Raw genomic sequence first — 115,343 nt, 5'->3', positions numbered from 1 at the left:
CCACACCGTAGGAGACCACAACTGGTCAAAATTTGGTGTCCATAGGAAGTTAAGACCAACCGAGCTATCATTTATAGCACCGTTTTCCCCTGCTGTAATAGTAAATCCTTTAAAAGCCAGGAAAGCACCGAACAAAATCAGCATTGGCATACCGATTTTAGCAACACGCTCTACACCTGATGCCAAGCCTTGCGAAAGAATCCAGGTATTTAACAGCAAGCAAAGTATATAGAACACGATTGGCTCATAAGGCACACCTAGTGTAGACACACCCAAGCTTACGTACTCGCCAAAGAAGTTTGAAACACCATCCTGATCCAAACCACTGAATGTACCAATAATAGAATGAAAGACATAGGAAAGTGTCCAGGATTCTATATAGCAATAGTAAGCAGCAACCGCAATATTAGTCCAGATACCAAACACGCCAATATATTTCCAAAAGCGGCTTTTGCCCATAGTATCCACAATAAACGGCGTAGAATGGTACCCGTACTTTCCTCCAAAACGGCCCATAGACCATTCTATAAAGAGGAGTGGAATACCCATCACAAAAAAGCAGACAAGGTATGGGATAATAAAAGCCCCGCCACCGTTTTGCACTGCCTGCACCGGAAAACGAAGGAAGTTTCCAAGCCCCACTGCGTTACCGGCCATAGCAAGAATAAGGCCTACGCGAGAGCCCCAAGATTCTTTGTTAGCACTCATAAAATAAGGAAGAAGTAATAGTAGTTAATTATTTCAGGTCAGGTTAAGGTAGTTGTATTATAATTTTGGCAAACAATATAGCCAATTCATTTTAGAGTGCCATTAAGAATCTAATATTTTTAATGTTTGTTTAAGGAGCATACTTGCTTTAGCTGCTCCTTTGTACAACTGTATCAAGTGGTTATACCTCTGCCTGCTCCGCCACCATCTGAATTCCTTCCAGAAAGGTGTGAGGCTTATATCCAAGCACTGTTTCAGCTTTCGTGATATCAAAACCTGTGCGGGGAGGACGTTTAGCCGTCTGAGAGAAAGTAGAAGCGTCGGCTTTGTCGATCAGAGACTTATCCAGCGCAAAAAAGTCGGCTACAATCAGTGCCATATCATAAGGAGTTAGCAGCTCTTTACCAGAGATGTTAAAGATTCCTTCTGCATCGCTTTCAGCGGCAAGCCAGCAGCCCATCGCCAGATCTTCGGCCAAAGTTGGTGTTCTAAACTGGTCATTTACTACTTTAATTACCTTACCGGCTCTCAGGCTATCTCTTACCCACAGTACAATGTTTGTTCTGCCGTATTCGTGTGCAATGCCATACACCAGCACGGTGCGCAATATAGCCCATTTGCAGGTAGCTTTTTTAACTACTTCTTCGGCTAAGAGCTTTGTCTCACCATAATAGCTGATAGGGTTAGCCTCTGCCTCTTCGCCATAAGGACCACCTTCGCCATCAAAAATAAAGTCAGTAGAAAGATGTGTCAGGTGTACGTTATGCTTCTCACACGCATCCACAAGGTACTGCACTGCATCACGGTTCAGTTTTAGAGCTCCTTCCCTGTCTGTTTCACACTGATCCACATTAGTCATGGCAGCCGTATGGATGATGTGCGTAGGCTTGAACTCGCTTACGACCTGCTCTACCTCTTCTTTATTAGTAACATCCATAGAGGTAAAAGGCAGCGTAGGGTAAATGGCAGCAAGTTTGTTGTCACCACGGCTGGTGGCTAACAGTTCTACATCAGTTTTGGCTAGTAAAAGCTCTGCCAGTTTTTGCCCTAATAATCCATTGGAGCCTGTAATCAATATTTTTTTCATGAGTTGGTTATTTCTGTAGGGATTGAGAGTTATAATCGTAGTTGTATTTCTTAGCTATTTTCTTCTTTTTCACTTTCTCTACTTCCACTTTCATCCTGATGTCAGAAAGCGGACGATCACGACCATCTTTAGGTTCTTCTGCAATTTTGTCTATCACGTCTAAACCATCTATTACTTGGCCGTAAACGGTATAAGCTTCGTCCAGCATTGGTGTACCATTATGGTTTTCCACTATGTAGAACTGCGATCCGCTGGAAGCTTTCTCAGGATTAGCAAAGTCGCCTAAACGTGCCGCTGCCAGGGCTCCGCGTACATGCTTATGATTTGAGTTTATTTCCGCCGGAACAGTATACCCCGGGTTTCCGGCACCATCATTACGAGGATCATCATCTTTTGTGTTCGGATCGCCACCCTGAATCATAAATCCATCAATTACACGGTGAAAAGTAGTACCATCGTAAAAGCCCTCGTTTGCCAGCTTCAAAAAGTTCTCTTTATGCTTTGGTGTATCATCGAACAGCACCAGTTTTATCTCTCCTTTAGGTGTCTCTATGGTTACTAGTTCATCTTTACCTTTGGGTGCCTTCTGAGCAAAAACTACTGATGGGGCCATTACTGCTATAATAGCTCCCGAAAAAACAAGTTGCTTTACACTTTGCTTCTTAAACATAACAATTTAAACTATTCTAAAAAGAGCTATAAGTTTTCCCTTTTTTTGCTGTATTCCAAATTAAGCTGCTGCACAAGTACAAATTCCTTCCGCCCCACACCTCCACTTTATCATAACACAACCTTACACCAAAGGCAGTTGGCATGTATTATGACAAAGCTACAACATAGTAGTACATTTTTTATAAGGCTACGATATTGTACCATTTCTGCCATGAGACAAAATTCACCACTATCTTACCAATTAAATTTAAATAATCTAATATTAAGTTAGATCATAAGATGTAAAACAGGTATCTTCTTTATAAAGGCGGCAGAAAATGTTATATTTAAGGTGAAACGAATCAATTTATCCTACCTAAATGAAACGAATCCTACTTTCTGCAGGACTTAGTCTTGTATCTTTAAGCGGCCTTCAGGCTAGAGCACCCAAAGTATCTATTGATCAGCGAATAGATGAAGCTGTTGGTCCCGCTGCTCAGTTCATTTCAGATATTATCTTTTATGAACTTCAAATAACAGATACCATTTCTGTACCTCTTATATTAGTCTGGTTATTAGCAGGAGCATTCTTTTTTACCTTTTACCTGGGCTTTATTAACATCAGGGGCTTTAAACATGCGCTTCATATTGTACGGGGAAAATATAACCAGGAAGATGCCCCCGGTGAAGTCTCACACTTCCAGGCATTAACTGCCGCTGTTTCAGGCACTGTCGGTTTGGGAAACATAGCAGGCGTAGCCATTGCCATATCTCTTGGAGGCCCTGGCGCTACCTTTTGGATGATTTTAGCGGGTCTGGTGGGCATGTCGTCTAAATTTGTATCCTGTACCTTGGGTGTAAAATACCGCGACACACATGCTGACGGTACTGTTTCCGGTGGCCCGATGCAGTACCTCAGTAAGGGGCTTAGCATAGAAAAAGGAATGCCTAAGCTAGGTAAATTTCTGGCCGCTTTCTTTGCGTTAATGTGTATCGGAGGCGCTATTGGGGCTGGTAACATGTTCCAGATTAACCAGGCAACACAGCAAATGATAAGCGTGACAGGCGGTGCAGACTCGTTCTTTGGAGGAGGTAACGCCTGGATATTCGGCTTAATTATAGCTGTGCTGGTGGGGCTGGTAATTCTGGGAGGCATGAAAAGTATTGCCCAGGTAACGGAAAGGGTAGTTCCTCTTATGTGCGGTATTTACATTTTAGCAGCCATTGTTGTGCTTCTTGCTAATTTCACACACATACCTGATGCATTTGGTCTTATTTTCGAGGGAGCCTTTACCAGCAGTGCCATAGGTGGTGGTATTGTCGGCACCATGATTCAAGGCCTTAGAAGAGGCTTGTTCTCTAACGAAGCCGGAATTGGTTCAGCATCAATCGCTCACTCAGCAGTAAAAACCAATGTTCCGGTTACAGAGGGCTTTGTCGCTTCCCTGGAGCCTTTTATTGACACCGTGGTTGTATGCACCATGACAGCACTGGTTATTGTGGTGACAGGTTCTTATAACCTAGAATCGGCAGATGGTATTGCACTTACCTCCGCTTCTTTTGCCACTGTTATCAGTTGGTTTCCACTATTGTTGGCTGCCGCTGTTATCCTTTTTGCGTTCTCTACTATGATTACCTGGTCTTATTATGGTCTTAAAGCATGGACGTATCTTTTCGGAAACAATAAAGTTGCAGATATTAGCTTTAAGGTTATTTTCTGTGCCTTTATTGTGCTTGGTGCCCCTATGCAGTTAAACAGCGTGGTTGCTTTCTCTGACGCAATGCTTTTTGCCATGAGTATACCTAACATGATCGGGCTTTATTTATTAGCTCCAGTGGTTAAGAGTGATATGCTGGCGTTTTTAAGCTATGCACGGTCTTCAAATAAATTACCTTTAACAGAAGAGGCAATTGAAGCCGAAAAGGCTTAGATTGCTAGATCAGCAGTAAATAACCGTCTCTTGATAGTTTAAAACAAAAGCAGCAGCCTTGGTTTACCAAGGCTGCTGCTTTTGTTTTAAACTAATGATCACAGCAAATAATAATCACTTTCTCCTGCCTTTATCTTCTCTGGCAGTTTACTTTCGTTCAGCATTTGTTTCAGGTTAATTTCTATTGTTCTGGCGATAGCTGTTACAGGAGTATCGGTTGGCTTGTTTTCAAAAGGATCCTGCAAATGAATAGCCATCTTCTCAATCAGAAAGAAGGCAATAGCAATAGTAATAACCATTGGTATCTCCATTATTCCGAAGGTATCCAGCAGGGCAAAAGGCATTAACAGGATAAAAAAGAACAAAGAAAAATGAATGTACAGGCTGTACGTTACCGGGAATACAGTGTTCTTAATCCGCTCACACTTTCCCATCGAATCACAAAGCCTCGATAGTGTCTTATCCAGCTCTATCTGCTGATATTTGTTTACAAGCCCTTCCTCTAGTAATTCCTTCAAGTCTCTGCCATGCAATTGCAGTAAGGCATTTGGTATGTTATCATGCTTGCTAACAAAGACAAGCTCATCTGGCGTTAAGTACTCTCTAATTTCTTCTGTTATTGGTTTGTTCCTAAGAGATTGCCCTAAAGCATAGCACCAGGCAATTTGTCTGTTTATGAAGCGGTCTTGGAACTCTTTAAGCTGCACGGAAACATAAGGGTCTGAGACAAAGCTGAGCAGTTGCCTGGTTAAAGTACGCGAGTCGTTTACAATGGCTCCCCATATAATTCTGGCCTCCCACCACCTATCGTATGCCTGGTTAGACTTAAAGGCTAAAAGCAGGGACAGCACAGTACCCAACACCATAGGCACACTTAAAGGGATCGAAATGTTGATCACATGGAAGTACTTGTCCCAAATGACTATGCAAGTGGCATATATAGCCACAAAAGTGACTTCATATTTTACCTTCCCAAAAATGTATTTGAGAGGGATATTCTTCTTTAGTAACATATTAACCAAAGATTAATGCGTTGAACACACTGAATGAAATCTAATGTATTCCTATTGCCAGAATCGTTAGTCACCAACTTAGACAATGGTGAGAAAAGGAATTTTAGTATGTTTAGCCACCTCACTGGAAATCCGCTTCCTGGTGAAAATGTTCCCCAGAAAATGCTTCTTTTTTCCTGTCACCAGCAAGTCTACTTTAAACTCTTCTATAAAAGTGTAGACCCCACCGGTAAAATCATTTTCCTGGAGCAGGTGAACAGAGCAGTTCATGTTTTTAAGCTTTTCATTAAAGTACACCCGGTTAATAATGTACTCCAACTTCTCCATGTTAGTACCAGGCTTAAACACTACCAGAAAAGTAATGTAATAGTCACTGGAACTTGTCAGCGTAAGCAGGAACTCATCCAGCAGCAAAGAGTGCTTATCATCCGGGTCAAGTACATAAGCTACTTTCCTGAACTGGTTATTCTCAATATTATCAGGAATGTATAAGATAGGGCAGGTAACATCGCTGAATAACTCTCTGAGCTTTTCTTTTTCATTTCCTGCAGAGGGTTTAGAAGCAGTAACCGGGCAAAGAACCAAATCAATGTTATTTGCATCAATGTAGTTCTGAATTTTTATGGGGCTGTCGCCATAAAGGTGCACAACATCTAAGCTGATAATCTCTACAACATAAGACTTTTTGATACGCTCTATAGCTTTATAGAAGGCAGTATTAACTTTTTCCAGCTTTTCCTCATCTCTTGACAGCATTAGTAACTCTGTAATGGAATCGGGCAAGGGAATAACGTGCAGCAATATAATCTGGCATGCTTCGCCTTTTAAAACTTGAAGCCCAAATTTTATCAGGCCCAGCGACTCATTTGTAAGATCAGTAGGAATCAGTATTTTTTTCACAGGCTTTTATCTTAACTGTAAACAACCTTTAGGATATAGGTTGTTTACAATTATATTAGCCTATAATTAAAGCTTAATTAAAAGCGAATTAAATCCTTTTAAAGAATATTAAATTTAGATTAAAAATCTTTAAATATTAATGAAAAACAAATTCCCCTCTATATATCTAACTGACACAGAGAGGGGAATATTTACTTTATAGTTCCGTAGCTATTATTTGCCTACTTATACTTCGCCACGTTGTTCTTTTATACTTTTAAGTATCTGCTCTCCTCCCTGAGAAAGAATAGTCCGTGCCATTTTTTCTCCCAGTGCAGCAGCTTCAGCTAATGGAGCCTCCATTGTTTCCTGCAACAGGGTTCTGCCATCCAGGCTTACGATGCCACCTGTTATGCTTACCCTATCAGGTTTAAGCGCAGCCAAGGCAAATGAAGGGATACTACAACCACCTTCCATTGTTTTCAGAAAAGCACGCTCGGCTAAAAGACAAACATGGGTATCTGTATGGTCTAATGCCTCTTTAATGCCTTTTTTCAACTCAGAGCCCAGGTTTTTGGCGCACTCTATGGCTACGCTACCCTGTCCTGCAGCAGGCACAAATTCATCTTCCGGAAAAGTATGTACAATTAAATCATCATAGCCCATGCGATGTACACCAGCATAAGCCAGCATCAGGGCATCAAACTGCTTATCTTCCAGCTTTTTCAGGCGAGTCTGCAGGTTTCCTCTTGATTCGGCAGTGGTCACATCCGGATAGTATTTCTTCAGCAAAGCTTTTCTTCTGGTTGATGAAGTACCAATTACAACTTTACGATCACGTTCCAGCTTAAAGTTCGGGTCGAGTGAAAGAAGTACATCATTCACCTTTTCGCGCTCCATAAAAGCCAGCAGCTCCAGGTCTGCCGGTATGGTAGACTGCACATCTTTGGCACTATGCACGGCTAACTCAACACTTCCGTCTCGAAGGCTTTCTTCCAGTTCCTCTGTAAACACCCCTTTAGAACCTATTTTGTCCAGTGAGCGGTCCAGCACCTGGTCTCCTTTAGTACTGATGATGACAAGCTCTGTAGCAAACCCGGCCAACTGTAGTTTCTCGGCTGTAGCCTCGGCTTGCCATAATGCCAGTTTGCTGCCTCGTGTGCCTATCCGTATAATTTTGTTCTTGATATCGTTTTGCATCATAATTTATTAACTGTTGCCACGCAAAAAGCCGGCAATTTGAATGGAGCTATCTACAAACACCATCTTAGGATTTGCATTTCGCTCGATATGATAATGTGCCTGGTTTAGTTCCTCTGCTAATTGCCCGGCATTGTTTCCTGTTATTACTTTAGAGAACTTCTGCACGAAATCTAATTCGTTAGGAGGCAGATAAGACACTAAAGAGGCATCTACTCCGAATAACATAACCTTACGGAACAGGTTAAGAGCGTACAACAGGAAGTTTTTCTGGTTCTCACGGCCTGATGTCTGAAATTTCTCGCTCATGTCTATCATTTCTCCAAACTTATAACTATAGCAATAGCGCATCCATTCCGTAAAGAACGTAAAATAATCGCTACTGATTTCGGCTGTAAGTTTAATAGCGGCATTCAGATTACCCTCTGCCAATTGTGATATTTGGTATGCTGTGGTCTGATCAGTGTTTTGCTGCTCCTGCAGATACTGTATAATCTCCTGCTCTGTGAAATTTCGCACCTGCATAATCTGAGTACGCGAGGTAATGGTAGCCAATAACTTTTCTGCCGACTGTGATACCAAGAGGAAAAGAGTTTTAGATGGTGGCTCCTCCAGAAGCTTCAGTAAGGCATTAGCTGCCGCTGAGTGCATAAGTTCCGGTAACCATATCAGCACAATTTTATAATCTCCTTCAAAAGCCTTTAGCGATACCAGCTTTACCAGTTGGCGGCTTTCTTCTTTAGATATATTGCCTTGTTTATTTTCGGCTCCGATATGCTGCATCCATTCATTTAATCCCTGGTATGGGCTTGTTAATATAAATTCTCGCCACTCTCCCAGAAACTTCTGGCTCAGCACATCTTTAGACACTGATTTGGTACTGGTAACCGGCATTACAAAGTTAAAGTCCGGGTGCACCAGCTTATTCATTTTCACACAGCTTCCGCATGTTCCACATGAATCATCCGGAAGTTTGTTTTCGCAGTTTATGTATGTGGCATAAGCCAAAGCCAGCGCCAGATTAGCGCTTCCCTCCTGCCCTAAAAACAGCTGTGCATGCGCCACATGGTTTTGTTGCACCGATTTTAACAGCAGTTGCTTTGTTTCCTGATGGCCTATGATAGTTGCGAATTGCACGTTGGTACTTAAATATTTAAAATATGATTAACACCTATGGTGAGAGTGATGATAATTAGCTATCCCAGGTACGGTACTGTTGCGTCTCTTTAAACACCTCACGAAGAACAGCTTTTTCTATATCATCTAACTTTAGGTCCCTCCTTTCCAGGACTTTAGCGGCCACTTCACAAGCCTTCTGGAACTGATAGGTCTCTAAACCTGATGCCCCGCCCCAACTAAAAGACGGCACAAAGTTACTAGGAAATCCTGCACCAAATATATTGGCACTCACCCCAACCACTGTACCTGTATTAAACATGGTATTAATGCTGCACTTGCTATGGTCACCCATAATAAGGCCACAGAACTGCAAGCCTGTGTTGCGGAAATTTTTCTGGGCATGGCTCCACATCTTTACTTGGGCATAATTATTTTTCAGGTTAGAAGTATTGGTATCAGCGCCCAGGTTACACCACTCGCCAAGCACTGAGTTACCTAAAAAGCCTTCATGCCCTTTATTGCTGTAACCAAATATAACTGAGTTACTGACTTCTCCACCGACTTTAGAAAACGGGCCTATGGTAGTGTCTCCACGCATTTTACCGCCCATGTTCACAAAGCTACCTTCACATAAAGCAAAAGGTCCTTTTATTAAAGCGCCCTCCAGCACCTGTGTATCTTTACCAATATAAATAGGGCCATCTTCTGCATTAAGAACAGCCGCTCTTATTATAGCCCCCTCTTCTATAAAAATGTTCTCTTCGCCATAAACTGCAGTAAACCTATCATTCAGAGGTTGGCTTTGGCGGCCAGCGGTAAGTATTTTAAAATCGTTCCGGATCTGCTGCCCGTTAAACTGAAAAATCTCCCACATCTCTTTCACAATAGTACAGGTGTCGCATTCATGCCTCTTAGAGGTAGAGTAGCTAACCAGTTCTTCCATGTCATGCGGCTGCAGGTTATCACTATTTATAGCGATAAGGATTCCCTGATGATACAAGGCTTCTCCCATTTTAAGTGACTTGATGGTTTCCACCAGGCTTTCATCAGGGCAGACGGCACCGTTAATGTACCAGTTATGTGTATCAGTGACTAAATCAAATTTATCCTGAAGATATGGCTGTGTAAGGTAAGAGACATTTTCTCCTAAAAACTTCCGCCATTTTTCGGCAATGGTAAGTATACCTACACGAATTTCAGCAACAGGCCGGGTAAACGTAAGGGGCAGCAACGCCTCCCGAATACTCGGCTCATCAAAGAGAATGATATTCATAGACACAAAAATAAAAAAGTCTTCCCGAAACTAACGAGAAGACTTTGCTTTTGAAACGTTTTAACCTGTTGGTTACGCTTATTTTTTCTGATAACGCTTGTTGAATTTCTCCACACGACCAGCAGTATCAACGAAGATGTTTTTACCAGTGTAGAAAGGGTGAGAAGCTGAAGAAACCTCCACTTTGATTACAGGGTATTCTTTACCATCCTCCATAGTGATTGTTTCGTTTGAAGTCATAGTAGAGCGAGTGATAAATTTAAAATCACTGGAAGTATCCTGGAAAACGACCTCTCTATATTCTGGGTGAATGCCTTTTTTCATTATTATAAACGTTAATTAACCTTAATTCTCGAATCGGACTGCAAATTTAGTAAATGTTTTTTAATTAAAACGCTATAAGCCAAATTATTTTATCGTTAAACCAAATCTGCCTGCAAATAATATCTTATTTTTGCTGACGCAGCTAGCTACATGGCGGCATTAACAACCACAGCTTCGCAACTCATGACACACCCACATACGAACCTGATACTTGACAAAGGGCAAATTTTTCAAAAAATAAAGCGGATGGCCTTTGAAATGTACGAACATAACTTTGAAGAACAGGAACTTGTGCTGTCAAGCATTCATGACAACGGTTATACACTGGCTCAGATGCTGGCAAAGGAATTAGAATCCATATCTCTCTTGAAGGTTAAGTTGCTGCGCATCACATTAAAAGAGAATGAGCCTGTACAGCAGCTCCTGGAACTGGATCTGGAAGAAAACTCCATCGCAGGAAAAAACCTGGTACTGGTAGATGATGTACTGAATACAGGAAAGACACTTGCCTACACACTTAACGCTTTTCTGCAGCACAACCCTAAAAAGGTAGAAATAGCCACTCTAGTCAATCGCCATCACACCTTATATCCTGTTACTGCCACCTACACGGGCTATTCATTGGCTACCACCCTGCGTGAGCACGTAACAGTGGTGCTGGAAGAGAATGAGGTAGCAGCTTACCTGCATTAAAAATAGCAAACATACGGCCTTTGGGTTTAACATTTTTTTTATGGAACGGTCTGAGGCTAGCTTATTGCCATACAGCTCAATACTATCACCCAGACGACAACGGCTAGAAGGTGCTATGGTAACGTTTATTGCTTTTACTGTTGCTGAGTTTATTCCTTCGATTAACAGACAGCAAAAATAAAAGAGGAAATAATAAGCGCCTTCTTGCAAAAACCTTCTACTAGCACATTAAATATAAATATATTAAACTTACTCTTATGACTGAACTCTGCTTTGCCACCAACAACAGAAACAAAGTAGCTGAAGTAAGCCAAATGCTGGAAAGCCAGTATAAACTGCTTACCCTGCAGGATATAGGCTGCCTGGAAGAACTTGCCGAAGACCAGGACACACTGGAGGGCAACTCAAGGCAAAAGGCTGTTTATGTGTGGGAAAACTATAAAGTTAATTGCTTTGCTGATGATACTGGCCTGGAAGTAGAAGCCTTGCACGGTGCGCCCGGCGTTTACTCGGCCCGATATGCTGGTCCGCAACGCAGCGACGCTGACAACATAAATCACTTGTTAAAGAACCTTCAGGGTCAGGATAACCGACACGCCCGCTTCCGCACTTTTATCACCCTGTTTTTAGATGGCCAGGAACATCAGTTTGAAGGTATCGTAGAGGGTACTATAACAAAGGAATGGCAGGGAAACAAAGGCTTTGGGTACGACCCGGTATTTGTACCCGACGGTTATGAGCAAACCTTTGCTGAAATGAGCCGTGAGGAAAAAAATTCGATCAGCCACCGTGGCCGGGCCATCCGTAAACTGGTTGAGTTTCTAAAAACACAGTAACACCAGATATTTTTGCGCTTACATAGTAGCCTTGTAGTGCTTTTAACCTTAATTTTGTGGCCTGAAACCTTAGCTTCCTATGCAAAAGCCATTTATTGTCGGAATAACAGGAGGTAGTGCTTCAGGAAAAACTACTTTTTTGAATAAGCTACTAACTTCATTTTCACCCGAAGACATATGTCTTATTTCTCAAGACAATTACTATAAACCCAGAGAACATCAAACAAAAGATTTAAATGGAGTCGTTAATTTCGACCTGCCGTCCTGCATTGATGATGATGCCTACGCACGGGATATAGCAACCATTAGCCAGGGCGAAACATTTTACCGCACCGAATATACTTTCAACAACCCCAATGTAGTACCCAAGCAGTTGGAGTTTAAACCGGCTCCCATTGTAGTAGTAGAGGGAATCTTTGTTTTTTATTTTGAGGAGATAGCCAAGCTACTGGACCTGAAAGTATATATCGACGCTAAAGAGTACATTAAACTGCAACGACGCATTGTGCGTGACCGCATCGAGCGCGGCTACGACTTGGATGATGTACTGTACCGTTACACAAACCACGTGGCTCCAACTTACGAGAAGTACATTAAGCCATATAAGAACGATGCCGACATTATTATACCGAACAACAACCACTTCGAAAGAGGTTTAGAAGTGGTTACTACATTCCTTAACTCAAAAATAAAAGCATGAGGCACAAGTTTGCTGTAATTGGCCTGGGTATCTTTGGAAGATCTATAGCAACTACGCTGGCAGAGCGCGGAGCAGAAGTTCTTGCCATAGATAACAGTGTAGACCATGTAGAGGATATAAAAGATCAGGTAGCCTATGCCGTAGCCCTGGACGCAACAGACATGCGGGCGCTGGAGGCGCAGAATGTGCAGGACATGGATGCCGTTATAGTAGCCATCGGCGAAGATTTTGAAGCGGTACTTATTACCACAGCTAACCTGCAGGAGCTAAATATTAAACGCATTATCACGCGCGCCTCCAACAAACAGCAGCGCCGCATTCTGGAAAAGATGGGTGTGCAGGAAATTCTTTCGCCAGAGGGTGAGGTAGGTAAAACAGTGGCAGAACGTTTACTACAGCCAAGTATCCGGACTTTCCTGCCTTTGCCGGACAACTACGAAATTGTAGAGATTAACGCTCCCCGCAATATCGCTAACCGCAGCTTGTCTAAAATATCCCTTCGCGAAAAGTACAACATCAACCTGATTACTATTAAGCGCTTTTTTGAGGAGATACTGGATGGAAAGCCGACACAGGTAGAACATATTATTGGGGTACCTAAAGCCGAAACCATTATTTATCCTTCAGATATACTTATACTTATCGGTAAAAAGCAGGATGTAAAGCGCTTTTTGGATATTAACCGCTAATATTTTATTTTTTTAAATAAAAGCCATTACATTTGCGGTTATACATGCTGAATACTAAAACCATATCCTGCTATTTCAGGCATCTTTTAATGTCTGTTACATTGCTGTGGGCACTCATGCTCAACGGCCAGGAGGTGGTTGCTTTCAGCTGCTCAGCAGAAAATGCAGCTTCTAAGCCCTCAACAGAGTTGGCAAAAGAGCAAAAGCAAAAAACCGTTGTTAAACAAAAAGTATCTTTAGAGGCTACTACTTCCTTTGTAGCACTAAATCTGCAGCAGGCTATAAAGCCGACTCCTATCCCGGCTTTTGCAGTTCCTGCTGATGAGGCACTGCCTGCGTTTACAGCCAGACCGCCGGGCCTTGGCTTTGTTGCGCAGATTTGCCCCATCACTATACAGCCCAACGCTCCCTAAGCTGTAGCTTATCCCTTTTCACTGTATCCTTCTTCTCTAAAGTTTTGATAACCACAGCAGAAATATGACTGCTGCGGAACGCTTAGACATTTATTTTCATTTGTCTAATAAGTAGGGTATAGTTTATTCTATTGCTTTTAATCTTTCACCTATACTTTATTTTTCATTAATTAATCCAAATGCGGAACAAAAATTTAATTATCGTTCTGACAGTAATTGTATCGGCGCTTTGCCTTTACTACCTGTCGTTTTCGCTAGTTGCCCGCAATGTGCAGCAGGACGCCGAAGCCTATGCCACAGATGCACAAGGCAATGTAGACCTTGCAAGAAGGCAAGCTTATATAGACTCCATTTGGAGAGAGCCTGTATTTATGGGCTTAACATACCAGGAGGTTACTGAAAACCAGTTAGGCCTAGGCCTTGACCTTAAAGGTGGTATGCACGTTGTGCTGGAAGTTTCTCCGGTTGAGATCGTTAAGTCGCTTGCAGGTAACAGTAAAGATCCTGATTTCTTGAAAGCGTTGGATCGTGCACAAGAAATGCAGAAAAACAGCCAGGAGCGCTTCACTACACTGTTTGCCCAGGCTTACCGTGAAATCAATCCAGATAGTCGCCTTAGTCGTATCTTCTCTACTTCAGCAAACCGTGGCAGAATCAGCTATGAGTCTACTGACGAGGAAGTACTGGATGTAATAAACCAGGAAGTAGAAGACGCTATTGACCGTTCTTTTAATATCATCCGTACCCGTGTTGACAAGTTCGGTGTAAATCAGCCAAACATTCAGCGCCTGGAAGGTACTGGCCGTATTCAAATTGAGCTGCCAGGCATTGATAACCCTGACCGCGTACGCAGACTACTATCTGGCATGGCTAACCTGGAGTTCTGGGAAGTATGGTCTCCTGAAGAATTCAGCCCTTACTTCATGCAGCTTAGCCAATATCTGGATCAGCAGGAATCTGCTGGTAAACTTAACTTGAATACAGATGCTCTTGCTTCTGCATCAGATAACAGTGCTATTGTAACTGACGCAACAGATGATGTGCTGGCACAAGCAGCTGTTGCCGATTCAGCTGTAACAGATTCTACTGGCCTTGCGTCAACGGCTGTTCCAGCTCAGAACCCTGCTGACTCTGCAGCACTTGACTCTTTAACTACTGCCCAGCAAGGTGGTGTGCTAGCCCGTTTGTTTACGCAAATGCCTGGTGGCCTTGGCGCAAACGTACGCGATACAGCTAAAATAAATGAGATTTTCTCAAGAGCAGAAGTTCGTGCCATTTTCCCATCGAACATGAAGTTCTTCTGGGGAGTAAAGCCACTGGAAGGTCAGAACCGTCAGCAGTTTGTTGAATTCTACGCTATCAAGAAAGGTCGTAATGGAAGAGCTCCAATGTCAGGAGATGCTATTAACGATGCCCGTCAGGACTTTGACCAGAGCGGCCGCCCGGAAATCAACATGACGATGAATCCAAATGGCTCTAAGAAATGGGCTCGTTTAACTGGCGACAATGTTGGCCGCCAGATAGCCATTGTACTGGATAACTATGTATACTCTGCCCCAGTAGTGCAGGGCGAGATTACAGGAGGTAACTCTTCTATTACTGGTAATTTTACTATTGAAGAAGCCCAGGACCTTGCTAACATTCTGAAAGCTGGTAAAATGCCTGCTCCTACTCAGATTGTTGAAGAATCTGTAGTTGGTCCGTCTCTTGGTCAGGAAGCGATCAATCAAGGGTTAATTTCTACGCTGGCTGGTCTAGCATTGGTGATTATCTTCATGATTGCTTACTATAGCCGTGGTGGTTTCATAGCTGACTTAGCTCTTCTTTTCAACGTGTTCTTTATTCTTGGTGTGCTGGCACAGTTTAATGCAGCGCTAACACTACCTGGTATAGCTGGTATCGTACTTACTTTAGGTATGGCCGTGGATGCCAACGTACTGATATTTGAACGGATGCGTGAAGAGGCAGCAAAAGGCTTAAGTATTCGGGAGGTTATCAATAAAGGTTATGACAAAGCGTTTATGACCATTTTGGATGCGAACGTAACTACTTTCCTGGTTGGTTTTATCCTTTACTTCTTCGGATCAGGGCCAGTAAAAGGTTTTGCTATCACCTTAATGATTGGTATTGTTACTTCATTCTTTACTGCAGTATTTATCTCAAGGTTGTTTGTTGAAGGTGCCTTTAAAAAAGGTGGTAAGCTCTCGTTCTCTACTGCGCTTACTGACAGAATGTTCAGAAACATTACGTTTGACGTAATGAAGTACAGAAAACCTGCTTATGCCTTCTCGCTTGCAGTAATTGTACTTGGCTTTGTAGCGATGTTCATTAACGGTGGCCCTAACCTGGGTGTTGACTTCAGAGGTGGCCGTTCTTACATTGTAAATCTTGATCAGACAGTTCCGGCCTCTGATGTACGATCTGCTTTGTTAGACGAGTTCCAGAATGCTGGTACAGAAGTTAAGACTTATGGTACAAATAACCGACTAAAAATCACTACCAGTTACTTAGCTGATGATGCAAGCCTGGAGGCCGATGAGCAAGTAGAAACTGCTTTAACGCAAGGCTTGGCACAATATAGCAACTTAAATCCGCAGATATTAAGTTCTTCTAAAGTAGGTGCCACTATGGCTGACGATGTACAGAACAGAGCTCTTATAGCCCTGGCATTGTCCTTGATCGGTATCTTTATATACGTGATGATTCGCTTTAGAAAATGGCAGTTCAGCTTGGGCGGTGTGGTAGCCTTGTTACATGATGCGCTCATGATCATTGCTATATTCGCTATACTTGACCTGATAGGCATTTCTTATGAAATGGACCAGGTGTTTATTGCAGCGGTACTTACCATTATAGGTTTCTCTATAAACGACACAGTGGTAATCTTTGACCGTGTACGTGAGTACATGAATGATAACCCACGCCTGCATGTAAGAGAAGTTGTCAACCCGGCATTAATCAGTACATTCAGCCGAACCATTATTACCTCACTTACATTGTTCTTGGTTGTTCTAGTACTATTCATCTTTGGTGGTGAGGTATTGCGCAGCTTTTCACTTGCCATGCTTATTGGTGTTATTTTTGGTACTTACTCTTCGTTATTTATCGCCACTCCAATTGTAGTAGATACAGTAAAAGAGCAAAAGCAGCCTGTTGCTTCCGTTAAAGTAGCACAGCAAGCCAGATAAGCTTAGTACTTATTATAAATAAAAGGCCCCGTAGCATTGTTAACTACGGGGCCTTTTATTTATAATAAGTACAGTATATACAGTATATAATATGACTGATACTTTATTCTTATAACACCTTATCTCTCGAAAGAGCAATGGGGAGTTATGCCCTATATTCGTACAAGTAACATCGACTGGAGGGAAATTTTTGCTTATTAAGCAATCCAATAAAAAGAGAGCCAGCCCGAAATTAACAGGCTGGCTCTCTTTTATTACTCTATAAATAATATATCTTCTTCTTATACAGCTATACCGTCAGCAACAACTTCTCTTACCTCAGGCACCATACGCTTCAGTAGGTTCTCGATACCAGATTTTAGTGTAACAGTAGCGGAAGGGCAACCGCTGCAAGAGCCTTGCAGGAACACTGTCACCACGCCATCATGATAAGATTTGAATGTGATATTACCACCATCCTGCTCCACAGCCGGTCGCACATAGTTATCAAGCAAGTCTATAATCTTTTGAGATATGTCAGTATTTTCACCTGATGCCTCGCCATGTGACTCAGTGGCAGCTTTTTGTTTGTTAACAACAAAACCTTCTGTAAAAATAGGGCCACCAGCCTCAACATAAGACTTCAGGAAAGTGCGAAGTTCAGGTATAAGCTTTACCCACTCCAGGTTCGAGTTCTTGGTAACCGTTACAAAGTTGCTGGCAATAAAAACACGAGAAACATAATCAAAATTGAAAAGCTCCTGCGCTAATGGCGACTCAAGGGCACTCTCCAGGTTTGGATAATCAACGCTTTGACCTTCAGGTAACAACGTCACACTCATCACAAACTTCATTGACTCTGGGTTTGGGTTTGCTTCAGCGTAAACCGAAACAACTTTTTCTTTATTTTCTATCATGATAATTCTGTTTTAAATTAAAACTTACGGATATGTCTTAAAGTTTCCAAAGTTATACATAATTTCCTATAAGTAAACTCCCCCAACTCGTAGCACCTGTTCGATAAGCCTTATATAAGTTACAATGTATGGCCGTAAATAGCTATTTAGCACAAAAAAGCTATCTTTGCATTGCAGTTAAATTTTTGTTCTGACCTAACTCCACACGTTTAACATGCTAAACAATTTTATCTTACTGGCGCAAGCTCATCATACTGCGCCTTCTTTCCTTATTATTCCGTTTCTTATTCTAATCGGGATGATTGCCAGTGGTCCGGTTTTGTTCGGCCATTTCTGGGAGCATAACTACAAGAAAATAGCTGTTTCATTGGGTTTAGGCGTGTTAGCGTATTACCTCTTTGTGCTGCAAGACTTTCACATGCCTATTCATACCTTCTTTGAGTATGCCTCCTTTGCCATACTGCTTAGCTCACTGTACATTGCAGCAGGCGGTATTTATATTAATATCAACACAAACGCTACTCCAGCCGTAAACGTGGCGCTTGTTGCCATTGGTGCCGTGCTGGCTAACCTGGTAGGTACAACAGGGGCTTCTTTACTGTTGATCAGGCCATTCATCAGGCTCAATATACATCGAATTAAGCCATACCAGATTGTTTTCTTTATATTCATAGTAAGTAACGCAGGTGGGTTGCTCACTCCTCTCGGCGATCCTCCATTGTTCATCGGCTTCCTGAAAGGTGTTCCGTTCTTCTGGACTATGCAGCACCTGTTCCTGCCGTGGCTGGTAACTATAGGTATTCTCTGCATTGTATTCTTCGTGGTCGACAGCCGCAATAAAGAAATAGGCTTTACGCCACGCCCTGAGGTTGTTGCTAAAAACAATGAAAAGACAGAGTTCTACATTAGCGGGAAACGTAATTTAGCCTGGCTGGCAGTTATCATTGGAGCTATTTTCCTGGACCCAAACGTGATTGACGGTTTGCCACATGTTTACTATGATGGAAATAAGTTTTCTTTTCTCCGTGAGGTTATTCAGCTTTCTGCAGCTTTTGCCTGCTACCGTTTCTCCAATAAGACAGCTTTGGCAGGGAACCAGTTTAACTTTCACCCGATTCTGGAAGTGGTGTTCTTATTCTTCGGTATCTTCTTTACCATGATGCCAGCTCTGCAGCTTTCGGCAGCCATCGCTTCCTCTCCGGAATATTCAAAATACATTACTTCCAACTTCCTGTACTGGGCGACAGGTTCACTATCGGGCTTCCTCGATAATGCACCAACTTATGCAAACTTCCTTTCACTGGCAATGGCCAAGTATGACATGGCTCAGAATAGTGTGGTAGAAGTACGACAGTTTGCAACAGGAACAGGTGCAGACCCGGAAACAACCTTATTGTTAGAGGCAATATCGTTAGCTGCTGTACTGTTTGGAGCTTTAACCTATATCGGTAACGGACCGAACTTTATGGTGAAAGCCATCGCAGAAAGCACAGGTGTTAAAATGCCATCTTTCTTTGCCTATATACTTCGTTACTCTATCCCGTTCTTACTGCCGTGCCTTGTTCTGGTGTGGTTCCTGGTAGTACACTTAAGATTATTTTAACATCAATAATAATTAATTATAAAAGGCCAGGGGCCACTCTTAAATTAAGAGTGGCCCCTGGCCTTTTATAATTACAGATAAAGTGTAAATTTATAGTAGACTAATTGCTTCCTGTATCTATATGCCTAGGCTACTATTACACTACTATATAGCACTAATGAGGTTCAACTTACCTCTTTCCCTGTTTATTGGTGTTATAGGCATGCTTATCAGAAAAAGTTACCTGACGGGGTTTGTTTCTTCTTTTAACCTGTCGCTGCTTACAGGAGGCTTCATACTGTCATTATATTTTTATGAGCAAAGGTATAAGCAACAATACTACTTTTACCACAACCGTGGGTTTAGCCGCTTTGTTTTAATTACTTGTTCTGCTGCTATAAACCTGCTAGTGGCAGTGCTTCTTTACGCTATAAGTTTTAGTGCACATGCCTAAACATACACTAGAAGTTGACAGCATTATGTACAGCACCGGGGGCAGGCTACTGCTGTCAGACGTGTACCTGAAGTGCCAGACAGGAGAAGTAGTGGGCTTGCTAGGCAGGAATGGTAGCGGCAAAACTACTTTACTTAAGATTATCTTCGGCACCAAGACCACCGATAATAAATTTATCCAGATTGATGGCAACGTATGCAACACGCCTTACACTCACAAAGGCTTAATTGGCTACCTGCCGCAAGAAGGCTTTCTGCCTCATGCCTTATCAATAAGCACCATCATCCGCATTTTTTTAGATGACAAGCAAAAACAACAAGAACTGCTTGCACATGAGAGTGTACAGCAGCATTTAAATAAAAAAACAGCTGAACTTTCTACTGGGGAGCGACGGTACATAGAGCTTTTGCTGCTACTACAATTAGATGCAGAGTTTTTGCTCCTTGATGAGCCTTTTTCAGGAATAGCTTCCCTACAAGTAGAAAGGATACAGGAACTGATAGAAGCTAACCGCCTCACGAAAGGATTTCTAGTTACCGACCATGACTACAAAGCTGTATTAGAGATAAGTAACCAACTTTTACTTCTGGTGGATGGAGCCTGCAGGCACATAAAACATCGCGACGAATTAATGCAATGGGGCTATGTGCCTGCAGGAAGTTTTTCTTAAGCTGGTTCGCTATACACCTTGTTTGCCTGCTGGCGCATTATAAAATCAGCCAGCACAAGAGCAGCCATAGCATCTACAATAGGCACAGCACGTGGCAGTACACAAGGGTCATGGCGGCCTTTGCCCTTTAACTCAATATCTTCTCCTGCATCGTTTATTGTCTGCTGTGTCTGCAGAATGGTGGCCACAGGTTTGAAGGCTACATTAAAGTAAATATCCTGTCCGTTGCTGATGCCGCCTTGTACACCGCCGGAGTTGTTAGTGCGCGTATGAATATTACCTGCTTCATCTGTATAGAACTGGTCGTTGTGCTCAGAGCCCCTCATCTTAATGCCTTCAAAGCCACTGCCATATTCAAAACCTTTTACTGCATTTATGCTCAACATCGCTTTGCCAAGCTCTGCATGAAGCTTATCAAACACAGGCTCTCCCAAACCCACTGGTGTTCCTTTTATAACACAACTAACGACACCTCCTATAGTATCCAGGTTATCACGTACTTCTTCAATAAGGCCAATCATACGGGCAGCTGTTGCTCCATCAGGGCAACGCACTATGTTAGAGTCAATCTGGCTCAGGTCCAGCTCTGTGTAAGGCTTCTGGACTTTAATTTTGCCAACCTGCGACACATAAGCGTTTATGCTGATGCCAAACTTCTGCAGCATTTTGGTAGCAAGGGCTCCTGCTGCCACACGAGCTACTGTTTCGCGGGCAGAACTACGGCCACCTCCGCGGTAGTCGCGCAGGCCATATTTGGCTGTATAGGTATAATCAGCATGCGACGGACGGAAAGCATGTTCTATATGGCTGTAGTCTTTACTTGCCTGGTCTTTGTTATTTACCACCATGGCAATGGGAGTACCTAAAGTTCTGCCTTCAAAAACACCTGAGAGTATAGTTACTTTATCTTCTTCTTTACGTGGCGTAGTAATTTTAGACTGCCCTGGGCGGCGACGGTCCAGCGCCAGTTGAATTTCCTCAGTGGTGATTTCCACACCTGCCGGGCATCCGTCTACAATTACTCCTACTGCCGCACCATGAGACTCGCCAAAAGTTGTTATTCTGAAAAGCTTTCCGTAAGAATTACTCATTTTTATTTCTTTAAAAAGATAAACGACGACACCACAAGCAGTACCAGCAAAATGATGTTCGTATAACGCTTTATATCGTCAAACAGATGAAGACTAACTAACTTGCTGTCTTCGTTTTCAATTATATTATAGAAAGAACCCAAATCTCTTGATAAAACCATTGCATCACTATTGCTGGCACCTGTTATAGTTACAGCTAAGTTTGCCTGTAAAGTGTCGTAGGTAGCTGTGCCTGGGTTAAAATATATCCATTGCAAGGCATCTCCCATGTTGTAGTCACCTGGCTCACGTGGCAACACAGCATAAGAAAAACTCTTGGCCCCCACTACTCTTCCTGACCTGCGCGTAACATCCTGCCGCACATCAGGAGGATAAAACTCCAAACCAGTTTGTGCAGCTGGCACAGGGGACATAATAGCTGCTAAGTTACCCTCTCCCTCCACTTGAAACAAATAAGTAAAGCTCTTATTTACCGGCACGCTTTTCTTTGAAAGGCTTTCACGTAACATGTAATTTCCCACTGGCACAACATTGCGCAATGGGTGCGGCGGAAGTTCTTTAACCTTTATAACCCGCTCACGTGCATAAAACGTCTTATATCCTTCCTTGCGGTCTTCAGTAAGCAAGTTAGGCGTTTTAGCCACTTTGTACTTTATCATTTTCAGGGAAAGCTGCGGAAACTTTATAGGCTCCAGGTTAATCGGGTAAAGCACCGACTCATATAACTTAAACCGAAGATAAGGTTTTCCCTCAATAGAAACTTCCTCCGGAGTAATTTCTGCAAACTCAAACGTTTCTTCCCATGTGTTAGGCTGCTTCAGCAGCTTCAGGATACCTGCAATCTGGTTGGCAAAATCATAGAAATCAAGCAACCGCTGGTCCTCAGTAGCTAGGTAAAAATACAAAGCTACATTTACACCCTCTCCCACAAATACTTCTTTCTTGCTCGTGTACAACGACAGGAAGGCATTATCTTCTTTTTCAATGTACTCCTGTTGTTCTTGCAGTCCGTCTTCGGCCTCTTCAGGAGCCTCTAATTCCGGCACTATCACCAAAGGGCTTTGGGGACTTGCTTTCACAGCCATAGGTGTAACCTCAATAGAGGCTCCATCAGAATGCACAGTTTGCCCGTTAATCGTCATATTAAAAGGGGCCAGCTCATATTCACCCTCCTCCAGTGCTGCGTAGTTCTGAATAATACTCCTGATAACAGTAGTTTTACCACCTACTGTCATGGTTTTGGTAGCCGAATACTTACTACTCTTTTTAAAGCCTTCTATACTCGGAAATGGCGTATATTCTTTGAAGGGTTGATCTTGTATATTGACAGATATAGTATAATACTCATTTATGGGCAATGGGCTTTTCCCCAGCTCTATGCCTACCTGCTGTGCCAGGCCCGGCACAACAAGAGTTAAACAAAGTACAACTATAAACGAAATTAGGCGCATAAACCAGTGTTGCTCTAAAATATAAAATACAAGCAGAATATAAACAGCAAATTTAATAAAATCTTGTACTTGTTATAGATCTTAATTTTCAGACCAAGAAACTGTGCCTGTAACGGGGTAGAATTCTTCCTCTAAACCTAACATCCTGATAAAAGTGGAACTTAACTATGAGTATAATTAAGAAAGTGAAGACTGCTAAACTATTATCATTCAGTACAATAACTTTTAAAATGACATAGCTAAGCTGAGTAAGGTACCACTACTACGGTGCACAGCAAGATACTTTATTCATTACAATGTTTTTTTATAAAGAAGGCCTACTCCTTTTTGATACTTTTTCTTCTGATTCGAAAACTTTACACTAAAAAATTTCTGTTTTACAAAATATTTTTTATTATTTACATATCAGTGCAATCGATTGCGCAATTAAACATTCGTTATATATGTCACACAAAATTTTAAAAGTTCATCCTAGTGATAATGTTCTTGTAGCATTGACGGATCTTAGTGTAGGAGATAGGGTAGAGTATGAGGGTATTCAAGTAATTATCACCAGTGAAGTACCTGCCAAACATAAATTTGCGCAACAGGATATGGCCCCTGGTGATGAAATTATTATGTATGGTACTTTGGTAGGTAAAGCCGTAGAGGCAATTCCAGCAGGAGGTATTCTTAACACAAAGAATGTAAAACACCAAGCCTCATCCTTTACCGGAAAAACTAAAACAATAGAATGGCAGGCCCCGGACGTATCCAGGTGGGCAAATAAGTCCTTTATGGGCTATCATCGTGAGGACGGACAAGTAGGAACAGGTAATTTCTGGCTTGTTATTCCATTAGTATTCTGTGAAAACCGCAATGTTAACATTATTAAACAAGCGTTTCTGGATGAGTTAGGCTTTGGACATCAGGATGTTTACAAGTCTTACGTGCAGCAGATGGTAGAAATGTACCAGTCTGGCAAAATAGAAGATATAGAAAAGCTGTCCATACAGAGCAATCAGCAGAACGGACAGAAACGTATTTTCGAAAACATAGACGGCATTAAATTCCTGACCCATGAAGGCGGGTGCGGAGGCATTCGTCAGGATTCAGATACTCTCTGTGCCTTGCTGGCGGGTTACATCAATAATCCTAATGTTGCCGGAGCAACTGTATTAAGCTTAGGGTGCCAAAATGCACAGGTAGGCATTCTGGAGGAAAGTATCAAAAGGATAAACTCTAACTTCTCTAAGCCCCTTATTGTGTTGGAGCAGCAGAAAGAAGGGACAGAGCAAGAACTGCTAACACAGGCTATCAGAAGAACATTTCTCGGACTTATTGAAGCTGATAAAATAAAACGCCAGCCAGCCCCATTAAGTAAACTGGTAATTGGGCTGGAATGCGGTGGTTCTGATGGTTTTTCTGGTATTTCTGCCAACCCGGCCATTGGCCATACTTCTGACCTTATTGTTGCTTTGGGTGGTAAATCGATCCTGTCTGAGTTCCCAGAACTTTGCGGAGTGGAGCAGGAGCTTATTAACCGTTGCGTAGATAACCCTACAGCTGATAAGTTTGTGCAGTTGATGCGTGCTTACGCACGTGCAGCTGAAGCAGTAGGCTCCGGATTTGACATGAACCCAAGCCCTGGTAACATTAAAGATGGCCTTATTACAGACGCTATAAAGTCAGCTGGTGCTGCCAAAAAAGGTGGTACTTCTCCCGTTGCCGATGTGTTGGATTATACCGAGTATGTCTCTAAGCCAGGCCTGACATTACTCTGCACCCCTGGCAACGATGTAGAAAGCACTACAGCTATGGCTGGCTCGGGTGCAAACATAATTCTGTTTACCACAGGACTAGGAACACCAACAGGCAACCCTGTAACTCCGGTACTTAAGGTTTCTTCTAACTCCAGACTGGCACAACGCATGCCTGATATCATTGATATAGATACAGGACCTGTTATTGCCGGAGAAAAAACCATTGAGGAAATGGGAGAGCAAATTCTGGATCATATTATAGAAGTAGCAAGTGGAAAAACCCCTACCAAAGCCATGCAACTTGGCCAGGATGACTTTATCCCCTGGAAAAGAGGTGTATCGCTCTAAGCTGCTGCTTATTTATCCATCACTCCATCACAATACTGTTGTTTGTGTGGAGTGATGATAAACAAAAAGCTAATAACATAGAAGCTCCTGCCCCTGTGCTTAAAAAGGGCATTTAGAGCTCAGACATAAAGTTCAGTTTGTAGAATTCAAGCATATTTCAGTTGTGTGCTTATTATAGTTTAACCATGTAAAGTCAAAAGTTATGAAAGACGATCTGGCACTACCTGTAGGTACTACCCTTGACAGGTTTATCATGAGAAAGCAGGAGGATTTCCCTTACGCCACTGGTGAACTCTCGCAATTGCTACGCGATATAGCACTGGCTGCAAAAATTGTAAACAGGGAGATAAACAGGGCAGGACTGCTGGGGGTGACAGGTGCCTACGGGCAGCAGAATATCCAGGGAGAAGAGCAGCAGAAACTGGATATTATTGCCAACATCCGCTTTATAAGAGCCCTGCGCAATGGTGGGGAAGTATGTACTGTTATTTCTGAAGAAGAGGAAGGGATTATACATACAGGTAATACCAAAGGCAAGTATATTGTGGCTATGGACCCTCTGGACGGATCATCTAACATTGATGTGAACGTGGCCATAGGTACTATATTCTCCATTTACAGAAGGTTATCAGATATTGGGGAAGATGGCACTTCCGAAGATTGCCTGCAGAACGGCAAGAAACAGGTGGCAGCTGGTTATGTTATCTACGGCTCATCCACTATGCTGGTGTACACTACTGGCTGCGGCGTAAACGGCTTTACTTACGAGCCATCACTGGGAGAGTTCTTCCTCTCTCACCCAGATATTAAAACCCCAAAAACAGGCAAGATATACTCCTGCAACGAGGGTAACTTAAACAGCTTTCCTGACGGTGTTAAAAGCTACCTGAACTACTGTAAAGAAAACAATTACAATGCCCGCTATATTGGCTCACTAGTAGCTGACTTCCACCGTAACCTGCTTAAGGGTGGCATCTATTTATACCCGCCTACAGTTAAAGCCCCTAACGGAAAGCTGCGCTTGGTGTACGAGTGCAATGCTCTTGCCATGATAGTAGAACAAGCGGGAGGCAAAGCCACAGATGGCTCAGAACGTATTTTAGATAAGGACCCAACAGATCTGCACCAGCGTTGCCCGCTTATTATAGGGTCGCCGGACATGGTAGACAAAGTAGAGGAATTTTTAGCAGCTGAGCTAACACTGGTTTGATTACTGAAAATTTTTCAACTTGATAAAAATCTTTAATACAAAAAGAGCAGTTGGAACTTAATGATGCCCCAACTGCTCTTTTTGTACAGTTTATGCCTCTGCGCCTATAAGTTTAACTGGCACATTATTTACTTTAAGTTCACAGCTTCATTCTGGTAAGGCTTGGTGACTGAACTTAACGGCTTTTACTGCTCCATTGAACCAGGACCTCTTATCCATTCTTGTTCCCAAAGAGGTTTTGGCAGATCTGTTAATTGGCAGATACTCTATCTGACCTGTCAGCTCTTCTACTCCATTTACATAACCTTTCATTTGCTTGTCTTTATAAACCAGCTTAACCGTTGCCCATTCATTTACAGGATGTGTTTTAGTAGAATCTATTAAAGTAAGCGAGGCCTTGTCGGTGCGCATAAAGAAGTCAGCATACCATTGCTTTTGGTCATTTAAACGAAGTTCGATTAAGATTCTGCGGTTTTCATTCTCCGGGTCCTGAATATGTAGAAAAAGCTGCTCCACATTTTTTGGGTAAACATCATAAGGTTTAAGCAATACTTCTATAGAAAATTCTTCAGTGCCAGCTATCGGGTTAGCATTAACCAACACACCATCATCTTCCCCATCAAAAGCTATTGCCTTTTCCTTACCTGCTTTGGTAACTTTAGGGTTACCCCATATAGTAACAGCATGCCCGCCAACAGCCTTTATAGAATTAAGATGCCATGTTTCGGTATCTGCCTGGGCATTTGCCTCTACCAGTTTAACTATAAGTAAAGTAGTAACTAACAATGTTCGTAACATGAGAGAGTATTAGGTGCGATGCCTGCTTAAGTTGTACTTATAATTCTTTAAAAGCTCAACTACTTCTGCAAAGGCTTCCAGTCAGGAAAAATGTTTTCTACCGTATACTGCTTAGCCTCTCTTGCAGATAGCTGCTTCGACCATCCTACCCTGTTCTTTGTATCAGCCCCTACCCCTTTGGAATTATATTCTGCATATAACACTGTCTTTTCATTTTCAGGATTTCGCCAGTTATCCCAGCCTTCTGGTAAGATATGGTTTCCCATATCTGTGTTAATGAAAACAGTTTTTGAATAAGGCCGCCATGGCCTGCCCAGATACACCTTTTCAGCCGAAGTATCAGCTATTAATTTACAGTTTATAAAAACAAACCCGTATTTCTGATGGGGAGTTGTGGAGGCAGCAGTTATATAGGAGTTTTTCAGGCTTTTTATTTCACAATTTTGAAACACAACAGTAGCTTCACCAAAAATAAAATCGGTAGTACCTTCTATATAACAATCCTGGTAAAGCTGGCGACTATTTTCAGTAGCAACATACAACGTATCCTGGTTGCCTAACAGCCGGCAATTTTTAACAATGGCTCTGTCTCCTTCTACATGTAACGCCACTGCCTGTCCTACTGGCCCGGCGGCATTTTCTATTGTTAAATTTTCTGCTCTAAAATCATTGCCTTGTACTAACACAGTATAGGAGGTATAGGTGCTATACTTATCTTTATCGGTAAAGTCAGTGCCAGGATAATCTTTACCAGAATAGTCGCTGTTGGTAATAACAGTACCTTCCTTGCTTTCGCCTAACAGATACACCTTTGTTTTCCATGATGGCACCACCAGTTTCTCCCTGTAAATGCCATCTTTTATATGAATCGTAACCACTTGCTGCGACAGGTCCCGTACTGCGTTAACTGCTTCCTGAATGGTTTTAAAATCTCCACTGCCATCCTGAGCAACCGTAAAAGAATCAGGATAGGTGGTTGGTTGAGCCACCAGCTTTAACGTAACCAGAAATAAGGAAAGTAGTAACGTTAACTTTTTCATGTTGCGTTTTTTTGTTTTCGTAATTAATGGTACTCAGTTAACTCTGTTGTACTTACTGTTCCTTCTCAGCCAGCATAGGCTTCCCTCTCTTGCATAACTGTACTGCCAGGCCCCACGGATCGCGAAGCATAACCAGGTGCGAACCATCTTCTAACTTTTGGTCTGATATCAGGCTGGCTCCTGCGGCTATTAATTTATCTTTATCCACATCAGGGTTTTCCGACACATAGGCCAAATGCACCAATAACGGGTTCATGTTGCGGTAATCTGGCACTTCATCAGCAGGGTTTAGATACACTTCAATCATGATCCTGCCACTATCATCAGCTATAAAAGTAGTGTAAGGAGCTTCCTGCGCCTGCCTCACCACTTTCATTCCAAGATGTTCGGTATACCAGGCTGTCATGGCTATAGGATCTTCTACATTTAAGGCAAAGTGTTCTAATTTCATTTTATATCTGTTAATCGTAAGAATTTATTTCAGCCACTTCTCCAGCCAGGCAAAAGCATCTTCCTGCATCGGAATGGTCATGGAGTGAGGCTCATCGTAGTAGTTACATTTAAATTTATCAGAGGCTTTCATTTTCTTGTATACAGCGGAAAGCTTTTGCTCAGCGGCCTGCATCCCAGAGTGGCTAAAGAGTTTATCCTGGTTGCAGTTCATGACCATAAGTGGCCGGGGCGCATTAAGTGAGGCAACATCTGGTAAATCCAAAAACTGGTACTGGCGCGGCACATACATCATCCAGGTATGGTGGGCATGTTCTTTTAGCATCTGCTGGTATGTAGTTGAAAAAGCCGCTATTACCCCCACCTGTATCCTGGAATCCAAACCAAATAAATACGTGCTGCGCAAACCGCCTAAAGATAGCCCAATGCAGCCGATTTTGTCCGGGACTACTTCTGGCCTTGAGAGCAGGAAGTCTACCGCAACCTTGTCGCCCTGTGCTATTATGCCGAGCCAGGTAGTACCGGAAGTCAGAATAGTTTTTTCCATAGCCACCTCATTCGCTCCTGCAAGTTTATTATAGGCCTTGATAGAGGCACTTTCATCTGCCTTGCTGATCTGGCTAAGATAAGATTTCGAGACACCAGGTGTCAGGGCTTCAGGGTCCAGTTTCTGCGACCCAAAATAGATAGCATCAGGGCAAAGCACCACGAAACCTCGCTTAGCCAGTTCATCTGCATAACTTCTTCCTTCATACAGGTTCTGGATATATTCTACCAGTATGGCCGGTCTGTTATCTGTTAAGGTATGCTTTTCTTTTCCAAAATAGTAAAAGCCGCCGTGGTCATGCAGCGCAATTACTGCCGGGGCAGGCTTTGTCAGGTTATCAGGAACAAGTAAGAAAGCTTCTGTTTTTTGCAAAGCGTTCAGGTTATACCTTACCAAGTATTGTGTGTAGCCTGCCCTTTTAGTAGTATTGAGTATTTCTGTATTCAGGGGAGCTGGTTCGGGGTTGAAAGCAAGCAGTTCATTTAGTTTTGCCTTGGCTGCTTTACGCCACTCCTCTGCATCTTTCCAATCTTTTGCCAGGTAAGATAAACTAACTTCGTTTTTGCTGCCATAGGAGTCTAGTAAAGGGTAAAAATTACCTACATCAGAAGTTACTTGCTGAGCAAAAGAGATAGTACTTGTATATAAAAGAGTAAGACTACAAGCTAATGTTTTACTGATTGAAAGATTCAAGCCTCTCCAATTGATGAACATGTTTCTGATCCATACATTCCAATATGTTATCATATATAATGCGCTTACTCTTTCTTTAATGAATTCTTCTGGTTCTAGCTCCTGAAACATACCTTATCAGCCTTGCCTAATCTATCAGGCTGTTCAGATATGTTTCAAGATAAGTAAAAGGTGTTCCTTTTTTATAATATTGTGCATCAGCTGCCTTACTGGGGTTTAAATTATTCTGCTTTTCCCACTCATCCGGAATGCCATCCTGGTCAGCATCAGCTGGTGCAGGCTCAGAATTCAGTTCCGGCCATCCTCCCACATCTTCCTGCGAATCTATAATCCCATTTGAGTTTTTACCCTTATTACCAGTACCGGCTCTTACATCTGCCACTATTCTTTCGTCTACAGCATCGCGGTGCAGGCTAGCTCCAGCATTATCAAGCACTTGTTCATATGCGGCAGTAGCTACCTGTTCGGGTACTGCCAGAACATTGAAGGGTTGAGCTGCTTTTACTTCATCAGCAGGTGCGCCTTGCACCCCTCCTCTCCAGTTGTCTTTTGTAACAGTTGCGTCTCCGGCTACATAGTTACCAGCTACATAAAACTTACCGTATGGGCTGGAGGGATTAACTATTCTACTTGTTCTTACAGCTGGTGTGGCGGGCCCTGGCTTATAGTAGTTGTTCACCATGTTCTGGTTACCTTCTTCACCTCCGTAAGAACTATTACCGGCCCAGTTATAAATTACATTGTTCCTAAAGTCAACAACTTCTTTTGCTGGCTGCTTGTGGTAACGCGAACCATTAAAGCGAGGGTTACGGCTATTGTGGTGTGCCAGCAGGTTATGATGAAAAGTAGCTCCCATACCACCCCATATGCCGCCATAGCCGTGGGCACCTTTTACATGTACCGACTCATTCAGGCTTTCTGCTATCAGGCACCATTGCATAGTAAAGTTTTCGTTGTCGTAAAAAGATGTTACCTCGTCTGTGGCCCAGCTTATAGAACAGTGGTCTATTACGATGCTTTTTCTTTTACGTCCGCCAAGGGCATCACCCTCTACAGCCTTTGTGTCTCCCATCCGGAAGCGTATGTAACGAATAACTACATTATCTGCATCAACCACTACCGGATAGTTACGCACACAAATGCCATCACCTGGTGCAGACTGACCGGCAATAGTCAGGTTACTGTTGCTGATGTTTAACTGAGACTTAAGCGCAATGGTACCTGAAACAGCAAAGACTATTGTTCTTGCTCCACTTGCACTTACTGCTTCGCGTAAGCTGCCAGCGCCACTATCATTCAGGTTGGTGACTATGTAAACCTTACCACCTCGCCCACCGGTTGTAGCTTTCCCAAACCCTTCTGCCCCCGGAAAGGCAATGACATTTCCTTCCGGTTCTATGTCCGGGCTTATGTCCTTTACTGTACTACCAGTCACTGGTTCATCTGTGTCTGCTGCTACTGTGCAGGAAACTAAGCTTACTAACAGCGAAGCAGAGAACAACAGGCTCTTTATCTTTTTATTCATAGATTTACTCAGGCAGTTATTCCTAATACTCAGGCTTAAGCCCGCGGTATTTCTTTACTAAACTAGTCTCAGTTTTATTTTTTAGCAGATGCTCCTGTTACTTTTAAATCCTGCATTCCCTGAAAGACCAGACCAGCCACTGCATTGGCTCCCTCCGGCTGAAAATGCGTATTATCGTTCTGCCCGTCAGGATAAGCCTTGTATTTACCAGCCGGAAGATTCATGAAGTAATGCTCCGTTACATAGTCTTTTCCTTTTGCGGTAAAGGCATTAATAGAAAGCTGGGTAAGATCTATCAACGGCACATTCAGTTCTTGTGCCACATCTTTCACTGCCTGCGGATATTCGCCATGCACATTGCTAAGCTTACCATCTTTCCAAGGGTAGTTCCGGTTAACAGGTGTAATCAATACAGGAATAGCTCCTTTCTCGCGGGATTGGTTTACATACAAGCGCAGGTATTCTTTATACCCCTGGATGTTCACATACCGTTCTGGTTTATTTTCGGCTGCATCGTTATGGCCAAACTGCATCATGACCACATCATTTTTCTGAAGCGATTTAAACACCTCTGCCCAGCGACCTTCTTCGAAGAAAGTGCGGGTACTACGACCACCTCGTGCCTTATCTGCCACCACTACACTATCTGTTTTAATGATATTCCTTACCTTGAACAAGCTGTCAGAACTCATGAATGCCTGAAACACTTGTCCCCATCCTGTTACAGGATACCTTTTGCTCATGTAGTCTTCATCATCGTAATGGTTAGCATAATCTGCTACAGTGGAATCTCCAATTAAGTACACTGTTACAGGCTTCTTTTTAAGCGGGATAAAAGCTGTAAAGAAGACGCTGATAAGTATACATGCTGTAATGCTAATCGACTTCATGTTCATAGGCTTTATGTTCGATGAGAACCAGAAGTAGTGGAACTTTAAGTTTAGAATAGCTTTAAGAACTTGCATAAGACCGAAAGCTAACGTGTAAGCAAAAAGGCTTCTATTTTTACTTCTTCAGCAGTTTAGCTACTTCAGGTAAAGCTGTTTGCATTTCTTCTGCCACCATATCACTTACTCTGAACGCTCCATAAGCTGAAAGATGCGTGTCGTCTGTGCGTCCTTCGGGTAAAGACTTGTATTCGTTTGGCTCTAAATGCAGGAAAAGTGCTTTTGACTTTTCTTCTCCGTAGCGGGATACCAATTCTTGCGTTCTTTTCTCCAGGTCCAGCAGTGGTACATTTTGCTGCGCCGCTACCTCTCTTACTACCTCCGGATACCGACCATGCGTGTCAGTTAGTTGTCCGTTTTCAAACTTCCTTCTTACTATAGGAGTAGCCAGCACTGGAATAGCTCCTTTTGCCCTGGTTTCAGCAATGTATCGTTCCAGGTTTTTGCGATAATCTGTTTCAGGTGCTGCATAACGCTTGGGGTCTTGATCTTTCTCGTCGTTATGGCCAAACTCGATAATTACATAGTCCCCTTTTTTAAGCTGCTTTAATACGGTCTCCCAACGCCCTTCATCCCGGAAGCTCTTGGTACTTCGTCCGTTTACAGCGTGGTTCTGCACTTTTACACCCTCTGTAAAGTAAAGCGGGAACACCTGCCCCCACCCCTTTTCGGGGTTCCCATTGGCATAAGGTTTATCTGCCATAGTAGAGTCTCCTATCAGAAATATGGTTATGTCTTTTTTTTGAATGTAGCTCATCAGGGGGAGCAACAGCAGCACAACTATACTTCCTATGAATGCCTTTTTCATCAGTTTTAGGTTCTTGTTTATTTTATCTGGTATAGTACCTTCCTTGCTCTGAAGGAAGGTATCTTGCTAAAAAAAGGAGCAATGTCCTGCAAGTGGTTCGTTGTACCTCCTTGCAGGACATTGCTCCTGATCTATAATTTACTTATCATCCATTGTAAGCGCAGTAGTGCTTAAATCTTTGCTCTTCGACACCTGCTGGTCAGCATTTTTGAAATCTTTATTATCCAACTTTATGTTCTGCGTAAGCGGCCCCATTACTTTTACAATCGGCTCCTGCTTATCGTCATATGTTAAGCCGTTAACATCGATGTTCTTGCTGTTGTAGATGGTTAGAGCCGGGCCTTTTTCTGTAATCACCTTCACATTAGTCAGCTTAATGCCATCTGCGTCTATAGCTGTAATACCTTTTTTTGCTTTCAGAATAGCATTTTCCAAGTTTACATTCTGAAGATTCATTTCTGGTAGCCCCTGGAACGCTACTGCCTGATCTGCTCCGGCTACCCTGATGTTCTTCATGTAAATATCCTTGAAAGCTGGTGTTTCTTCTGACACAGGCACAGCTTCTTCATCTCTTGCTTCATCACTGGCTCTCTGGTCCTCTTCCAGCACAGGAGAGTTACCCCCATAGAACAGGTTAAAGCTTATAGCTTGTGTAGGAATATCAATCATATCGATGTCTGAGATGTAGATGTTTTCTACTACGCCGCCTCTGCCACGTGTGCTCTTAAAACGAAGGCCAATATCGGTACCCATAAACGTACATTTAGACACATGCACATTTTTTACTCCTCCTGACATTTCACTACCTACCACAAAACCACCATGTGCGTGGTACACTGTGTTGTTTTTCACAATCACGTTCTCTGTTGGCATGCCACGTTTACGCCCATCTTCGTCCTTACCAGACTTAAAGCAGATAGCGTCGTCTCCTACATCAAAAATATTGTTATAGATAACTACATTTTTACAGGATTCAAGGTCTAAGCCATCTCCATTCTGTGAGTACCAGGGGTTACGCACGTTCAGATTGCGTATGGTTACATCTTCGCTCATAAGCGGGTGCAGGTTCCAGGCTGGAGAGTTCTGGAAAGTTGGTCCGTCTAGCAACACTTTTTTGCAATTCACGAGGCTTACCATAACCGGGCGCAGGTAATCTTTGATAGCTTCAAACTGCTCCTTAGTGTTCGCACTTGGCACGTTAAAGTTACTGCCCGGTGTGTCGCCTTCTTTTGCATTGGCAGATGGGTACCACATTTTTTCATCATCGCTTAACACACCGCCAGATTTCACTAGGTTCTTCCACTGCGAATCTGTCATTTTGCTTTTCTTAACTGGTCGCCAGGCATCACCGGAGCCATCGAAAGTGCCTTTACCAGTAATGGCTATGTTCTCTGCCCCTCTGGCAGAAATAGGTGACTGGCAACGATAAGTATCCAACCCTTCAAAGCTTGTCTGCACAAGTGGATATTCGCTGAAGTCTTCGCTGAAAACCACCATGGCACCAGCCTCTGCATGCAGGTTAATGTTATTCTGTAGCACAATAGGGCCTGTAAGCCACAAGCCACGCGGGATAACTACTTTGCCACCACCTTTGGCTGCCACATCGGCTATCGCTCTTTCAAAAGCCTGTGTGTTCTTAGTCAGGCCATCACCTACAGCACCAAAGTCTGTAATACTTACGCTATAGTCAGGAAAAGCAGGCTCGGTTACTTTAGGCATATCGAACTCTATGCCCTCATAAATATCTGTCGCCATATTTATAGTAGAAGCTGTAGCCTGCTCTGATGCTGCTCTGCCGTTAGGTGACTGGCAGGAGAGCTGTAGGGCTCCGGTTATACCTGCCAGCAACAGCATTCGGTTCATAAATATTTTTCTTGTGCTCATAAGCTTACGTGTTATTTTTTACTTTGGAATGTAGCGGATGTATTAGGCGTGATTCTGAACCAATCGTAATCGGCATAGCCTGCGTCATTAATTTTATCTTTTCTGGTAGCAAAAACGCCCACTTTAGCCCCTATCCAACGCCCCGGCACTGCGGTGAAGATGCTGCCTATATTTTTAAACTGACTACCGTCTTCGCTATAGCTGAATTGGCATTTTGCTCCTCTGTCAACATTCACCCTAAAGTAGACATCATTGCCTTTTAGCTTACCCAGTACTTCTTCCTTTTCTGGAGTACCTTTATGGGCACCATCTACTGTGTTATAAGTAAGGTAAAGCCCATCTTTCTTGCTTACTAAGGACACATAAGCATAATCTTCTCCCATTACTACAAGGCCTGTCCGCTCGTTTTGTAACTTTTCATTCGGATGGAAACTAAGCTTAGTTGTAACGGTGAACGTTTCTGCCGGAAATTTCTGTAGCAGCAGGTTAGGCACGTCCCAGTAGTTCTTATAATCCTCCGGTAACTGATCTGTATATAAACGAAGCTTACCTGTACTGCCTGTGGCAAAAGCCCAGGTAGCTTTTGGGTTAGCATGCCACTGCCACTGTAGCCCCAGTGAATTACTGTCAAACTCATCAGACTCCAGTGGAGTAGTTATGGCATATGTTTTACCTACGCTTGGCTTCTTATAAGTCATGACAGGCTCTCCTTTGCCATCTCCGTCTTTGTCCACTCCTATCACAGGCCAGTCGTTTACCCACTTCATGGGCTGCAGGTGTACTACACGCCCATAAGCTTCTATATCCTGGAAATGAAAAAACCAATCTTCACCGGATGGTGTATCTACCCAAGCTCCCTGGTGCGGACCATTCACAGAGGTATTCCCCTGATCCATCACTATTTTTTCCTCATAAGGACCATACACATTTTTTGACCGCAACACCAGCTGCCACCCTGTAGACACGCCCCCTGCCGGAGCAAATATGTAATAGTAGCCGTTACGCTTATAAAACTTAGGGCCTTCTACCGTTGGATGGCCGTTATGCCCATCGAACACCATTACACCAGCATCCAGCACTTTTGTACCTTCAGGGTTCATCTTGTTCACAGCTAATATGCTTTTAATACCGGCCCGGCTACCTGCATAAGCATGCACTAGGTAAGCATTACCATCATCATCCCACAGCGGACAAGAGTCTATCAGCCCCTGCCCTTCCATCACCAGCACAGGCTCCTCCCACTTACCGGCAGGGTCTTTGGTTTTCACCATGTAAATACCATAGTCAGGGTCGCCCCAATAAATATAGAACTCTCCATTATGATGCCGGATAGACGGGGCCCACACACCATTGCCATGTTGCGGCTTGGCAAAATGCTCCAATGGTGTATTCCGATCTAACGCATACCCTATCAGCTTCCAGTTTACCATGTCTTTGGAATGCAGAATCTGTAAACCTGGTGTGGCATTGAAGCTGGAGGAGGTCATGTAATAATCATCTCCTACACGGCAAACATCCGGGTCAGAGTAATCAGCATGAAGAATGGGGTTTTTGTAAGTGCCATCGCCGTTGTCTGCCACCCAAACTTTAGAGACTGTGTTTATGTTTGCTGTGGCTTCTGCTGTTTTGTTTTGAGCAAAGCTGGAACAGGAACAACACAATAGAGCAACTACTGAGGCTTGCAAATAGAATAAACGGCAAGGGTGTATCATATGTTAATTTCAACTTGGTATTATCAGGATGATAAAAGAATCTTAGTTCACTTCTCTATCTTATGACACCTGCAAGAGTTATTTGCTATTTGCCGATGCCGTCTTACTATTAAGATCCCAATCTCCCAGTATTTTTTCTAAAGTGTAATTCTGTACTTCCTGATCAGTTAATTGGTGCGACCACTTTACTCTGTCTTTTGCACTGGCACCGGGTCCTGTTGATTTATATTCGGCATAGAAAGATGTCCTTTCAGCATCCGGCTTATTCCAGTTATGCCACCCTTCCGGTTTTATCTGCTTCCCCAAGTGTGTGTTGATAAAAACTGTTTTGGCATAGGGTCTCCAGGGCCTGCCCAGGTAATAAGAGTTAGCAGGCGCACTGCCTGTAATCCTGCAGTTTAAGAACACAAAACCATACGGGGTGCCTTCTAATGTAGAGGCTGCTGTTACATAGCTGCCCCCTTCTTTACAGTAAATCTCACAGTTATCAAAAACAGCAGTAGACCAACCGAAAATAAAATCGGTAGTGCCTTCTATGTAGCAGTCTTTGTAATACTGCCGACTCTTTTCGCCGTGAGGGTAAAGCGTGTCCTGAAAACCCAGGAAGCGGCAGTTCTTGAACATTACTTTATCTCCATCTATACGCACAGCTACAGCCTGCCCAACAGGACCAGCTGAGTTTTCAAAAGTGATGTTCTCAGCTGTAAAGTTATCTCCAAAAACATAGAAGCTAGTCGACCCTGTAGTACCCATTTCTTCTCCGAACCTGTTTTTCTTAGAAGCATAGTCATCGTAAGTCAAAACAGTTTTCTTAACATCTTCGCCAATGAACTTAACAGCAGTTTTAGAAGCAGGAAGCACTAACTTCTCTTTGTAAGTTCCGTTCTTAATGTAAATGGTAGTTACACTCTTTCTAAAATCAGGCACTGCGTCAATAGCCTCCTGTACTGTTTTAAAATCACCACTACCATCTTTGGCTACTACAAAATTATAGCTTTGGGCTTGTACCTGTATTAACAGCAGGCATAAGACAAGAATAAGTAAATAAGGTAGTTTCTTGATCTTCATCGTACAGAGGTCTATTATTTAGCTGCTGTTTTATTCAATTCCTCAAACTCCAGAGAAGCCATTATGAACGGAGATACTGCCTTTGGATCGTTGTCACGACGAGGCTCGTTGATGTAGTATTCGTAGGTACCATCGCGGTAAGGATTACCGCCCAAACCTGCTACCGCACATACATTGGTAATGCTAATGGTGCCATCGTTATTTTTCTTAATAAAGTTATTCAGTATGCCGCTGTACCCTTTCCGGGCAACCTGCATATAATGCTGGTCTATGTATCCTTTTTTCGCAGCTTTTACTAAAAAGTAGGTAAACATGCTGGAGGCAGAAGACTCTAAATAGTTGCCTTCTCTGCCACCCATATTTACTACCTGCCACCAAAGGCCTGTATCTTTGTCCTGATACTGCTCAATGGCACCAGCCATTTTCTGGGTAATTTGCAGTACTTCAGCTCTTTTAGGATGGTCTTCAGGCAAATAGTCCAGCACATCTACCAGCGCCATAGCAAACCAGCCCATTGCCCGGCCCCACACATTGGGCGATCTCCCTGTTTCGGGGTTGGCCCATTTCTGCTCCCTGCTCTCATCCCAGCCGTGGTAGAACAGGCCTTCTTTCTCATCCCAGGTATATTTGTCAACCAGGTAAATCTGATTGGCAACATCATCAAACAAAGCGGGTTCATTAAACTCAACTGCATACTGCGCCAGAAAAGGAGACCCCATGTAAAGACCATCCAGCCACATCTGATGTGGGTAAACTTTTTTATGCCAGAATCCTCCTTCTGAAGTACGTGGGTGTGTCCGCATCTGGTCACGCAACTCTTCAACTGCCAGTTTATATTTATTGTCACCTGTTTCCTTGTAAAGCTCCATCAGAAACTTACCTGGGTTAACACGGTCAATATTATAGTCTGTCTTTTTATAGGTCATGATAGCCCCGTCTTCGCTAATCATGGTATCAGCAAAAGCCTGGATATAGTTCAGGTACTTCTGATCTCCTGTTTTCTCCCACACTCTTTCCAATGCACTGGCAAACAAGCCTTGTGTATAATCCCATTTAGGCTTTTCCTTAAAATCGATCATCCAGCCTTCAGGGCTTCTCTTCATTTCAGAATCAGCCATCCACTCAGACAAAGGCTGCTCTGCAGCAACGCTTTCTTCCTGGGTAGCCACCACCTCAGCTGATGGTTTGCCAGGACCACATGCAACAGCTAACAGCGTAAGCATTGGCAAGATGTATTTGGAAATGTTCATAGCAGCTATAGTCTTTTTATAAGGCAGAATTATAATTTTAGATCATTGCAGTAAGATTTTTCATAAAGAGATCAGGTATGTTGATTCAAATAGTAGCCTGATAATCACCTTTTGCTCTGTGCGCAACCGATTGCATATTAACATAAAATTAGCTCTTTTACAACAAACGTTAGTTAAATCTAATAATTTATAGGCTTTGTCTTTCCAATGATGGATATAAGAGAGACATGTTACGCTAAATTATTATTTGCCTATATCTTCCTTATGTATAGCAGAGTTTAAAGCTATAGCTTAGCATGTATCATGTTACAATGGCTTTATTCTGCTGTTAATGCAAGGAAGTTCTTACTGCAGACCTTTTGGACTAACCAGGCTATTCAGGTAAACTTCGATATTTGTGTATTGATCATCCAGTGTATAAGCAGCAGCATCGCTCTTGTCTTTCGTGTTAAGCTGGTGCTTCTTCTCCCATGCATCCGGCATTCCGTCACTGTCGGCATCGGCAGGCACAGGCAAGGATTTAAGCTCCGGCCACCCTCCTACATCACCCTGCGAGTCGATGATGCCATTGCCTTCTTTGCCACTGGAAGGCTTGCCGGACCTGACTTCATTTACCACTCTTGCGTCTGCAGCATCTCTTTTGTAACTGGCTCCTGCCTGCGCTAAGACTAACTCATAAGCCCTGCCCGGCTCATGATCTTTTATAGCAACTACCGAAAAAGGGTGCTCTGCTTTGACTGAATCAGGATGTTCGCATTGGATTCCTCCATCCCAGTTATCATCTGAAATATTTGCAAAACCATCTATGTAATTGCCAGCAACATAAAACTGTCCATAAGGAGCATAAGGCTCCAGTATCCTGTCTCTCTTAGACTCAAGTGTTGCCGGCCCAGGTTTAAGGTAGTTATTCACTAAGTTGTACCGACCTTTTTCCCCTCCGTATATGCTGTTGTTCTTCCAGTTAAAGATAACATTGTTCCGAAAGTCTACCAGTTCGTCTGCTGAATTTGTTGTGCTACTAGATCCGCTAAACCGTGGATTACGGCTATTGTGGTTTGCCAGCAGGTTATGATGAAAAGTAGCTCCTTCGCCACCCCATATACCTCCGTACCCATGGTCTCCTTTATGGTGCACCGACTGGTTTAAGCTCTCTGCTATGATGCACCACTGCAAAGTAAAGTTCTTGTTGCTGTAAAACGATGCGCCCTCATCTGTGGCCCAGCTCATGGAGCAGTGGTCAATAATAATATTACTTTTGCCTTTGGTTCCTCCAATAGCATCTGCTTCCTGTGCTTTCTTATCACCAAGCCGGAAACGCATGTACCGGATAATAACATTATCTGCTTTTACACTTACAGGATAGTTCCGAAGGCAAACACCATCTCCTGGTGCTGACTGACCAGCTATAGTAATGTCTCCATTATTTATATCCAGGGGAGCCTCCAGGTCAATTGTACCTGAAACAGCAAACACAATAGTACGAGGGCCTTTTTTCCAGATAGCCTCACGCAAGCTGCCTGGCCCACTGTCGTTCAGATTTGTTACAGTGTATACCTCACCCCCACGACCACCAGTAGTGTACTTCCCGAATCCTTCTGCCCCCGGGAAGGCTAAAGGCTGTTTATCTTCAGGCTCCTGGCTTATAGAAACACCGCTTGGTTGCTGCTGTGCACAACCGGAAAACACAACTACCTGAGCTCCTAAACAAAGAAGAATAGCTCTTGTTACTACGCCTTTTATATTCATCTGTTTACTTTATCGAATTAAGATTAAAGTTTATCTCTGCTAACAAATACAGTTACAGTCTCGGCTTTGAGGTGAAGTTCACCTGTACCGGATGGGCTAGTTCCTGTGCTGTTTTGTTCAGGTAGTCTATAAACTGCTCTTTCGTTTTAATGCCTTCCGGTTCTAACTCCCATGCAGCTAAGAAATAATATTCCAGTTCGCCGTTAGCAGATGGTGATAGCTTTACAACATTGCTGTACTGATCTTCGGTAAACTCCTGATAGTCCTGCGGGCGAAAAAGTACGGCTATGCCTAAGTTATCTCCCTCACCATTCAGGCTCTGCTTGCCATAGCTTGCCAGGTACCCCCACTGTTGGTTGTTACCTTGTTGTTTGTACAACTTAGCAGCTTTATCTTTTATTAAACCAGTAGATAAGTTTTGTGGGTGCCCTCCATTTACCTTTACCTGGTGATGTGTCAGCCGGCTACCTGCATGGATACTTAAATGAGAATTTACATCCATCGTCAGACCTGAAACTTTCCAGCCATAATAATTTGTGCGAATAGAAGAGTATACATTGCCATTTTCGGCAATAACACAGATCATGCTATCTGTTTCGGCTACACGGTTTGCATTGCCTTCATGAAACATTGCCAACGTGCCTACACCCAGTGCTTTACCTACTTTAAGCACATCCATACCCCAGGGTTGCTGGTTGTGGTAAGAATCATAGCCATCCTGCCCTACCTGCTGCAACACCATATCTTTGGTTTTCTTGCCAAAAACATCTATTCCATTACGCCAGTCCAGGTAAAACCGGTATCCTACTTTGTCAGATTCCCAACCCGGTCCTTCGTAACGAATGTAATAAGAATGGTCTGTTACTTCGTCGGGCACACGCAAAGAGTCTACATTCTGAAAGCCTGTACCACCGATGTACTTGCGGTTTTCAAAATGGCCGCCTACCTTATGCGAGAGCTCTGCCTGCGTGCGTTTAGTATAGCTTCGCTTATTCTCTCCGCTTTGATTGTAGCGAACAGTTAAGTTTTTGGCAGCTTTTGCACCTATCTGGTCTAGTATCAGAACGATCCCTTTTCCCTGGTCATCTTTTAAGTTAAACTGGCTGGGCACCTCACTCTTTCCGTCCAGTACCACAAAGGCTTTTTTATTAAAGGATGGGCTGTATTTAATAATTTCCTCTTCTGGTATAAACACCATCACATCTTTACGCTGCATATCCAGTGGATTATGAACGCTGATGCTAAAAGACTCTGGAAACTCTTTCTTCAGGTTCTGCGCCCGTAAACCCTCTACCTGAAACACAAACAGTAGAAGTAGTAAGAGCAAGAATGGTTTTATCATATGAATTGTTGTAAAGCTGTTAATCTCTTCCTGAATTTTGAAACATAGTTTTGTCTGAGGTTTTTCAATCTATTGCTTCACCATTCAGACAATACCTAACGCAGCTATCTAAAAAGTTAGAACAACCACCTTGGGTCTCCTATAGCACCACCTGTCGAGCTTGCTGATCTTAACTGCGAACTGGCAGGTAAATGGAAGCTGGTTGTTGTCGTACTCCATCCAAGGTTCACTGCCAGATTGTTAGTCATTTGACTGCCTTCCGGAAACTCCAGTTCTTCTCCCTCGCCATTTGTCAGGTTATAGAGATTGTTATAGGATGCATTTATGGTAGAACCTGAACTACTAACTCTTACAAAAGCACTGCTGATAGTTGATTCTGGCTTAGGAATGTTGACCAGAATAGAGTTTTGCATCGTGAAGTTTACCTTGTTTCCGTTTGCATCCAGTAAAGGATAATTTCTATATCCGAAATTAGTTATGGTACAATGGTCAATTAGTATAGAAGGCACAGGGTTATCCGTTAAATCGGTGGCCCAGCTAATTAACTGCCTACCAATATTGTTAAAGGTTGAGTTGGTAAGCTCAAGGCTTTTGAACTCCATTTCATCTAACAACAGAAAAGAATAGCTTCCGCTTTCGCCAATATCGTAAATGAAGGTGTTGTCGAACTTGATTGTATCAACTTTAAAATCGCTCTTATCAGCTCTGTTTCCTCTTAATATAGTGTTGCTGGCATGATGAACGATGCTGTTTTCTACAATAAAGTTTTTGAAGTTTGTAGCACCGCCTGTTAAGTTAAAGAAATAAGATGCACCCGCTTCCTCGCCATCAAAGTCTATTCCAGAGAATTTAACACCGGCACCCTCTCCGTTTAACTCAAACTCCTTGTATTTCACTTTCGTATCTGCAGGATCGCCTGACACAGAGATAAGTGTAATGTATTTACCAGATATCTCTATCGTTGAAGTAGCATCATATTCACCAGGTTCCAAACCAATTATGTCACCGTCAGCACTGGCCTGAATAGCAGTGGCCAAGTCCTGATCAGGAGTCAATACAATAGTATAGTTAATTTTCGTTTTAGTTGTAAAAGAAGCATACCCTTTACTTTTATTACCAGCATAGATCTGCACATTGTAAATAGTGTTAGATTCAAGGGTTTCTATTACTTTTTTACCTGCAGTTCCTTCCTCCTCCGTAACAGGAAATTCCATAGGATCACCTGCTTCTACCGGCTCAGCCTCACCTGGCAAAAGCTGCATTGGCGTGACTACCACTCTGGTTATGCCTGGAGTAACTCTCCATCTTAAAGTTGCACTTGTCGCTTTAACACCAGGGCTGTAAATAGGAAGCAGTATGATCTGTTCTCCTATAATCCGGAAACTGTTGCTTACCACCCAATGAGACTCTGGTCTGTCGCCTAGAGCATTGGCTTTGATACGGGCAAAATATTCCTTTCTTATCTCCAGCTGATCGTCTGTAAACACTACGCCAGAGGTATCTGTTTCAACAGTAAGTATAACAGGTGTTTCGAAAAGGGTATCAGCAGCAACTTCTACCGTGTAAGTAACGCCGCTGCTTTCTGTTGTATAAAGGCTTGGGTTCCAGGTTAACTTCACCTGGCTCACACCGCTTTCAGAGCTAATAGCCCCGGCAGGTGTAAACATGCGCATAGGCTCCAGTTCATCTATTTCCTCTTTACATGCCACCGTTAACAGCCCAAGCAGCATAATAGGAATAAGACTATGGGATATTTTGTTTAGAATTCTTTTCATGCCTTGAAATTTTATGTTCATGGTTCTGATTAACAATTAATATCCATAATCCTGGGTTATATTATAATTCTGATTCAGCACATCAGTAGGAATAGGGAAAAGCTCTGAATGATTGGCTTTAAAGGCTACTGCATAGTTTTCGATATAAGCTTCGTCTAAAGCTGATCTCCAGCGAGCAGAAGTATAACCTGCCGGTACAGAGCCTGGCTCAGGATTGTACATTACTTTTGACAAAGGAGCACCGCTGTCAGGAAATCCTGCTCCACCATAAAGATTAAGCGCTGCCATTTCCTCAGAAACCTTTGTGTTAAGAAAATCAGTTGCCTGATAGTTTATATCCTCCGGCACATTAGCATAACGGCCTTCTCCGTTCATAAAAGCCGCTAGTTTTGCCTTTGTGTCATTTATAGTAGTTTCTAACAGGTTCCAGCGGATCAGGTCATATTTGCGGATTCCTTCACCACCAAACTCCAGCAGGCGTTCATGCACGATCGCATCAAAAAAGCCTTCCTTATCAGTTGGTGTAGCTCCCATTCTATCTTCATTACCTGTATATGCTCTTCTCCTAACAGTCTCATAAGCCTCTATGGCCTCAGCTGTTGGTCCGTTCAGTTCGTTTTCGGCCTCGGCAAACATCAGCAACACATCAGCATACCGTAAAATTGGCCAATCAATGCCCAGGTTCTGGCTGGCATCACGCGTGCTTGTCCAGTATTTCCTGAACTTACCGTCTCTCATTTCTGTGGATCTGGTTAGCACTTTGTTGTCATCCTTATCAATAGTGAAGTAAGCAATGGTTACGTCTCTTCTAGTGTCAGCAATTGAATCGAACTCATAAAAATAAGTTGGGACAGCCGCGATAAGACCGTTTGCCTTCCCGTAGCTGGAGTTCTGGTCAATCCTGATACCGTTACCATACCCTAGCTTACTATCAGTTTTGTTACCTTTCCCGAAAGCACCAGCTTCAAAAATGACTTCATTATAAGGGTCTGCATTACCTGAGTTAAGAGCTACAAACACAGCCTCGAAACTAGGGTTCAAGCTATGTTCGCCGCTTTTCTGTATAATGTCGCGTGTTTCATTTCTCGCAATCTGATAAAAAGTTTGATAGTCGCTGCGACGCTCCATCATGTTGCTCTGCCGGCGTAAGGCATACCCACCCCGTGCCAGCGCTATTCTTGCCCGAAGGCCTTTAACAGCAGCTTTCGTAATGCGTGTGTTAGGCTCTCCTGACTCTGATCTCCAAGGAACCAGCTCAGAGGCTAGTGCCAGGTCATCCAACAGCCGATCATAAACTTCATCCTGGTTTGTTTTAGGCAGGTAAAGATCTGGAATGTCAGCAGAAGGCTCAAACGAGGCTGGTACGTCTCCCCAGTTACGAATCAGCTCATGATAAAACAGAGCACGTAAAGCGAGGGCCTCGCCATATAATTTACGCATAGTTGCCTGCTCAGCAGGAGTGCCATTAGTATACAAAGGTGAGGCCGGAATATATTTAATAGCAATGTTAGCTCTTTCTATGCCTTCGTACATTTGATAGAACGGCTTACCGACATCCTGATTTCCGGGGTGTACACCAAAGCCACTTATAGCCATTCGTTCCAGGGCATTATAAGTACCTGCCACTACAAAATCATCACCGGCATTTGGCAAAAGCGTAGAGAGGCGGCTTCCGTAACTATCGTCACCCATCAGCTTGTTATAAATACCTGTAACAGCAGAACTGGTATAGGAAACACTACTGAAAATTGCTTCCTGTGACAAAGTGGACGGATTTTCAACATCCAGGTAATTATCGCATGACGACATGGCCAGCAAGCTTCCCATTGCCACAGACAATAAAAGCGGCTTTATATATTTTATTTTCATCTCAGAGACTGTTTAAAACTTAAAATGTTACATTAACACCACCCAGAATGTAGCGGCTGCGCGGATAAGCTGCGTAATCAACACTAGGTGTAAGCGGTGAGCTGCGGCGGGTGTTTGCTTCCGGGTCATAACCAGAATAGCCTGTAATAGTCAGTAGATTATTAACTGTTCCGTATATTCTGAAGTTAGAAAACACCTTTGTCTTTTTTACCAGGCGTTCAGGAAGCGTGTAGCCTAAGGTTAAATTGCTGATGCGCAGGAACGAACCATCTTCTATAGCGAAAGAATGCAGGAAGTACTGCCCTGTAGGCGGCGTCCAGTACTTAGTATCTGCGTTCATGGCAGCCAATTGCTCAGGATTTGTTACTAACTGCCCGTTATCATCATACCACTGCCATCTGTCATTCATTAGCGTTAACATATTATTGTCACGGTACAGATACTGTGATGTAAACTCAATCTTATTGGCGTTGTACACTTTGTTTCCATAGGAGAAGTTCAGGAACAGACTAAGGTCAAAACCTTTGTAAGCAAACTGCTGATTTAAACCACCAATAAACTTTGGTTGTGCATTGCCTAGCACTGTTCTGTCCTCTGCGGTAACCATCATGTTACCCGTATCAGCCAGCTTCTTCAGCTTCAGGTCTCCAGGCTGCGGGGCTTTCCCTCCAAGAGCAACATCTTGTGAGTTAGCCACGCCTTCTTTTAAGGTGTAACTCCATGTTTCGGAAGTTTCATTATAAGTGGCATTAAAGTCATCCAGCGTGTAGTAGCCATCAGTTACATAGCCGTAAAACTGGCCTATTGGCTGCCCAACCTCTACCATAAAATCCTGGAGGTCGTTTACCCAACCTGACTTTTCGAGGTAAGAGTTACGTGGGTTCCCATTTGGATCAATACCAAGGCTCACAATCTTATTTCTGTTAAAGGCAATATTGAAGTTAGCTGACCAGGTAAAGTCTTTCGTGTCTACTACTGTTCCGCCTAACTGCAGTTCAATACCTTTATTTTCGGTTTCACCAACATTCTGAAACTGTTGCCTATACCCACTGGTTTGAGGAATATTTGCCAGTAGTAACAGGTCTTTTGTGCTGTTTCTATAAACATCTATGGAGCCGTACACCCTGTTGTTCAGCAAAGCAAAGTCTAGCCCAAGGTTTCTGGAAATGGTTGTTTCCCATGTCAGGTTAGTATTTGCTAAATCAGCCGACACAAAACCCGGAGTAATAGCATTTGTATAAGCGTAGCCATAATCTGCCGAAGCCGAATACATAGACTTCCAGCGGTCAATGCCAATCCTGTTGTTTCCAACAGCGCCCATACTTAAACGTAGCTTCAGGTCAGAAAGCCAGTCATCAGTACCGGACATAAAACTTTCTTCTGCTATATGCCATGCCAGTGAAGCCGACGGGAAATAACCTACACGGTTTTCTGGAGAAAAGAGAGAAGAAGCGTCACGGCGCACATTAAACACCGCACGGTATTTATCTTTATAGTTGTAGCTTAGCCTTCCAAAGAAAGAAAGCAGTGTTTGCTTAGACTCAGAAGTAGTAGGAGAAGGCTGAATTGCTCCTGAAGGAGGAGTTGCTTTTTGTATTCCGGCAAAAGCCTGTTCCGGCGTAATGTCAGCAGGCAGCCATTTTGTAGTAACGCTACCGTTTTCGGTTTCTCTCTGCCAGATTTCCTGCCCAAGCAATATATTCACATTATGATTTTCGGCAACTTTAAAACGGTAGGTCAGCGTGTTGGAGTTTGTCAGAGACAGGCTTTCTTCAGAAGACATCTCTACTACTGGCTGATCATTGTTCTGCCTGGCAACACTTGTAACCGGTCCGTCGAACTCGTTTATTTCGCGGGTCGTTCTGCTAATACCTACTACACTTCTGAAAGTTAGATTTTTAATAATGTCATAGCTAAACCACCCATTCATCAGAAGATCCTTCCGGTAATCATACTTTAGTTCCTGGTTAGCCAGAAGCAAGGGACTGGTCAGGTTAGTCAGGTTTGAGTAGTTAGGGTCAAACTCATCTGCGGTGTTCTCCATGCCAGGTGCAATAAATGGCCTGAAACGCACGGCATTTCTAAGCCTGTTCGTTCCCTGAGAGCCAGTGCTTGAGGTTCCCACTCCGTCTACACGTTGCTGGCTATAACGGGTATTTAAACCTATCTTGAACCGATCCGATATAGAATGGTTAAACTTTAATGAAGCCAGCGTACGCACAAAACCTGAGTTCAGCATAATACCATCTTCATTGGTATGGTTCAGGGTAAAGTTAAAAGATGTCGTTTTTGAGCCTCCGGATACACCTATAATGTGTGTCTGACTCTTCGCATCTCTTCCAAAAACTTCGTCCTGCCAGTTAGTAGAAGGCATGTTCTGATAAATATCTAAATCATCATAATAGCCATATCTCTCAACAAAACTGTTACGGGTGTCTTCATCTGTGTTATAGTTATATATCTGATACTGATATTTTGCATAATCATATGGGTTCATAACATCCAGCTTATTCACGATGCTTCTTACCCCGGCAAAACCATTATAGGTAACCTGCGTTGGCATTTCCTTGCCCCCTTTAGTGGTGATAACCACGACTCCGTTAGCTCCACGCGCACCATAAATAGCCGTTGAAGCGGCATCTTTCAGCACGTCAATAGACTCAATTTCCTGAGGAGACAGAAAAGATAAGGCGTTCTCCACCTGAATACCATCCACTATGTACAACGGAGAGTTATCCTGCGTAAGAGAACCTCCTCCACGCACTCTTATCTGAATATCTGCGCCAGGCCGCCCCTCTGTGGTTGTTACCTGCACCCCTGCCAGCCTGCCAGTAAGAGCTTCTGCGGCAGTACTTACCGGAATATCTTTCAGCTGCTTGGCCCCTACCGAAGCAACCGAACCAGTTAGTTCCCTTCTTGGCACTGCCTGATAGCCGATAATCACAACCTCCTCCAGTGCCTTGGCATCATCCCCCATAGTCACATTAACCGTTGACCTGTTTTCAACGGGCACTTCCTTTGTTTCAAAGCCGACAAAAGAGAAAACCAAGACACCAGTACCATCAGGCAATGTTAAAGAGTAATTACCCTCAATGTCTGTAGCAGCACCCGTGGTGGATGATCCTTTTAAGCGGACAGTTACGCCGGGCAAGCCCATGCCTTCTTCGTCAGTCACTTTTCCTTTTATAGTAATGCCCTGGGCAAACACATCTGCAAAAGCAGTGAAGACGAAAAGAAGCATTAAGACGCACCTCATATTCTTCCTTAGTAAAGCATGTTGCATGGAATAGATAGTTAAAATGTATAGTTATATTATTATATTTATATGGAACACCTTTAAAACATTTACAAAACAGCAAATCGACTAACAGTATGTTTTGCAGTTGTAATTATTCTGCTTTTAAATAGCACCTCCTCATAAAACAAAATAGCACTTAAAATAGAGTCCATTTAACTAATTATATACAAACGATTATTTGTTAGACGGCATGCATAAATAAATCCTTATGCAACGACAGTAATCTAAGTTGAGCTGCCATAGGACAAGCAGACTTTCTAAAAAACTTATAGGGTTAGCCTGTCGGACACAGGCTTTGCTTTACTTTCAGGTATATTGCAAGCATCTGATTAATAATAAATTACACTATACCACTTCTATCAACTTTAAGACCATCGATGATCTTTTTCTTCAACTGATTATTATTTTATTGTGCAACCGATTGCATATTAAAAACTTTTACATAAATTTACAAACAGTAGTTAGTATTTTTATAAAAAAATTGTCTGATCCCTATAGATATTTATCTATAACTAAGTAAAGCAAGAGAAAAATTTATAGGTAGGCAGGCTTTCCAGTATATTAGCGTCATAAAAGAAGCTTATAAGTAGTTGCGCAATACTAACCCTAATGCGCAACCGATTACGCTAGCACTTTAAAAGCGCATTGATGAAATAAAAGAAAGATATCAACTTAAACAAAGGCCTACTCTTCATTAGAGTGGCTTCTAAATGAACTGATTGTAAAGCCTTCTTAAGTGCAAGGCTTTTACGAAGCAAGATATTACAGGATACTTTAAATATCCAAGAACAATAAATTGGCCATAGACTACAGGAATTGACTCAAAAAAATTATGTAACCCTATAACTAAGGCCTCTCTTATGACAAACATGATGAGTAAACCGAAGGTAACGATACATGATATAGCTGAAAGATTAAACATTACAGCTTCAACCGTATCACGTGCGTTAAATGATAACCCAAGAATAAGTGATGTAACAAAGAAGGCTGTGTTGAAAGCTGCAAAACAACTTAACTATCAGCCAAACAATATTGCAGCTGCTCTAAGAAACGGCAAAAGCCATATTATAGGGGTTATAGTACCTACAGCAGACAGAACATTTTTCTCTTCTGTTGTAAGAGGCATTGAAGAAATAGCTAACAAACTTAACTATAAAGTTATTATATGCCAGTCTTATGACGACTATGAAAAGGAAGTACAGACCATAGATGCTCTTCTAAGCGCTCGGGTAGACGGGATTATTGCCTCCATTGGTAAAAACACCGAAAACTTTAAGCATTATAAAAGAGCCCAGGAAAAAGGTGTTCCTTTAGTATTATTCGACCGGACAACCGAAGCACTTGATGCCAGCCAGATAGTAATTGACGACTACTTTGGTGCCTATAAAGTAGTAGAGCACTTAATACAGCAGGGCTGCACACGCATCGCCCATTTTACCAGTCCTAAAAAAGTAAGCGTTTTTAAAGAACGATTTAGAGGCTATACAGATGCTCTGCGTGATAACAATATTCCATTTGACGAGCAACTTGTAGTTAGCAGCAACCTGCAGCTGGAAGATGGCAGAAAAAGCATGGAGCAGCTGTTGCAGTTAAAAGACATACCTGACGCCGTATTTTCTGCCAGTGATTATGGAGCTATGGGAGCCATGCAGATATTAAAGGAGCGAAAGATAAAAATTCCGGAGGAAATCGCACTGGCAGGTTTCAGTAACGACCCTTTCACCTCCTTTACTGACCCTCCTTTAACATCCGTAGACCAGTTAAGCATTACGATGGGGAAGGTTACAGCCCAGATTTTCTTTGAGCATTTAAACTCTGCTGGTAGTAATAACTTCTCGCAGAAGATAGTGCTTAAACCAGAAATTATCTTCAGAGAGTCGACTCTCCGGAAGCAAGAGAAGTAGATACCTGTTAAGAAACCCGAAGACATAACTTATTTCCAAACTTAGTCCGAAACTAAATTCTAGATTTTAAATTATGAAGCCACTAAACCGAGACACGGCCAACCTGCCATACAAGCGTTCAGTAAAAGTCCTGCAATTTGGTGAGGGGAACTTCCTGAGAGGATTTGTAGACTGGATAATTGACATCCTGAACGAGAAAACTGACTTTAACGGATCTGTCGAAATCATTCAGCCGCTGAAAAATGGCATCGTTCACCTGCTGAACCAGCAGGATGGCCTTTACCATGTACTGCTGGATGGTATACAGAACGGAAAGCCGACACAGGAAAAGAGGCTGATAAGCTGTGTTTCGAATGCCATAAACCCTTATGATGACTACGAGGCATACCTGAAACTTGGCGAGAACCCGGAACTGGAGTTTATAATTTCGAACACCACAGAAGCTGGTATTGCTTTTGACGAAGCAGATAAAAACATGGACACTTTGCCGAACAGCTTCCCAGGCAAATTAACAGCCCTGCTGTACCACAGGTTTCAGTGCTTTAGTGGAGCAGCTGACAAAGGACTGAACATGATTCCGTGTGAATTGATTGAGAAAAACGGAGAAGCTTTGAAAAGCACTGTTCTACAGTTCGCTCAGCACTGGAACCTGCCGGAAAGTTTCATCACCTGGATCAATGAAAAAAATACCTTCTGCAACACACTGGTAGATCGTATTGTGCCGGGTTTCCCTAAAGATAATATCAAGGAAATACAGCAGGAGCTTGGCTACGAAGATAACCTTGTTGTAAAAGCCGAGCCTTTTCACTTATGGGTAATTGAAGCACCGGATTCTGTCAAAGCAGCTTTCCCGAGTGATAAGGCTGGCCTGGAAGTAAAATTTGTAGATGACCTTACGCCTTATCGTACCCGTAAAGTGCGTATCCTGAATGGCGCCCATACAACTTTAGTTCCTGTTGCTTACTTACAAGGCCTAAGAACAGTGCGTGAAGCTGTGGAGGATCCTAGGGCAGGTAAATTCATCAGAGAAGCTATTTTTGAGGAGATCGTACCTACCCTGGAGCTGCCTGCCAAAGAGTTAGAAAAGTTTGCCAATGCTGTCATAGAGCGCTTTCAAAACCCTTTTATACGGCACGAGCTTATGTCGATTGCCCTGAACTCGGTTTCTAAGTATAAAGTGCGGGTGCTGCCTTCTGTGCTGGAATATCATAAACGAAAAGGTGCACTTCCAGAAAGGCTTTTACACGCTTTGGCTGCCCTCATTCTTTTCTACAAAGGCGAATGGAACGGAGAACCTATAGCGCTGAACGACTCTGAAGATGTACTTGAATTCTTTAAAACCGCTTGGGCAAAAGGAAATGTATCAGAGGTAGTGAACACGGTGTTGTCCAACACAAGCTTCTGGGACAGAGACTTAACTGAAATTGAAGGCTTACCTGAAATAGTAGCTAAAAATATTACGCAGCTTCAGCAATCAGCAGAACAGGTAAGAGCAGACTCAGTGTAAGCGTTACTCTCTAGCATGAAACTACTGCAGCATTGCTTTAAGGCTTCATTTAGTAACCTTTCTCAGGCTCTGTACAACTATTTGCACTAACATTAGTTATCCTAAATATTAAAATATTATATTAGTTTGAATTTATTGTGATTTCTTGTAATTCAGAACAAGATCGACTGATTATTCTACTACGTGAAAATTCTGAGCCCACAACTGTATATAGATACATTATATGAAAAAAATCAGTAAGTATTCATTCGGCATTGGCGACCGCTTTGCACACCAGGGAGAAGCACAGCTTCAGGCCTTTTTAAATGCAAAAGAAGCAGGGGTAAACATCACGCCTACCTGGAACAAATCTAACCGGGAGCACATTACACTCAACACTTCTCCTCAGGATGTCCGAAAAGAGGCTGACGCAGCTGTAAAAGAGTTAAACTGGCAAAACGACTATTTAGTGGATGCTGACCACATAAACCTAAACAATGTAGATGCCTTTCTTGATGTTTCTGATTTCTTTACTATTGATGTAGCCGAATACATAGGTAAGCCTGCTTCTCAGGAAGAAGTCAAAACATTTATCGATGAGAATAAAGAGCAACTGGGACAACTTTCAATACCAGGCATAGCCGAACCTTTTTCGGTAGATGAAGCCCTGCTACAGCAGATAGCGAATAAATTTCTAGGAGCTACCAAGGAGGCCAAAAACATCTACGAATATATTGCTGATAAAAAAGGAGCCGACAGTTTTATAACTGAGGTTTCAATGGATGAGGTAAATGAGCCACAGAGCCCTGTGGAGCTATATTTTATCCTGAAAATGCTGGCTAAAAATTCGATTCCTGTACAATCGATTGCGCCAAAATTCACAGGTCAGTTTTATAAAGGAGTAGACTACGAAGGTGATATAGCGCAATTCTCGAAAGAGTTTGAAGAGGACATTCTGGTAATTCGTTATGCCATACAAGAGTTTGGCTTGCCGGATACGCTGAAGCTGAGTGTACATAGCGGCAGCGATAAGTTCTCTATTTATAAACCAATAAGGGAGCTGATGCAGAAATATGATGTTGGCATTCATATTAAAACAGCCGGCACTACCTGGCTGGAAGAACTGGCAGCTTTGGCAGAGAACAGTGAGGAAGGGCTTAAAACGGCTAAAAACATTTATGCAGAAGCTCTGGATAGATACGAAGAGCTAACAGCACCTTATGCCACCGTTCTTTCTATCAAGCAAGACCAGTTGCCATCTACTGACGAGGTAGCCAGTTGGTCCGGGCAAGACTTTGCTGCAGCCCTCCGCCACGACCAGAGCAATCCTAAGTACAACCCAAACTTCCGCCAACTGATACATTGTGCATATAAGCTGGCAGGCAAAAAAGGAGCAGCTTTTACTGATGCTTTGAAGGAGAATAAAACAGAAGTAGGCAAACATGTAACAGAAAACCTGTGGGAGCGACACATTAAGCCTCTCTTTATCTAGGCTCAGAGCCTCATCAGCTTTGGTGGGTTTGAACAATGCCAGGCTGTCAAAGATAGTTTTTCCTGAGACTTTAGTTTTAAATCATAAAAAGAAACATCATGTCATTTTTAGACGAGAACTTTATACTACAAACCAAAACGGCACAGAGACTTTACCATGAGCATGCGAAAGACATGCCTATTATTGATTACCATTGCCACCTGCCGCCGGAAGACATAGCATCAGACAGAAAATTTAAAAACCTTACTAAAATTTGGCTGGAAGGCGACCACTACAAATGGAGAGCTATGCGTACCAACGGAGTGGCCGAAAAGTACTGCACCGGCGATGCAGACGATTATGCCAAGTTTGAGAAGTGGGCCGAAACGGTACCTTACACGATGCGCAACCCGCTCTACCATTGGACACACATGGAGCTAAAGCGGCCTTTCGGCATAGAAAAAATCCTTAAGCCTGAAACTGCCCGTGAAATTTATGATGCCTGTACCGAAATGCTGCAGACTGATGAGTTCAGCGTGAGAAGCATCCTACGTAAAATGAAGGTTAATGTTATCTGTACCACTGATGACCCGATAGACAGCCTGGAGCACCACCAGAAAATAAAGGCTGATGGTTTTGAAACAAGAGTGCTTCCGACTTTCAGGCCAGACAAAGCCATGGCTATCGAAAACGATGGATACCTTGCTTACCTTCAAAAGCTGGAGCAAGCATCGGGTATTTCTATCGGGAACTTTCAGCAACTACTTGATGCCTTGAAGCAACGCCATGATTTCTTCCATGCACAGGGAGGGCGACTCTCCGATCATGGGTTAGAAACCATTTACGCCGAGGATTACACGGACGAAGAAATCAAGAATATCTTCGACAAAGCGCTGAACAAACAGCACCTCAGCCAAGCCGAAATATTGAAGTTTAAATCAGCTATGCTGATGCACCTGGCCCTGATGGACCACGAGAAAGGCTGGACACAGCAGTTTCACCTGGGTGCGCTTCGCAACAACAACAGCCGCATGATGCGTGAACTTGGTCCTGATACTGGCTTTGACTCTATCGGTGATTTCGATATAGCACAGCCGCTGTCTAAGTTCATGGACAGCCTAGATACTACAAATCAGCTTGCCAAAACCATTCTTTACAACCTGAACCCTACCCAAAACGAAGTATTCGCTACCATGGTTGGTAACTTCAATGATGGGTCTACTCCGGGTAAAATCCAGTTTGGCTCAGGCTGGTGGTTCTTGGACCAGAAGGACGGTATGGAAAAACAGATGAATGCTCTTTCTAATATGGGCCTTCTGAGCCGGTTCGTTGGCATGCTTACCGACTCCAGAAGCTTTCTGTCTTATCCAAGACACGATTATTTCAGAAGAATTCTGTGTAACCTGATTGGCAATGATGTAGAAAATGGCGAGTTGCCAGCCAGCGAGATGGACTGGATCGGCCAGATGGTAGAGAACATCAGCTATAATAACGCCAAGTCTTACTTCAACTTTTAGATAATTTCCATGGGGAAAGTACTATCATTTGGTGAGCTGCTGCTGAGAATTTGTCCTGATGCAGATGGGCTGTGGCTTAAAGAAAATAATTTACCCTTTTATGTAGGCGGTGCAGAGGCCAATGTGGCCACGGCGCTGGCCCTCTGGAATGTTCCTTCTGCTTACTTTACAGCTCTGCCTGACAACTTCCTGTCTGAGCAACTGATTACTTACCTCAAGGAGAAGCAGGTACAAACAGATACTATCGTTTTTCAGGGAAGCAGGGTTGGTCTGTATTATCTTCCAAAAGGAAAGGACCTGAAGAACGCAGGCGTTATTTACGACAGAGCAGGCTCGGCATTCGCAGATCTTACTCCCGGCACTATCGACTGGAATGCTGTATTTAACGGAGTAAGTTGGTTCCACTTCAGCGCTATTTGCCCGGCCGTTAACCAGGCTGTGGCCGATGTTTGCGAAGAGGCTTTAAAAGCGGCATCAGAAAGGAACATTAAAATATCGCTGGACCTGAACTACAGAGCTAAACTGTGGAAATATGGCAAAGACTCAGTTGAGGTAATGCCAGCCCTGGCTCAATATTGCGACCTGATTATGGGGAATATCTGGGCGGCAAACACTATGCTGGGCGTTACGCTGGATGAGAAAATGATTGCTGAACGGGATAAGGAAAGCTTACTGAAACATGCCCAACTGACTTCTGAACAGATAAAGAGCATGTTTCCAAATTGCAGTATGGTCGCCAACACGTTCAGGTTTGATTATGAGCAGGGCATCCGTTACTACACGACTCTTTTTATAGAAGGTAAACTGATCACTTCACAGGAGTACCTGGTCGATAAGATTCTTGATAAGGTAGGCAGCGGCGACTGCTTTATGGCTGGCCTGATCTACGGCTTTTATAACCAGCTTTCACCAAAAGAAACACTCGAATTTGCAACGGCTGCAGCCTTTAAAAAATTGTTCATAGAAAGTGATGCTACAACAAGTACGGTAGCAGAAATTAAAGATACCATAACATCATATGCAAAGTAAAGAAAGTGCCTTAAATGCTATTCTGGCCCAGGGCCTCCTGCCCCTGTTCTTCTACGAGAGCCCGGAAGTAAGCCTGGAAATAATAAAATCACTCTACAAAGCTGGTGTTAAGACACTGGAATACACTAATCGTGGAGCTGCGGCTCTTGAGAACTTCACTTACCTGAAGTCTGAATTAGGCAAAGAGTATTCTGACCTTCATTTAGGCATAGGTACTGTTAAAACGGAAGAAGAAGCAAAGGCTTTTATAAAGGCAGGAGCAGATTATATTGTTAGTCCTATAGTTGTACCTGAGGTTGGCAATATAGCACATGACGCAGGCTTACTCTGGATACCAGGCTGCTTTACTCCAACAGAGATTCATGTTGCCCAACAAGCCAGTGCAGCGCTGATTAAAATTTTCCCTGCTAATGTAATAGGCCCGGCCTTTGTCTCATCCATCAAAGACCTTTTCCCAGGGCAGCTTTTCATACCAACCGGCGGAGTAGAAATAGACAAAGACAACATTAGTACCTGGTTTAAGTCAGGAGTTTGTGCGGTAGGTATGGGCAGTAAACTCATCAGCAAAGATGTACTTGCTAATAAGAAATACGAACATTTGTATAATTCAACAATCAAAGCATTAGAGTTAGTAAAATCATGTAAAAATAATTCTTAACCAAAAGATGCTAAGCCATGCCTTTAACCCAGCCAGCACCATCAGTAGACCAACCTGTTAATCAGCCTAAAATAGGCAATTACCGTTGGGTAATAGTAGCTTTACTCTTCTTTGCCACCACAATAAATTACCTCGACAGACAGGTAATAGGTTTGCTTAAGCCCACTCTGGAACAGCAGTTTAACTGGACCGAACAGGATTATAGCCGTATTGTGATGGCCTTCTCTGCTTCCTATGCGTTAGGCCTGCTGTTCTTTGGTCGCCTTGTTGACAGAATAGGGACAAAGCTGGGCTACACCATTTCCGTAGTTATCTGGAGTGTTTCAGCTATGTTTCATGCAGTGGCTAAAAGTACGTTTGGGTTTGGAGTAGCACGCTCCGCTTTAGGCTTGAGTGAAGCTGGTAATTTTCCAGCGGCTATCAAAGCTGTAGCTGAGTGGTTTCCTAAGCGGGAAAGAGCTTTAGCTACTGGTATCTTTAATTCCGGCGCCAACATTGGCGCTGTGGTCGCTCCTGTTATGGTTCCGGCTATTCTGGGTGCTTACGGTTGGGAAGAAGCTTTTATTATTACCGGCGCGATAGGCTTCGTGTGGCTTATCTTTTGGTGGCTTTTGTATGAGGTACCTTCGAGACATAAGCGTTTAACGGCTGCTGAATATGACTTCATACACAGCGACAGCGAACAGGCAGTGGTGGAGGCAAAAGGCTCCGTTAGCTGGGGTAAATTGCTCGGTATCAGACAAACCTGGACCTTCATATTCGGCAAAATGCTGACAGACCCTATCTGGTGGTTCTTCCTGTTCTGGTTGCCATCATACTTCTCCAGCACCTTTAGCATTGACTTGTCGAAGCCAAGTCTGCACTTGGCTGTTGTTTATACAGCTACAACTGTAGGTAGTATAGGCGGGGGGTATTTATCATCTTATTTTATAAAAAAAGGCTGGCCGATTTTCAAGGCAAGAAAGACAGCAATGTTCATCTTTGCTTTGTGTGTAACGCCTATTATGGCAGCACGTTATGCCACAGACGTTTGGGTAGCGGTTGCCCTTATCAGCCTGGCAGCTGCGGCACACCAGGCCTGGAGCGCCAATATTTTTACAACAGCCTCTGATATGTTTCCTAAAAGAGCAGTGAGTTCAGTAGTAGGCATAGGTGGCATGGCCGGCTCTTTAGGTGGCTTTCTTTTCCCGTGGCTGGTAGGAAACATTCTGGATTCTTACAAAAGCGCAGATAATATTATAGGCGGTTACAATGTGATCTTCACTATTTGTGGCTTAGCTTACCTTGCAGCCTGGCTTCTGATGCACTTTTTGTCACCTAAAATGAAGCAAGTAGAAGTATGATGTCAACTGGTGCACGAAAAAACTTTCACCAAGAAAACCTGGACCAATGATTAAAAAAAATTGCGTTACTATAGAAAAGATAACTGGTATTTATAACCGGATGAGCAGGTAAAACTATCTGCCTCAACTTGGCTATAAATCCCGGCTTTTTTAGTCCTGGTTAATTCTGATAGCTTATTGATTAAAGTTTAGTTGATCCTACTAAGCAAAACATGTACCCTTGTGCCTTACGAACTTTCGCAAGCTCTAAAAATCAGAAGTCAAAAAAGCTTGAAACAGGTCCAAGAAACAGAAGTCCAGATAGGTTGTCTGATAACATTCTAAACAAGCAGGACTTTGAATTCTGCGATTAAAACTAAAAAATTAAAGTATCATGTTACGATTACCGAAAAGCCAACTGCCTTGCGCAACAACCAAGCCTGCCCGGCTCCTCCTGAGCCTGATCTGCTTGATTATGCTGCTGGCAACTACCTCGTGCCAGAAGGAAAAACAAACAAAAGAAATTAAGCTGGCTCACACATTAGACACGTCACACCCTGTACATAAAGCCATGCTGTTTATGGCCGATAAAGTGAAAGAAAAATCTGGAGGCAAACTAACTATAGGCATTTACCCTAACGCACAACTTGGTACCGAAAGAGAGTGCCTGGAGCTGTTGCAGATCGGGAGCCTTGGCATGACAAAAATATCGGCTGCTGTTATGGAAAGTTTCTCTCCAAACTTTAAGGTGCTCAGCCTGCCCTACATCTTTAAGAGTAAGGAGCATTACTACCAGGTTCTAGAAGGGGACATAGGTAATGACTTGCTAAAAGAAGGAGAACAATACTGGCTACACGGTCTTACTTTTTATGATGCAGGTAGCCGAAGCTTCTATACCACCAAAAAACCTGTCAATAAGCCAGCAGACCTTCGTGGCATGAAGATCAGGGTACAGGACAGTAACACTGCCATTAACATGGTAAACAGCTTCGGAGGATCCGCCACTCCTATATCCTGGGGAGAATTGTACACTGCTCTGCAACAGGGGGTGGTTGACGGAGCAGAGAACAATTCGCCAAGCTTTTACCTCTCGCGGCACTATGAAGTAGCAAAATATTTTTCCCTGAACGAACACACCATGGTACCGGATATTCTGATGATCAGTTCGAACGTCTGGAACAGCCTTTCGCCACAGGAGCAGCAATGGCTACAGGAGGCGGTAGAGGAGTCGGAGGTGGTGCAGCGGAAGCTTTGGCACGAAGCAGAAGAAGAGGCGCTGGCAGCTGTGAAGAAGGCAGGAGTAGAGATTATTCATCCTCCGAAAGAGCCTTTTGCCGATTTAGTGGAGCCGATGTACGAAACCTACAGAGATGAGCCAGAAGTTTACGCGCTGATCCAGAGAATACAGGCTGCTGAAGAGACACAGAAACCAAACAAGCAGTTGAACCAATAATAGTCTGTCCTTATGAAGTTTAGAAAAAAATTTGATGCGGTCTTATATATAGTACTGGTTGTGCTGATGGCATTTATGGTCATAAATGTGCTCTGGCAGGTTGCTTCCCGTTACCTGATGGGCTCTCCAAGTTCCTTTACCGATGAGCTGGCAAGGTACCTTCTCATATGGGTAGGCCTGTTAGGAGCCAGCTATGTAACAGGTAAAAAAATGCACTTAGCGATAGATATTCTCCCCTCAAAGCTTCATGGCAAAAAGGAAAGGAACCTCAATATCTTCATCCACCTTATTGTAGCTCTCTTTGCCTTTTTTGTGATGGTATGGGGCGGAATAAAGCTGGTTTATATCACGCTTACTTTGGAACAAACCTCAGCATCTCTAAACGTTCCACTAGGTTATGTGTACTCCGTATTGCCCCTAAGCGGGTTAATCATTATTTACTATAGTATTGTAAACCTGTCGGAGAAACAGGAAGAGCCGGAGGAAATAGGTAAGGAGCTTGCTTAAGCAAATTTCTTACACAGGAATATGATCTTTTACTCAACCTAAAAAGGCCAAAAGGCTTCTATGTAAAAATTAGCGCAAATGGAATTTACAGAAGTAATAGTACTAGTTATCAGTTTTATTGTTTTACTGGTTTTGGGTGTACCCATTGCCTTTTCCATTGGAATATCTGCACTCCTGACCATGCTTGTAAGCATAGCACCTGAGGCAGCTTTTACCACACTTGCCCAACGAATGGCTACCGGCCTGGATAGCTTCTCTTTGCTGGCAATTCCTTTCTTTATTCTGGCCGGGCAGCTCATGAACAGGGGCGGGATAGCCACTCGCCTCATCGATTTTGCCAAAGGATTGGTTGGCACCTTGCCGGGAGGCTTAGCTTATGTAAACATACTAGCTTGTATGCTTTTCGGAGCTATTTCTGGCTCTGCTGTAGCTGCAGCGTCTGCCATAGGAGGCATTATGAATCCCCGTATGGTAAAAGAGGGTTATTCCAGGCCATTTAGCGCAGCCGTAAACATTACCTCAGCAACCACAGGCATGATTATACCGCCGAGTAATATCCTGATTGTGTATTCTCTGGCAAGTGGAGGCGTTTCTATTGCGGCATTGTTTGTGGCAGGTTATGTACCGGGGCTGCTGGTTGGCCTTACCTTAATGATTGTTGCTGGTGTTATTGCTTATAAGAACAAGTACCCTGTAGGCGACAGAACACCACTAAAAGTGGTCCTAAAGAAGTTTCTGGACGCTATCCCAAGCCTGTTGCTATTGATTGTGGTAATAGGAGGAATTATAGCAGGTATATTTACAGCCACAGAAGCCTCAGCAATTGCTGTACTATACACACTGGTACTCTCCCTGCTTATTTATCGTGAGGTTAAAGTAACCGATCTCCCCGACATTCTCATCCAAACAGTTATCACCACGGCTATTGTCATGCTTCTGATTGGTACATCTATGGGCATGTCGTGGGTAATGTCTTTTGCAAACATTCCTCAGGGGGTGAGCGAGGCCCTGTTGTCTGTTAGCAGCAATAAGATTGTTGTGCTTATCATCATTAACTTAATCCTGCTTTTCGTGGGCATTTTTATGGACATGACCCCGGCTGTACTGATTTTTACCCCGATTTTTTTACCAGTGGTAACCACTTTAGGTGTTAATCCTACTCACTTCGGTATTATGATGGTGCTGAACCTATGCATCGGTCTTTGCACTCCTCCTGTAGGCTCTGTGTTGTTCGTAGGCTGCGGCGTAGCTGATATAAGTATAAGCAAGGTGATAAAACCCTTGATGCCCATGTTTTTAGCTATGGTTGTCGCCTTACTTTTAGTAACCTATATACCTGAACTAAGCCTTTGGCTACCAAGAATGTTTGGACTGTAGAAATTTAAGTATTCCGATAAAAGCCTCTCATTTGTAGAAATAAGGAACTACTTAAGAGAGGCTTCTTTCATTGTCCTTTTTTAGTTTAGGCTCCTATTAGCACCTGCCATTCTACCTCTACAATTCTCCTTTTGTGTTACAAGCCTTTTTACCTTTTTGCAATAAAAAGAGCCTACTTGCCATCAGGTCATGGTACGTTGTGTTCAAAAGCGGTTAAGATAAAATTGGGAAATATTATGCGCTGCACTTTAAGGGCAACCTGTAGTGTCGAAACAAGAAGCTTATTAGTGATAATGCTGAGCTTTTCTCTCCTTAAAGAACTAAGACAGCTAGTAAGAAAAGAGTTCAGCATCTGCAGTTAGTTGGAAAGCAGATTATATAACTTAATGTTCTTCCTGCTAACTTCAAACTATTAATTTGAAAATCAAAGTAGAACACTGCTACAATACTTATCAAAGCTCTAAAACACAAAATTATATTTGCTAACTAATGTTTGTTTTATATCTTTGTATCATATAACGAAGCTACAAAATACGTGAGGCTTGGTGATATGAACTATTCATGATGACGCTAACTTTTTCAGGCTTGCACGTATCAGATAACATAACAGTTTTTCTTTTTAGAAGATCATGCTAGAATACGTAAAAACCATTTTATTGAAAGTAAGCTTTGATAGAATGCTATTTGAAAAAGAGTTGAGGAAAGCTTTAAAAGTATTAGTAAAAGAAGAATTGCAGCAGCTAAAGCAATGGTGCTACGATACTTTTTCAGGAGTGTACCTGGTTATACTGAACAAAGTCTTTTCTAAAACAACAGCATAAATTACTCTTCATCAGCATTCTCCTGAACGAAGTGAATATTACGCAACAAACCTTTATAGCCTGTACGCTTCACTGCAGACTTCTTAAACAGTTGCGAAAAAACTTCCTGCGTCAGCTCCTGCCAATCTGAGGCTTTCATGTCCTTTAAGTGCGGGTGCTGCGCAAAGGCAGGTTCGTTATGTGGCTTGCTAAACCGGTTCCAGGGACAGACATCCTGGCATACATCACAGCCAAATATCCAGTTACCAAACTTTCCATTCATTTCCTGCGGTAGCTGGTCCTTTAGCTCAATTGTAAAGTAAGAGATGCATTTGCTTCCGTCTACTACATAGGGCTCTACAATGGCATTTGTTGGGCAGGCATCTAAACAACGGGTACACGACCCGCAATAATCCTTTATAGGTCCATCATATTCCAGTTCCAGGTCAATTATCAGCTCGGCCAGAAAATAGAAGCTTCCTACCTGTGGTGTAATAAGGTTGCTGTTCTTGCCTACCCAGCCAAGCCCGCTTTTCCGGCCCCAGGCTTTGTCCAGCACAGGAGCCGAGTCTACAAAGCAACGACCACCTACCTCTCCTATTTCTTCATTAATATAACTAAGCAGCTCTTTCAGCTTATCTTTTATTACAAAATGGTAGTCTGTACCGTACGCATACTTCGATATCTTGTAGGTATCCTCCTCTGGCTGCGTTTCCTCAGGAAAATAGTTCAGCATTAAAGACACTACTGATTTAGCTCCTTCCACCAATAGGCGTGGGTCCAGGCGCTTGTCAAAATGGTTCTCCATGTAACGCATCTGTCCGTGCATATTCTGGTTCAGCCAGCGCTCCAGCCTTGGAGCCTCCTCTTCCAAAAACTCTGCTTTAGAAATGCCACAGTACATGAAGCCTAACTCCTGTGCCTTCTGCTTAATCAGATGTGTGTATCTCTCTTTATTCAAAATATGTCTGCCCTCATAAAAAGTTCTCTTCCTCCGGGTAAACAAAGTTAAGCTAAAATAAATCCGTTTTAAGTTATCTTAAAGCTTGAGGTCTGCTCTAACCGGTAACAAAAAAGCAGGCTTTGAACCTGCTTTTTTGTTTATCCAAACAATTAATTACTTCAAGATTGATTAAACAGCCCTCCGGCAACTACTTGTTGCGGAGGTATTTTGCCTAAATGGCGGTAAGCTAACTCTGTTGCTTCACGGCCTCGTGCTGTACGCTTAATATAGCCCTCCTGTATCAGAAATGGCTCATATACTTCTTCAATGGTTTCGGCTTCTTCGCCACAGGCAGTCGCTATAGTAGAAATACCAACAGGACCACCTTTATATTTATCAATAATAGTAAGCAGAATGCGGTTGTCCATATCATCCAGTCCGTTATGGTCAACGTCGAGAGCATTCAGGGCAAACTTAGCTATGTCTACCGTTATTGTGCCGTCGCCTTTTACCTGAGCAAAGTCGCGGGTACGGCGCAACAGGTTATTCGCAATGCGGGGCGTACCGCGGCTACGACGGGCTATCTCAAAAGCAGCATCCTCATGTATGGGCGCTCCTAATAAAGCTGACGAGCGTTTTACAATAGACGTTAGCAGGGCTGCATCATAGTACTCCAAACGGGAGTTAATACTGAAACGCGCACGTAAAGGTGCTGTTAAGAGCCCTGAGCGTGTCGTGGCTCCAATCAGTGTAAATGGGTTCAGGCTAATCTGCACAGAACGGGCATTCGGACCAGAATCGAGCATGATGTCGATCTTATAGTCTTCCATTGCCGAGTACAGATATTCTTCTACAATGGGGTTAAGCCTGTGAATCTCATCAATGAACAAGACATCATTTGCATCCAGGTTAGTAAGTAAACCTGCCAGGTCACTGGGCTTGTCCAGCACAGGCCCAGATGTCATTTTAATATTGGCATCCAGCTCTGAAGCAATAATATGTGATAAGGTAGTTTTACCAAGACCAGGAGGGCCATGTAGTAGCACATGGTCCAACGCTTCCCCCCTACGCTTCGCCGCCTGCACAAACACTTTCAGGTTCTCCACCACCTTATCCTGACCAGCAAAGTCATGAAAGCTGAGTGGACGGAGAGCCTTATCTATATCGCGGTCGGCTGGCGTCATGCGTTCATTCTCGCCAGTGAGATAGTCTTCTCTCATGTTGTATTTCTAAACTTTAACTTCAGTTTTTGTTGCTCTTAAAGGTAACAGTTTATGTGCTTAAATCGCTCCAAATCCGTAGACGAAATTACTTAATTTTGCTAATTATTTTATAATAAGGCTCTAAAATCTAAACTTATTAGCAAATCATATTTCCCCTAAGTAATTCTAATTTAGCTATGACTATGTAAAATCATAGCCAGTACACATCATACTAGAAGCTTATTACTATATATTATAATTTAATTAAACATACACCTATATTTTAATAAAATAACTAACCCATAATTAATTTTATTAAAATATTTGCAAACAAAAATAAAACTTTGTACGTTTGTATCATCAGTAACGACAAACAATGTAGGGTGTTGAAACTGGCAGACAAGCCCTCCTATCTCGGGGGTGGAGGTTATGGGATAAAGCAGCTACTTTACCTAATTACTAGTACAAAGACATTTGCCTAACTACTCCGTGGAGGTTCGACTCCTCCCCCTACAGCAAAGAAGCCTCACTTTAAAAGTGAGGCTTTATTATTTGTGTACTGTTATCCCACTGCTTAGCAAAGCCTTTTTGGGACCTGACTTAGCTTCTATAATAGCTCTGTATTCAGATAACTCACTACATCCACAACACCAAACTAAGGCCGCCTAGCTATTATTTAAAAGCCTGGATACCCGTAATATCATTACCAGTAATTAACAGGTGAATATCATGCGTACCTTCATAAGTGATAACAGATTCCAGGTTCATCATGTGGCGCATAATCGGGTACTCACCTGTAATGCCCATGCCACCATGTATCTGCCTTGCCTCCCTGGCTACATGTAAGGCCATGTCTACATTGTTGCGTTTTGCCATGGAGATTTGCTGTGTAGAGGCTTTACCTTCATTTTTTAAGGTACCTAAGCGCCAGGCAAGGAGCTGTGCTTTTGTTATCTCTGTCAGCATTTCTGCCAGTTTCTTTTGTACAAGCTGGAAACTTGCAATGGACTTGCCGAACTGGTGGCGCTGTAAGGCGTACTTCCTGGCTGATTCGTAGCAATCTACAGCCACGCCAATAGCTCCCCAGGCAATGCCGTACCTGGCTGAATCAAGGCAGCTAAGCGGCCCCTTTAAACCATCTGCATAAGGTAACAGATTTTCTTTTGGCACTTTCACGTTATCAAACACCAATTCACCGGTGCAACTGGCGCGGAGACTCCATTTATTGTGTATCTCCGGTGTTGAGAAACCTTCCGTACCACGTTCTACAATCAGGCCTTTTATGCGCCCCTCTTCATTCTTTGCCCACACTACCGCCACCTGGCATTCCGGTGAATTTGATATCCACATTTTAGAACCGTTAAGCAGGTAATGGTCGCCCATGTCTTTAAAATTAGTAACCATGCCTCCGGGGTTAGAGCCATGGTCAGGCTCAGTCAGGCCAAAGCAGCCCAGCCACTCTCCACTTGCCAGTTTAGGCAGGTATTTTCTGCGCTGCTCTTCGGAGCCATACTGATGAATAGGATACATAACCAGCGACCCCTGCACAGATGCAGTTGAGCGCATACCGGAATCGCCTCGCTCTATCTCCTGCATAATTAAACCATAGCTGATGTAGTCAAGGCCGCCACCGCCATATTCAGTTGGAATGGTTGGCCCAAAAGCTCCTATGTCACCGAACTTTTTAACAATTTCGGAAGGAAAGTGCACATCCTGTGCCCACTGCTCAATATATGGCGATATTTCGCGCTTCACAAAGTTGCGCATGGTCTGGCGGATAAGCTTGTGCTCATCTGTTAGCAGATCATCAACATTATAATAATCAGGTGCTCCTGCAGATTCGTAGGCCATTCTTATATATTTTGTTTTCCTTTGTTGATGTTCATTTTTGGTACTCGTTAACGAAACATTCCCTAGTTATCAACATGTAGCAAGTTAGCACTTTCGACTACATTTCATAAAAAAAGCCTTACCAGTAGTTGGCAAGGCTCTTCTTTAGTAGTAGTTTAGATGAACAACTTAAAACTTCAGCCCTAACGACAGCAGGAAGTTACGTGTAGCCTGTGGATAGTAAAAATTTTCCGTAGTCTGGCTTCCACCGGCAATGTAGCTGAAAGTGTAACCGTTGGCAGCATACTTTTCATTAAACACGTTATTTATCAACAACCCCAACTCCAGCTCTTTCAGAACATTTTTAAACCCAACGCTGTAGCGGAAACGCAGGTCTCCTACCTGGTAAGCAGGAATAATGCGGCTCTCGTTTTCGGTGTTATCAAGGTATTGCTTGCTTACAGTTTTAAATATAAAAGCAGCACGTAGGCCTTTCAGCACTTCTGCTTCCAGTTTGCTGGTTGTAACCCAATCAGGTGAGAAAGCAATGGTAGACTCATTGTAAAAATTCAAAACCTGATCACCTGTATCATAGTCATCCACAAACTCATTAAAACCATCAATCTTATTCTGAGTATAGGCGATGTTAGTAGTAAGAGAAGCAAAGGTGCCTAAACTAAGGCCTCCGGCCAGCTCCACTCCTTGCCTGTCGCTATTGTCTATGTTCGTTCTGGTATAGCCACCTACATCATTAATCTGCCCTGTCAGCACCAGTTGATTCTTGTAATCCATGTAAAAGTAGTTTAACGCTAGCTCCGCTGCCAGGCGCTTATTGCCTACATCCCCTAGACCAATTGTGCTCCGGTAACCAGCCTCTAAATTACGCAGTGTTTCATGTTCTGGCCGGCTACTTGGAGTAGATTCTGTAAAGTCATCGCGTACCGGCTCTCTGTTACCAGTACCGTAAGATGCATATAACTGGTGCTCCGGCTGCAGGTTATAAGTAACACCGGCTTTCGGGTTCCAGAAAGTATAGTTTACATCCTGCGTAATGTTATCAAGGTCATTATCAAAACCTAAGAAAGAATAGCCAACGGTGCGCAGCTGTAAATCTCCAAATACATTCAGCTTATCTGTAAGACTATAGTTTAACTTAGCAAAAATATTGAAGTCAGTCTTCTGAGCATCGTTATCGTAGTACCTGTCACGGATGTTTGAATTTGAAGCAAAACGTGCCCATATAATTTCTCCGTAGTGGCTGCCATCATATTTGTTCCAGGCACCACCTAAGGTAGCATTCAAGCGGTTACTCGGGTTATACTGCAAGGCATAAGTAGCTCCATAGAAATCATTATCGAGCCAGCGGCGGCGAACTAGGTCGGTACTTGTTATAGCCTCGTCTCCAATCACAACATCAGCCAGTCCGTAATCTGCTAAGTCGTCATCGGCACGGAACTGCTCATAATAGCCTCTTCCATAGGTGTAATGCAGGGCACCTGAAAAGCTTAGCACAGAAGAAAAGTCGTGCGACAGGTGTAATTGGTAGTGGTCTTGCTGGTAATTATCTGTCTCGTTGTCGTAGGTGTAATAGTTGTAGCGGCGGCCTGAACTTAACAGGTTTTCCAAATCGGTCCCGGTAATGTAGTTGCGGTCAATATAGGCCTGCAGATCATAGGCATTCCCATACACTAAAGCTTCTGGTGTGCCATACCATGCCTGGTACGTTTTCTCCTGGCCTGAAAAGGTAACGAACTTTACAGAAGTTTTGTCACCGTAGTAACCACCCGAGAAATAGAAAGACTTCAGGTTTGAGGAGCCACGGTCTACATAGCCATCTGACACAATGCGGGAAAGACGGCCATCAAATGCGAACTTCCCATTGATAAGGCCTGTTCCGAAGCGTACGTTGTTTCGCCAGGTATTGAAAGAACCGTACGTATTATCTGTTTCAGCGTAGGCTTCCCTTCGCACTTCCTGCGTTTGAATATTTATACTGGCCCCAAAAGCTCCGGCTCCGTTGGTAGAAGTTCCTACACCACGCTGCACCTGTATATCCTGCACCGAAGAAGCAAAATCAGGCATGTTCACAAAAAACACTCCATGGCTTTCGGCATCATTTACCGGAATACCATTTACCGTTACATTGATGCGTGTGATGTCAGAGCCACGTATACGGATACCTGTATAGCCAACACCTGCTCCTGCATCAGAGTTTACGACTACCGAAGGGCTTTGCTCCAGCAGGTAAGGTAAATCCTGCCCAAAATTACGATCTTCTATCTGCTCGCGGCTTACATTGGTAAAAGTAGTGCCCGTTTTCTCGTTGGCACGTGTAGCCGACACCACTACTTCGCCTGCATGCAGGCTATTCTGCCCCAGCACAAAATCCTGACGAGTGTCTGCGGAAATAACAATTTGTCGCTGCTCTTGCGCATACCCCAGATAGCTTACTCGTAGAGTGTAGTTGCCTGGCGATAAACTTAGAAACTCGTAGTAGCCATTAGATCCGGTAGCCACTCCAGTACCCTGATTCTCCAAAACTACATTGGCTCCTGACAGCACTTCACCTTTGGCGGCATCTGTTACACGCCCGCTCAGCTTAAACTGAGCAAGCAACGGCAACGGCAACAGCATGACTGCCATCGCAACTAAGAAATTCTTCATGGTAGAAATATGCAATAGAATATTTTAATGAAACCTACAGGCATGCCAGGGGGTAGCGTCCTGTTACTTTTTGTTTCCTTTGTTATCCCTTCGCCGGCATTACCCGGATCAGGTTCAATGGGTATAATCTCAGCCCGTTGTTATAAGGCACCCCTAAACTGTAACAAAGGTAAAGCCCTTTTTCCGTTAAACCAACAGGCAGTAAAATATGCTTAAACCAACATGAACTTTTAGATGACTAAGAAGTATGTATTTTTTGAGCAAAGGCAATAACCATTACTCAAAAAAGTACGTTGATATTCTTAAAAGGCAGCATTTTCATATACCTCTGTTATAAGGCTTTATAGCTGAAACATGCTGACACGATGAAAATTTTGTAGTAAAAAGAAGAAGACGACGTGATGATGATCAGCATACTTTACACAATGGCGCTACTTACTATATTGGCATATTACGCTTTTACTCCACGTAAACAATATAAAAGACCTCCATCCACAGACAGTGACGATGACGGAGGAGAGCCATTAGGAAACGATTTACCAGATTTGGACCTCCCACCCGGTGTATCATTACCGATTAATGATTTTGAACCGGAATATGATTTGAGAAAGATTAAAGTCCCGAAGTTTCCGGAACCATCTTTACAATGAATGTTTAACAAACGGAAAAAGCATTAGCCCCAACTGTTCTCTTAACAGCTGGGGCTAATGCTTTTTTACAGTGATCTTACTCTCTGATTATACTACCTGCAGAATGGCAATGCTAAAAGTACGCTCAAAAGTTTGCTTAGGAGCCAGTTCATTGATGCCCTCCTTCTCTTTTAGTTCACCGCTGTCGCCTATACTACTGGCTACGCCACACCATGGTTCAATGCAAACATACGGAGCCGCTGGTGTTTTAGACCAAATACCCAGGTAAGGAAATCCATCGAATGCTACTTCCACGCGAAGCGGATTAGTGCGGCTGCCCAGCATAACTTTCTTAGACTGCAGACGCTTGAAGATTATTGCATCCTTATAGAAATAGCTATGTTCTAATGGCAGCATGTTAGTCTGGTCCAGTACCCGCTCTGTATCGCCATTCAGCAAGCCATTTTCATCCACCAGATGGCGGCTTTGAGTCTCTTCTTCCTCAAAACCTATGTAGTAGTCGGTGTACTTTTCATACGGATGCAAAGGCACATTGAAGCCTGGGTGACCTCCAACAGAAAAATACATTGTTTTTTCATCTTCGTTGCTCACTAAGTAGGTAATATTTAGCTTACCCCCTGTTAGCTTATAAGCTACTAAAAACCTGAACTCAAACGGATATTGCTGCCGCGTTTCCTCATCTGCTTCCAACTCAAACACCAGTTTATCAATCTCCTCCTCTACCAGCTTAAATTCTTTTCTACGGGCAAAGCCATGTCGGTTCATGTTATAAGTTTTGCCTTCGTAGGTATACTCCTGGTTTGGGAGCTCTCCTACAATAGGGAACAGGTTAGGCGCGTGGCCCGACCATACTTCCGGGTTACCAGACCATATAAGGTCTATCTGTTCATCAACTTTTATAAAATTGTGTAGCTCGGCACCCAGGCTCTCGACTCCTACTCTGTAGTTTTCGTTTTCGATAAAATATAACATAATACTGCTATAGTTGGTTATTTTTATGGATGAGGGTACCCACATGCTGCAACGCTTGCTGTAATCTTGCTTCATGCTGACCAGAGATCTCTACAAAAGGCACTCCTAAGGTTATCAGTTCCCGTTTATACCAGTCATAAAAGAACTGTCGCAGATGCGGGTGCTCTCGCTGCGGATCCGGTTCCCAAGGCAAATCAACGCCCATCAGCAGGTAAAGGTTGTAGTTTTGTTGCCGTAACTTTTCAAGAATCCAGTCGGGACAGTAGCCATAAGCATGTTCACACCAAATCTTTATTACAACCAGGTCGGTATCGGCAAAAATAAGCTTGTTAGCATCAGACAATAGCTTTTGTTCCAGTTCCAACTGTCCTTTGGCGATAGCCTCTACATCTTCTATGTTGTAAGGCCTGTTCAGGTTACCAACATAGCTGCGGGCATATTCCGGAACCCACACTGTATTATAATGCTGCGCCAGCTTTTCAGATATAGTAGATTTGCCCGTTGATTCAGGGCCTGTAATGGCAATTTTAAGCATGCGCAAAGTAAGCTAAAATTATTCCTAGTTTTTATTAGCTTCAAAGAGACTGTACCTATGGCAGTTCATGTTATATGAAGCAGCTTGAAAGCAAGCTTAAAAAATTTGAGGTGTTACAAAGCGAACATGGTTCCATTGCAACACCTCAAACTACAGTTACTCCATAAGTACCGGGTAACTGCTGCTATAATAGTAAAAGTAATTTAAATTGTATAAAGCATTAGTTTTCGGAAAAACTATAACCATAAAAATTATACACCTCCACCTCTTTTGGCTTTCTGTCGCCATACTGCCTTAATAAAACATATTTAGGCTCCTCATCTGGTGACTCATATCCCCACTTTAAACGATTCTCATACTTCAACTCAGCTGGTAACTCTAACTTCCTTTGTTTCATGGTGCTGCACTGTTAAGTTAAACATGGTGCGCCCTCTGCAGGTCCGCGATATCGAATTAGTTTTAATATGTACGTTGTCAGCATCTACTGGGATGCTAAAAACAGTACAATAACTAAAGTTTAAACGCTAACTCTTCCTTTTGCTGCTCATCCAGTTCTTCCTTCCAATCGGCATAGGCCTTTATACACAATATCAAATAAATAAAGTACAAGAAGCTAGTCAGATAAAGACCTTTATAAGCATACACTCCTACATAAACAACATCTACTACCAGCCAGACCACCCAATTCTCAATCTGTTTTTTTGCCATCATCCAGTAGCCGACCAAGCTTACAGCTGTAGTTGCTGAGTCTGTATAAGAAAGATCTGCATCGGTATAGTTCTCCAGAAAGTAGCCTAACCCTAGTGTAAAAATGAGCCCTGTAACACTTAGCAGCAGCATCTCTTTCTTCCTAACCCGGCCAACTTTGCGCCCAGTATGATTTTTACCGCCGTAAAGCCATATATACCACCCGTAAATGCTTGTTATAAAATAAAAAGCATTCAACCCCATGTCGGCATAAAGTCTTACGCTGTAAAACACCACCACATAAAGGCCTGTGCTTACAATGCCAAGCGGCCACGTCCACACGTTTTGTTTAGCGGCCAACCATACACATGCTATGCCTGTTATCCAGCCAACAGCTTCATAAGCGCTTATGACTTTCAGGCTTTCTGAAATATTATTTAAAATGTCCATCATAAAATTCGCAGAGGAATATCTGCTTGTTAAAAGAAAATCGTTACTAAGTTTGTGAATTGCAACTTAAACGCCAAAAGGTGTAACAACTTTAGCTTATTTTTGGCAGATAAAAGTACAAAAAGATGATGGATGAAATTACCGCTAAGGAGTTAAAAGAGAGATTAGCCAGGAGCAATAAGGTACAGTTAGTGGATGTGCGTGAACCAGAGGAGTTTGAGATCTGCAACCTGGGTGGAGAGCTTATTCCGTTAGGTGAGCTCTCCAAGCAGGCAAGTCGTATTCGTAGAGACATACCGGTTGTTGTCATCTGCCATCATGGGTTTCGTAGCGCCCAGGCTATTCATTACCTGACAGAACGCCTTGGCTATGATAACCTGCTAAACCTGAAGGGTGGCATTCATGCCTGGGCTATGGAAATAGATCCGGAAATGATAAGGTATTGATTGTAGCAGAATACTGTTTCTTTCCTTCAGCATTCATCATAAAAAGATTTTTACTGATCTTGAAAATTTTATTTGTAATTATATCAGAATTATTTAAATAAGTTTTCGTAGTTTTACGCGGCAAATAAGAACCCCTAAATTTATTTGCCATGATCTCCGATCAGTCTAAGATTATATTTGAAGCACTGACTTATGACGATGTGCTTCTACTCCCAGCCTACTCTGAGGTACTTCCTAAAGACACTGACACTTCTTCTCAGTTGACGCGGAATATCCGTATCAATATTCCACTTTTATCGGCGGCTATGGATACTGTTACCGAAGCCGACTTAGCTATTGCAATGGCACAGGAAGGTGGTATTGGTATCATTCATAAAAACATGTCGGTTAAGAAGCAAGCAGAGCAGGTACGTAAAGTGAAACGCTCTGAAAGCGGCATGATTATGGACCCAATCACGCTAAACGAAAAGGCGACACTGGGCGATGCCGTACAGATCATGACCGAGAACAACATCGGTGGTATTCCAATTGTTAATAATGACGGTCTCCTTACTGGCATCATAACAAACAGAGACCTCCGTTTTGAGAAAGACCTGACGCAACCAGTGGCCGCTATCATGACAAAGGACAACCTGATAACTGCTGCGAAAGGCACTGACCTGGCGAAAGCAGAAGATATTCTGCAACAATATAAAATTGAAAAGCTGCCTGTTGTAGATGAAGCCGGCAAACTGGTTGGCTTGATTACTTACAAAGACATACTGAAGAAAAAAGACAGACCAAACGCCTGCAAAGATGAGTATGGCCGCTTGCGTGTAGGAGCTGCCGTAGGTGTAACGCCTGATGTACTGGATCGTGTAAAAGCATTGGCAGAAGCAGGCGTAGACGTAATAAGCGTAGACACAGCACACGGTCACTCAAAAGGAGTATTGGATGCGGTGCGCAAGATAAAAGAAGCGTTCCCTAACCTGGACCTGATTGCAGGCAATGTGGCTACTGCCGATGGAGCCAAAGCGCTGGCAGATGCAGGCGCTGATGCAGTAAAAGTTGGTGTTGGCCCGGGGAGCATCTGTACCACACGTGTTATTGCCGGCATAGGCGTGCCGCAGTTATCTGCTGTAATGGAGGCTGCCAAAGGCTTGGCTGGCACAGGTGTACCAGTAATTGCCGATGGTGGTATTAAATTCTCTGGAGATGTTGTAAAAGCATTGGCTGGTGGTGCCAGCACTGTTATGATTGGTTCGTTGCTGGCTGGTACAGAGGAGGCTCCAGGTGAAGTTATCATTTACGAAGGACGTAAATATAAAACTTACCGGGGCATGGGTTCTGTAGAAGCCATGGAAGAAGGTTCCAAAGACCGTTACTTCCAGAGCAGTGAGACCGATGTCAAAAAGCTTGTACCAGAGGGCATAGTGGGTCAAGTGCCGTACAAAGGCCTGGTTGCTGAAGTTATCTACCAGATGGCAGGTGGTATAAAAGCAGGTATGGGCTATTGCGGAACGCCAACCATAGAGGACCTTCAAAAGGCCAAAATGGTTAAGATAAGCGGTGCCGGTTTACGCGAAAGTCATCCGCACGATGTGCAGATTATGCGTGAGGCTCCTAACTATAGCCGCTAATTTATTTAGATTATTTCTGAACAGGAGTTGGTGCCTTTAACAGGCTAACCAACTCCTGTATTTTTACGTTATGCTAGGTGTTTTTGCAAACACACCCAGACGCTTTGGCTAAAGAGAAAAAAAATTCCTTACCTTTCACTCAAATTAAGTCTCAGAAAAGCCATATTTTGTCACAGCAAATACTAAATACGGTTTTCCGTTCTATGCTATACAAGACTAATGCAAAATCTTTACTAGTTACCATCGCTACCATTAGCTGGGCTTTGCTGTTGGCTAACATACTATTAGCGGCAGAGAGTGCCAGGCAACCAGGTGCAGTAAAATTTGCATTACCCTATATCAACAACCTGTTTATAGTTGTTTTTATAGTCTCAACTTTTCTCTACCATCGCGTTAACGCCGACAGTCTTAGAGGCATTGACTTTATTGGGCACCTCTGGAACCTGTTTTCTAAAGCAGGGGTTGCCGCTTACCTTAGCCTTGCCTTGTATATAGGGTATAACCTTATAACCAGCTATGCCAACATACAATCTCCGCTGCTCCTGCATATCGTGTACCATGTTGTGTTTGGCCTGCTTGTCATGTTTCTGGCAAAGGCGTTTTATGTCTGGCGGCAACTACTGCTTTACCATAAAAACAAGTTTTTGCAGATAGCCTGGAACTGGTTTGAACTACTGATAGGTGGAACACTACTGATAACAGTGTTTAACTTTAACTATACCAGCTACATATTTCTGCCCCTGTTAGCGCTGCTGGTTTTCTACATCCTTTTCCTGTGTACAAACCTGAAGTGGGTGGCTTATCTTTCTTTCAATAACAAAAGCCGCTCTCTGGTACTGCTAGGCGCTATTTTGTTAAGCTGTTATATCTTTTTCCACTTCTTTTATCATACACCAGAAAAAGAGTTACTCGTAATTGACTATACTAATATAGGATTTCTGCTGTTAGCCATGCTGTTTGTGGGCATGTATACGCTGGCGGCTTTTCTCGTTTCGCTGTTCAGTCTGCCTACTTCCAGTGTTTTTGAGCAGAAGAGCGAGGACCTGATAAACTTTCAACGGTTAAGCCAGTCTATACAACAAGGGCAAAGCGAGCCGCAAGTGTACGATATGCTGTTCCAGAGCACCATTAAAGCCTCCGATGCCAATGCCGGGTGGTTTGAATTAGTGCGTAACGGTGAACCGCAGGTTACTCATATGCTCAACATTACGGAAGACAATATTGAGCGCATCCGGTACCTGCTGCTGGCCTACGACATTAAGTACATTGACTATATTAACAATAACCTAGATCGCAACGCTGGTTTCAGAGACCTTGCGCTTCCCTGGAAGTCACTGATCATACTCCCCATAAAGTCGAAACAGCACTTATTCGGTGTGCTGTATTTAATGAAAGACATAGAGCAGGGCTTTGACCGTGAAACTGTAAACGTGTTACGTACTTTCACAAGTCAGACCATACTTACTATAGAAAATCTCCGCCTTATATCAGAGTCTTTACAAACGGAGCGTTATAAAGAAGAGCTTAAAATTGCAACGCAGGTACAGGAAAGCCTGATACCAAAGAAATTCCCCGCTGATAGCTGGTTTGAAATAAGCTCACACGCTGTGGCAGCAAAGGAAGTTGGAGGAGACTTTTACGACTTTCTTCAGTTAAGCGAATCACGGATTGCCATTATAATAGGAGACGTTTCAGGAAAAGGTATTTCTGCAGCTTTCCATATGGCTCAGATGAAAGGTATTTTTCATGGTCTGATGCAGCAGGACATGGCCCCTAGTGAGTTTATGCGGCAGGCAAACAGTGCCCTTAGCCGATGCCTTGAGAAAACTTCTTTTATTACTTCTTCGCTATATATCATTGATTATAGCATGAAAGGCTTTAAGTTTGCACGTGCAGGACATTGCCACACACTGTACTACAACGCCATGATGGATGAAGTCTTTTACTTCCAGACCGAAGGCCTGGGGCTTGGCATTATCCGCGACCAGAACTATAGTAAACACATCAAAGAAATGTATTATGACTACAACCCGGGTGATGTAATGGTTATTTACACAGATGGAATTGTAGAAGCGCGAAGTATAGAAAACGAAGAATATGGAGAAGACCGGCTTTTGTACATGCTGAAGCAAACATATCATCTGGAAGCTGATGATATAAAATTTGCCATTATAAATGATTTAACAGAGTTTACAGGGCCAGACAACTTATATGACGATCAAACGTTGCTTGTGATAAAGTTCAAGCCTACAGAACTAAATGAATAACTGAGCCGTAAAGTATGCCAATGAAAATTACACGTGAAATCAAGGATTCTACCATTATCATCACTCTAGATGGTGAGCTGGATGCCAGCTCTTCAGTGATGCTGGACGAGGAGCTTTCTGATCCGGAAATAATGAAATACAGCAAGATTCTGGTTAATTGTAAAAACCTGAATTACATTTCCTCTGCAGGTCTTGGTGTATTTATTTCTCACCTGCAGCGCTTCGAAGATGCTCAGATTAAACTTATCTTCTTTAACATGCAGGATAAGGTGCGTAATGTGTTTGAAATACTAGGCCTCGACCTGTTAATGACCATCGTGTCAAGTTACGACGAAGCTATGACCATTGCAGATGAATAATTCTATTCAGGTAAGCTGTTCTAAAAAAAATTTAAAGCCTATACGGGATTTTGTCACGGAATATCTGAACAGACTTGATCTGTCAGATATTCTGATGAACCAGATCGTATTAGCTGTGGATGAAATATGTGCTAACCTTATCATCCATGCCAATCAGGAAGATCCCTCCAAACAAATCACCCTTGCTATTCATAAGCAGAAAGACACGCTTAAGTTCGAAATAATAGATAATGGCGTGGCATTTCAGCAGGCGAAGTACAAAGAACCCAATATAGAAGAGCATATCCGCATTGGCAAGAAAGGAGGCGTTGGCATAGCCCTTGTAAACCGCATCATGGATAAAGTAGAATTTAAAAGTGGCAACAGCAAAAATACCTGCCTTCTTTACAAAAAAATCAAATAAGTCCCTCCCGCACACACTTTTACCGCACATATGCCGTTATCCGGAACAAAATCGGGTGCAATAGTATTATAGGTATACTTTTTGGCTCATTGTCAGAAAAAATAACTAAAATTGCATCATCTGATCTTTCAGATAAATCAAGAGTTTGTTTTTAATCTACTTATGCGCAGCAACCACTTACTTGTTGCAGTAGCCGCCTTGCTTATGGCCGGATGTACTACAACCAAGAAGAATGATTCCAAAGAACCCGTTATAGTTACACTTGGCTCCCAGCCTGTTTCCTCTTCTGAATTCCGCTATGTTTATGAAAAAAACAATGCCGGCAGCGAAGATGCTTATACCCGCGAAAGCTTAAATGACTACCTTAACCTTTATACAAACTTTAAGCTAAAGGTATTGGAAGCAGAGAGCCGCGGCCTAGACACCACTACGGCTTTCAAGCGTGAACTGGAGGGCTACAAAGAACAGTTGGCCCAGCCATACCTGACAGAGAAAAGCGTAACCGATAAGCTGGTACGAGAGGCTTACGACCGCATGCAACAGGAAATAAACGCATCCCATATTCTTATTAACCTTTCTCCTGATGCTGCCCCGGAAGACACACTGGCTGCCTACAATAAGGTGATGGAACTGCGCCAGCGAATTGTAAACGGAGAAGACTTTAGTAAAGTAGCAAAAGAATTCTCTCAGGACCCATCAGCTGCTGACAATGGCGGCAACTTAGGTTACTTTACAGCTATGCAGATGGTATATCCTTTTGAGGATGCCGCCTATAAAACTGCTCCCGGACAGCTATCTATGCCGGTTCGCAGCCGCTTCGGTTACCATTTAATTAAAGTAAACGATGTGCGCCCAGCCCGTGGAGAAGTGAAAGTAGCACACATTATGGTGCGTACGTCACCTGGCATGCCTAAGGCTGACTCTTTAGCTGCCAAACAACGCGTAGATGCTATTTATAAGCGTGTACAGCGAAATGAGAGTTGGGATAAATTGGTTTCAGAGTTTTCTGAAGATGCAAACTCTGCCTCAAACGGTGGAGAACTGCCTTGGTTTGGCACGGGCCGTATGATTCCTTCTTTTGAAGAAGCAGCCTTTGCCTTGCAGAAAGAGGGCGATATTGCCAAGCCTGTCAGCACGCCGTACGGCTGGCACATTATTAAATTGATTGACAAACGGGGGCTGCCTCCTTATGAGAACCTGGAGCAGAACCTCCGTAATAAAATAGCGAAAGACTCGCGTTCAGAACTTAATAAAACAGCTTTTCTAAAGCGCATCAAAGCTGAAAACAACTTTACAGAGCAAGCCTCTGCTAAAACGGAGGCGCTAAACAAAGCCAGTGATGATCTGCTGCAGGCAAAATGGACATATGATGAGAGTGACAAAGCACTGAAGCAAACCCTTTTTACTATTCAGGGCAAAGAATACACAACAGGAGATTTTTTTAGCTATGTGAAGGCAGAGCAAAAGCCTCGCGTTACAGGTACTCCGGAGCATACTATGAACCTGCTTTACAATGCTTATGTAGACAAGAGCCTGATAGAATACGAAAAGGAAAACCTGGAGAACAAATATACTGATTACCGCATGCTGGTAAAGGAGTACCACGATGGTATTCTGCTTTTCCAACTGATGGATGAAAAAGTTTGGTCCAAAGCAATAGAAGACTCTACAGGTTTACAGGCATTTTTTGAGCAGAATAAAGAAAACTACAAATGGGGACCTCGGGTGCAGGCAACTGTAGTAAGTGCTGCCAACAAAGAGCTTTTGGAGAAAGCCCAGGCAGAATTGGCAAACCGTCGCTACCCTGTAAAGAGCGCCAGCATTACCGATATTCTTTTTGCACAGAACAGCGCTGAACTTAACGCCGAGTCTAAAGCAAAATTAAACGACCTGGCAGAACTACTAAAAGGAACTCCGGGTTTATCTTTAGACATAAATGGTCACACCGATGCCCATGAAACAGCCGCTCAGGCAGAAGAAAGGGCTAAACAGGCTGCAAAGTACCTGGTGGAGCAAGGTGTTGCTGCAGAACAGCTAAATGCAGGTGCATTCGGAAAAACAAAGCAGGCAGGCCCTAATAACACAGAAACAGGCCGGCGTCGCAACCGCAGAGTATCCTTTACACTTTACTCTTCTGATTTTAGCGCTCTGGCAGATAAACTGAATGCAGGTAACCCGCTTGGGGTGCAAATAACAGAGAAGAAGTTTCAGAAAGGTGAAAACAAAGCCTTGGATAGTGTGAACTGGCAAAAAGGAACCTACACCACACAGCTTAATGGCCGCGAGTACCTGATTATTATCAGTGATGTGCTGGAGCCTAGCTACAAGCAACTCAATGAAGTACGTGGGATTACCATATCAGACTATCAGAATTACCTGGAGCAACAGTGGGTAAACCAACTCCGGGAAAAGTATCCTGTAAAAGTTAAGCAGGATGAAGTAGAAAAATTAATTAACAAGTGACACAGTTTACTTTGGACTTGTCTTTGCAAAAGGCAAGAAAAGTGTAAATTCAGAATAAAGCAGTAATTTGTGCGTTGAATATGCAGCGCATACTCATAAATAATGTTAAAGAAATTGAAAACGAAAACCCTGATCTACAGACTCAGCTATGTAGCCCTCTGCTTCGTAGTAACCACAGTTACAACTTTTGCTCAGGCTCCTATGCAACGTAAAGTAGATGGCATCATAGCAAAAATAAATAATCAGGTCGTTCTGAAATCTGACCTGGAGTTCAGCTATTTACAGTACCTTACACAGAGCAAGCAACAGCCAAATGAGGACCTGAAATGCGATATTCTTAAGTCTTTAGTACAGGATAAGCTTCTACTTGCCCGCGCTGAACTTGACTCTGTTACAGTGGAAGATGCAATGGTAAGCAGCGAACTGGACAGACGTATTCAGTATCAGGCTTCTCAGGTAGGTGGTGTGGAGCGCCTGGAACAGTACTTTGGTAAAAGTATCAACCAAATAAAAGAAGACCTGCGCCGCACTGTACGTGATAACCTGATTGCCCAGAAAATGCAGCAGGAAATTACCAGTAAGGTAACTGTAACACCTAAAGAGATAAAGAAATACTTTAATGAAATTCCTCGAGACAGCTTACCTTATTTCTCCAGCGAAGTTGAGATTGGTCAGATTGTAAGGTATGCTCAGGTAAGTAAACAGCAAAAGCAAGAGGCTCGTCAGAAACTGGAAGACATACGCAAACGTATACTTGCCGGCGAGGACTTTGCTACATTAGCCAAGCAGTATTCTGAAGACGCCGGCTCGGCAGAGGCTGGTGGTGAACTTGGCTTCTTTGGAAGAAAAGAACTTGTGCCAGAATACGAAGCAACTGCACTAAGGTTAGAACCAGGGCAGATTTCTAATGTGATAGAATCGCAGTTTGGATTTCACCTGATTCAGTTGATTGAGCGAAAAGGGCAACAGTTTAACTCCCGCCATATTCTTATTAAACCAGCCACAGCAACTGTTGACATAGAGGAAGCTGAAGTTGAACTGGACAGTATCCGTACACTGATACAAAATGACAGCCTTACCTTTGCTAAGGCTGCAAAAGAGTTCTCTGACGATAAGAATACGAAAGATAACGGTGGTATGCTTACCAGCCGCGCTACAGGTAGCACCTATTTCCCGATGGACCAGGTAGATCCTTCTATCTTTTTTGCCATTGATACGTTACAGGTAGGTGAAATAACGGAGCCTGTTTCATATACCACGGAAGATGGCAAAGCAGCCGTAAGAATTTTATATCTGAAGTCAAAGTCAAGACCACACCTGGCTAACCTGGACGATGACTATCAGAAAGTAGCAGCGGCGGCACTTAGCCAGAAACAAAATAAAGCGGTGGATGCGTGGTTCCGTAAGAACTTAGATAGCGTTTTTATAGAAATTGATCCGGAGTACCAAAATTGTCAGGTACTTCAATTAACCCAGTAACGACACATATGAAGCAATATACCTCTGACAAAGAAGCAGCCGATGCGCTACATCATGCTTACCGCGAGTTAACCTCCGAAATATCTAAAGTAATTGTAGGGCAGGAAGAAGTAGTCAAATTAGTACTCACAGCTGTTTTTTGTCAGGGGCATTGCTTACTGGTAGGTGTTCCGGGGCTTGCTAAAACACTACTCATTCAGACTATCGCCTCTTCACTGGACATGTCGTTTAGCCGGGTACAGTTTACACCGGACCTCATGCCCTCCGATATAGTAGGAGCCGAAACTCTGGACAATGACCGTAACTTTAAATTTGTGATGGGCCCTGTGTTTGCTAATATTGTTTTGGCAGACGAAATAAACAGAACACCTCCCAAAACACAAGCGGCACTGCTGGAAGCCATGCAAGAGCATGCTGTAACTGTAGCAGGCCGTAGATACGACCTCCCAAAGCCATTCTTTGTACTAGCCACACAGAACCCGATTGAACAGGAAGGTACTTACCCTCTACCCGAAGCACAACTTGATCGCTTTATGTTCAATATTGCCCTGGACTACCCAAGCTACGAATCGGAGTTGCAGATTGTTAAAAATACAACCGGCGCTGTGAAAGGCACATTAAACAGAATTTTACATGCCGATGATATTCTAGCTTTTCAACAGTTGGTAAGAAGAGTGCCTGTAGTTGACAACGTTGTAGAGTACGCAGTAAAACTGGTGCATAAAACCCGGCCTAATGCTCCTATGGCGTCGCCACAAGCTAACCAATACCTTGAGTGGGGAGCTGGCCCAAGAGCATCACAAAACCTAATAGTTGGGGCAAAATGTAATGCTATACTCAACGGCAAATATAGCCCGGATATTGAAGATGTACAAGCTGTAGCCTTACCTATACTCCGCCATCGTATCGTACGTAATTTTAAAGCAGAGGCTGAAGGTTATACAGTAGAGCGAATCATTCAGGAGTTGCTGTAAACTGTTGCTACCCTTACCTGCTCTTTTAAAACAGGTACAGCCATTAAACGCTAATTATGTACAGCAGCCTTAACTACATCAGCCACTTGGAAGTAAATTAAATTCATGTATTTTTGTTAAGTACATCCTACATTAATTCCGGCTATAAACTACATGGAAGCTGCTGCTTTATTTCTACGTTTAAAAAATAACCTGGCTACTATAACGGAAGCTTTTAACAGCCCGCTGGAAACACGCTCAATGCCTTACAATGTTTCCGTTCCCTTAGAAATAGATTTGCTGGCTGGTATCCTCAGGCTTTATGGTTAGAGTTTACATCCGTTACACCAGGAGTAAAGTGTACATATGACTTTCAACAGTGGTACCATCAAAACGAAGAAAAGGTAAACGATGTAATACACCGCGTGCTGAAAGATAAAAAAGCCTGTATAAAAACAGCTACAGGTACTGTTCTGCAAAAAGAAATGCTGATTCGCCGGCTCGAGTTCTTCAACGAAGTAGCACATACCCTAGAAGTGATGATGGTGCAGCAGCAACTTAAAAGCCCTAAACATCACGCGTATCATTTCCTGCAGCAGTAAGGATCTGTAGAGTTAAAATACGACAAAGCGTTAAAGTTACCGCTAGTATGGCTCTAAGAGGTTAAGAAACAGGCTATCAATAGTATTTCATTGGCAGGTGCAATGTTCGCTGTAAATAAAAACACTGGCACATAAAACCACGACAGCCTTTTTAAGCTCGATTTATTTTCATTATAATCTACTTTGCCAAACGCAGACAAAACAAGGGCTTCATCTGCACTTATATCTCAGCATTGTACTAACAGAAATGTAAATTGCCACCGACTTTGCTTTTGCCATATTATTCCTAAAACACGCTTCGGTACTACATATTTGCAAAGTCAATCACTCGTTCCTTCAGGCTCAGGAATCAACCTAAAGAAAAAGCGCCTATAGAGCCTTTACATACCCCTGCACAGATTCATTTATATAAACCTAAAAGATACCGTCTTATACATAAAAAAGCCAGGCTAGTTAGTACTAACCCGGCTTCTGTCAATTTCTAAGCATGTTTACTTCCGTACTGACGTATGGCTCTCTTTAGAGTGTTCCAGATCTAATTCTTCTTTTGGTTGTTTCTTCATACTATCAGCAGCCAGTTCACCAGCAGGGCCTTTAGCTATTAGTGTACCTCCGTCAACCGGGTAAACAGCGCCAGATACATAAGATGCCTCATCAGAAGCCAGGAACAAATACACATTTGCTACTTCTTCGGGTGTACCTCTACGACCTAAGATAGTGGCCTGGGTCACCATTTTCTCCATTTGGCTATCCATTGGCCCTGTTTCTTTATGTGTCCAGCCAGTGTCAATAGGGCCTGGCGCCACTACGTTACATCGTACGCCTTTCTGAGCCTGCTCTGCCGCTAACCCCTTTGTAAAGGCGTGGTTAAAACCTTTGGAGGCACCGTAAGGTACATTTTGAGCAATACCCAGTATACCTGACTCAGAACCAGCAGTTACAATGTTACCTTTGGTTTTCTGCAGCTCCGGCAAAGCAGCTTTGCTCATGGCAAACACTGTTTTGTTATTATTCTTCAGGAGGTAGTCAAATGCTTCTTCCGTGAAATCAGAGAGCATATTCGTTTCCGGAAAGGTACCTGCATTATTTATCAGTATGTCGAGTTTACCATATTGCTTTACAGCCAGTTCAACACAGCTCTGTGCATTAGCCAACGAAGAAAGATCTCCTGAAAAAGGAATTGCTACACCGCCTGTCTCCTGAATCTCCTTTACTACATCTTCTACAGGGTCTTCTGGCAAACCAGCTACTACTACTTTGGCTCCCTCTTTAGCGAATTTTTTACAAATGGCTTCGCCTATGCCACTTCCGCCACCAGTTACAATGGCTACTTTACCTTCAAGTCTGTTTCCCATTTTGTTATCTAGGTTAATTAGATTGTTTAATCGAACTACTTTATTTAAAAACGGAAACAAACTGAAACGGTTAAGCAAACGCATTACTTATGTAGCTACACTTAATTTGCACATCCTCAATTTTATGCTCTTACCGTATTATTAAAGAGCCAGAATATCTAACGGCCGTTTCAACCTGTAACGTGCTAACACGATGAGCTTTTTATACAATGTTTTACCACAATGCTTAGATAAACAACTTTATACTACAAATCTGCTTCTCAGGCCATACCAGGAAGGTGACGAACATGACTTTATGCGCCTTGTACAGGAAAACACACCGGCTTTAGATCCTGCTTTCAGAGGAAGGGGAACACGGTGGATGATGCCAGAATGCAAGTAATGCAACTTCAGACGGAATGGAATAACCACCAAGTGTTTGACTTTGGAGTGTGGTTAAAGAGCATCTACTCTTATATAGAAGATGTCGCGCTTAAGAACTTTGCCCACCGTGTTCCCAAGGCTGAAATAGGTGTGTGTTTCACCTGTTGGCCCAACACCAGAGCTTATGCACAAGAGGCACTGCTAGCTGTTGTAGACTTTGCTTTTAATATGCTTAGCCTGAACAAAGTTTACCTCCGAAGCACTCTATTTAACAAGCTGTATGGTAAGCTGGCAGAAGATTGTGGCTTTGTGCAGGAAGGCATTTTACGAAGCGACTACTGTGGCGCAGACTCTGATGAATTGCTGTATCTAATTTATTACGCCATGACTCGCATGGATTTCGAGCAAATGAAACAGCGTAAAGCAGAAACACAGGCAACAGCAGTAGCCAAACAATGAGCTCTAATTTTTTGATTTTGCTACAAAAAAACCTGTATTTAAATTTACGAAAAAGGAATGCGAGAACTCTATTTCTGAACTATTGAAATCATACAACGGCTCCAAACGCACAGTAAGGGTAAGATTATCTAATATTTCAAAGTCTTTCATCAGACGCAGTACCAGCAACTCTCTGTTCTCTTCTAAGTAATCAGGATATTTATAAGTAGTAGACGCAGACTGATAAAGCTTCCCTCCCAGTTCAGCCACATAGCCGTTGCCTTTCCAGTAGCTAAGCATAGCATCAGCATATTTAGTATCTACACCAGCATTAAAATAAAGGCCATGACCGTTCTCGTATGGCATTCGTTCTACTCCTGACACTGTTTTAAAACCTACCAAATAGTTCTTCGTGTATAATCTTTCCACAGCCAGATAAGATGGATAGTGTTGTGCCAGTTCTAAACCAGCAGCTGCATTAACCACAGTTAGCAACGGTAAATCGGAGGCATCTATCTGCCCGCCTTTGTGCTGCATTGTAAACTGCACCGGAAGCCTGAGCTCCAGGTTATGCCCCGGACCTAACCGCCCTTCTTTATTAAGCAACGCTAAGGCAGCACTGCCCCCCCCTGCTATATCTTCCTGAGTAGAGTCGCCTTCGTAAATCATGTTTCTCCAGTCTATCCAGGCATCCAACTTTACACGATCAGTATTAAGGAGGAACTGTACACCGTTTTCAACCCGGTCTGTTATAACGCGCTCAAAGTCATATAGCGGCTCTATATAACCATGACTAAGGCTTCCCTCCAGCGTACCAAACACTAACGCCCAGTTTTCCTTTTGCACCTTGGCTCGGAAGGTAGGAAGTATGTTCTGATAACCACTACTACCGAAGTCTTTCCGAAGAAAAACACCTGCCTCCAGACGCACAAAAGAGGCAGGATAGTATATGAGCGAGGGATTTAACTGGTAACCAAATAAGGTATAACCATCCGCAATTTTATTAAAGTACTCATTGTTCCTGAAGTAACCTAAAGCATACACTTCAGCCCTAATTTCTTTAGCATTTTCTGGTTTAACAGGCACCCTTTGCAGCAGTCCATTGTTGTCTAACTGGCAATAAGCTAAACTGCTGTAAAACAAAAGAAATAAAAGTATATTAAGCTTAAAAAAACGCATAAATATTATACAATAGTGGCACAAAACTGCTGCTGTTATTGTTGTAAATAAGAGGCAGCTTAAAACTAAAAAAATTAGCAAAATTGTCTTTTACTTTCTTGCAAATTGATGCCGAAAGTAGTAATTTCACCTTCAATAATAAAGCTATTTAACTAAACACACATGAGCGTAAGCAACGAAAAATTAAAAGCTCTACAGCTGACCATAGATAAGCTCGACAAAACATTCGGTAAAGGTACTGTTATGAAGTTGAGTGACAACCATGTGGAGGATGTTCCTGCTATTTCTACTGGTTCACTTGGGCTAGATATTGCTTTGGGCATAGGCGGTTTGCCACGTGGCCGTGTTATAGAGATTTATGGTCCGGAATCTTCTGGTAAAACCACTCTTACCATGCACTGCATTGCTGAGGCACAACGCAAAGGTGGCCTGGCTGCTTTTATCGATGCAGAACATGCATTCGACAAGGGATACGCTAAGAAACTTGGCATTGATACAGAAAACTTATTGATTTCCCAGCCTGACAATGGTGAGCAAGCCCTTGAAATTGCTGATCACCTTATTCGCTCAGGTGCTATAGATATTATTGTTATCGACTCTGTTGCCGCCCTGGTACCTAAAGGTGAACTGGAAGGAGATATGGGAGATAGCAAAATGGGTCTGCAGGCACGTTTAATGTCTCAGGCACTGCGTAAGCTTACGGGTACTATCAACAAAACAGGCTGCTGCTGTATCTTCATTAACCAGTTACGTGAGAAAATCGGTGTAATGTTTGGTAATCCAGAGACTACAACTGGTGGTAACGCGCTTAAGTTCTATGCTTCTGTACGTCTTGATATCCGCCGTATTGGCCAGATTAAAGAAAGTGCTGATAACATTACAGGTAACCGCACACGTGTTAAAGTAGTGAAGAACAAAGTTGCCCCTCCTTTTAAAGTGGTTGAGTTCGACATTATGTATGGTGAGGGTATCTCTAAAGTAGGCGAGATTCTTGACTTAGGTGTTGAGCTAGGCATTGTACAAAAGTCAGGCTCCTGGTTCTCTTACAACGGTGATAAACTGGGCCAGGGACGTGATGGCGTAAAACAGATTTTGCTCGACAATCCAGAACTGATGGAAGATATCGAAGGTAAAATCAGAGCTATTGTGAAAGGTGAACCAGAGAAAGTAGCCGCAGCCCTTGAGGATACGACTGCTGAATGAACACTGTTCCCAAGCTATAAGTAATTAAAAAGGTGCCATAAAGCTATGGCACCTTTTTGCTTTGATATAAGTTTGTTACCTGTAGATATCTCCTTATATTTATGTAAATGTGACAGTTGGTATAATAGTTGATTAATCCAGTATTGTACAGCTGACCCATAATTTCAGAGTAATATGATGAAGACTTTCCCGGTAGTTTTTTTGGCTCTTTTGGTTATGACTGGCTTTATAGCCAAAAAACAAATGACTAATATTCCTAATGAAAGCTTTTCTGCAGGTGAGATTTTAAAGTATAAAGTGCATTACGGACCAATAACCGCAGCAGAAGCAGTAATAGACGTTGCACCACAATTACATCAAGTAAATAACAGACCTTGTTATAGAGCTACGGTATATGGCAAAACTACAGGCTCTTTCGATCTTTTCCTTAAAGTCCGGGATACCTGGCAATCTTATATTGACACATCGGCACTAGTACCGCAACGCTTTTTCCAGAATATAGAAGAAGGTAACTACCGCAAACGCGAAACAGTAGACTTTAACCACTATAACAATACTGCCTTTGTAGAGAAAAAGAAAAAGTCCAGGGCAAAAGAAACTGGTTCGTATAAAGTCCCGGATAATGTGCAGGACATAGTAAGTGGCTTTTACTACCTACGCACACTGAACTATGACAGAATGCGTGTAGGCGATAAAATTAAAGTGCAGGGCTTTTTTGATCAAGAAACTTTCAACATGGAAGTAGTTTATAAAGGTCGTGAAACAGTAAGCACGAAAGCCGGAGACATAAGGTCTATTAAACTGGAGCCAAAGATGCCTAGCAACAAGCTTTTTAAAGGAGAGAACGCTATTACCGTATATTTGTCTGATGATAACAACAAAATACCTGTTCTAATTAAAGCAGAAATGTTTGTCGGCTCTCTTAAGGTAAACCTTTATGAATACAAGAACCTTAAACACAAAATGTTAATCGCCACTAACTAATTCTACTGCAGCCAGCCTAACAGCTGGCTTTTTGTTTTAAAAGCGCTATCTATATGTTAAGAAAATATTATGATTTAATTATCGTAAAGTAAGTTGCTAAATAGTATAGTATATTTGTTTAGGTATTTGGGCATTACAGTAGTAGAATAGCTTAAACAGCTGCATCTGCTTTAAGTATGCACAGCAGCTGGTAATAGTACTCCCATTACAAAACCTAATCCATATAAAGACTGTGCAAACTGCATCAAACTACAAAATCTTAGTAGTAGACGACGATCCGGATATCGTGGAACTGCTACAGTATAATTTGACGAAGGAAGGCTATGAAGTAGCGCAGGCCGACAATGGTAAAAGAGCTATTGAAGAAGCCAAAACATTTAAACCGGACATTATTCTGATGGATGTAATGATGCCGGTGCTGGATGGTATAGCCGCCTGCAGGCAACTGCGAGAAATAAATGACTTCCGTAACACGCACGTTATCTTTCTGACAGCTCGCGCAGAAGAATTCTCAGAAGTTGCCGCTTTTGATGCCGGTGCTGATGATTTTATAGTAAAGCCAATAAAGCCACGGGCATTATTAAGCCGCTTGGCTGCCTTCGCACGGCGCGAAATGAACCAGGAGGAGGAAGACCTGACAATAGAAATTGGAGACCTCCGTATAGACCGCACCAGCTTTGCGGTGTATAGGGGCGATGAAAAAATCACTTTACCTAAAAAAGAGTTTGAACTGCTGGCCTTCTTAGCTGCCACGCCAAACAAAGTCTTCAGCCGTGAAGAGCTCCTGAACAACGTGTGGGGTAGCGATGTGTTTGTAATAGCCCGCACAGTAGATGTACACATCAGAAAAGTTCGTGAGAAAATAGGTGAAAACAACATTAGAACTATAAAAGGCGTGGGCTATAAGTTCAACACCGACTAAAGAATGAATTTTAATTCCCGTACGCTTGCCCTTATCATATCATTGGCGGTAGCATTAGTGCTTACCGCCTTTCTTGCTTTAGCCAGCTACTTTTCCTCAGAAGGCCTGATAGTTGCCTTAGTAATAGTTTTCATTTCCTGCTTTTTCCTGGTTCACTTTTCTTATGAGGCTCTTGTTTTTAAGGAAATAAAGAACGTTTACTCCAGCCTGGAAAAGATAAAGAAACAGGACTTTAAGAAGGTAGAAAGCAAGTCCATTTTTATTGCCGACCCACTGACCAAAATCAAGGACGAGATATATCTTATTGCTGAAAGAAAGCAGCAGGAGATCGATGAGCTGAAGCATCTCCAGGTTATGCGCAGCGACTTTCTGGCAGATGTGTCTCATGAGCTAAAGACGCCTATTTTTGCCGCACAAGGTTTTATACACACCCTGCTGGACGGCGCCATGGACGACCCTGCGGTACGCGATAAATTCCTGCAAAAAGCAGCCAAAAGCCTGGATAGCCTGGATGCTCTCGTGCAAGACCTTATCAGTATATCTCAGTTCGAAAAGGGAGTTGTAAAAATGCAGAAGCGTAATTTCGACGTAGTGCAACTCGTGTTGGAGGTATTTGAACAACTGGAACAAAAGGCTGCATCAAGCGAAATAACGTTGCACCTGGTCGTTAAACCAGACGAAGAAATTTTGCTTTACGCTGACCCAGGTCGGGTACGGCAGGTATTCATTAACCTGATAGACAACGCCATTAAGTATGGCCGCCAGGGAGGAAATATATGGGTGTTCTTTGATGAAGGGCGCAAGAAGTATACAGTAACGGTAAAAGACGATGGAAAAGGTATAGCGCAGGAGCACATCAACCGCATTTTCGAACGTTTTTACCGAATAGATAAGAGCCGGGCTCGTGACACCAGCAGTACAGGCCTAGGACTGGCTATTTGCAAACATATCATAGAGGCACACCGTTCTTTTATAGCCGTAAAAAGTGAGTTGGGTAAAGGAACCACGCTTCGCTTCAAACTTTCAAAGGCTAAAAAGGAGTAGTATGTTTCACAGATAACAACTTTGGTAGTCCAGCTAATTGTCATTGTTGCCAATGTAAAGGAGCGATAAAGTTAATTCAGCCTTTTTCCATAGCCTTGCCTTCTTTTCAAGATAAAGATACATATCGTAAAGGAAGGGGATTTAGTCTAAACTACAAATGCTACAAAATACAGCGCACACTAAATTTCTGTATCTTTGCAAAATGCACAACATCTGTTTTGCCAGAGTGCTAAGTTTACTTTTATAGTTTAGAAGATGAAATACCCGGTTTTTAAAGACCTGATTATATTTGAAAATGACGATTACGTAGTGGTGAATAAGCCTCCGTTTCTGTCTACGCTGGAAGACCGTACGCCTAACACTACTAACCTGCTGAAGATAGCCCGACAGTACAACTCAAACTTACAAGCTTGCCACCGCCTGGATAAAGACACCTCTGGTTGTCTTGTTCTTGCTAAGAACCCGGAAGCGTACCGACATTTAGCTATGCAGTTTGAGGCTCGTGAGGTTTATAAAGTATACCACGCTGTAGTTTGGGGCACACATAAGTTTGAAGATGAACTCGTTGATCGTGCTATCTTGCCGAGTGCCAAAGGAGTTGCTAAACTAACGCCTAAAGGCAAACCAGCGCAGACTTACTTTACCACACTGGAAAATTATAACCGTCATACTCTGGTAGAATGCATGCCAGTAACAGGCCGCCTGCATCAGATACGTGTGCATTTAGCTTTTTTGGGGGCTTCTATTGTAAGCGATGAGCTTTATGGAGGAGAACATTTGTATTTGAGCAATTTAAAGCGTGGCTATAACTTAAAACAAAATACAGATGAGTTGCCACTGATTAAGCGCTTTGCTTTACACTCCTTTAATATAGGTTTCAAATTGCTGAATGAAGAACTTATTAAAATAGAAGCACCATATCCTAAAGATTTTGCAGTACTTGTAAAACAACTGAGAAGCCTTGGCTCCAGATAGAAAGAGAAAGAAAGGGCGGTGAAGATTCACCTCCCTTTCTTTTTGATTAAGCTGAAACTAAGCTATCTTCAATACAATCTTACCTATATTCTTATTTTCCTCCATGTGCCGATGCGCATCTGCAACATCTTCCCAATCAAAAACAGAGTCTACCACAGGTTTAATACTTCCATCTTTAAATAAAGGCATAGTAAAGGCACTCATTTCCTGCGTAAGCTTTATTTGGTAATCAAGGGAGCGGGAACGAAGCGTGGAGCCCATTATGTGCAAACGCTTCATCAGTATCTTTCGCAGATCAAATTCATCTACCTTACCACCTCCTAAGCTGGCAAGCATCACCATACGGCCATCCAGGCGCAGGCACTCAATATTAGATTTGAAGTACGATGCAGCAACAAAGTCTATAATCACATCGATCCCCTCTGAGTTAGTATAAGCTAACACCTCATCTTCAAAAGAAGCCTCTCTGTAGTTGATAGCTTTATGCGCCCCCAGGTCCAGACAAGCCTGCAACTTGTTTTCTGAGGCAGTCACCAGCACCTCCGCTCCTATAGCCCGTGCCAATTGTATAGCTGCTGTACCTACCCCACTGGCACCAGCGTGCACCAGCGCCCGCTCACCTGCCTCCAGCTTGCCCAGCCAAACCAGTGCCTGGTAAGCAGTTAAAAACACTTCCGGTATTGCTGCTGCCTCCTCCATACTTACACTATCGGGCAAAGGCATCGCCATAAGCTCATTAATAACAGCATATTCTGCATACCCTCCACCTGGTAGTAATCCGAATACTTTATCACCTTTCTTGAAACGCGTACAATTCAACCCTGCCTCTACTACCTCACCGGCTATCTCAAGCCCTAACAATGAGCTGGCACCTTCCGGCGGTGGATATTTACCCTCACGCTGTAAGGTGTCTGCACGGTTAATAGCAGTGGCATGTACATGCACCAGCAGTTCTGTCGGCTTTGGAAGAGGCTTTTCGTACTCTCCGAGTACCAGTTGTTCTGGCCCTCCGGGTTGTTTAACAAGAATAGCTTTCATTAAGTAAATTTTAGTGTTAGATAATAGACGCAGCAAAAAAAAGAAAGATATCTATGCTATAAAAATAACTAAATGTGCAGCCAGATACCTCTTATATGCAACTGTTTTACTTGTTATTTATGTTAACTCATATTATAACGATGGCAGCCAAAGTACTGTAAGTGCGTTGGTTTCAGTATTTTATTAATGAGGTATTGCATATCAAATTAATAACTAGTATCTTTGTGACCATTTTTCGATAGAGAAAGTTTTTCAATATTTAAAATAAATCGCTTACAACCACTAAAAATGGATCATTTAAGTTATAAGACCCTTACTGTCAACAAAAAGACAGCCAACAAAGGCTGGGTAATTGTTGATGCTGGGCAAGGAAACTTGGGTCGTGTGGCATCAGAAGTTGCCAAGATCCTGAAGGGCAAGCACAAGCCTTCTTACACTCCTTATGCTGACTGCGGTGACAACGTAATCGTTATCAACTCTGATAATGTACGTTTCTCAGGCCGTAAGTGGGACCAGAAGTACTACCTGACACACACTGGTTACCCAGGTGGTCAGAAGAAAACTTCTCCACGTGAGCTTAAGGCTAAATCATCTACATTGCTTGTAGAGCGCGCTGTTCGTGGCATGTTGCCAAAAAACAGCCTGGGCCGCGAGCTATTCAGAAATCTTCATGTTTTTGCAGGAAGCGAGCATCCATTTGCAGCTCAGCAGCCTAAACAACTAACCTTCAACATTTAATAATTAATGGAAGTTATCAATACATCTGGTAGAAGAAAAACCTCGGTGGCGCGCATCTACATGACGCCTGGGCAAGGGATTATCACTATTAACGGTAAAGATATTAAAACGTATTTCCCTAGCGAAGTACTGCAAACAATAGTAAATCAGCCGTTTCAAACCTTAGAATCCATTGGCAAATACGATGTAAAAGCCAACATTAAAGGTGGTGGTGTAAGCGGCCAGGCTGAGGCACTAAGACTTGCGATATCTAAAGCACTGGTAGTTGAAAATGCCGAAACTAAGTCTGTTCTTAGAAAAGAAGGCTTTATCACAAGAGACCCTCGCATGGTAGAGCGTAAGAAGTTCGGTAAGCGTAAAGCACGTCGTTCATTCCAGTTCAGTAAACGTTAATATTAAAGGTGTATCAACAACATGGCAAGTACTAATTATAAAGAATTACTTGAGGCAGGTGTTCACTTTGGCCACCTTACCCGCAAGTGGGATCCGAAAATGGCTCCGTATATCTTCATGGAGAAAAACGGGATCCACATTATTGACCTGAACAAAACTTTGGTTGCTCTTGATGAGGCTACTTCTGCTATTAAGAATATCGCTAAATCTGGCCGTAAAATTTTGTTTGTAGCTACTAAAAAGCAGGCTCAGGAAATTGTAGCTGAAGAGGCAAAACGTCTTAAAATGCCTTATGTTACTGATCGTTGGTTAGGCGGTATGCTTACAAACTTCGCTACAGTACGTAAGTCTTTAAAGAAAATGTCTACTATCGACAAGATGGTAAAAGACAACACAGCGTATGCAGCTATCGCAAAGCGTGAAAGATTAATGCTTTCTCGTGAGCGTGAGAAACTGGAAAGAGTTTTGGGCGGTATTGCTGATCTTTCAAGGCTCCCTGCAGCATTATTTATTGTTGACGTAAAGCGTGAACACATTGCTGTTAAAGAAGCTCAAAAATTAAATCTTCCTGTTTTCGCTATTTGCGATACTAACTCTAACCCAGAACTGGTAGACTTCCCGATTCCTGCAAACGATGATGCTTCTAAATCAGTATCACTTATCGTTTCTATTGTTGGTAAGGCTATTGAAGAAGGTCTTTCTGAGCGTAAAGTAGATAAAGAAGAAACTGAGCGTAAGCGTGCCGAGGAAGAAGGCATCAAAGCTAAACAAGAAGCAGACGAACAATAATCTGTAGTTCATATTGCATCAGATAAACTGAACATTGGGCGCCACATGCTGCTTCAATGTTCAGTTTGTTTTAGGGGATTAAGGAAAGAGACATTATTAGATTTTAGATGCTATACTTAGACTCAAGATAATGTCTGCCGTTCTAATAACATGTTTCTTTTACTCCAGATAGAAAATCTTAATTATTAATTTCATAATTCTTAATTATAAAAACATGGCTATTACAGCACAAGACGTTAACAAACTCCGCCAGGAAACCGGAGCCGGTATGATGGATTGTAAGAAAGCACTTACAGAAGCAAATGGCGACTTCGAAGCAGCTAAAGATATCCTGCGTAAACAAGGTCAGAAAATTGCCAGCAAGCGTGCTGACAATGCAACTTCTGAAGGTGTAGTTCTTACACAAGTAAGCGAAGACGGTACTACTGGTAAAGTAGTTGCTCTTGCCTGCGAAACTGAACCAGTATCTAAAGTAGAGGACTTCCAGAACCTGGCTAACGCAGTTCTGCAAGCAGCTGTTACTACTAATGCTACTTCTAAAGAAGAGCTTTTAGCAACACCTCAGGCTGATGGCCGTTCACTGCAGGATCACATTACTGACCTGATGGGTAAAATCGGTGAGAAAATTGATGTGGTATCTTACGAGACTGTTTCTGCTGATAAAGTAGTTGCTTATAACCACTCAAATGGTAAGTTAGGTGTACTTGTTGGTCTTTCGAACACCAATGGTACAGAGGTTGAAGAAGTTGGTAAAGATATTGCGATGCAAATTGCTGCGATGAAGCCAATTGCGTTAGACAAAGACGGCGTTGATTCAGCTACTGTAGAGCGTGAAATAGAGGTTGGTAAAGAGCAAGCACGCGCTGAAGGCAAGCCAGAGCAAATGTTAGAGAAAATTGCTCTTGGGAAACTGAATAAGTTCTACAAAGAAAACACTTTGTTAAATCAGGAGTTCGTAAAAGACTCTTCTCTTACAATTTCTCAATTACTTGAGAAAACAAGCAAAGGCTTAACTGTAAGTGAGTTCAAACGTGTAGCTATCGGTGGTTAATTCCTCCAAAAGGCACATAAATAAAAAAAGCCCGCACAATGGCGGGCTTTTTTTATAAGTCTGTATAAGCAGGCTTGTAGCCTGATTTAACTCTCACTTAGAATCTTAACTGTTTCTTCTTATACTAGACACAAAGGCATCTCGCATGTCTGAAAAACGATTCAAAGCAGCTTCTATAAAATCTTCGTCTAAAAGTTCTTTGGCACCTGCATCCCCCATTACATCCATTTCACTTATTTTGTAGGTTTGCTCAAAATCACCTTTTTCCAATTTAATAAGGTACTTGCCGTTCCAGGCAAGTAATGTAATCTTTATTTGAGGGTGCGGTATGTCGGCTACAACTCTCATGTTTTTATATGTTTTGAATTATTGTTGGCTGGTTCCAGTTTCATCCGCTATAGCAATGCCCATTAGCTGCATCAGTTTACTTGCATTAAAGCTACGGCACACACCTTTACGTAAAGTATAGTCAAACATAATTTTATCGCCTTCTATCATACTATTAAAGCTGTAGTTAAACACGCTTCCGGGAAGCTCCTCCTCCATTGCTCCTAGTTCGAGATCATGTGTAGAAATTAACCCCGAAGCATTACGTTGATGCAACTGCCGGATTAAAGCCATAGCTCCCTGGTGGCGGTCCCGGGAATTAGTGCCCTTTAAAATCTCATCCAGCAGATAAAATACAGGCTGAGCTCCCTGTTCTGTTAACTCTAACAAAATGCGCAAACGTTTCAACTCAGCATAAAAAGAAGAAGTGTTCTCAGACAGATCATCAGCAGTACGCATGGCTGTATAAACCTGCACCGGAGCTACTATCATCCTGTCAGCACAGACAGGCCCACCTGTGAAAGCCATCACCATGTTTATACCAACTGTACGCAGAAATGTTGTTTTGCCAGACATGTTAGAACCGGTTATTACCATTGTGCTGCCTGCACCCTGCATCTCAAAATCATTAGCTATGCGCTTTACAGAAAAGATAAGCGGGTGGGCTAACTGCTGAGCCCGCACATCAAAAGGCTGATGGCTTAGCACCGGAACAGCATAGCCAGGGTTTGCAAACTGGAAAGAGGCTATACTTGCCAACGCTTCAAAATTAGCCAATACATCCAGGGAGCCCTCTACTTGCGGCACATATTGTTTACGCCATTTCTCCAGTTGGTATATCCAGATAAAGTCCCACATGAAAACAGTATTTAGAAAAAAAGCCATTAGCGTACTAAGCCGGTAAGAGAAATAATCCAGAATACGTTCTAACCGGGCCAGTGCCACCGATGCTTTATAATTCTGCTGCATCAGTATGTCTTGCAACTCTACTAATAAGGGTGCGTGAAAAGTATACTGCTCCACTTTGATTATCTGGCGCTTGTAACTTCGCATGGCTTCGTACATCTCCATGCTATTGTCATAATACTCATCACGGATCTTCTGAAAGCGATACGCCAGCAGAAACTGAGCTACGAGAAAGGCGCCAGCAACATACCCCGAGTAGCCATTAAAATATGCGGCAATGGCAGCCATCGTAAGTACAGGCAACACCACTATCAGTATCTTAAGATAAGGATGATCCTGATACAAGTTGTTAGAGCGTAACCAGTCGAAAAACTTAAACGAGGGAGGGTTTTGGTGCTTGTAATGCCGTGATTTAACGTGCAGATCCTGCAGCCAATCTACTTGCCCCTCCTGGGCAAGTTCTGCCACCGCCTGTTGCCTACGTAGCACTTCCTTTGGTACGGCAGCAACACGCATCCAATCGGCAAGCTTTTGTTTACCCAAAGTTGTAACAGAACGGTTTATCAGCTGAAACAACGAGTTTTTACCAAAAATGTCCAAGTCAGAAGTATAGGCATGCTGGTCATCCGCAAATTGCTGGCCCAAATCGAACTGTTGCAAGCGCCCTGCCAGCCGATCGATTTCCTGCAGATTTAGCTCACGCAGCAGCTTGTAATTGTTATAGATATAGTTCAGGCGACTGTGCCAACGTACTACCACTACAAACAGAATGTAGAATGCCACTATGCTCAGTACACCTAGTGCATAGCTGCTAGTGGAGAAGAAGTAACACACTAACGCAATGCCTACCACAAATACAACCAAACGCAGCCACGATACCAACTGCGATTTTGACAATGCTTTCTTTTCCAACTCAGAAAAATGCTCTGACCGCTGTTTAAATAATGTTTCTCTGCTTTCGCTCACGATTTTAAATCAAGTCTTATTCTACTTAAATTTTGCCTTACCCAAAGATAACTCTAAATGCTTTGCTATATGGCATGAAAACAAAAAGAGCCGGTTTACACCAGCTCTTTTACCTTAAACAACAAACTTACAAACACAATTTTCTTAAAATGATATTCTTAACTGCGCCAAACACTGGCTATATAAGTTCTACGAGTGAACTACCTTATAAACTTCACATCACCGTACTTAGACACGACATTTACAGAACCTTTTGCTGTTGAACCACCATATCTGCCTTTATATTCTGCTGAAGTATGTCCTTTTTCAAGGGATGTAATGTTTACACTAGATTTATCGTACTTAAAATCTGCAAACTGAACATTTACATCAAAATCAAAAGCGCTATTGTCTGCAAAGCCTAATGATACTGGACTGAAGCCACTGGCCACGTTAATGCTCCGAACGTTTCTGCTTATGTTATCAACTTTAAAAGACCCATACTTTACATCCATTGTAAGCACCTCTCCCAGACTACCAATTATCAGATCGCTGAATTTAGAAGAACCTTGTAGCCCATTGGTTCCATCTACACTAAAGTCAGAATAAGCTACATCAATGTTACCATGGTTAATAAAGCCACAGCTTCCTGACCCAAAAGCAACTCTAATGTTGTTTGAAGAATTACTTAAGTTGTTAGTCTTCAAAGAGCCGTATTTAACAGTAATATCAGCTTTACCTTTTAAATCAGCCAGATATACTTCTCCAAAACTATTTTTCAGAGCAACAGGATTTTCTTCCGGCATAAAGACAGTATAGTTTATCTCAAAGCTTCTGTTCGAGTTACCCGAAGTACGAATAGACTCCATTTCTGTACGCAATGAAATCATTTTACTGTCACGGCTTTCGGAGATGGTTATCCCATCCAGAATCTTTTGGGCATTTTGCTCAGAACTTGCACGGGCAACTATGTCTATCCGAACCTGAACCTCTTTTCTGTTCCAGGTATTCACATGTATTTTGCCGAATTTATTTTCAATATTAAGCAGTTCTGAATTACTCACTTTATAAGTCTTGTCAAAAGACTTTCTCTTTTCTGAGTTGAAAGTTGAAGCCTGATTCTCTATCCGGAGTAAAGGCTCCACTTTAACTTCAAGCTTAGCGAGTTCCTGCACGTCAACCACGCTAGAAAGATCGGATAACACCGAAAGCTCTGATAAGGCAGCCAGTTCTGACAGTCCATCAGCAAGCCCGGACAAATCGATTGTTATAGAGGTAGTGGGCTCTGTTTCTGTTTTCTGCTGTGCAAGAACCATAGTAGGCACCAGTGTGGCTATAAGTAACAAGCAGCGTATAGATTTATACATTAGCGGTTTCATTTTCTTTTACCTCTGAATCAATTACGTTTTCAAGTTTATCTATTTTCTGAAGCACCTCCAGTTGCCTGTTTAGCACCTCTATCCTTATCTGCAGGTTCTGGATCATGGCACTTACTACTTTATCTGTGTTGGGTGTTGTATATAATTCTTTTTTTAATTGCTGATAAGTACTGTCAAGGCGGGCCAGTTCATAATCTATCTGCATACTCTCATCCAGCCCCAGCACTTTCAAATCGTAGTCGCTTAGCTGCTTTTTCTTTTCACTTATTTGGCTTGTGTAATACGTTTCTACCTCTACAAGCTCAGGAGCAATACTTTTAATGGTAGCTGGCTGTGTTGCGGCAATGGTGTTAGTTGCACGAACTACTGCCTTCTCTTTCATATAAAACAGGATAAACCCACACCCAATCAATAATAACACGGCTACCGCCACACGCATAAACACATAGTCAGCTTTAAAGCTGGCTCGCTTACCGAAGTTTATGCTAATTACTTTCGCCTTTTGCTTTTCATCAATAGGAGGCATTTCCTGGCAAATCTCCTGCCACAGCTCCTGCCGGGGTTCATACACATCGAACTCATCTTTGTGTTCACATATAAAATCTTTTAGCTTATCTTTCATAATCAGTATCTCCTTGTGCTGCTATGTTATCAGGCAACAAACTGTGGTTCACGCATAATTTCTAATAGCTTCTTTCTGGCGCGGCTGTACTGCGATTTTGACGTTGACTCTGACACGCTTAATACTTCACCTATCTCAGCATGGTCAAAGCCCTCAAAAAGGTATAAGGTTAACACCACCCGGTATCCGTCTGGCAGCATCTGCACGGCTCTCCGAACCTTTTCTACCCGCCACTCTGTATCGTTGTCGCATACTTCTTCAGCAACGTCTTCCATTATTCTTTCATCTATCTCTATCAATTCGACTTTCTTTTTACGGATAGAGTTAATAGCAGCATTTACCACTATTCTTTTTAACCAGTTCCCAAATGAAGCCTCACCTTTATAGGTATGAAGGTTCTTAAAGGCACTGATAAAAGCTTCCTGCAACACATCTTCTGCTTCGGCATAATCGTTTACAATACGCATGCTCACGTTAAACATAGCTTTGGAGTAAAGCTTGTACAGTTCGTACTGTGCACGGTTTTCACCTTGCCTGCACCGCTCTATTACATGATGGTTCACATCCTGATAACTCAATTTCTCCAAAGTCTTCCGGTTTAGTATTGCTCTGTTCGTTTTAAAGCTTCTGTTTTGTTTCCCTCATCTCCTTTCTTTCCTAAATTCACTCTAAAGACAGAAGCTTTTGCAAGAGGTTGCATCTGTAGCTAAAATACTTTTAATATTCTCCCACCAACCTACTTTTCCACACTATCCACAGCCTGATGTGGAAATCTAAAAGTTGTCTATCTACTTCATCTTCTTCAAGTTAGCAAATAAGTTTAACTATTTATTACCAAAAACCTATATTTTAACTACATTCTAAGGGAAACGTAACAATTATCAACCTTAGGTTATCAACATATCCACATATCATTTATCCACAAATGTGGATAACTATAGCATATCATGTAGATTCCTGCTGATACACACGCACAAAAAAGCCAGCTTTCTTAGAAAAGCTGGCTTTTGCGAGAAAATACTGTATAAAATTCAGGTAATAATTGAGCACCTTACCCTAAAAAGTAAAATAATTGCGTAATATTTTAATCCCGAGAACTAAAACGGTTTCTTTTGCAGCAGGTGATACACATTATAGGCATAAAGGCAACATCCTTAAATTCTTAATCCATTATATCAAACTTAATACCTTGTGCCAAAGGAAGCTCTCTGCTATAGTTGATGGTGTTGGTCTGGCGACGCATATAAACTCTCCAGGCATCAGATCCGGATTCACGACCACCACCTGTATCTTTCTCTCCACCAAAGGCACCTCCAATCTCTGCTCCGGATGTACCCACATTTACGTTTGCAATACCACAGTCAGAGCCCCAATGGCTTAAGAACGCTTCTGTTTCCAATAAACTTGAAGAGAAAATAGCTGATGACAAGCCTTGGCGCACACCATTTTGCAGTTCAATAGCATTTTCTATATCGCCACTATATTTTATCAGATAAAGAATGGGAGCAAAGGTTTCTTTCTGTACAGTAGCAAAATGATTCTCTGCTTCTACAATGGCTGGTGTTACATAAGTACCCGTCTGGTAGCTATCCCCATTTAGCACTTCTCCACCTGTTAATAGGGTCCCTCCCTCTTGCTGAACCTGGGCCAGCGCCTGCTGAAATGCTTCCACAGCATCTTTATCGATCAATGGGCCAACAAGCGTTGTATTGCTAAGCGGGTGCCCGATTGGCAGGTTTGGATAAATTTTAACCAGGCGCTCCTTTACTTTATCATATACATTTTCGTGTACTATTAAGCGACGGGTAGAAGTACAGCGCTGCCCACAGGTTCCCACTGCTCCAAATACTACAGCACGAATAGCCATTTCAAGATCTGCATTCTCTGTAATGACAATAGCATTGTTACCACCTAGTTCCAGCAAAGATTTGCCTAAGCGGGCTCCAACGGCTTCGCCTACTTTTTTACCCATTGTTGTAGAACCCGTAGCAGAAACAAGTGGAACACGGTTGTCGTGGCTCATCAGGCTTCCTATTTCAGCATCACCAATAATCAGGTTAAAAATCCCTTCCGGCAGCTCATTCTTAACTAACACTTCGCGTATAATATGCTGGCAGGCAATAGCTGTAAGCGGTGTTTTCTCAGATGGCTTCCAGATAACCACATCGCCACATACTGTAGCCAACATTGCATTCCAGCTCCAGACAGCAACCGGGAAGTTGAAAGCGGATATAACACCAACAATGCCCAGCGGATGGTACTGCTCGTACATGCGGTGCTGCGGACGCTCCGAGTGCATAGTGTAACCATGAAGCTGCCGTGATAAGCCTACAGCAAAATCGCAGATATCAATCATTTCCTGCACTTCGCCTAACCCCTCCTGTAATATTTTGCCCATTTCATAGCTTACCAGTTTGCCTAAAGCTTCCTTGTGCTCTCTCAGCTTCTGCCCTATCTGCCGCACTATCTCGCCACGCTTAGGAGACGGAACTTTGCGCCACACCTTAAATGCCTCCTGCGCTGCTTTTACAACCTGTTCATAATCATCTGCTGTAGCCATATTTACAGAAGATATAAAGTTGCCATCTGCAGGGGAGCGAATCTTTTTAACAGTGCGCCCTTCCTGTCCTCCCCATACCAAACCTGTACTGTAAGACGGGTTAAGCTCTTTTATACCTAACTGATGCAACACATCTGCCAGTGCTTTGTTTAGCGGAAGTTCTTCTATGGTTTGTTTCATAAGTTCTGTTTATTTTTTACTGTTACAGCTTATACAAAGCTATAAAAAACAAAAAAGCTTCCACGTATCTGTGGAAGCTTTTGTACTATGTTTCAAGCTAAAGATTAACCTTTGCCAATTGGATAGTAAGCTTTTAGGCCATCCGGGTAAACACCCTCAATGTAAACTACACCACCATCAAAGCTCTTCAAATGTTTCTCAACATCTGAAGGTTCATTTACCTGGTACCTGTCGATTCTTGTTATAATAAAGCCATCTTTCATACCAGTATCTCGGAACTTGCTCTTATCTACTCCTGAGATTTTAGCACCACCACTGATACCAAGCTTATTCATTTCCTGCTTAGAAACAGGCGCAAAGGAAGCTCCATCAAATGTTACCGCTTCGGCATTGCTACGTTTTACAAGCTCGGTGCTGTTGTTCAGGTTTTTAAGTGTAACGTTGGCTGTTTTGTCTTTACCATCCCGGATATAAGTCACTTTTACTTTATCACCAGGACGATAGCGGGCTATTTGCTCCAGCAGTTGAGATGTTTTGCTTACATTCACGTCGTTGATAGCTGTAACAACGTCACCTGCTTTCAAGCCGGCTTCTTCAGCAGCACTGTTTTCTGTGATCTCGTACAGGTAAACGCCATTTAGTGTTTTAATTCCTTTTTCTTTAGCAAATGCCGCATCAATCTCCTGTATTCTGGCACCTAACAAGGCACGCTGCACTTCACCATATTTCAGAAGGTCGTCTACCACTTTGCTAACAATAGAAGAAGGTACTGCGAAAGAATAACCCGCAAAAGAACCTGTCTGCGATGCAATCGCAGTATTGATGCCTACCAGGTCACCATTCAGGTTAACTAAAGCACCGCCACTGTTACCAGGATTTACAGCAGCATCTGTCTGAATGAATGACTCAATGCTCATATCGTTCTGGCTGGTGCGCAGAATGTTAATGTTACGGCCTTTGGCACTCACAATACCTGCTGTAACAGTAGATGTAAGGTTCATAGGGTTACCCACAGCCAACACCCACTCCCCGATTTGCAGATCGTCGGAATTACCATAGCGAACAGCAGGCAATTCATCGGCATTAATTTTTAGTAAGGCGATGTCGGTAGTGGGGTCTGTACCTACTAAAGTAGCTTCGAACTTACGCTTGTCATCAAGTACAACCTCTATTTTATCTGCCTTATCAATTACGTGGTTGTTTGTTACAATATAACCATTAGAAGCAATAATAACGCCTGAGCCGGAGCCCATCTGAGGACCTCGGGGAGCACGCTCTCCAAAGCCATCACCAAAGAACTCACGCAGGAAAGGTTCCATACGGTTGCTGTAGTTATCAGCTGAACGTACACTGTATTCCGTCATTACGTGTACTACTGCTGGTGTAGATACCTGAGCAGCCTTCACAAAATTTAATCCTTCCGGAACAATAGCATTGCTGCTGCGCATATCGCTGGTGTAACGAACATTAGGATATTTATCCTGATTACTACTGCTAACCACAGCTTCATCTTCCAGCAGCTTGTAGCTTCCTACTGCAACGCCTCCACCAAGCAGAGCCGAAAGCGTTAAGCCAACAAAGAATTGTTTAGTTTTCATGTACTGTATTAATTTACTGTTGTTTATGTAAATATTAAATATTTTCTATACTGTAAGCTAATAACGTATATCTTGTATACGATAGTATATATTACTGAGATGATATCATTAGTATAACTTACTAATAACAAAAAAGAGGCCAAAAATTATCGGCCTCTTTTTTGTTAAAGCTTTTACTTCTTAAGCTTTTACTTCTTTTCCGTTTTCAGAAGCTACAGCAACTTTCTTAGCTGCCGGTTTAGTTTCCTCTTCCGCGTCTGAAGTAATGCTTATCTGGCGCTTCAGGACTTTCTGCTCATCTTTAGGAACAGTAACATGCAGAACTCCATTTGCCAGGTTTGCCTTAATCTGCTCAGGGTTTACATTATCAGGCAGGTAAAAGGTTCTTGTGAAAGAGCCATACTGCGTTTCCAGCATGTGATAACGCTTACCTTCTTCTTTTTTCTCAAACTTACGCTCACCAGTAATGGTCAGCTTACCTTCCTGAAAATCTATACTGACATCTTCTTTTTTTACACCTGGTAAGGCTAGCTCCAGCTCAAAACCTTTTTCTGTTTCGCAAGCGTCTACATGTGGTGTAAATCCAGAGAAGTTTCTGGTATTAACAGACTCATTAAAGAACCTGTCTAACATTGTGCTGAATGATTGTGGCATTACATCGTAAAAGCCATTATTTCTAACAAGTGCCATAGTTTTAACCTCCTTAAAAATGTTGTTTAACATCTTTTACATAGAGAGTATTAGTAAAAAGTGTACCAATCGTATTATTACATTAAATCATGAAACAATGTCATAATACAAACACTCTAAAACCATAACATTGTGACTTATTGACTCTTAAACTATATCTAATAAGTAAAACTGGCAGTATTAGGCCTCTTGTTAATGCTGTACTTTACTTCTAAACCAACTACTGGTGAAATCCGGTTTCGCTTAGTAGTATATCCTTTCTCTACCAACTGGCTATTCTCGTCATAACGTGGTGGTATCAGCACAAAATAATAGTCTGTCTGCCGCATAAAGTAGGGGTTAATGCGTAGCTTTTTGTTAAGCTCATAGTTCAGGCTAATCCGTAAGCGAGTTCGGTCTACGGTTCGTTCTTCTCCTGCACTTCCACCACCATCTCCAAAATCAGACAACAGCATGGCTTCGTATCTTACAGATGGAGAAACAAACTTTGATTTAAATGACAGACGCTTTCCTAGCTCTGCCATAAAACTGTAGCGGCCATAAGCATCCTGATCTTCCGGACTTACATACTCAAACATAGCCTGCTTATTAAAATACAAGCCGCCTATGTTGCCATTGTGCCGCAGAAACAGTGTGTAAAACTTTGTTATAGGATAATCTTCTAACGCGTAGCGAAACAAAGCTCCACCTCTCCAATGGTCCGAAAAAGTTTGCTCGTAACCTAAGGCCAGCTGTACACGCTCAAAATTTCGCAGAGGGCCTCTTGACTTCAGATCATTGTACCGTTCATCTGTGTTAACGCGGTACTGGTTCTGCAGAAACAGCACACCATCTTCGCCTACACCTTTGTTTATCTGAATCTCTGGCCAAATGGCCATTGGAGCAGTTACTTTACTTTGGGCCTGTGTAAACATAGGTAGCACGAGTAACAGCACGAAGTATATTTTTTTCATCGGCTTATGATCCGGGATTACTTTGCGTTAATGATTGTAGCAAACTAAACAGGATGTCGCTTTCCCATTGGTTAAACAAGATTCTTTTATTTATAAGAGGATCAGGCTGGCTGTAGATAGCAAAGTAATCTTCGTATTCCTTAAGGGCTACTTCTCTCCAGACAATTGCTTTGTCATTTGCACTAAGATAAACTCCTTCGCCTGTTAATCTCACTCCTCTTAACTCTATGTCATAGGTGGTAAAGAACTTCTGAAGGTACGAGTTAACAATGTCGTTTAAGTAATGTTGCCACATCAAGTCTACTATACTGGCATAGGTTTCAATATATGTCCTGTTCTGCCCGAAATAGCTTGTAAACTTAACCTTTATAATGCCGTTCTCTTTTGTTTTGATATCGATACTGAAGCTGCAGCCCACATAGAACCTGTACCATAAAATCCAGCTCATCTCATTCTTTACATCGATAATATCGCTTTTACTGATTTTTGTGAACTGTCCGGGCTCTCGGTTCTCGTACTCTAAATAGTCTGGAGCAAGTCTTAGTGTACGCTTTCTGCCAAGCAGTCCCGTAGACAAGCGATATTCCAAAACTTTATGCTCCATTAATTTTTATACTACAAGTCCAATATTAATTACCTAGCTCCTGTATTGCTAACCAGGCCATCAGCCCGATCCCAGTTTCCAGTGCTTTCTCATCAACATCAAAAGTAGGTGTGTGTACAGATGAGGTGATACCTCTCTCCTCGTTGCGGGTTCCTAAGCGATAGAAGCAGGCATTAACTTCCTGTGAATAATAAGCAAAGTCTTCAGCTCCCATCCAAAGGTCCAGATCCACCACATTCTCAGCTCCTAAATATTGCTCTGCCGCCTCACGGGCATTTCCTGTCAGCGTCGGATTATTTTTAAGAAACGGATAGCCATTCTTAATATCAATATCACAACTGCCACCCATGCTTTCGCACAACCCTTCGGCCAGCTTTTTAATTTTCTGATGTGCTTCTGCCCGCCACTTTTCATCCATCGTTCTAAAGGTACCCTGAATCTTTACCTCATTCGGTATAACATTCGTGGCCCCATTTGCTTTTATGTCTCCAAAAGATAGCACAGTTGGAATTTTAGGGCTGGCATGCCGGCTTGCAATCTGCTGTAAGGCAACTATCAGGTGAGCTGAAATCAGCACAGGGTCAATGTTCATTTCTGGCATAGCTGCATGGCCACCTTTACCTTTCACTGTAATATATATTTCATCGGCACTGGCCATGTACATCCCCGACCTAAAGCCCACCTTACCTGCAGGCAACATCGGGAACACGTGCTGCCCTACTATACCAGCCGGCTTCGGATTTTGCAGCACACCTTCTTTTATCATAAGAGATGCCCCTCCAGGAAATTTTTCCTCCCCTGGCTGAAAAACCAGCTTTACTGTTCCTTCGAACTGATCGCGTAACTCCTGTAGTATTCTGGCTGACCCTAGTAAAGATGAGGTATGTACATCGTGGCCGCAAGCATGCATTATTCCCTCATTTTTAGATTTGTACTCCACCTCGTTCTGCTCCAAAATGGGTAATGCATCCATGTCTGCTCTTAAGGCAATAACTTTTTTACTTGGATTCCGACCTTCTATATTAGCCACTACACCTGTATTTGCCATACGTGAAGGAGCTAATCCGTAGCTTTTAAGCATTTCCTCTACATAAGCAGCGGTATTATACTCTTCAAAGGATAACTCAGGGTTAGCATGTAGGTGGCGGCGCACAGCCACCGTATCAGGGGCATAAGCCTGAGCAAGTTGTTTTATTTTATCTAACAGTTGAGACATAATTAATTTCTGTTTATAAACTTCTGTGCAGGCATCTGCCAGAGCTTTTATGTACTGCTTTTAAGCAAAAGAGATAGAATTGTAGCAGCAATTAAATACTATAGCACTAAATTAAAAAGCGTTGCAACCTGTTTCAGGCCACAACGCTTTACTATTCTTCTCAAACCAACTATCGCTTTAGTAGCTTTTATTAATATTTATCTGTTCAGACACTATTTGTGCATTCGGAATAAGGTCCTGAATTTTGTTTAGTACTTGCTGTGCCTCTATCCGGCTAAAGAAATCACCTATCTTTAAGCGGAAGTTTGGCTGCTGGTATGTCAGGTAATCTTTTTCCTCCGGCACTCTGGATATAATAGCTTTTCGCAGATTCATAACTGTTTGTCGTTCTGAACCATTATAAGCCAGTATGCGATATCCTTGTGCAAATCTTATTCCTTTGTTCACACTAGCTACTGTATCCATCAAAACCTCCACACGGTCATTTACATGGTTTACAGGTTCCATACGTGCTGCAGGTGCTGCAGCATCAGGTACAGTATATTTTGGCCGGTATAGACTTAAATCCTCAACCACCTTTTCGTTACCCTTATCCTTCCCTCCTGACCTGGTAGTTTCGGCTGTTCTGGCACTACCTGTTCCTGAAGAGGAAGCACAGGCTGTTGTCAGCATGATAGCCAGCAAAAATAATATGCTAAATACTCTGTTCATCTTTTACTATTTGTATGCTCGCCGAGCAGCCCAGCCTATCGGCACCTGCCTTAATTAACGCTTGCGCATCGGCTAATGTTTTTATGCCACCAGAGGCTTTAATCTTTATATAATCAGGCAACACGCGCCGCATTAGCTCTATGTCACTTACAGAGGCTCCACGGCTTGCAAAGCCTGTGGAGGTCTTTACAAAATCTACGCCAGCGGCCACACATATCTCACATGCTTTCTCTATTTCTTCTGGAGAAAGTAAAGCTGTTTCTATAATTACCTTTAATTCTGCTTCTTTCAGATGGCAGAACTTTGCCAGGTCTCCCAGTTCATTTTCTATCTCAGCATATCTTCCAGACTTAAAAGCAGCAATATTCATAACCACATCTATCTCACTGGCTCCATCGCTAACAGCCTGGTGGGTTTCCAGAAACTTTGCCTTCGGGTGCTGATAGCCTAAGGGAAAGCCAACTACTGTAGCCACTTTAACCTGGCTGGCTGCACCAAAGCGTTCTTTTGCCAAAGCTACATAATATGGCGGCACACAAACAGCAGCAAATTCATATTTAGTGGCTTCATCACAGAGCTGTAGTATCATATCAGCAGTAGCCTCTGGTTTCAGCAAAGTATGGTCTATATAAGAGGCAATATCTTTTCCAGCCATTATAGATATTAAATGCTAAATTTAAGAATAGAAGTATCTGTTTGTTATTTAAACACCTGCAAAGATAGAAAGTGGAAATAAAAAAACAGCCACTAATTTCTTAGTGGCTGCTCAAATAATCTTATAAACATAGATTTAGTCTTCTAACAGCACACAACGGTTGTTCTGTAGGTCTTCTTCTACTGTTTTGAACTTAACATCTTTTACTACGCGGCCATCATTGTATTGCACACTTACACGATCGTTACGTCCTGCAACTTTCTGAGAGTGGGCAGGCACCATTTTCTGAGGTTCAGGAGTTGGTGCTGTTGTATGGCCTGTTTCATCTTCCAGAGAAGAATGCACTTCTGCTTTTTGCTCATGCAAAACAGGTGCTTTAGGCTTTGGCTGCGGACGAGGTTCCTGTACCTGTTCTGGTGCCTGCACCGGAATGTAAGCATGGAACAGGAAGTTAATCGTTTGTTCGTTTACTTTACCAATCATGCGTTTGAACAGCTCAAAAGACTCAAACTTATAAATCAGCAATGGGTCTTTCTGTTCGTACACCGCATTTTGCACAGACTGCTTCAGGTCATCCATCTGGCGCAGGTGGTCCGTCCAAGCTTGGTCAATTGTACCCAAGGTAATCGTTTTCTCCATTGACCGGATCAGCTCCAGACCATGAGACTCATACGCTTTTGTAAGATTAGCTACCACGGCCATTTGTCGCTTACCATCTGTGAACGGCACTGCTACATTCTCGATCATTGGTCCACGGTTCTGGTAAATGTTCGTGATGATCGGGTAAGCCTGCTCCCCTGTCTGCTTGTTCTTATTCACATAATAAGCCAAAGCTTCGTTATACAGGCGCTCTGCCAGTTGGTTTGCCTGAGTGCTTCTGAAGTCAGCTTCTGAAATTTGTGTATCAATACCAAATACACGGATAATGTGCAGCTGGAAGTTTTCGTAGTCGTTAATATTCTTATAGTTAAGAACAATATCTTCGCTGATATCATAGATCATATTCCAGATATCCAGCTCCAGACGTTCTCCGTAAAGGGCATTTCTGCGACGCTTATACACCACTTCACGCTGTGCGTTCATCACATCATCGTACTCCAACAGGCGCTTACGCATACCAAAGTTGTTTTCCTCTACTTTCTTCTGCGCACGCTCAATAGAGTTAGTGATCATAGAATGCTGAATTACTTCACCTTCTTCCAATCCCATACGGTCCATCAGGCGGGCAATACGGTCAGAGCCGAACAGGCGCATCAGGTTATCTTCCAAAGAAACAAAGAACTGAGAAGAACCTGGGTCACCCTGACGACCGGCACGACCACGCAACTGACGATCTACACGGCGTGACTCATGGCGTTCTGTACCCACAATGGCCAAACCACCGGCAGCTTTAGATTCCGGCGCAAGCTTGATGTCGGTACCACGGCCAGCCATGTTTGTTGCTATTGTCACCGTACTTGGTTTACCAGCTTCGGCTACAATCTCGGCTTCTTTCTGGTGCATCTTCGCGTTTAGTACCTGGTGCTTAATTTTACGCATGGTAAGCATGCGGCTCAGGAGCTCTGAAATTTCTACAGAAGTAGTACCAACCAACACTGGGCGGCCTTTCTCTGTAAGCTCTACGATCTCGTCTGCTACTGCATTGTATTTCTCACGGGTAGTTTTATAAACCTTGTCGTGCTCATCTTTTCGCTGTATTGGGCGATTAGTTGGAATAACCACCACATCCAGTTTATAGATATCCCAGAACTCACCTGCCTCTGTTTCGGCAGTACCCGTCATACCAGCTAACTTGTGGTACATCCTGAAGTAGTTCTGCAGTGTTACAGTGGCATAAGTTTGTGTGGCATCTTCTACCTTCACGTTTTCTTTCGCCTCTATTGCCTGGTGCAATCCGTCAGAGTAACGACGGCCTTCCATTACACGGCCTGTCTGCTCATCCACAATTTTAACTTTGTGGTCAGGTGTTACAATATACTCGGTATCTTTCTCGAACAGCGTATAAGCCTTCAGTAACTGGTTGATGGTGTGTACACGTTTCGTTTTTTCCTGAAAATCGGCGATTAGCTGCTCTTTCGAGTGCAGTTGTTCTTCATTAGAAAGAGAGTTATCATTTTCGATATTGGCAATCTCAGTACCGATGTCTGGCAAAATAAACAGGTTCGGATCTTCTCCCTGCCCTGTAATAAGGTCAATGCCTTTCTCTGTCAACTCAATCTGGTTATGCTTTTCATCAATCGTGAAGTACAACGGCTCATCAGCTTCAGGCATCATGCGGGAGTTGTCCTGAAGGTAATAGTTCTCCGTTTTCTGAAGAATGGCACGTATACCTGTTTCGCTCAGATACTTAATCAGAGGCTTGCTCTTAGGCAGACCACGGTAAGCACGGAATAGCGATAGGCCTCCGTCTTTATCATTTCCATCTTTTATCAGGCGTTTAGCCTCTGTCAGGAAATTATTTACAAGTTTACGTTGCGCCTCTACCAGCATGGCAATGCGTGGCTTCAGTTGATAGAACTCATGCTCATCACCGCGTGGCACCGGACCAGAAATAATCAAAGGTGTACGGGCATCGTCAATCAATACAGAGTCTACCTCATCGACCATTGCATAATGATGCTTGCGTTGAACCAGGTCCTGTGGATCGCGCGCCATATTATCGCGCAGGTAGTCAAAGCCGAATTCGTTGTTGGTACCGTACGTAATATCGGCACGATAAGCATTCCGTCTTGCCTCAGAGTTAGGCGTGTGTTTATCGATGCAGTCTATTGTCAGGCCATGGAACTCGAACAGTGGTCCAATCCACTCTGAGTCACGTTTAGCAAGATAATCGTTTACAGTTACTACATGCACACCACGTTTAGCAAGAGCGTTAAGAAAAGCAGGCAAGGTCGCCACTAAGGTTTTACCTTCACCAGTTGCCATCTCAGCAATTTTACCCTGGTGCAGAACAACACCACCTATCAGCTGCACATCGTAGTGTAACATGTCCCAGACAATCTCGTTACCAGCTGCCATCCACCTGTTTACCCAGGTAGCCTTATCACCGTCTATTTGTACGTTTGGTTTACGTGCAGCCAGCATTCTGTCATGGTCAGTAGCGGTTACTACCATCTGGCCATTTTCTTTCCAGCGGCGTGCTGTTTCTTTTACAATAGCAAAAGCAGTAGGTAGTACCTCCAGTAGTACCACTTCCAAATCCTTATTGCGCTGCTTCTCCAGTTCATCAATCTCAGAGAAGATACTTTCTTTCTGCACAATGTTCAGATCAGGCTCGTCAGCAACACGCTTATGTAGTGCGGCAATCTGGTCATCTATTGATTTCAGTCGCTCATCTATGATGCCTTTTACTTCCGCTGTTTTCTGGCGGAGCTCATCATCTGTAAGATTAGCCAGTCTGGCGTACTCTTCGTTTATTCTAGATACGTAGGGTACAACCTCCTTTATATCTCTGTCGGATTTTGTTCCGAATAATTTCGCAACGGTTTTACCGAAAAAATCAAACATTCTATATAGTTCTTAAATAAAAATCTGCGTTTGCAATATCGTCAAAAATAAGCTGTTTTTCCGATATATCTTATTTACAGTACGAAAACAATACCAAACTTTACCTAAAGTAACATCCTGCCAAACTTGCCGATGTAATATAGCTTGTTTACTATTCTTTCGCTAACAGCTTAAATGTCTATGCCATAATAGGTAACACGTGGCAATGTGGCAGAAGTTCGTTTTAGGGAAATGCATTCTAACTAGGAGTTAAAATTCCCTGAAAGGAATTGGTCATTTATCTATGAATCTTCAACTTTATATGAAGGGATAACAATTGAACATAGAACATGTTCTTATATCAGCTTAAAATAGCTATGTCTAAAACAGCTTCTGGTATTCGATTACATCATCCCAACTGCCATCGGTCTTACGTAACCACTGCTTTCTTATGCCTACCTCATCAAAGCCAGTTTTAGTGAACAGTTTTATGCTTGCCTGATTGGTAGCCGTGATAGAACAATATACCTGGTGTAACTGTAACGTGTATTGGCAATAGTTTAAGAGTAGCTCTAAAGCTTCAGCGGCATACCCTTTACCACGATAAGGAGCAGCCAATATAATACCTACACCCGCCCGTTGGTGCAGTGGGTCAAAATCGAAAAGGTCAATAGCACCTATTGCTTTGTGGCTATGTGTGCAGATAACCAGACGCAATTGTTTTATTGTAAAAATATCAAACGCAGCATTTTCTAGATACTGCTCCAGTATGTGCCTGGAATAAGGCGTAAGCGTGTTGCCCACATACCATACATTAGTATCGTTTTCCAGCACATACAAAAAGTCCAGATCAGGGGGCTCTAAAGCTCTTAAATATATTTTATCTGACTTCAAAAACACGCTGATCTGGATTAAATGATTTAGACCTTTTCTGGAAGGGCTACAGAACCATTGAAGACAAGTTTAGCTGGCCCAATCAGGTAGATATGGTCGAAAGAGTCTCCGCTTCGGGTAAAAGAAACTTCTAAGTCCCCTCCTAGTGTGTTAACTTTTACAGGACTTTTAAAGCCCTCCAGACTTGCGACCAGAGCACAAGCAGTCACGCCTGTTCCGCAGGAAAGCGTTTCGTCTTCCACGCCACGCTCGTAGGTACGCACAAAAATTTCATTTTCAGAAATACGCTGTACAAAGTTTACATTAGTGCCTACTTCTTTAAACCTGTCGTTGTAGCGAACAGCACGGCCTTCTTTATACACATCCAGTTCCTGAATATTGTCTACAAAGCGTACATAATGAGGAGACCCTGTGTTGAGGTAATAGTCGTTTCCTGTTTTCTCTACGCTGGCAACATCGTTCATTTTTAAGTGAATGAGATCACGCTCCACACTTGCCTGGTGCTCACCATCGGCAGCCAGGAAACAGGCTACATCTTCAATTACACCTAACTGCTTTGCAAAACGTACTGTGCAGCGGGCTCCGTTTCCACACATAGAACCTACCCGCCCATCCGCATTGTAGTATACCATCTGGAAGTCATAGTCCGGGTGGTCCTGTAGCAGAATTAGACCATCTGCCCCTACCCCCATGCGTCTGTCACAAAGGTGTTTTACTAGAGCTTCATCCTCTGCCGGGAATAAAAGCTTGCGGTTATCGACCATTACAAAGTCGTTGCCCGTACCTTGATATTTATAAAAGCTTAATGCCATATACATTCAACAATTAAACCAGCAAAACGTGCACTTTTTACGTTCGGCAGATAAGTCGTACTTTTGCCGTCAGCTAGTACACAGCTACAATTAAACAGCAAAGATATGTATTCCTTTCTTACAACAGAAAACTGGGCCGACTACGAATTAGTAGATTCTGGAAATTTTGAGAAGCTGGAGCGTTTTGGCCAATATTATGTTGCCCGCCCTGAACCACAGGCCATATGGGACAAGCATTTACCTGAGCAAGAATGGCAGCGCTTGGCACAGGCAGTTTTTACCCGTGATAAGGGCAGCTCTGAGAAAGGGCAATGGAAATTAAAGAAAGACATGCCGGAGCAGTGGTACATCAATTATAAATATAATGACCTGAAGCTGCGTTTCCGCCTGGGGCTTTCTTCTTTTAAGCATGTGGGGCTTTTCCCAGAGCAGGACAGCAACTGGAAGTTTATCTACGACACCACACGCCAACTAAAGGCTCAGCCACCAAAGGTTCTGAATATGTTTGCTTATACTGGTGCCGCATCTTTAGCTGCCAAAGCCGCCGGAGCCGACATTACGCACCTGGACTCTGTAAAACAGGTAAATTTCTGGGCTCGCGATAACATGGAGGCCAGTAACTTGGACAACATCCGCTGGATAGTGGAAGATGCCATGAAGTTTGCTCGCCGGGAAGTTAAACGCGGCAACACTTATAACGGTATTATTCTGGACCCTCCGGCGTATGGACGTGGCCCTAACGGAGAGAAATGGCAGCTGGAAAATGAGCTGAATGAACTGATAAAGCTGTGCCAGCAAATGCTTGATAAAACAGATTATTTCCTGCTGATTAACCTTTACTCGCTGGGGTTTTCTGCTATTATTCTGGATAACCTGATGCACCAGACCTTTGGAGATCAAATCAAGAATAAAGAGTTAGGTGAGATTTATCTACATGATAAAGGAGACCGGAAGCTGCCGCTGGGTACTTTCTTCAGGTTCCATTCATAAGCGAAGCGCTTTTTATCTGCTCCTAATCAACCTTACTATAAACAACTGAAAAGAAACTCCCCGCCTGAGACAAAGGCGGGGACAAAAGCACCCAGGCACACATACCCGGAATTTTAGTCCCGTTTAACTAAAAGTATCCTTATTAACCTTTGGGTACTGCGACACGCAGCTTATGCCCTATCTTGATATTATTGTTTCGTAGGTTGTTCCACTGCCGTAGTTCCTGCAAAGAAGTATGGTACTTTCTGGAAAGCTGATAAAGCGTATCACCAGGGGCAACTGTATGGAGTTGTTTGGCAGGCACAGTAAACCCTCCGCGATCTAATTGTTCTTCAGCTCTGTCAGAATCAGCTAACACACCCTCAGATACAGTGTCTCGTCCTGCTATAGGTTGA

100 protein-coding genes and 1 riboswitch (1 of these 101 running past the window's edge) are annotated in these 115,343 nt (G+C 42.8%); of the genes, 44 read left to right on the top strand and 56 right to left on the bottom strand.

Features of this window, described 5'->3' with window-relative positions:
* The 3 genes from LN995_RS12645 to LN995_RS12635 all read right to left on the bottom strand — a co-directional run.
* Positions 1–708 carry the beginning of a sodium-dependent transporter gene (locus LN995_RS12645; RefSeq protein ID WP_229961440.1) on the bottom strand. The gene continues 945 nt to the left of window position 1, outside the view, so 708 of the gene's 1,653 nt are visible here — the first part of the coding sequence; its start codon is at positions 706–708; its stop codon lies off the left edge, out of view.
* 181 nt (positions 709–889) lie between these two features.
* Positions 890–1,795: an SDR family oxidoreductase gene (locus tag LN995_RS12640; RefSeq protein ID WP_229961439.1), complete on the bottom strand. Its 906-nt coding sequence runs from the start codon at positions 1,793–1,795 to the stop codon at positions 890–892.
* Between the two features lie 7 nt (positions 1,796–1,802).
* Positions 1,803–2,465: a peptidylprolyl isomerase gene (locus tag LN995_RS12635; RefSeq protein WP_377469238.1), complete on the bottom strand. Its 663-nt coding sequence runs from the start codon at positions 2,463–2,465 to the stop codon at positions 1,803–1,805.
* A gap of 361 nt (positions 2,466–2,826) precedes the next feature.
* On the opposite strand from LN995_RS12635, the gene LN995_RS12630 reads away from it, so the two are divergent.
* Entirely contained in the window at positions 2,827–4,377 is a 1,551-nt protein-coding gene (locus tag LN995_RS12630; protein WP_229961438.1) for an alanine/glycine:cation symporter family protein, read from the top strand.
* 98 nt (positions 4,378–4,475) lie between these two features.
* Here LN995_RS12630 and LN995_RS12625 read toward each other — a convergent pair whose 3' ends face one another.
* The 6 genes from LN995_RS12625 to LN995_RS12600 form a co-directional block, all read right to left on the bottom strand.
* A complete protein-coding gene (locus LN995_RS12625) occupies positions 4,476–5,390 on the bottom strand; it encodes a bestrophin family protein (RefSeq protein WP_229961437.1) in 915 nt (304 codons plus the stop codon).
* 78 nt (positions 5,391–5,468) lie between these two features.
* Positions 5,469–6,290 carry a universal stress protein gene (locus LN995_RS12620; protein WP_229961436.1) on the bottom strand — a complete coding sequence of 274 codons (822 nt, stop codon included), beginning with the start codon at positions 6,288–6,290 and terminating at the stop codon, positions 5,469–5,471.
* A 225-nt stretch (positions 6,291–6,515) separates the two neighbouring features.
* Positions 6,516–7,469 carry a hydroxymethylbilane synthase gene (gene hemC / locus LN995_RS12615; protein ID WP_229961478.1) on the bottom strand — a complete coding sequence of 318 codons (954 nt, stop codon included), beginning with the start codon at positions 7,467–7,469 and terminating at the stop codon, positions 6,516–6,518.
* Positions 7,470–7,478: 9 nt separating this feature from the next.
* Entirely contained in the window at positions 7,479–8,606 is a 1,128-nt protein-coding gene (locus LN995_RS12610; RefSeq protein ID WP_229961435.1) for a DNA polymerase III subunit, read from the bottom strand.
* Positions 8,607–8,661: 55 nt separating this feature from the next.
* Positions 8,662–9,861, bottom strand: coding sequence for a GlmU family protein (locus tag LN995_RS12605; RefSeq protein WP_229961434.1), 1,200 nt, complete (start codon positions 9,859–9,861; stop codon positions 8,662–8,664).
* A 78-nt stretch (positions 9,862–9,939) separates the two neighbouring features.
* On the bottom strand, positions 9,940–10,185 hold the full coding sequence (locus LN995_RS12600; protein ID WP_229961433.1) for a type B 50S ribosomal protein L31: 246 nt from the start codon (positions 10,183–10,185) through the stop codon (positions 9,940–9,942).
* A 150-nt stretch (positions 10,186–10,335) separates the two neighbouring features.
* On the opposite strand from LN995_RS12600, the gene LN995_RS12595 reads away from it, so the two are divergent.
* The 6 genes from LN995_RS12595 (at position 10,336) to secDF (ending at position 16,704) form a co-directional block, all read left to right on the top strand.
* Complete coding sequence (locus tag LN995_RS12595; protein ID WP_229961432.1) at positions 10,336–10,878, top strand: phosphoribosyltransferase family protein; 543 nt, start codon at positions 10,336–10,338, stop codon at positions 10,876–10,878.
* Positions 10,879–11,135: 257 nt separating this feature from the next.
* Complete coding sequence (locus LN995_RS12590) at positions 11,136–11,714, top strand: non-canonical purine NTP diphosphatase (protein ID WP_229961431.1); 579 nt, start codon at positions 11,136–11,138, stop codon at positions 11,712–11,714.
* Positions 11,715–11,793: 79 nt separating this feature from the next.
* Entirely contained in the window at positions 11,794–12,414 is a 621-nt protein-coding gene (locus tag LN995_RS12585) for a uridine kinase family protein (RefSeq protein WP_229961430.1), read from the top strand.
* Positions 12,411–13,103 carry a potassium channel family protein gene (locus LN995_RS12580; RefSeq protein ID WP_229961429.1) on the top strand — a complete coding sequence of 231 codons (693 nt, stop codon included), beginning with the start codon at positions 12,411–12,413 and terminating at the stop codon, positions 13,101–13,103. The genes LN995_RS12585 and LN995_RS12580 overlap by 4 nt, the downstream gene beginning before the upstream one ends.
* Before the next feature lie 89 nt (positions 13,104–13,192).
* Positions 13,193–13,516 carry an RNA methyltransferase gene (locus tag LN995_RS12575; RefSeq protein ID WP_229961428.1) on the top strand — a complete coding sequence of 108 codons (324 nt, stop codon included), beginning with the start codon at positions 13,193–13,195 and terminating at the stop codon, positions 13,514–13,516.
* A 179-nt stretch (positions 13,517–13,695) separates the two neighbouring features.
* Positions 13,696–16,704, top strand: coding sequence for a protein translocase subunit SecDF (gene secDF / locus LN995_RS12570; protein ID WP_229961427.1), 3,009 nt, complete (start codon positions 13,696–13,698; stop codon positions 16,702–16,704).
* Between the two features lie 281 nt (positions 16,705–16,985).
* Here the strand turns inward: secDF and LN995_RS12565 are convergent, their stop codons facing one another.
* A complete protein-coding gene (locus LN995_RS12565) occupies positions 16,986–17,600 on the bottom strand; it encodes a NifU family protein (protein WP_229961426.1) in 615 nt (204 codons plus the stop codon).
* A 214-nt stretch (positions 17,601–17,814) separates the two neighbouring features.
* On the opposite strand from LN995_RS12565, the gene LN995_RS12560 reads away from it, so the two are divergent.
* The 3 genes from LN995_RS12560 (at position 17,815) to LN995_RS12550 (ending at position 20,306) form a co-directional block, all read left to right on the top strand.
* Positions 17,815–19,203, top strand: coding sequence for a sodium:proton antiporter (locus LN995_RS12560; protein ID WP_229961425.1), 1,389 nt, complete (start codon positions 17,815–17,817; stop codon positions 19,201–19,203).
* 157 nt (positions 19,204–19,360) lie between these two features.
* A complete protein-coding gene (locus tag LN995_RS12555; RefSeq protein WP_229961424.1) occupies positions 19,361–19,636 on the top strand; it encodes a hypothetical protein in 276 nt (91 codons plus the stop codon).
* Positions 19,629–20,306 carry an ATP-binding cassette domain-containing protein gene (locus LN995_RS12550; protein ID WP_229961423.1) on the top strand — a complete coding sequence of 226 codons (678 nt, stop codon included), beginning with the start codon at positions 19,629–19,631 and terminating at the stop codon, positions 20,304–20,306. The genes LN995_RS12555 and LN995_RS12550 overlap by 8 nt, the downstream gene beginning before the upstream one ends.
* Here LN995_RS12550 and aroC read toward each other — a convergent pair.
* Both aroC and LN995_RS12540 read right to left on the bottom strand, forming a co-directional pair.
* Positions 20,303–21,397: a chorismate synthase gene (gene aroC / locus LN995_RS12545; RefSeq protein ID WP_229961422.1), complete on the bottom strand. Its 1,095-nt coding sequence runs from the start codon at positions 21,395–21,397 to the stop codon at positions 20,303–20,305. The genes LN995_RS12550 and aroC overlap by 4 nt on opposite strands.
* 2 nt (positions 21,398–21,399) lie before the next feature.
* On the bottom strand, positions 21,400–22,848 hold the full coding sequence (locus LN995_RS12540; RefSeq protein WP_229961421.1) for a BatD family protein: 1,449 nt from the start codon (positions 22,846–22,848) through the stop codon (positions 21,400–21,402).
* Between the two features lie 443 nt (positions 22,849–23,291).
* Here LN995_RS12540 and LN995_RS12535 point away from each other — a divergent pair, with 443 nt between their 5' ends.
* Positions 23,292–24,938 (top strand): UxaA family hydrolase, encoded by a 1,647-nt coding sequence (locus LN995_RS12535; RefSeq protein ID WP_229961420.1) that lies wholly within the window; start codon positions 23,292–23,294, stop codon positions 24,936–24,938.
* A 202-nt stretch (positions 24,939–25,140) separates the two neighbouring features.
* The gene (gene fbp, locus LN995_RS12530) at positions 25,141–26,148 is read left to right on the top strand and encodes a class 1 fructose-bisphosphatase (protein ID WP_229961419.1); all 1,008 of its coding nucleotides are present in this window, start codon (positions 25,141–25,143) and stop codon (positions 26,146–26,148) included.
* A gap of 147 nt (positions 26,149–26,295) precedes the next feature.
* Here fbp and LN995_RS12525 read toward each other — a convergent pair whose 3' ends face one another.
* The 16 genes from LN995_RS12525 to LN995_RS12450 all read right to left on the bottom strand — a co-directional run bounded on the left by LN995_RS12525 (position 26,296) and on the right by LN995_RS12450 (position 48,843).
* Positions 26,296–26,946: a LamG domain-containing protein gene (locus tag LN995_RS12525; RefSeq protein WP_229961418.1), complete on the bottom strand. Its 651-nt coding sequence runs from the start codon at positions 26,944–26,946 to the stop codon at positions 26,296–26,298.
* A 59-nt stretch (positions 26,947–27,005) separates the two neighbouring features.
* A complete protein-coding gene (locus tag LN995_RS12520; protein WP_229961417.1) occupies positions 27,006–27,986 on the bottom strand; it encodes a pectinesterase family protein in 981 nt (326 codons plus the stop codon).
* A gap of 52 nt (positions 27,987–28,038) precedes the next feature.
* The gene (locus tag LN995_RS12515; RefSeq protein ID WP_229961416.1) at positions 28,039–28,437 is read right to left on the bottom strand and encodes a VOC family protein; all 399 of its coding nucleotides are present in this window, start codon (positions 28,435–28,437) and stop codon (positions 28,039–28,041) included.
* 24 nt (positions 28,438–28,461) lie between these two features.
* Positions 28,462–29,730, bottom strand: coding sequence for a dienelactone hydrolase family protein (locus LN995_RS12510; protein ID WP_229961415.1), 1,269 nt, complete (start codon positions 29,728–29,730; stop codon positions 28,462–28,464).
* A 73-nt stretch (positions 29,731–29,803) separates the two neighbouring features.
* A complete protein-coding gene (locus LN995_RS12505; protein ID WP_229961414.1) occupies positions 29,804–31,201 on the bottom strand; it encodes a pectate lyase family protein in 1,398 nt (465 codons plus the stop codon).
* A 74-nt stretch (positions 31,202–31,275) separates the two neighbouring features.
* Positions 31,276–32,091, bottom strand: coding sequence for a rhamnogalacturonan acetylesterase (locus LN995_RS12500; RefSeq protein WP_229961413.1), 816 nt, complete (start codon positions 32,089–32,091; stop codon positions 31,276–31,278).
* Between the two features lie 115 nt (positions 32,092–32,206).
* Positions 32,207–32,956: a rhamnogalacturonan acetylesterase gene (locus tag LN995_RS12495; RefSeq protein WP_229961412.1), complete on the bottom strand. Its 750-nt coding sequence runs from the start codon at positions 32,954–32,956 to the stop codon at positions 32,207–32,209.
* A 138-nt stretch (positions 32,957–33,094) separates the two neighbouring features.
* On the bottom strand, positions 33,095–34,840 hold the full coding sequence (locus LN995_RS12490) for a glycoside hydrolase family 28 protein (protein WP_229961411.1): 1,746 nt from the start codon (positions 34,838–34,840) through the stop codon (positions 33,095–33,097).
* An 11-nt stretch (positions 34,841–34,851) separates the two neighbouring features.
* Positions 34,852–36,552, bottom strand: coding sequence for a glycoside hydrolase family 43 protein (locus LN995_RS12485; RefSeq protein ID WP_229961410.1), 1,701 nt, complete (start codon positions 36,550–36,552; stop codon positions 34,852–34,854).
* A 78-nt stretch (positions 36,553–36,630) separates the two neighbouring features.
* Positions 36,631–37,620, bottom strand: coding sequence for a pectinesterase family protein (locus LN995_RS12480; RefSeq protein ID WP_229961409.1), 990 nt, complete (start codon positions 37,618–37,620; stop codon positions 36,631–36,633).
* Positions 37,621–37,634: 14 nt separating this feature from the next.
* Positions 37,635–38,870 carry a glycoside hydrolase family 88/105 protein gene (locus tag LN995_RS12475; RefSeq protein ID WP_229961408.1) on the bottom strand — a complete coding sequence of 412 codons (1,236 nt, stop codon included), beginning with the start codon at positions 38,868–38,870 and terminating at the stop codon, positions 37,635–37,637.
* Between the two features lie 345 nt (positions 38,871–39,215).
* Entirely contained in the window at positions 39,216–40,616 is a 1,401-nt protein-coding gene (locus LN995_RS12470; RefSeq protein ID WP_229961407.1) for a pectate lyase family protein, read from the bottom strand.
* A gap of 52 nt (positions 40,617–40,668) precedes the next feature.
* Positions 40,669–41,958 carry a DUF4861 domain-containing protein gene (locus LN995_RS12465; RefSeq protein WP_229961406.1) on the bottom strand — a complete coding sequence of 430 codons (1,290 nt, stop codon included), beginning with the start codon at positions 41,956–41,958 and terminating at the stop codon, positions 40,669–40,671.
* 116 nt (positions 41,959–42,074) lie between these two features.
* Complete coding sequence (locus tag LN995_RS12460) at positions 42,075–43,733, bottom strand: DUF4957 domain-containing protein (RefSeq protein WP_229961405.1); 1,659 nt, start codon at positions 43,731–43,733, stop codon at positions 42,075–42,077.
* Between the two features lie 36 nt (positions 43,734–43,769).
* Positions 43,770–45,602 (bottom strand): RagB/SusD family nutrient uptake outer membrane protein, encoded by a 1,833-nt coding sequence (locus LN995_RS12455; protein ID WP_229961404.1) that lies wholly within the window; start codon positions 45,600–45,602, stop codon positions 43,770–43,772.
* A gap of 19 nt (positions 45,603–45,621) precedes the next feature.
* Positions 45,622–48,843: a SusC/RagA family TonB-linked outer membrane protein gene (locus tag LN995_RS12450; protein ID WP_229961403.1), complete on the bottom strand. Its 3,222-nt coding sequence runs from the start codon at positions 48,841–48,843 to the stop codon at positions 45,622–45,624.
* A 926-nt stretch (positions 48,844–49,769) separates the two neighbouring features.
* On the opposite strand from LN995_RS12450, the gene LN995_RS12445 reads away from it, so the two are divergent.
* From LN995_RS12445 to LN995_RS12395, 11 genes are all read left to right on the top strand, one after another.
* The gene (locus LN995_RS12445) at positions 49,770–50,804 is read left to right on the top strand and encodes a LacI family DNA-binding transcriptional regulator (protein ID WP_229961402.1); all 1,035 of its coding nucleotides are present in this window, start codon (positions 49,770–49,772) and stop codon (positions 50,802–50,804) included.
* Between the two features lie 73 nt (positions 50,805–50,877).
* Positions 50,878–52,311 (top strand): tagaturonate reductase, encoded by a 1,434-nt coding sequence (locus LN995_RS12440; RefSeq protein ID WP_229961401.1) that lies wholly within the window; start codon positions 50,878–50,880, stop codon positions 52,309–52,311.
* A 223-nt stretch (positions 52,312–52,534) separates the two neighbouring features.
* Entirely contained in the window at positions 52,535–53,782 is a 1,248-nt protein-coding gene (locus LN995_RS12435) for a tagaturonate epimerase family protein (RefSeq protein ID WP_229961400.1), read from the top strand.
* A gap of 98 nt (positions 53,783–53,880) precedes the next feature.
* Positions 53,881–55,278, top strand: a complete 1,398-nt coding sequence (uxaC, locus tag LN995_RS12430) for a glucuronate isomerase (RefSeq protein ID WP_229961399.1) — start codon at positions 53,881–53,883, stop codon at positions 55,276–55,278.
* Positions 55,279–55,287: 9 nt separating this feature from the next.
* Positions 55,288–56,307: a sugar kinase gene (locus tag LN995_RS12425; RefSeq protein ID WP_229961398.1), complete on the top strand. Its 1,020-nt coding sequence runs from the start codon at positions 55,288–55,290 to the stop codon at positions 56,305–56,307.
* Positions 56,297–56,965, top strand: a complete 669-nt coding sequence (locus LN995_RS12420) for a bifunctional 4-hydroxy-2-oxoglutarate aldolase/2-dehydro-3-deoxy-phosphogluconate aldolase (protein ID WP_229961397.1) — start codon at positions 56,297–56,299, stop codon at positions 56,963–56,965. Before LN995_RS12425 ends, LN995_RS12420 begins: the two co-directional genes overlap by 11 nt.
* A gap of 17 nt (positions 56,966–56,982) precedes the next feature.
* Positions 56,983–58,308 (top strand): MFS transporter, encoded by a 1,326-nt coding sequence (locus LN995_RS12415; RefSeq protein WP_229961396.1) that lies wholly within the window; start codon positions 56,983–56,985, stop codon positions 58,306–58,308.
* A gap of 373 nt (positions 58,309–58,681) precedes the next feature.
* Complete coding sequence (locus LN995_RS12410) at positions 58,682–59,740, top strand: TRAP transporter substrate-binding protein (protein WP_377469214.1); 1,059 nt, start codon at positions 58,682–58,684, stop codon at positions 59,738–59,740.
* 12 nt (positions 59,741–59,752) lie between these two features.
* Positions 59,753–60,247 (top strand): TRAP transporter small permease, encoded by a 495-nt coding sequence (locus tag LN995_RS12405; protein WP_229961395.1) that lies wholly within the window; start codon positions 59,753–59,755, stop codon positions 60,245–60,247.
* Positions 60,248–60,325: 78 nt separating this feature from the next.
* Complete coding sequence (locus LN995_RS12400; RefSeq protein WP_229961394.1) at positions 60,326–61,624, top strand: TRAP transporter large permease; 1,299 nt, start codon at positions 60,326–60,328, stop codon at positions 61,622–61,624.
* 629 nt (positions 61,625–62,253) lie between these two features.
* Positions 62,254–62,445 (top strand): hypothetical protein, encoded by a 192-nt coding sequence (locus LN995_RS12395; protein ID WP_229961393.1) that lies wholly within the window; start codon positions 62,254–62,256, stop codon positions 62,443–62,445.
* A 1-nt stretch (position 62,446) separates the two neighbouring features.
* Here LN995_RS12395 and queG read toward each other — a convergent pair whose 3' ends face one another.
* From queG to pnuC, 8 genes are all read right to left on the bottom strand, one after another.
* Positions 62,447–63,385 (bottom strand): tRNA epoxyqueuosine(34) reductase QueG, encoded by a 939-nt coding sequence (gene queG / locus LN995_RS12390; protein ID WP_262910478.1) that lies wholly within the window; start codon positions 63,383–63,385, stop codon positions 62,447–62,449.
* Between the two features lie 161 nt (positions 63,386–63,546).
* Positions 63,547–64,587: a Holliday junction branch migration DNA helicase RuvB gene (gene ruvB / locus LN995_RS12385; RefSeq protein ID WP_229961392.1), complete on the bottom strand. Its 1,041-nt coding sequence runs from the start codon at positions 64,585–64,587 to the stop codon at positions 63,547–63,549.
* Between the two features lie 654 nt (positions 64,588–65,241).
* Positions 65,242–66,420, bottom strand: a complete 1,179-nt coding sequence (locus LN995_RS12380; RefSeq protein WP_229961391.1) for an acyl-CoA dehydrogenase family protein — start codon at positions 66,418–66,420, stop codon at positions 65,242–65,244.
* Positions 66,421–66,588: 168 nt separating this feature from the next.
* Positions 66,589–69,063: a TonB-dependent receptor gene (locus LN995_RS12375; protein WP_229961390.1), complete on the bottom strand. Its 2,475-nt coding sequence runs from the start codon at positions 69,061–69,063 to the stop codon at positions 66,589–66,591.
* 68 nt (positions 69,064–69,131) lie between these two features.
* Positions 69,132–69,228: riboswitch (TPP riboswitch) on the bottom strand.
* 572 nt (positions 69,229–69,800) lie between these two features.
* Positions 69,801–70,685: an aldose 1-epimerase family protein gene (locus LN995_RS12370; RefSeq protein ID WP_229961389.1), complete on the bottom strand. Its 885-nt coding sequence runs from the start codon at positions 70,683–70,685 to the stop codon at positions 69,801–69,803.
* A gap of 7 nt (positions 70,686–70,692) precedes the next feature.
* The gene (locus LN995_RS12365) at positions 70,693–71,220 is read right to left on the bottom strand and encodes an AAA family ATPase (protein ID WP_229961388.1); all 528 of its coding nucleotides are present in this window, start codon (positions 71,218–71,220) and stop codon (positions 70,693–70,695) included.
* 220 nt (positions 71,221–71,440) lie between these two features.
* Positions 71,441–71,617: a hypothetical protein gene (locus LN995_RS12360; protein ID WP_229961387.1), complete on the bottom strand. Its 177-nt coding sequence runs from the start codon at positions 71,615–71,617 to the stop codon at positions 71,441–71,443.
* 113 nt (positions 71,618–71,730) lie between these two features.
* Positions 71,731–72,360 (bottom strand): nicotinamide riboside transporter PnuC, encoded by a 630-nt coding sequence (gene pnuC / locus LN995_RS12355; RefSeq protein WP_229961386.1) that lies wholly within the window; start codon positions 72,358–72,360, stop codon positions 71,731–71,733.
* A gap of 122 nt (positions 72,361–72,482) precedes the next feature.
* On the opposite strand from pnuC, the gene LN995_RS12350 reads away from it, so the two are divergent.
* The 9 genes from LN995_RS12350 to LN995_RS12310 all read left to right on the top strand — a co-directional run bounded on the left by LN995_RS12350 (position 72,483) and on the right by LN995_RS12310 (position 82,948).
* Positions 72,483–72,803 (top strand): rhodanese-like domain-containing protein, encoded by a 321-nt coding sequence (locus tag LN995_RS12350; protein WP_229961385.1) that lies wholly within the window; start codon positions 72,483–72,485, stop codon positions 72,801–72,803.
* A 149-nt stretch (positions 72,804–72,952) separates the two neighbouring features.
* Entirely contained in the window at positions 72,953–74,422 is a 1,470-nt protein-coding gene (gene guaB / locus LN995_RS12345; protein ID WP_229961384.1) for an IMP dehydrogenase, read from the top strand.
* A gap of 167 nt (positions 74,423–74,589) precedes the next feature.
* Positions 74,590–76,689 carry a GAF domain-containing SpoIIE family protein phosphatase gene (locus LN995_RS12340; RefSeq protein WP_229961383.1) on the top strand — a complete coding sequence of 700 codons (2,100 nt, stop codon included), beginning with the start codon at positions 74,590–74,592 and terminating at the stop codon, positions 76,687–76,689.
* Positions 76,690–76,709: 20 nt separating this feature from the next.
* Entirely contained in the window at positions 76,710–77,048 is a 339-nt protein-coding gene (locus LN995_RS12335) for an STAS domain-containing protein (protein ID WP_229961382.1), read from the top strand.
* Positions 77,041–77,451: an ATP-binding protein gene (locus LN995_RS12330; RefSeq protein WP_229961381.1), complete on the top strand. Its 411-nt coding sequence runs from the start codon at positions 77,041–77,043 to the stop codon at positions 77,449–77,451. The genes LN995_RS12335 and LN995_RS12330 overlap by 8 nt, the downstream gene beginning before the upstream one ends.
* 162 nt (positions 77,452–77,613) lie before the next feature.
* Positions 77,614–79,914 (top strand): peptidylprolyl isomerase, encoded by a 2,301-nt coding sequence (locus LN995_RS12325; protein ID WP_229961380.1) that lies wholly within the window; start codon positions 77,614–77,616, stop codon positions 79,912–79,914.
* Between the two features lie 114 nt (positions 79,915–80,028).
* The gene (locus tag LN995_RS12320; RefSeq protein WP_229961379.1) at positions 80,029–81,393 is read left to right on the top strand and encodes a peptidylprolyl isomerase; all 1,365 of its coding nucleotides are present in this window, start codon (positions 80,029–80,031) and stop codon (positions 81,391–81,393) included.
* Between the two features lie 8 nt (positions 81,394–81,401).
* Positions 81,402–82,367, top strand: a complete 966-nt coding sequence (locus LN995_RS12315) for an AAA family ATPase (RefSeq protein ID WP_229961378.1) — start codon at positions 81,402–81,404, stop codon at positions 82,365–82,367.
* A gap of 404 nt (positions 82,368–82,771) precedes the next feature.
* Positions 82,772–82,948, top strand: a complete 177-nt coding sequence (locus tag LN995_RS12310; protein ID WP_229961377.1) for a hypothetical protein — start codon at positions 82,772–82,774, stop codon at positions 82,946–82,948.
* A 491-nt stretch (positions 82,949–83,439) separates the two neighbouring features.
* Here the strand turns inward: LN995_RS12310 and LN995_RS12305 are convergent, their stop codons facing one another.
* Complete coding sequence (locus LN995_RS12305; protein ID WP_229961376.1) at positions 83,440–84,303, bottom strand: SDR family NAD(P)-dependent oxidoreductase; 864 nt, start codon at positions 84,301–84,303, stop codon at positions 83,440–83,442.
* Between the two features lie 193 nt (positions 84,304–84,496).
* On the opposite strand from LN995_RS12305, the gene LN995_RS12300 reads away from it, so the two are divergent.
* Together LN995_RS12300 and LN995_RS12295 are read left to right on the top strand one after the other, a co-directional pair.
* Positions 84,497–84,685 carry a hypothetical protein gene (locus LN995_RS12300; RefSeq protein ID WP_229961375.1) on the top strand — a complete coding sequence of 63 codons (189 nt, stop codon included), beginning with the start codon at positions 84,497–84,499 and terminating at the stop codon, positions 84,683–84,685.
* Positions 84,676–85,125, top strand: a complete 450-nt coding sequence (locus LN995_RS12295) for a GNAT family N-acetyltransferase (RefSeq protein WP_229961374.1) — start codon at positions 84,676–84,678, stop codon at positions 85,123–85,125. The genes LN995_RS12300 and LN995_RS12295 overlap by 10 nt, the downstream gene beginning before the upstream one ends.
* A gap of 3 nt (positions 85,126–85,128) precedes the next feature.
* Here the strand turns inward: LN995_RS12295 and LN995_RS12290 are convergent, their stop codons facing one another.
* Entirely contained in the window at positions 85,129–86,190 is a 1,062-nt protein-coding gene (locus LN995_RS12290; protein WP_229961373.1) for a hypothetical protein, read from the bottom strand.
* Positions 86,191–86,445: 255 nt separating this feature from the next.
* Here LN995_RS12290 and recA point away from each other — a divergent pair, with 255 nt between their 5' ends.
* The 5 genes from recA (at position 86,446) to LN995_RS12265 (ending at position 91,411) form a co-directional block, all read left to right on the top strand.
* The gene (recA, locus tag LN995_RS12285) at positions 86,446–87,486 is read left to right on the top strand and encodes a recombinase RecA (RefSeq protein WP_229961372.1); all 1,041 of its coding nucleotides are present in this window, start codon (positions 86,446–86,448) and stop codon (positions 87,484–87,486) included.
* A 174-nt stretch (positions 87,487–87,660) separates the two neighbouring features.
* Positions 87,661–88,470, top strand: coding sequence for a DUF3108 domain-containing protein (locus LN995_RS12280; protein ID WP_229961371.1), 810 nt, complete (start codon positions 87,661–87,663; stop codon positions 88,468–88,470).
* A 232-nt stretch (positions 88,471–88,702) separates the two neighbouring features.
* A complete protein-coding gene (locus LN995_RS12275; RefSeq protein ID WP_229961370.1) occupies positions 88,703–89,392 on the top strand; it encodes a response regulator transcription factor in 690 nt (229 codons plus the stop codon).
* 3 nt (positions 89,393–89,395) lie between these two features.
* A complete protein-coding gene (locus tag LN995_RS12270) occupies positions 89,396–90,436 on the top strand; it encodes a sensor histidine kinase (protein ID WP_229961369.1) in 1,041 nt (346 codons plus the stop codon).
* Between the two features lie 255 nt (positions 90,437–90,691).
* On the top strand, positions 90,692–91,411 hold the full coding sequence (locus tag LN995_RS12265) for an RluA family pseudouridine synthase (RefSeq protein WP_229961368.1): 720 nt from the start codon (positions 90,692–90,694) through the stop codon (positions 91,409–91,411).
* A gap of 57 nt (positions 91,412–91,468) precedes the next feature.
* On the opposite strand, the gene LN995_RS12260 is transcribed toward LN995_RS12265, so the two are convergent.
* On the bottom strand, positions 91,469–92,449 hold the full coding sequence (locus LN995_RS12260) for an NAD(P)H-quinone oxidoreductase (RefSeq protein ID WP_229961367.1): 981 nt from the start codon (positions 92,447–92,449) through the stop codon (positions 91,469–91,471).
* Positions 92,450–92,737: 288 nt separating this feature from the next.
* Here LN995_RS12260 and rplM point away from each other — a divergent pair, with 288 nt between their 5' ends.
* From rplM to tsf, 4 genes are all read left to right on the top strand, one after another.
* Positions 92,738–93,187, top strand: a complete 450-nt coding sequence (gene rplM, locus LN995_RS12255; RefSeq protein ID WP_229961366.1) for a 50S ribosomal protein L13 — start codon at positions 92,738–92,740, stop codon at positions 93,185–93,187.
* Between the two features lie 6 nt (positions 93,188–93,193).
* Positions 93,194–93,580, top strand: coding sequence for a 30S ribosomal protein S9 (rpsI, locus tag LN995_RS12250; protein WP_229961365.1), 387 nt, complete (start codon positions 93,194–93,196; stop codon positions 93,578–93,580).
* A gap of 21 nt (positions 93,581–93,601) precedes the next feature.
* A complete protein-coding gene (gene rpsB, locus LN995_RS12245; RefSeq protein WP_229961364.1) occupies positions 93,602–94,369 on the top strand; it encodes a 30S ribosomal protein S2 in 768 nt (255 codons plus the stop codon).
* Positions 94,370–94,583: 214 nt separating this feature from the next.
* The gene (tsf, locus tag LN995_RS12240; RefSeq protein ID WP_229961363.1) at positions 94,584–95,420 is read left to right on the top strand and encodes a translation elongation factor Ts; all 837 of its coding nucleotides are present in this window, start codon (positions 94,584–94,586) and stop codon (positions 95,418–95,420) included.
* 105 nt (positions 95,421–95,525) lie between these two features.
* Here the strand turns inward: tsf and LN995_RS12235 are convergent, their stop codons facing one another.
* The 16 genes from LN995_RS12235 to dapF form a co-directional block, all read right to left on the bottom strand.
* Entirely contained in the window at positions 95,526–95,768 is a 243-nt protein-coding gene (locus LN995_RS12235) for a hypothetical protein (protein WP_229961362.1), read from the bottom strand.
* Positions 95,769–95,786: 18 nt separating this feature from the next.
* Positions 95,787–97,619 carry a MutS-related protein gene (locus LN995_RS12230; protein ID WP_229961361.1) on the bottom strand — a complete coding sequence of 611 codons (1,833 nt, stop codon included), beginning with the start codon at positions 97,617–97,619 and terminating at the stop codon, positions 95,787–95,789.
* A 200-nt stretch (positions 97,620–97,819) separates the two neighbouring features.
* Positions 97,820–98,965: a hypothetical protein gene (locus LN995_RS12225; protein WP_229961360.1), complete on the bottom strand. Its 1,146-nt coding sequence runs from the start codon at positions 98,963–98,965 to the stop codon at positions 97,820–97,822.
* The gene (locus LN995_RS12220; protein ID WP_229961359.1) at positions 98,958–99,599 is read right to left on the bottom strand and encodes a hypothetical protein; all 642 of its coding nucleotides are present in this window, start codon (positions 99,597–99,599) and stop codon (positions 98,958–98,960) included. Before LN995_RS12220 ends, LN995_RS12225 begins: the two co-directional genes overlap by 8 nt.
* A gap of 29 nt (positions 99,600–99,628) precedes the next feature.
* Positions 99,629–100,186: an RNA polymerase sigma factor gene (locus LN995_RS12215; protein WP_229961358.1), complete on the bottom strand. Its 558-nt coding sequence runs from the start codon at positions 100,184–100,186 to the stop codon at positions 99,629–99,631.
* A gap of 575 nt (positions 100,187–100,761) precedes the next feature.
* Positions 100,762–102,339: an L-piperidine-6-carboxylate dehydrogenase gene (amaB, locus tag LN995_RS12210; RefSeq protein ID WP_229961357.1), complete on the bottom strand. Its 1,578-nt coding sequence runs from the start codon at positions 102,337–102,339 to the stop codon at positions 100,762–100,764.
* A 104-nt stretch (positions 102,340–102,443) separates the two neighbouring features.
* On the bottom strand, positions 102,444–103,937 hold the full coding sequence (locus LN995_RS12205) for a Do family serine endopeptidase (RefSeq protein ID WP_229961356.1): 1,494 nt from the start codon (positions 103,935–103,937) through the stop codon (positions 102,444–102,446).
* A 180-nt stretch (positions 103,938–104,117) separates the two neighbouring features.
* Positions 104,118–104,627 (bottom strand): Hsp20/alpha crystallin family protein, encoded by a 510-nt coding sequence (locus tag LN995_RS12200; RefSeq protein ID WP_229961355.1) that lies wholly within the window; start codon positions 104,625–104,627, stop codon positions 104,118–104,120.
* A 158-nt stretch (positions 104,628–104,785) separates the two neighbouring features.
* Positions 104,786–105,580 (bottom strand): DUF2490 domain-containing protein, encoded by a 795-nt coding sequence (locus tag LN995_RS12195; protein ID WP_229961354.1) that lies wholly within the window; start codon positions 105,578–105,580, stop codon positions 104,786–104,788.
* Positions 105,581–105,584: 4 nt separating this feature from the next.
* A complete protein-coding gene (locus LN995_RS12190; RefSeq protein WP_229961353.1) occupies positions 105,585–106,184 on the bottom strand; it encodes a hypothetical protein in 600 nt (199 codons plus the stop codon).
* A gap of 25 nt (positions 106,185–106,209) precedes the next feature.
* Positions 106,210–107,400: a M20 metallopeptidase family protein gene (locus tag LN995_RS12185; protein WP_229961352.1), complete on the bottom strand. Its 1,191-nt coding sequence runs from the start codon at positions 107,398–107,400 to the stop codon at positions 106,210–106,212.
* Between the two features lie 177 nt (positions 107,401–107,577).
* Positions 107,578–108,111 carry a sporulation protein gene (locus tag LN995_RS12180; RefSeq protein ID WP_229961351.1) on the bottom strand — a complete coding sequence of 178 codons (534 nt, stop codon included), beginning with the start codon at positions 108,109–108,111 and terminating at the stop codon, positions 107,578–107,580.
* Positions 108,095–108,766 carry a deoxyribose-phosphate aldolase gene (gene deoC / locus LN995_RS12175; protein ID WP_229961350.1) on the bottom strand — a complete coding sequence of 224 codons (672 nt, stop codon included), beginning with the start codon at positions 108,764–108,766 and terminating at the stop codon, positions 108,095–108,097. The genes LN995_RS12180 and deoC overlap by 17 nt, the downstream gene beginning before the upstream one ends.
* A 135-nt stretch (positions 108,767–108,901) precedes the next feature.
* The gene (secA, locus tag LN995_RS12170; RefSeq protein WP_229961349.1) at positions 108,902–112,273 is read right to left on the bottom strand and encodes a preprotein translocase subunit SecA; all 3,372 of its coding nucleotides are present in this window, start codon (positions 112,271–112,273) and stop codon (positions 108,902–108,904) included.
* 360 nt (positions 112,274–112,633) lie between these two features.
* On the bottom strand, positions 112,634–113,152 hold the full coding sequence (locus LN995_RS12165) for a GNAT family N-acetyltransferase (RefSeq protein ID WP_229961348.1): 519 nt from the start codon (positions 113,150–113,152) through the stop codon (positions 112,634–112,636).
* Between the two features lie 20 nt (positions 113,153–113,172).
* The gene (gene dapF / locus LN995_RS12160; protein ID WP_229961347.1) at positions 113,173–113,958 is read right to left on the bottom strand and encodes a diaminopimelate epimerase; all 786 of its coding nucleotides are present in this window, start codon (positions 113,956–113,958) and stop codon (positions 113,173–113,175) included.
* 105 nt (positions 113,959–114,063) lie between these two features.
* On the opposite strand from dapF, the gene LN995_RS12155 reads away from it, so the two are divergent.
* Complete coding sequence (locus LN995_RS12155) at positions 114,064–114,948, top strand: class I SAM-dependent methyltransferase (RefSeq protein WP_229961346.1); 885 nt, start codon at positions 114,064–114,066, stop codon at positions 114,946–114,948.
* Between the two features lie 142 nt (positions 114,949–115,090).
* Here LN995_RS12155 and LN995_RS12150 read toward each other — a convergent pair.
* The coding region (locus tag LN995_RS12150) for a LysM peptidoglycan-binding domain-containing protein (RefSeq protein ID WP_229961345.1) at positions 115,091–115,343 on the bottom strand (253 nt) is incomplete at its 5' end.

Origin of the sequence: Pontibacter silvestris, assembly GCF_020907275.1 — a bacterium.
GTDB lineage: Bacteria > Bacteroidota > Bacteroidia > Cytophagales > Hymenobacteraceae > Pontibacter > Pontibacter silvestris.
This window is presented reverse-complemented; position numbering and strand designations above follow the sequence as displayed.

What these genes read in the sequence shown, in the direction of transcription:
- LN995_RS12235 (WP_229961362.1), bottom strand. Translation starts at nt 95,768, where the DNA reads ATGAGAGTTGTAGCCGACATACCGCACCCTCAAATAAAGATTACATTA.
- LN995_RS12335 (WP_229961382.1), top strand. Translation starts at nt 76,710, where the DNA reads ATGAAAATTACACGTGAAATCAAGGATTCTACCATTATCATCACTCTA.
- LN995_RS12405 (WP_229961395.1), top strand. Translation starts at nt 59,753, where the DNA reads ATGAAGTTTAGAAAAAAATTTGATGCGGTCTTATATATAGTACTGGTT.
- rpsB (WP_229961364.1), top strand. Translation starts at nt 93,602, where the DNA reads ATGGCAAGTACTAATTATAAAGAATTACTTGAGGCAGGTGTTCACTTT.
- LN995_RS12185 (WP_229961352.1), bottom strand. Translation starts at nt 107,400, where the DNA reads ATGTCTCAACTGTTAGATAAAATAAAACAACTTGCTCAGGCTTATGCC.
- LN995_RS12535 (WP_229961420.1), top strand. Translation starts at nt 23,292, where the DNA reads ATGTCACACAAAATTTTAAAAGTTCATCCTAGTGATAATGTTCTTGTA.
- secA (WP_229961349.1), bottom strand. Translation starts at nt 112,273, where the DNA reads ATGTTTGATTTTTTCGGTAAAACCGTTGCGAAATTATTCGGAACAAAA.
- rpsI (WP_229961365.1), top strand. Translation starts at nt 93,194, where the DNA reads ATGGAAGTTATCAATACATCTGGTAGAAGAAAAACCTCGGTGGCGCGC.
- dapF (WP_229961347.1), bottom strand. Translation starts at nt 113,958, where the DNA reads ATGGCATTAAGCTTTTATAAATATCAAGGTACGGGCAACGACTTTGTA.
- LN995_RS12440 (WP_229961401.1), top strand. Translation starts at nt 50,878, where the DNA reads ATGAAGCCACTAAACCGAGACACGGCCAACCTGCCATACAAGCGTTCA.
- LN995_RS12475 (WP_229961408.1), bottom strand. Translation starts at nt 38,870, where the DNA reads ATGAACATTTCCAAATACATCTTGCCAATGCTTACGCTGTTAGCTGTT.
- LN995_RS12575 (WP_229961428.1), top strand. Translation starts at nt 13,193, where the DNA reads ATGTCTGTTACATTGCTGTGGGCACTCATGCTCAACGGCCAGGAGGTG.
- LN995_RS12435 (WP_229961400.1), top strand. Translation starts at nt 52,535, where the DNA reads ATGAAAAAAATCAGTAAGTATTCATTCGGCATTGGCGACCGCTTTGCA.
- LN995_RS12300 (WP_229961375.1), top strand. Translation starts at nt 84,497, where the DNA reads ATGAGCTTTTTATACAATGTTTTACCACAATGCTTAGATAAACAACTT.
- LN995_RS12525 (WP_229961418.1), bottom strand. Translation starts at nt 26,946, where the DNA reads ATGTTACGAACATTGTTAGTTACTACTTTACTTATAGTTAAACTGGTA.
- LN995_RS12295 (WP_229961374.1), top strand. Translation starts at nt 84,676, where the DNA reads ATGCAAGTAATGCAACTTCAGACGGAATGGAATAACCACCAAGTGTTT.
- LN995_RS12510 (WP_229961415.1), bottom strand. Translation starts at nt 29,730, where the DNA reads ATGATAACATATTGGAATGTATGGATCAGAAACATGTTCATCAATTGG.
- LN995_RS12495 (WP_229961412.1), bottom strand. Translation starts at nt 32,956, where the DNA reads ATGAAAAAGGCATTCATAGGAAGTATAGTTGTGCTGCTGTTGCTCCCC.
- aroC (WP_229961422.1), bottom strand. Translation starts at nt 21,397, where the DNA reads ATGAGTAATTCTTACGGAAAGCTTTTCAGAATAACAACTTTTGGCGAG.
- LN995_RS12450 (WP_229961403.1), bottom strand. Translation starts at nt 48,843, where the DNA reads ATGCTTCTTTTCGTCTTCACTGCTTTTGCAGATGTGTTTGCCCAGGGC.
- LN995_RS12410 (WP_377469214.1), top strand. Translation starts at nt 58,682, where the DNA reads ATGTTACGATTACCGAAAAGCCAACTGCCTTGCGCAACAACCAAGCCT.
- tsf (WP_229961363.1), top strand. Translation starts at nt 94,584, where the DNA reads ATGGCTATTACAGCACAAGACGTTAACAAACTCCGCCAGGAAACCGGA.
- recA (WP_229961372.1), top strand. Translation starts at nt 86,446, where the DNA reads ATGAGCGTAAGCAACGAAAAATTAAAAGCTCTACAGCTGACCATAGAT.
- LN995_RS12585 (WP_229961430.1), top strand. Translation starts at nt 11,794, where the DNA reads ATGCAAAAGCCATTTATTGTCGGAATAACAGGAGGTAGTGCTTCAGGA.
- LN995_RS12550 (WP_229961423.1), top strand. Translation starts at nt 19,629, where the DNA reads ATGCCTAAACATACACTAGAAGTTGACAGCATTATGTACAGCACCGGG.
- LN995_RS12280 (WP_229961371.1), top strand. Translation starts at nt 87,661, where the DNA reads ATGATGAAGACTTTCCCGGTAGTTTTTTTGGCTCTTTTGGTTATGACT.
- LN995_RS12325 (WP_229961380.1), top strand. Translation starts at nt 77,614, where the DNA reads ATGCGCAGCAACCACTTACTTGTTGCAGTAGCCGCCTTGCTTATGGCC.
- LN995_RS12190 (WP_229961353.1), bottom strand. Translation starts at nt 106,184, where the DNA reads ATGGAGCATAAAGTTTTGGAATATCGCTTGTCTACGGGACTGCTTGGC.
- LN995_RS12505 (WP_229961414.1), bottom strand. Translation starts at nt 31,201, where the DNA reads ATGAATAAAAAGATAAAGAGCCTGTTGTTCTCTGCTTCGCTGTTAGTA.
- LN995_RS12470 (WP_229961407.1), bottom strand. Translation starts at nt 40,616, where the DNA reads ATGAATATAAAAGGCGTAGTAACAAGAGCTATTCTTCTTTGTTTAGGA.
- LN995_RS12445 (WP_229961402.1), top strand. Translation starts at nt 49,770, where the DNA reads ATGATGAGTAAACCGAAGGTAACGATACATGATATAGCTGAAAGATTA.
- pnuC (WP_229961386.1), bottom strand. Translation starts at nt 72,360, where the DNA reads ATGATGGACATTTTAAATAATATTTCAGAAAGCCTGAAAGTCATAAGC.
- LN995_RS12540 (WP_229961421.1), bottom strand. Translation starts at nt 22,848, where the DNA reads ATGCGCCTAATTTCGTTTATAGTTGTACTTTGTTTAACTCTTGTTGTG.
- LN995_RS12515 (WP_229961416.1), bottom strand. Translation starts at nt 28,437, where the DNA reads ATGAAATTAGAACACTTTGCCTTAAATGTAGAAGATCCTATAGCCATG.
- LN995_RS12460 (WP_229961405.1), bottom strand. Translation starts at nt 43,733, where the DNA reads ATGAAAAGAATTCTAAACAAAATATCCCATAGTCTTATTCCTATTATG.
- LN995_RS12605 (WP_229961434.1), bottom strand. Translation starts at nt 9,861, where the DNA reads ATGAATATCATTCTCTTTGATGAGCCGAGTATTCGGGAGGCGTTGCTG.
- LN995_RS12260 (WP_229961367.1), bottom strand. Translation starts at nt 92,449, where the DNA reads ATGAAAGCTATTCTTGTTAAACAACCCGGAGGGCCAGAACAACTGGTA.
- secDF (WP_229961427.1), top strand. Translation starts at nt 13,696, where the DNA reads ATGCGGAACAAAAATTTAATTATCGTTCTGACAGTAATTGTATCGGCG.
- LN995_RS12400 (WP_229961394.1), top strand. Translation starts at nt 60,326, where the DNA reads ATGGAATTTACAGAAGTAATAGTACTAGTTATCAGTTTTATTGTTTTA.
- LN995_RS12315 (WP_229961378.1), top strand. Translation starts at nt 81,402, where the DNA reads ATGAAGCAATATACCTCTGACAAAGAAGCAGCCGATGCGCTACATCAT.
- LN995_RS12375 (WP_229961390.1), bottom strand. Translation starts at nt 69,063, where the DNA reads ATGAAGAATTTCTTAGTTGCGATGGCAGTCATGCTGTTGCCGTTGCCG.
- LN995_RS12600 (WP_229961433.1), bottom strand. Translation starts at nt 10,185, where the DNA reads ATGAAAAAAGGCATTCACCCAGAATATAGAGAGGTCGTTTTCCAGGAT.
- LN995_RS12595 (WP_229961432.1), top strand. Translation starts at nt 10,336, where the DNA reads ATGGCGGCATTAACAACCACAGCTTCGCAACTCATGACACACCCACAT.
- amaB (WP_229961357.1), bottom strand. Translation starts at nt 102,339, where the DNA reads ATGAAACAAACCATAGAAGAACTTCCGCTAAACAAAGCACTGGCAGAT.
- LN995_RS12380 (WP_229961391.1), bottom strand. Translation starts at nt 66,420, where the DNA reads ATGGCCTACGAATCTGCAGGAGCACCTGATTATTATAATGTTGATGAT.
- LN995_RS12365 (WP_229961388.1), bottom strand. Translation starts at nt 71,220, where the DNA reads ATGCTTAAAATTGCCATTACAGGCCCTGAATCAACGGGCAAATCTACT.
- LN995_RS12625 (WP_229961437.1), bottom strand. Translation starts at nt 5,390, where the DNA reads ATGTTACTAAAGAAGAATATCCCTCTCAAATACATTTTTGGGAAGGTA.
- LN995_RS12180 (WP_229961351.1), bottom strand. Translation starts at nt 108,111, where the DNA reads ATGAACAGAGTATTTAGCATATTATTTTTGCTGGCTATCATGCTGACA.
- LN995_RS12500 (WP_229961413.1), bottom strand. Translation starts at nt 32,091, where the DNA reads ATGAAGTCGATTAGCATTACAGCATGTATACTTATCAGCGTCTTCTTT.
- LN995_RS12630 (WP_229961438.1), top strand. Translation starts at nt 2,827, where the DNA reads ATGAAACGAATCCTACTTTCTGCAGGACTTAGTCTTGTATCTTTAAGC.
- LN995_RS12195 (WP_229961354.1), bottom strand. Translation starts at nt 105,580, where the DNA reads ATGAAAAAAATATACTTCGTGCTGTTACTCGTGCTACCTATGTTTACA.
- LN995_RS12420 (WP_229961397.1), top strand. Translation starts at nt 56,297, where the DNA reads ATGCAAAGTAAAGAAAGTGCCTTAAATGCTATTCTGGCCCAGGGCCTC.
- LN995_RS12555 (WP_229961424.1), top strand. Translation starts at nt 19,361, where the DNA reads ATGAGGTTCAACTTACCTCTTTCCCTGTTTATTGGTGTTATAGGCATG.
- LN995_RS12455 (WP_229961404.1), bottom strand. Translation starts at nt 45,602, where the DNA reads ATGAAAATAAAATATATAAAGCCGCTTTTATTGTCTGTGGCAATGGGA.
- LN995_RS12265 (WP_229961368.1), top strand. Translation starts at nt 90,692, where the DNA reads ATGAAATACCCGGTTTTTAAAGACCTGATTATATTTGAAAATGACGAT.
- LN995_RS12490 (WP_229961411.1), bottom strand. Translation starts at nt 34,840, where the DNA reads ATGAGCACAAGAAAAATATTTATGAACCGAATGCTGTTGCTGGCAGGT.
- fbp (WP_229961419.1), top strand. Translation starts at nt 25,141, where the DNA reads ATGAAAGACGATCTGGCACTACCTGTAGGTACTACCCTTGACAGGTTT.
- LN995_RS12580 (WP_229961429.1), top strand. Translation starts at nt 12,411, where the DNA reads ATGAGGCACAAGTTTGCTGTAATTGGCCTGGGTATCTTTGGAAGATCT.
- LN995_RS12350 (WP_229961385.1), top strand. Translation starts at nt 72,483, where the DNA reads ATGATGGATGAAATTACCGCTAAGGAGTTAAAAGAGAGATTAGCCAGG.
- rplM (WP_229961366.1), top strand. Translation starts at nt 92,738, where the DNA reads ATGGATCATTTAAGTTATAAGACCCTTACTGTCAACAAAAAGACAGCC.
- LN995_RS12370 (WP_229961389.1), bottom strand. Translation starts at nt 70,685, where the DNA reads ATGTTATATTTTATCGAAAACGAAAACTACAGAGTAGGAGTCGAGAGC.
- LN995_RS12485 (WP_229961410.1), bottom strand. Translation starts at nt 36,552, where the DNA reads ATGATACACCCTTGCCGTTTATTCTATTTGCAAGCCTCAGTAGTTGCT.
- LN995_RS12520 (WP_229961417.1), bottom strand. Translation starts at nt 27,986, where the DNA reads ATGAAAAAGTTAACGTTACTACTTTCCTTATTTCTGGTTACGTTAAAG.
- ruvB (WP_229961392.1), bottom strand. Translation starts at nt 64,587, where the DNA reads ATGAGAGAAGACTATCTCACTGGCGAGAATGAACGCATGACGCCAGCC.
- LN995_RS12635 (WP_377469238.1), bottom strand. Translation starts at nt 2,465, where the DNA reads ATGTTTAAGAAGCAAAGTGTAAAGCAACTTGTTTTTTCGGGAGCTATT.
- LN995_RS12565 (WP_229961426.1), bottom strand. Translation starts at nt 17,600, where the DNA reads ATGATAGAAAATAAAGAAAAAGTTGTTTCGGTTTACGCTGAAGCAAAC.
- LN995_RS12205 (WP_229961356.1), bottom strand. Translation starts at nt 103,937, where the DNA reads ATGAAAACTAAACAATTCTTTGTTGGCTTAACGCTTTCGGCTCTGCTT.
- LN995_RS12480 (WP_229961409.1), bottom strand. Translation starts at nt 37,620, where the DNA reads ATGAAGATCAAGAAACTACCTTATTTACTTATTCTTGTCTTATGCCTG.
- uxaC (WP_229961399.1), top strand. Translation starts at nt 53,881, where the DNA reads ATGTCATTTTTAGACGAGAACTTTATACTACAAACCAAAACGGCACAG.
- LN995_RS12415 (WP_229961396.1), top strand. Translation starts at nt 56,983, where the DNA reads ATGCCTTTAACCCAGCCAGCACCATCAGTAGACCAACCTGTTAATCAG.
- LN995_RS12560 (WP_229961425.1), top strand. Translation starts at nt 17,815, where the DNA reads ATGCTAAACAATTTTATCTTACTGGCGCAAGCTCATCATACTGCGCCT.
- LN995_RS12220 (WP_229961359.1), bottom strand. Translation starts at nt 99,599, where the DNA reads ATGAAAGATAAGCTAAAAGATTTTATATGTGAACACAAAGATGAGTTC.
- LN995_RS12465 (WP_229961406.1), bottom strand. Translation starts at nt 41,958, where the DNA reads ATGATAAAACCATTCTTGCTCTTACTACTTCTACTGTTTGTGTTTCAG.
- LN995_RS12270 (WP_229961369.1), top strand. Translation starts at nt 89,396, where the DNA reads ATGAATTTTAATTCCCGTACGCTTGCCCTTATCATATCATTGGCGGTA.
- LN995_RS12200 (WP_229961355.1), bottom strand. Translation starts at nt 104,627, where the DNA reads ATGGCACTTGTTAGAAATAATGGCTTTTACGATGTAATGCCACAATCA.
- LN995_RS12330 (WP_229961381.1), top strand. Translation starts at nt 77,041, where the DNA reads ATGAATAATTCTATTCAGGTAAGCTGTTCTAAAAAAAATTTAAAGCCT.
- hemC (WP_229961478.1), bottom strand. Translation starts at nt 7,469, where the DNA reads ATGCAAAACGATATCAAGAACAAAATTATACGGATAGGCACACGAGGC.
- LN995_RS12225 (WP_229961360.1), bottom strand. Translation starts at nt 98,965, where the DNA reads ATGTATAAATCTATACGCTGCTTGTTACTTATAGCCACACTGGTGCCT.
- LN995_RS12305 (WP_229961376.1), bottom strand. Translation starts at nt 84,303, where the DNA reads ATGGGAAACAGACTTGAAGGTAAAGTAGCCATTGTAACTGGTGGCGGA.
- LN995_RS12640 (WP_229961439.1), bottom strand. Translation starts at nt 1,795, where the DNA reads ATGAAAAAAATATTGATTACAGGCTCCAATGGATTATTAGGGCAAAAA.
- deoC (WP_229961350.1), bottom strand. Translation starts at nt 108,766, where the DNA reads ATGGCTGGAAAAGATATTGCCTCTTATATAGACCATACTTTGCTGAAA.
- LN995_RS12425 (WP_229961398.1), top strand. Translation starts at nt 55,288, where the DNA reads ATGGGGAAAGTACTATCATTTGGTGAGCTGCTGCTGAGAATTTGTCCT.
- LN995_RS12395 (WP_229961393.1), top strand. Translation starts at nt 62,254, where the DNA reads ATGCTAGAATACGTAAAAACCATTTTATTGAAAGTAAGCTTTGATAGA.
- LN995_RS12360 (WP_229961387.1), bottom strand. Translation starts at nt 71,617, where the DNA reads ATGAAACAAAGGAAGTTAGAGTTACCAGCTGAGTTGAAGTATGAGAAT.
- LN995_RS12155 (WP_229961346.1), top strand. Translation starts at nt 114,064, where the DNA reads ATGTATTCCTTTCTTACAACAGAAAACTGGGCCGACTACGAATTAGTA.
- guaB (WP_229961384.1), top strand. Translation starts at nt 72,953, where the DNA reads ATGATCTCCGATCAGTCTAAGATTATATTTGAAGCACTGACTTATGAC.
- LN995_RS12590 (WP_229961431.1), top strand. Translation starts at nt 11,136, where the DNA reads ATGACTGAACTCTGCTTTGCCACCAACAACAGAAACAAAGTAGCTGAA.